Genomic DNA, 115,343 nt, shown 5'->3' with positions numbered 1-115,343 from the left:
AACCGCATTCGGCAATCTTTGGATGTCGAAGAAATCTTCAAAACAACCACTCAAGAACTCAGACAATTACTAAGATGCGATCGAGTTGGCGTGTATCGCTTCAATCCTAACTGGAGTGGTGAATTTATCGCAGAGTCAGCAGGTCATCTTTGGGTAAAACTGGTAGGGCCCGATATCAAAACCGTCTGGGAAGATAGCCACTTACAAGAAACTCAGGGAGGTCGATACGCCCAAGGAGAAAACTTTGTTGTCGATGACATCTATCAGGTAGGTCATTCTCCTTGCCACATTGAAATTTTAGAGCAATTTGAAGCCAAAGCTTATGTAATTGTTCCTGTATTTGCTGGTGAGCAATTGTGGGGATTACTGGCAGCTTATCAAAATTCGGGAACTCGTGATTGGGAAGAATTGGAAGTTACTTTGTTAGCACGGATTGGTGGCCAGCTAGGACTAGCATTACAACATACCGAGTATTTACAACAAGTACAAGCGCAGTCAGCAAAATTAGCAGAAGCAGTAGGAAGAGAAAAGGCAGCTAAGGAGTTACTACAACAACGATCTATTCAACTCTTAAAAGCCCTTAGACCTGCTCTCAACGGCGATTTAACAGTACGCGCACCGATTACAGAAGATGAGCTAGGCACGATCGCCGATGCTTACAATAATACCCTGCAAGCGCTGCGGCAAATCGTTATTCAGGTACAGGGAGCTGCTCAACAAGTTGCCCAAACTTCTAGCAATAGCGAGGCTTCACTAGCAGGATTGACCAATCTGGCGCAACAACAATCTGAGGAAATTACCGCAGCTTTAGGTGACATTCAACAGATGGCAGACTCTACTCAAGCCGTAGTGGCCAATGCAGAGTTAGTGCAATTAGCAGTGCAACAAGCCAATCGAACTGTCGAGTCTGGCGATACTGCCATGAACTTAACTGTAAAAGCCATCCAAGGAATTCGCGAAACGGTTGCTCAAACCAGCAAAAAGATTAAACGCCTCAGTGAATCTTCGCAAAAAATCTCCAAAGTAGTGAATTTGATTGGTAATTTTGCTACACAGACAAACGTACTAGCTCTGAATGCAGCCATTGAAGCGACTCGTGCCGGTGAATATGGCAAAGGCTTTGCAGTTGTAGCTGATGAAGTCCGTTCTTTATCTCGTCAGTCAGCAGCAGCAACCATCGAAATTGAAAAATTGGTCCAAGAGATTCAAGCAGAAACCGGGGAAGTTGCAGTAGCAATGGAAACTGGTATTCAGCAGGTAGTGGAAGGTACAAATCTTGTCAGTGACACTCGCCAAAACTTAAATGCGATCGTTTCTGCAACTGCCGAAATTAGTCAGCTAATCGAGCGAATTACCGCAGCGACTCAAAAACAAATGGCGCAATCTGTAACAGTAACTAAATCAATGCAACATGTAGCAGGAATTGCCAATAAAACTTTTGCTGAATCTCAAGAAATTGCTAGTGTGTTCCAAGATTTATCAGGAATGGCGCAAGACTTATTAACAACTGCCGATAAATTTAAAGTCAAATGAATTTTAGATTTTAGATTTTAGATTTTGGATTATGAATGAGGAGGATTTTAAGCGGAGAACAAAGCAGCTAGCATTGCGAGTAATCCGCTTAGTAGAAGCTCTTCCGCAGAGCCGAACGGCAGATGTAATTGGCAAGCAGCTAATCCGTTCAGCAACATCTGTGGGAGCTAACTATCGGTCAGCTTGTCGTGGTAAGTCAACCGCCGATGTCATTGCTAAACTCAGCTTGGTAGAGGAAGAAGCCGATGAAAGTCTTTATTGGATGGAACTTATTGTTGAGATTGGTTTATTACCGCTGGAAAAACTGAGCAATTTGATGTCAGAAAACACCGAAATTCTTGCAATGACAGTTGCATCAATTAAAACTTTACGTAACAAATCCAAAATCCAAAATTTAAAATCCAAAATATGATTACAGATAGCGAAATCCGCGAACAAGGATATATCTACTTTCTGGCTGAAGCGCCAGAATTAGTTCAAATTATTGAGCAAGAACTATTTAGCTTGTCGGAAGGTTATAGTATTGCTAAAGTTCACAATTTAATGCGAGCTACTCATACCCTTAAAGGTGGTGCTGCTAATGTTGGGCTAGAAGTAATTAAAATGATTGCCCATTTTTTAGAAGATGTATTTAAGTCTCTCTATAATCCCAAAGTGGTAGTTGATGCTGAATTACAAACACTTTTGTTACAAGCTTATGAGTGTCTGAGCATTGCATTAAATACCGAGCTAATAGGTAGTAATGTTAACGACCAAGAACTTATCCATCGAGCAACTTCAGTGTTTTCACAGTTACAAGAAAAACTGGGTGATGCTTTTGGTGCTGACTCTCAGATTCCCACTTCTGAAGAATTAGGATTTGATATTGTGCAGTCGGTTTTTGAAACGGGAGTAGAGCAACGTTTAAATAGCATTGCTGACGCTGTTAAAAATCCACCTAATGATGCTGAATTAATTGAGTTTTTACAGTCTCAAGGCGAGGTATTTTTTGGCTTGGCAGAATCTCTAAATTTACCTGGATTGGGAGAAATTGCCCAAACAATTCTGTCAGCATTGCGAGCAAATCCCACCCAGGTGCGGCAAATTGCAGAAATTGCCCTTGCAGATTTACAAAAAGCACAAGAATTGGTACTAGAAGGCGATCGCACATCTGGTGGAGAACCTTCTCCAGATTTACGAAAACTCGCAACAGTGGTAAGGAATGAGTTATCTGAAGAATTACAAAATCATTCGTCTCCTAGCATATATATCATCGATGAAGAACAGTTTTACCAGTTTCTCACGACATCTGATAACAATAGAAATGAATCGGTTAATCCCACAACTGCTAAGTTTTATTTAAAAGTAATCCGCTACATTTTTGGCTGGTTTAATCACCAGATGCGAATCCCAGAGTCAGAACTTAATTTGACATTACTAGTTCCCACATTAGAGAGAAAAAGTCTACTTAATTACATCGAAACCTGGCTGAAAAATTTTCTCAATTTTGTTCAAGAGGAAGAAGATAGTCCAAGTCTTTGTATTTATCGACGTGGGATTATCTTAATTATCCTATTTGCAGCTGCAAAGTTTCAATATTCTCTGAAAGCATCTGACAGCTACCTCTTAGGAATTAAAATATTACAATATCAAATTTATAAACTAGCAAAAGAATATAAAAATTATCCTCCTGTGAGTGGCGAAGAAAAAAATTGGTTGGATAGTCCTAAGTTACAAACGCTATTAGTAGTTAAAGAGATATCTCAACCAACTGATAACTTGTTAGAAGCAATATGGGGAGAAGAAGCTAACCAAAATCTTGCTGTTGAAGTCGTGAAGACTCAGATTAATGATTCTTCAGAAAAGCTTGATTCCTTAGCTGTCAGTGAGCAGTTAGTTGCAGATGTTCCTAAAACAGCTATTGAAGTCATGCCTGATATTTCTACACAAAGCAATAAAGAAATAGAAGATCAATCGCAGTATGTTCAAACTAAAAATTTTCGCCAACCTTCATTTATTCGGGTAGATACAGAAAGACTACAACACCTCAACTATCTAGCAGGAGAATTGCTGATTTACCAAAAACGGCGTAGTTTGCAAGATGAACAAGTCAAAGAAATAATTGAGCAATTAATCAAGCAACTCAATAGACATCAAACAACTTTAAATGAGTTACGTGATTTACCATTACAAATACAAAATATTACTTCACAAGAAACGCAAAGTTTTGCAGTGAATTTTGACTCTTTGGAAATGGATGTATATACAGAGTTTCATCTGACATTGCATGAAGCAATAGAAGAGACACTGCAACTACAAGAAACCACAGAGTCTCTTGACTTACTCGTGACGCAAGCTGCTCAAATTAGTGACAAACAAGAGAATTTAACTCTTAATATTATAGATAGCTTAGTAGAAGCACGAATGTCGCCTTTGGGCAATATCTTGAATCGCTTCCCCCACATGGTAAATAAGTTGGGGAATGTTCATGCCAAACTTGTAGAATTGAAACTTACTGGTAGTGAAGTACTGGTAGATAAAGCGATCGCAGAAAAGCTCTACGATCCCTTGTTACACTTAGTACGTAACGCTTTTGACCACGGTATTGAAACTCCACAAGTGCGCCGACAGCTTGCTAAACCAGAACAAGGTTTAATCGAAATCTGCGCCTATCATCAGGGTAGCCAAACTGTTATCGAAGTTCGTGATGATGGTCAGGGACTAAATTTAGACAGAATTCGCAGAAAAGCTGCTGAATTTTATCCCATACAAACTGAAGAAAAAACTAGAGCTTATGCTTCTAATCTAGCTGAACCTGAACTTTTAGATTTGATATTTTCGCCGGGATTTTCTACTGCTAATAAAGTGAGTGAAATTTCTGGACGCGGGATGGGTTTAGATATTGTCCGTACTCAGATGCACGCACTTAACGGTTCTATTTCTGTTCAATCTTTACCCAACCAAGGAACAATATTCATACTCAAAATTCCTTTTTCTATGACTACAGAAAAGTTAATGCTAGTTCAAGCCAAAGGTGTTATTTATGGTCTGCTTTTGGACAGTATCGAAAAAATAGTGATTCCCTCTGAACAACAGATTAAAGAAATTGAAGGTAAAAAAGTCTTACTTTGGAACACAGACAATGATGAGACTATGGTCAGCCTCCGTCAACTTTCAAAGTTGATTGATTATAATGATTCATTCTTGAATAGTACTACTCCATACAACATATCAAATACTCAAGATTCAGGTGTAGCGAAAAATCCTGTGCTTTTGTTGCGACGAAATCAGGGAAAGGTTGCTTTAGAAGTTGACCAAATAATTGGTGAACAAGAACTAGTAATTAGACCTTTAGGAAATGCGATCGCACCGCCAAAATACATTTATGGTTGCAGTAGTTTAGCTAATGGTAATCTCATCTTAATAATTGATGCTTCGTTGCTAGTAAAATCTAGCGATATCCAACAAACAACACTTAATATCAGAGCGCTACCAGTTGCTTCAGCTTCTTCCACAAATCAAAAAGTCTTGCCAATATCAGGACATACTTTTTCATCTACACCATTACTGGCTGCATCGACTTCCACGACAACTATAGAAACCATAGAAACCCAACCAACTTATTCTCAAGAGCCAGATCATAAATCACCAAAAGTTGTTTTAGTAGTAGATGACGCAATTAGCCTCCGGCAGACTCTTTCTCTCACTCTGCAAAAATCTGGCTATCAAGTAATACAAGCTCAAAATGGTGTAGAAGCTTTAGAAAAGTTACAGTTACATCCTGAGATTCAAATTGTCGTCTCCGATTTAGAGATGCCACGAATGAACGGTTTTGAGTTATTGAGCAATTTCCGTCAATACACAAATTTAGCAAAAATACCTGTAGTGATTCTCACTTCTCGTAGTGCTGAAAAACATCGCCAACTTGCCCAAGAATTGGGTGCAAAAGCTTACTTTACTAAGCCTTTTTTAGAGCATGAGTTTATCTCTAAAATTAAGGAGTTAATTAACAGTAAGACAGATGGTTTAGACAATTTACTAATAGTGGCAAATCATTGATATTTTTAGAAATACCATCGCCTTAATTAAGTAGGTGGATCTAAATAAATATAAGATAGTTCGTCATTGCGTTGGTGTAAGCCTTCCCGCAGGATACGAAGTGTTGGCGGAGCGTCTCTAAGAGTTGCAATTGCAAAGACTGAGATTGCCACCCTTCACTTCGTTCCGTACCCTACGGGTTCTCCGAAGGAATACGCAATGACATTTTATATTTAATTGCGTCTAGTTAATTACCAGGTAGATTATTTGGATATAAACCTATAGAACGTAAATACTTGGCTAATTGTTCAGCCCTTTGGCGCTCCTGTTGTGGCTGTTCTGCATCTGTCAAATAACGGTTTCCTTGCTCGTCAAAACAATTTTGGATTTTGGATTTTGGATTTTAGATTGTTTCTGTGCGAAACTCTGTTTGTGTGCGTACTTGAAGCAAACTCTCCAAGATAGATTTTGACTCTTCAATCCAAAATTTAAAATTTAAAATCCGGTGACTAAAAGTTTAGCGTTTGGGTGAAACTTCACCAAACTTAATTAAAAGTGCGATCGCAATACTAACAAGTAAAATTAACGTCATACTCAAGGCTGAACCAAATCCCCAATTTTGGGTTGCTCCAAGAAACTGGTTATAAACTAACCGCGCCGCCGTCATACTAGAAGCACCACCGAGTAATTCTGGATCGACAAAATCCCCCAAACCTGTGATGAATACAAGCATGGATGCAGCCGCAATTCCCGGAAAGATTTGCGGTACAGTTACTTGGAAAAAAGTTTCCACCGGATTTGCACCTAAATCAGCCGCCGCTTCTAGTAACCGCTTGTCTAGTTTTTCGAGAGAGGCATATAAAATCAAAACCATATATGGTAACAAGCTGTAACTCATGCCAATCAATACAGCTTGACTATTGTTCAGTAATTCCAAAGTAGGTAAGCCTAAATTGTTGAATAAACTGTTCAATAAGCCAGTAGGACGAAGAATTGTAATCCAAGCATAAGAGCGGAGTAACGAAGAAGTCCATAAAGGTAGGACAAAGCCTAGTAACAGTAAATTTCGCCAACGTTGCGGCGCTATCTGAGCAATCCAATAGGCGACGGGAAAGCCCAAAATTAGACAAATGATTGTAGTGCCAAACGCAAAAAATAGCGATCGCCCAATTACTTGCAGGTAAAGAGAGTCAAATATTCGGATGTAGTTTTTGAATCCGTTGGGGTTAACTATATCTCCTGGTCGGATATCTGCAACTAAACTTAACTCGAAAATTATCAAAGCTGGCAACACCAACAAAAGTAATAACCAAATCCCAGATGGTGCAAGTAATATCAAGGGTTGGAGCCAATTTACTTGTGGGCGATGCAATTCTTCTATTTTAGAAATATTATTTTTTTCCAAATTAATCACTCCTAACTCCTAAATCAATTAACTACTAGTTAATTGAGTCCAATAGCGATCGTAAACCTCTTCAAATTCCTGTACAGGAGCAAGACGTTCACAATTTTTTAAAAGTGACTCTGGCGGAAACAAATTAACGTTGCTTTGGATTATTTTTGGCAATTGCTCAAATCCGGCGCTATTTGGTGTAGAAATGTTTAGGCGTTGACTGATTTGGGCCGCTATTTCTGGTTGCAAAATCATGTTAATCCAAGCATAGGCTCCAGCCCTGTTGGGTGCTGTTTTGGGAATTACAATAGTGTCTGTCCATAATGAAGAACCACTACGAGGAATCACATATTTTAGTTTAGGGTTTTCTTGAGAGATTTTCACTGCATCTGCTGAATAACACATTGCTAGTAGTAAATCTCCTGCCAGGATTTGATTTTGCCAAGCATCGGTATCAAAACGTGCGATCGCAGGTTTTAGCACCTTCAATTTTTCATAAGCTTGTTTGATTTCTTGTTCATTTTTAGAGTTGTAAGAATAACCTAGCATTCGTAACGTTGCACCCATTACTTCTCGAACATCATTAAGCAAAGTCATCCGCTGATTAAGTTGCTCTTGATTTTGCCAAAGATAATCCCAGTCTTGTGGTGCATCTTTAATTTTTTCGGAATTGTAAAGTAAACCTGTTGTCCCCCAGTTAAAAGGGATACTGTAGCGGTTATTGCGATCGTAACTAGGATTCTGAAACCGGGGAAATAAATTCTCTAGACCGATTAAGCGATCGTGATTTATTTCTGTTAGCAAACCCTTGTCTACCATCTTCTGCACCATGTAATCAGATGGGTTGATGATACTGTAAGTGCCACCGCCTCCAGCTTGCAATTTAGCCAGCATGACATCATTAGAATCATACACATCCGCTAGCACTTTTATGCCAGTTTGGGTGTTAAAGGTTTTCAATAATTGGTTGTCAGTATATTGTGTCCAAGTAAAGATATAAAGTTGGTCACGCTGACTATTCGTATTAGAATTAGCACGTACTTCAGCCAGCTTCCAGCCACAACCAGCTAAAGATAAGCCAGAAAGTGCTGCCACTCCTTTTAAAAATTGGCGTCTGTTAGTCATTAAGTTAATAGTCAATCATCTTTTATATTGTTGCCAATTCATTTTAGATATCTTTTTAATTGCAATGTTGATAGCTAGCTTAAACATTAACTTAAGTGTATATACTTGTGCAACTGTTAATAATTTACCTTTGTCGGACTGGGGATTGGGGACTGGGTACTGGGTACTGGGCAAGAAATTCCTTGATTGTTTTGATTGGGGTCTGAATCCACATATTTATCTTCCCAATCTCTAGTCCCCAATCCCCAATTCCCAGTTCAACTTACTGTAATAACTGTTCCCACACTCTCATTAGCCGATCTATCCACCGCACACACGGCATAGGTTCCGGCTTGTTGGACGGTGGCGAAGGTTGTGCCAGCAGATAAAATTCGCCCAATTATCCAAGTATCGCCAGTTTGTCGATAAAGTGTCCAAGAACGAACTGGCTGATTATCTCCAGGCTGCCAACTCAGTTTGCGGTTATTAACTTGTAGTCCAATAGGTGGAGGGGGTGGGGTTGTATCTTGCCAAGGCAAAGTTGGCGGTAGCGCAGGTTTGTTATAAAGTAGACTTTGAAATTTATCAGCAATTCCCTGACTATTTTCTGTCAAAACACTGAGGTTAAAGAAGATATTACCCAGTGACAACTGTCCAGCTTGGCTACGACTAATTTTCACCTGCTTTTCAATCTCATCACTTTCTCGGCTCTTGTTGCTTGGTTCTGTTAAATTGTTACCAGCGTAAACGTGTCTTTGCTTTGTGTTTACCTGTGTCCACCACTTTAGCAACGCTGGATAACTTTGTTGTGGTTGATCTGTGCGCCAGTAAAGTTGAGGCGCGATATAATCAATCCAGCCCTGCTCTAACCATTTCTTCGAGTCTGCATACAGGACGTTGTAAGCATCTAACCCAGTAATACCAGTGGGTTGTCCGGGGCGATAAATCCCAAAGGGACTAATACCAAATTTAACGTCGGGTTTGGTTACTTTAATACCCTGGTAGAGGCGCTGTACCATTTTGTTAACATTGTCCCGTCGCCAGTCGCCAAGGCTGAGAGTACCACCAGTTGCTTTATATGCAGCATAAGTTTTGCCATCGGGGAAAGCTTGTCCCTCAATGGGATACGGATAGAAATAATCATCTAAGTGAATGCCATCAACATCGTAGCGCTTCACTACATCGAGAATTACGTTATACGCCCTATCCTGAACTATTTTCAGTCCTGGGTCCATCCAGCGTTGAGTTTTCCACAAATAAACGCTTTCTGGATTAGTAGCTGCTATGTGGGGACGGACTGTTTTGGCTGGGTCAGTGGAAGTGCTAGCGCGGTAGGGGTTAAACCAAGCATGGAGTTCAATATTGTGCTTATGACATTCTGCGATCGCAAACGCTAAAGGATCATAAAATGGTTCTGGTGCTTTCCCCTGAGTCCCGGTAATCCAAGCACTCCAAGGCTCTAATTGGGATTCATACAAAGCGTCACCCTCTGGTCGCACCTGGAAAATGAGGGCATTGAAGTTTAACGCTTGTAATTTAGTAATAATCTCGGTGAGTTCAGCTTTTTGTTGGGCAACAGAAAGTCCCGCTTTAGAAGGCCAATCACCATTCCACACAGATACTACCCATGCACCCCGGAATTCCCGGCTATGATTTACCTTTACACTGCCGACAGGTGTAGGCGTTGGTGTGGGTGTAGGTGTTGGTATCGGTATCGGTGTAGGTGTTGGTATCGGTGTCGGCGTTGATATTGGCGGCTGCACTAAGTAACTGGAGGCAATTTTTTCTGCCTTACCTAAATACACTAAAGCTTGATAAATAATTACAGCCACATCTGCACGGGTGGCTGCGAGGTTAGGATTGAGTAATTTGATATTTGGGAAACTAACCACCAATCCCGCGCTGGTGGCAATAGCTACCTGATTTCTACCATACTCAGGAATCTGAACAGAATCTTGATAAATCTGTGGAAGTTGTGAGAGGAGGTCAGATTTTATCTTGGTGGCAATTTCTAAGCCTCCTACCAAAGCAACTAAGACTTCTACTCTGGTAATTCGGTTAGCGGAACGGAAAGTCTTATCAGGAAACCCACTAAGAAACGCTTTTTCGTAAGCTGTTTGAATGGCGGCTGCTGCCCAATAATTAGTAGGTACATCAACAAAAGGGACATACTGCCGCTTCTTGGAAACTGTCCCAAATGCGTTAGCGATGATGGCAGCAAATTCAGCGCGGGTAACAGAGTTATCGGGGCGATAGATGCCGTTAGGCAGCCCACTGACAATACCACGTTGGGCTAAGGCTGTAATAAATGAGCGTGCCCAATGGTTTTGAATATCCGAGAAGGGAGTAGCAATAGATACCATTGTTGATTGCAGCTAGCTGGCCTTGATTTTGATTTCCTTAGTTAATTTAGCAATTTTCTTGGCGTAGGCGTAACCCGCCGTAGGCATCGCTGCTGCAATCTCTTAATAAACTTTCACTACTCAAGTTTGGCAATGGGTCATTAATAATCCTTTTTTCCTATTCCCCATGCTCTATCTACTAAGTAGGATTTGCAACTTCGTTAGTAGGATTTGAGGTAGAACGTGCATTCAATGACAGCATTACGCGTGAAATGCCAGTGAAAATAACACTGACACCAACTAGTGTGCCAAGAAGCCAGGGCGCATTGAAAGGCCACTGGAACCAAATCATTGCACCTAAGACTAGCGTAATAATACCATCACCTAGTATCCACGTCCAGTTGTTTTGGGAGCGTAACTGGAATGCCAAAATTAACTCGAATGTGCCTTCAGTTAGCAAAAAAGTACCAAGCAACAGAGTTAGGGTGAGAACACCTGTATAAGGGTAAACAAACAACATTATGCCCGTTGCAATATATAGTCCGCTTAATAGAAGTTTCCAAATAAAACCTCCTCGCTCGCGGGTTTGAGTGGCATAAACTAGTTTTGTAAATCCGGCGAAAATCAAAATCGTAGCAATCCAAGTTTCGGCGAATAGGGTGGCGAAGTTAGGCACTGCGATCGCAATCACTCCTAAAACACTCAGGAGAATACCAGTTATCAGCGATCCATTAACATCCTTCTTAATATCTCTAGAAATATCGGTTGTCATACAAATTTTTTCTCTCTGCTCAGATTAAACTCTAAATTTAGGTTAGGGAATTTTTTAGTCACAGGGTATAACCCATAGGTAGACTCGGGTAGACTCGTCGGTATTAACTTACAAAAGTTCTGCAAGCCTGCTTAGACGCTCATAAACAGAGATGAGGCGATCACCTTCAAGTTCAACAGAAGTATTTGGATAATTCTGAATCGCTCCAAGTAGTGTAATTTGACCATTTTCTTTAATAGATGCACTTAAAGCGCTTCGCAACGCTTGTTGATCTAGTTGTCCTGCGGGAGGATGAACTACCTCACCAATTTGGTTAACTAAAATTGGCCCAGCCCAACTAGATAGTAAGCTATCTAAAAAGCCAGCATCGGCTTTGATTGGTGCTTTCAGTGCCTTACGAGCTAATTCAGGATCTTGTTTAGCCGCCTGTAAATAAGCTGTTAATATCGGGGTAGTCTTGCCTGTCTCTGTAAACTGACTTAATTCTTCAACAGATATTTGCCCCTGAAAAGTACCATACTTTAAGATAACTTGCTCGGCAGCATTAGCATTAGTGGTTGAGAATAGAACAATAGCACCTACGCCTAAAGCTACTGTTTGAGTGAGTAACTTAGCGAATTTCCGACTGTTTAATCGATTGAAAAGTTGATAAATCTGCATTTTGTCTAACTTTATAATGGTACGGAGCGTATATAGGCATTTTTTGCCCATATTTTAGTATCAAACATTTTCATCAGGCGAAACAGCATGAGGTAGTATTGACTTATCTTCATCTAAGGTTGGTGCAGGTACACCCAAATGTTTCCTTGCAGAATCTTCCGCCAGCTTTCGGTCTTGCTCGCTCTCGAACTGACTCTCATCTAATAAGTGAGGGTTTTTTGCCGCTTCATCTCGGCTTGGCCGATAGCCATTTTTCCACCTGTACTTCCAGTCCATAAGTTGAAAGGCAGATATACTGCAATTTGATTTCTTTGTTCTTCATCATAGGCGCTGAATGGAAAGTGATACTCCTGCTATGGGTTTAAGAGGCTGATCCAGAGGGTATAAATTTAACATATTAGAGTAAGAATACTTCACGTTACAAGATTTAATACATTAATATACGGTGAAATACTTATGAGTGGCGATCGCAAATCTTAATATGGTCATGAACTGCGATCGCTATCTGTATTCTTCTTCAAATTTTCATTCAAAAACTATCGGCGATCGCACCACTAAATTTGATCGCAAATCCTATACCTACAATTCGTGCAAAAATTAAGGCAGTGGCTCTCAAGCAATATCTCTATAGATATAAATCAAAAAGCTATTTTTTATAAAAAATATACCTGTAGAATCACGTAATTTAAGCTAAAAAAGCTTACTATTAAAAATAGCTTTACTAGTCTTAAGTTTAGTTGTAATCAACAAAGTACAGCCAAGAAAAAATAAATATAAAAAAGTACAACCAATGGCAGCTTCTACAGACCGTAACCAACAAATTAAAAAGCTGCATGAACTAATTAAAGATATTGATTATGGTATGTTTACCACAGTCGATGATGATGGCAGTTTGCATAGTTACCCCATGTCAAAGAGTGGTGAGATTAACTCTGATAGCATACTTTGGTTTTTTACTTATGCTGATTCCCATAAAGTGACTGAGATTGAACACCATAAGCAGGTCAACGTTAGTTTTTCGTCACCCGAACAGCAGCGATACGTTTCTATTTCAGGTACAGCGCAACTAGTACAAGACCGCAACAAGTTGCGAGAACTATGGAAGCCGGAACTTCAAACCTGGTTTCCTAAAGGGCTTGAGGAACCCAATATTGCTTTGCTTAAGGTGAATATTAACCAGGTTAATTATTGGGAGAGTGTATCGAGCATTCAGCCACAAACAATTAGTTTTTTGACACCATCTCGCCTTTAATTAATTCGTAATTCGTAATTCGTAATTTGTAGTTAAGAGTTAAAATACAAATCATCAATTACGAATTATTCACACGTGTAAGTATTGGATAATCTTGCCAGGGGTTAAGTATTTTTAATTGCAAAAAACATGGCAGATCATCACAAGAGAAATGAATCAACCCAAAGCATCTGTTTTTACTAAGAGGATGTTTGAAAAGTGGTTAGCCGTGATTGTAGGCACTAACTGATCCCCCCTAGCCCCCCTTAAGAAGGGGGGAACCGGAATCAAAGTCCCCTTTTTAAGGGGGATTTAGGGGGATCTAGAACGTTTTGTTACCGAGAAAAAAACTTTTCAAACATCCTTTTATGAGGATGTTTGAAAAGTATTAGGCAATATAATTTGCTACTATACAAACCAAGTCCACCTCCGTGGGTAAAGTCTCGTGTAGCCGCGATTTCTAATCGCCAAGGCTAGTAACAAATTAGACTTTTCAAACATCCTCTAAGGGGCTTCCAAATAAAAAATATTCAATTAACTTTTGTGAGGTGAACGACGCGAGAGCGAGATTATGGACTGGGCGCTCATGTTGCCCACCCCACAATATTGGATAATTTATTTCTTGGAATTCCCTAAAAAAGGCTACATTATCTATATCGTAGCCCTTTTAAACGTAGAGGAAGACAAAGTAAGCGGATAAGTATGCAGAGTCTTTTTGAAGAGAAATAGCTACAAATTTCTGCAATATTGTATTTAGGAAGTCTTAAAATGTCGCCCAAACAATTTATTTACTGCTGGCAAAAACGCTTACTTCCCATGTTGATACCTACTGCTGTGCGAGTAGTGGTAATAATTTGTCTAACAGCAGGGGTTTTGGGCATCTGGGGAAGCACTGCTTCTATGAGTTATGCTCATGCTCAACTAGTAAGTTCCAATAGAGGCATTCAGGATCAACAGACACCATTAAAACCAACAGCGCTAAATGCCACTGTATATCACAGTCCCGATTGTAACTGTTGTGGCGGGTGGATTGATCATTTAAAGGCACAGGGTTTTAAAATCACAGACTTCTCTACGTCTGACATCGAAACAGTCAAACAAAAGTACAATGTGCCGGATAATTTGTCATCCTGCCACACAGCAATTGTGAACGGATATGTCATTGAAGGACACGTCCCAGCAGATGATATCAAACGTCTGCTTCAAGAAAAGCCAAATGTTATTGGTTTATCTGTTCCCCAAATGCCTGTAGGTACTCCTGGTATGGAGATGGGGAATCGAAAAGATCCGTTTTCTGTGCTTTCTTTTGATCGTCAAAACTCAGTTGCAGTATTCAATAAGTATCGCGCTGATTCCTGAGTGAATTAGAACGAGTTATATTATTTATGGCAATTACATATCATGTCCGGCTAAATACTAGACATCTGGTGAAAATGAATGTAGAGACGTAGTAGTTCTACGCCTCTACAAGGGTTCTAGATATGGCATATTTAATTTCTGGAGATGTCTAGTAATTTGCCGGACATGATATTACTCATTAGAGATATGAGTGAAAATGGGCGTAGAGACGCAGCACTGCCACATCTCTACAAGGGTTCTAAATAACGCATATTTAATTTCTAGAGATGTTTATTAGAACCAGATTTAATCAACTGCGACAAATTATTTAACCATTTCCCAAACCAGAAGCCAGATGTGAAGGTTGCAACATTTTGAGAAAGAAGTTCAATGGCATGGTTACAATCTTGCAGGCTGGCATCAAGGCCGATTGCGTGATAGATTTCGCGAGCATTGCAAAAGGCATCGATCGCTTCTGATTCTCGATTGATTTTTTCTAACACCAAACCCAAATTAAACCAGGCGTTTGCTTCACCATTTCGATCGTCGAGATGTCTTCTGATCTCTAATGAATGCTGATGAAATTCAAAGGCCATTTGGTACTGTCCCAAAGCCTTATAAGCACTGCCCAACCCACTCAAGGCCATGCTTTCGCCATTGCGATCGCTGATGAATTTTGCCACCCCTAACCATTGCTGGTAAAACTCAATTGCCAGTTGGTAATTTCCCAACGATTCATAAGTATTGCCTAAACTTCCCAGGCTTAGGCATTCCCCAGTCCAATCACCTATGTTCTTCGTTATACTCAACCACTGCTGATAAAACTCTATCGCTTGCTCGTACTTGCCCAGGTATTCATAAGTATTGCCCAAACTTCCCAAGCAAATGCCTTCTCCAGTGCGATCGCCAATTTTCCTAGTGATACTCAACCACTGCTGATAAAATTCAATTGCTCGCTGGTATTTTCCCAGCGATTGGTAAGCGTTACCCAACCCAGATAAAGATTTAGCTTCCCCCAAGCGATCGCCTATTTCTCTAGCCGTATCCAACCACTGCTGATAAAACTCAATTGCTAGGTGGTACTCGCCTAATGACTGGTAAGCATTACCCAAACTTCCCAAAGAAATAACTTCTTCATTGGGTTGACTTTGCCCACCATTGGCATCGCCTATTTCTCTAGCTTTTTCTAAGCACCGTTCTTCAAACTCAATGAACTCAACAGGTTGCGTCCATAATTCCCCACATTGCTGCGCCAAAGTTGAGGAATCCTCGGCGTTCTGCGACTGGGTACTGTTTACTCGGCTAACACCGTGGGTGTCAGCATTCGACTGACTTGTATTAAGCTGTGTCGTTGGCGCAGCCCCTTGTAGAGAAGTAGCACTCACGCCGAAGTCCGAACAAGACTGGGCAGGAAATTCCTTTAAGATTTCGCTGGGATCTGAATTCCCATCCAAATTTTCCCAATCCCCAATCCCTAATCCCCAATCCCCAGCCCCTATTTCAATGTTATTTAGGCTCCCGGATCTAATTACTTCTGTCATTCTCTATAGAAAACGAAATTTTTGGTTAATAAGCTGTTGATTATACAATTTTCTGTACCTTTAGCACAGGATAAGTGAAACTTATAGGCACAACTTCTCTTAAAAACCCAGAAGTTATTCTTCAATATTAAACCTTATTTTATACCCCGTATTCTCTGTGTATAAAAGACTTTAAATATAAGAAAAACCAAATCAATCAGCAGCAGCGTAGTCGGGTAATACCTTGAGTTCTAAATTAACAGCACTGAGATAATTTTGGTCGTTTAAAAATTGTGATGGTAATTTATCTGCATTAACAGCAGCTTGAACCACATCTTTCGCCAGAATATTTCTGTTTTGAGTTCCAAGTACTAGCGCTTCTCCGCTCGGAATCCCATGTTGTTGCAGACCTCCTTGATAAGCAAAAGTTACTAGATTCAAGGGTTGTAGGTAACTCACAGCAGTTGAGTTAGTGGATATATTTTTAGAGTTAACAGCTATTGTTTCATTGCTATTGCTACTAGCTGTTTGAGCGCTAGCGATGCCAGGTACAAAGGTAATAGAAGCAAAAATAAGTGCAGAATTTATTAATGTAACAAGTTTCATAATTTATACTTAGGTAAAATGCAATCGGTGTTCTTTACTAATAGAGTCCTCTTTATTATTAATCTCAGCTTCCTTCGTCCAGGTCATCTGATCGGTTGATATATGACTCACCCAAAAGGGTGAGCTAATTGAGCAACACAAAGAGGAATGGAGACTCAGTTAGGGACTTCCAAATAAAAAAATATTTAATTAACTCAACAAGCTTGGCTGAATGCGAGTGCGTCTTGTCGAGAAGTTGGCGAGGGATTGGCTATAACTTACAGGATTTCTCTAGTATTGGTATTGCTTGCCTGCGATCGCAAATCAATCATTTGCTCTAATCACCTGCTTCTCTAGCATCCCTTATTTCATCAAACTCATTCTCGATTGCACGAACGCTTAGATTATATATTTTAATATTATCAAAAATCAGTTTTCCATTAAAAAATATCATTTAATTTTATTTATGTGGATGTAAAAAATTTTAAAATGTTTATTTTTGTAAAAAATCCATAATACCAACTATCGAAAATCTGGTATATCTATAAAGCTTAAGTAGTTTAAAATTTTAAAAACCCATTTTTACAAGGAATAAAGTCTTTACTTATGGCTAAGTAATTGTTAAAATCCCGATTTTGGGCTTGATAAAAGCTACAACTGCTTTTAGTGGATGTATCAGCTTAGATATTACTGTGTGAATGCTGTACAAAGTAATTTTGTACGGCAGAGATTGTCATAGATAGTTAATTGGCAAACTCTTCACAAAAAGATGACTTGATTTCTGAGAGCTTGTCTTGGCAGGCTAAGTTTAGATTGTGAGTAATACAGTACTTACAACAAAGAGTGGTGTTTTATTTTGTGTGTGAGGAACGGGTGTGAATTACTACCAATTAATGTGTACTAGAAAAATCAGTTGGCTGTACTTACTTACTGCTTTTATTTTGTTGGGTGCATCTCCTATCAATGCAAAACCAATTGCTGGCAGTACTTTAAACAATTTTGAGAGCGCAGAAAACGGCAACAGGAGTGTTTCTTTAACTAATTCTAATTCTCTAGAATCTAATGCGATCGCTCAAGTAAACTCTGTATCTCAATTATCAGATGTCAAGACCACAGATTGGGCATTTCAATCACTGCAATCTGTAGTAGAGCGTTACGGTTGCATTGTGGGATATCCTGATAGTACTTACAAAGGGAATCGAGCCTTAAGCCGTTATGAATTTGCTGCTGGATTGAATGCTTGTTTAGATAGAATCAACGAACTGATTGCTACTAGTACTGCTGATTTAGTTAGCAAAGAAGATTTAGCTACTCTCCAAAAACTCCAAGAAGAATTTGCAGCTGAACTTGCTACAATACGTGGTCGAGTAGATGCCTTAGAAACTCGCACCGCTACCTTAGAGAAGCAACATATCCTGATAGTACTTACAAAGGGAATCGAGCCTTAAGCCGTTATGAATTTGCTGCTGGATTGAATGCTTGTTTAGATAGAATCAACGAACTGATTGCTACTAGTACTGCTGATTTAGTTAGCAAAGAAGATTTAGCTACTCTCCAAAAACTCCAAGAAGAATTTGCAGCTGAACTTGCTACAATACGTGGTCGAGTAGATGCCTTAGAAACTCGCACCGCTACCTTAGAGAAGCAACAGTTTTCTACCACAACTAAACTTAATGGCGAAGCGATTTTTTCTTTATCGACAGCTACAGGTGGAGAACCAGGTAGCCAAGATGCTAATTTAGCCTTCAATAATCGCGTCAGACTCAATCTTACTAGTAGCTTTAATGGCAGTGATCTGTTCATTGTTGGACTCCAAGCTTACAACTTCAGATCAACAGGTTCATTTTATGAAAGAGGAAACATTCAAGGCCAATTACTGCCGAATTCAAGTTTTCTTGGCGCAGGTTCAACCAAGTTAAGTTTTGAACCTCAATTTCCTGGTTTTAACCCCCAGACACTACAACCCGATGGCGGAGCAAATTCAGTTAGTCTTTACAAGCTAGCTTATGTCTTACCGTTGTCTCAGAAATTTATTGTTTTTGGTGGAACGAATGCAGAGATTACAGATGTTTTTCCTGCCATCACTCCCTACGCTAGCGATAGTCAAGGCGCAATCTCTCGATTTGCAGGTTACAACGCTGCCGTCAGAATTACAGGAGGCACTTCTGGTACTGGTTTACTAGCGGGTGCTGGTTTCTTGTGGAATCCTTCAAAACAAGTGGGACTCGGAGTTATTTATGGTAGTGGTTCAGCTTCAATACCAGAAGATAATGGTCTTCTGAACACACCTTTGGGGGGAGGTTTCTTTAACGGTACAGAAGCAATTGCTGCACAACTGACCCTCAAACCAATTTCAACTCTTGATATCGGCATCAACTACGCACACAGCTATCACACAATTAACATTTTAGGTACAGGCTTGGGTAGCGCTGATATTGCTTCTATTCGATTTACTCCCAATGCAGCGCAACTGGCAAGGGTTGGTGGTGACGCTACACTAGCAACTCTTGATGAGCCAATCAATGTAAATTCTGTTGGTGCAACGGTAACGTGGCGGTTTGCACCGAAAACATCCATCTCACTATCAGGTGCGTTGCTTTTTGCTAATCTCTTGAATGTAGATGCCTCTACAACCTTTAGTAGCTGGTCGGCTGGGCTGCATTTTAGAGATATATTCCATGAAGGAAATACCGCAGCCCTCATTTTTGGACAGCCGCTTTACCGACAATCTGTAGCGGGAATTGCTTCTCGTCCAGAAGACGCGACTCCCTACCATTTAGAAACGTTTTATAACTATCGGGTCAATGACAATATCTCCATTACCCCTGGTGTATATTTGATCTTTAGCCCAGAAGGCTTTAGTGCTAATGACACAGCAATTGTAGGCGCACTTCGCACTAGTTTTACCTTCTAAAGCGCCAGTTCAATAGAAGTAGTTAACGAAAAATGCAGTTGGGTGAATGTTGTTGAAATCGAATATCTAGGTTCGTTAATCGCTTCACTCAACCATTTTTCGGGACTTCTGAATTCTTCTTCAATTTGATACAAAGAGATTTTTCAGGAACTTTACCCATTGTCGGCGAATCTTAGTGCCAGTCCCCCATACTCAATATTGCGATCTAAGATTATTGGGTATTCTATAAATTGCGATCGCCACTATACTGATGATCGAAGTTGAACATCTGAGTAAAATATACGGCTCTACCCCAGCAATTACTGATGTCACCTTTAGCGTCGAACCTGGGGAAATTTTAGGGTTGTTAGGCCCCAATGGGGCTGGAAAAACCACAACCATGCGGATTCTGGCTGGTTATTTACCGGCAACCAATGGAAATGCCCGGATTGCTGGTTATGATGTCCATGAAAATTCTCTGGCTGTGCGCCAACGTATTGGTTATTTACCCGAAACACCGCCGTTATACCCAGAGATGACGGTGGAGGGATTTTTGCATTTTGTCGCCCGAATTAAGGGAGTTCCAGCAGGCGATCGCCCCAATAAGGTAACAGCCGCCATCGAACGCTGCAACTTAGAAGATAAGCGGCGGGTGATTATCCGCAAACTCTCTAAAGGATACCGCCAAAGGGTAGGAATTGCTCAAGCGATCGTCCACGATCCCCCAGCGATCATTTTGGATGAACCTACCGTTGGCCTCGATCCTCGACAAATAATTGAAGTGCGGAATTTAATTAAAAGCCTCGCTGGTACGCACACAATTATTCTTTCCACGCACATTCTGCCAGAAGTGAGCATGACTTGTAACCGCGTCGCTATCATCAATCGCGGTAAAGTTGTGGTAACTAATACACCAGAAAACCTGATGACTCAGTTGACAGGTGGTGCTGGGTATGAGTTGGAAATAGAAGGAGAAGCTGCTCTCGCGAAACAGGTATTGCAAAAAGTCGCGGGTGTGAGTCTGATAGAATCAATTCCCACAGCCGGAATCCACGGTCATCAACCCCAGGAAAATCGCGCTTACCTGCGGGTAATATCGCAACCAGGAAAAGAACCAGGAAAGGATATTGCCACAACATTAGTGCGTGCAGGATTCGGTTTACATGAACTGCGGCGGGTTAACGCTACCTTAGAAGACGTGTTCTTGCAACTGACCACAGAAGAAAAGAATTTCGATCCTGAGGTAGACTTAGCAGCAGACAACGAAGGAGAGGCAGCCTAAATGGGTATAGTGCTGAGTAATATTATTGCCATTTATCGGCGAGAGTTACAGAGTTATTTTGTATCGCCTTTAGCTTATGCGATCGCAGGCATATTTTGGTTCCTTGCTGGGTTATTCTTCGTGATGATTTTGCTAGGGCCAGATGGCATTTTGGTAGGAGTGGCGGCAATGGATGCACAAGGGCAACAGTTGGGAGTACCAGTACCACCCATAGATGTCCCCTACGAATTTGTCCGAATATTTTTGGAACGTATGGAGTGGCTATTATTGTTTATTCTGCCCATCCTCTCAATGGGACTTTATGCTGAAGAACGTAAGCGGGGCACTTTAGAACTGTTAGCCACCTCACCAATCACCAATTGGGCGGTAGCTGTGGGTAAATTATTAGGCGTAGTAACATTTCTGACCACAATGGTTGTACCCATGATAGTGTTTGAAGCGATCGCCATCAGCGGCTCAAATCCACCAATGTCGCTCTCAATTCCCTTGCTGGGTAATTTTGGATTAATCTTGCTAGCAGCAGCAATTTTATCTATCGGAATGTTTATTTCCTCATTAACAGACAGCACAATTCTGTCTGCCGTTCTCACCTTTGCAGTCATTTTATTATTGTTATTGATTGATTTAATCGGCAAAATTGTCCCTGGCCCCGTGGGCGAAGCTTTAGGTTATCTATCATTGCTGAAACATTACAGCACCTTAATTCAAGGGATTTTCGATACCAGCACCTTGATTTTATTCGCCAGTTACATTTTTTTGGGCATCTTTCTCACCGCTCAATCAATTGATGCACTGCGCTTTCAAAGACAATAGTCATGTTGCTTCTCTACGAGACGCCAAGGGCGAACGCTCCGAATTCAAAATTCAAAATTAATTATCCCCCTGAATTTATTGTAAATTAAAGGGTTTAAGACCCCTACATCTACATGTAGTACCCATTTAAATCGGGGTTAAATCCCCGTCTAAAATGTCTTAAATTTTGAATTTTGAATTGTTATTCAGTTGTCTTACTTATTTTTAGTCACTCAATTTTCGTCCATATATTTTTACTTGTCACTATTTTTAGACAAATGACTAATGACCAATGACAAATTATATGAAGATAGTTGCAAAAAAGAAACTTTGGAAATATCTGTTTTGGTTGGGCCCATTCCTAATTACTGTCGGCTTAACAGTTGGATTAGTTTCTGAACAGTGGGGACTAATTCCATTAGTATTTATAATTACGGGAATTGTTATCAGTGGATTGGGGATAATATGGCAAAGTTACCAAACTAACTGGTGGAACCGTCGTTCTACCCAAGCAGGGACTAATGCCTTAGTGGTGACTCTGGCAATATTAGCAATTTTGGGATTAATTAATTTTTTGGGGACTCGCTACCATCTGCGGGCAGACTTAACAGAATCTCAATTATTTACCCTTGCGCCCCAGTCGCGGGAATTAGTAAGCGTTTTACCACAGCCAGTTAAAGTGTGGGTGTTTGATATTAACCAAAATCCCCAAGACCGAGAACTGCTAGAAAATTATCAGCGGCAAAGCTCAAAATTTAAATATGAATACATCAACCCCGAAGCTAGACCAGGACTTGCAGAAAAGTTTGGCGTCAAAAATTATGGGGAAGTTTACTTAGAATCTGGGGATAAACGGCAATTAGTACAGACAATAAATGAAAATGAACGTCTATCGGAAATCAGATTAACTAGCCGCCTGCAACAACTAACAAATTTAAGCACAGCCAAAGTTTACTTACTGCAAGGTCATGGCGAACGCCAACTTTCAGCTGGTAAAGGTGCAATGTCACAAGCAGTTCAAGGATTAGGCGACAAAAATTTCACAACATCACCGCTGAATCTAGCAGAAACCTCGAAAGTTCCTCAAGATGCAACTGTCGTCATTGTAGCTGGCCCCAAGCGAGAGTTATTTCAGGGCGAAGTCAACGCCTTGCAACAATATCTGAATCGAGGCGGTAATTTACTGCTAATGATTGATCCTAATACCGATCCTAAACTTAATAGCTTGCTACAAGAGTGGGGTGTTCGTCTGGATAATCGTTTAGCCGTAGATGTTTCTGGAGAAAGCGTCGTGGGACGTGGCCCTGCTGCCCCCTTAGTAACAGAATACGGTCAACATCCAATTACCAAAGATTTCGGCAACGGTAACTCTTTTTATCCGATTTCGCGACCACTGGAAATTACCTCTGTCCCTGGTGTTGAAGCTACTCCTCTGCTACGAACCAAACCCTATCCCAGCAGTTGGGCAGAAAGCGATCTCCAAAGCGAAAAATTAGAGTTTAATGCAGATAAAGACCTTAAAGGGCCTCTGACTTTGGGTGTTGCCTTAACTAGAAAACAAACACCCAAATCTACTTCTACTCCCCAAGCCTTACCTACACCTTCACCCCTACCATCACCAACTACCCAAGGCAAGACAAGCCCTAATTCTTCTGCCAAAACTCCGCAGGTACTTCCATCACCAACCACCCAAGGCAAAACTAGCTCTAATTCTTCTGCCAAAACTCCGCAAGCTTTAACACTTCCATCACCAACCACCACTCCCTCATCTCCCCCTGCTTCCTCATCTCAAACAACCACTGAGTCGCGGTTAGTGGTTTTAGGAAATTCTAATTTCGCCACCGATGGTTTGTTTCAACAGCAACTAAACGGAGATGTATTCCTCAATTCAGTTACTTGGCTGAGTAAACAAGACCAGCAATCCCTTTCCATTCGCCCCAAAGAACCGAAAAATCGTCGGATAACCCTGACAACCACCCAAGCGAATCTTTTAATAGTATCGTCTTTGTTATTTTTACCTTTAATTGGGTTGGCGGCGGCAGTTATTATCTGGTGGAAACGACGGTAAGAAATGGGTTAGGAGTTAGGAGTTAAGAGTTATAAATACTAACTCTTCACCAATGACAAATGACAAATGACAAATGATTAAAAAATGAAATTGCCGCGAACGACTTTAATTTTGATACTACTAGCGCTAGGTTTAGGTAGTTTTGTTTACTTCTATGAAATTCGAGGTGCAACTCAGCGGCAAGAAATCAAGGAGCAAAAACAGAAAATTTTCTCTTTTGGAGAAGATGATGTACAGTCTCTAACAGTCAAGACAAAAAAATTCACCTTGAACCTGGAACGTAGACCTGAATCTAGTAACCCCAAGTGGTTAATCAAATCTCCGATATCGGGCCCAGCAAATGACGCTATTGTTTCTTATTTAATGGATTTGTTGGTCAAGGGTAATAGCGATCGCACTTTATCAACCCCAGCAAAACAGCTTGGAGAATTTGCCTTAGATCAACCCCAAGCAACTATCAATATCACCTTGAAAAACCGACAAAGCCATCAGTTGATTTTAGGTAAATCTAACTTTAACGGTCGTTTCTTGTATGCTCAAGCTGACTCTGCTGTTAAACCAGATGGAAATATAAATGTGCTGTTAGTATCTACAGATTTTGCCAATGCCGTGAATCGGGAACTATCAGAGTGGAAACAACCGATAGATAATAGTCAGAAACTTCCTCCACTGATCATTCCTAAACCGAGTCCGACAAACAGCAAATAATTAATTCCAACTCTGGCGATATTCTTATGACAAGTCCGACAGCAACATTGCTAATTTCTTGCCCCGATCGACGAGGATTGGTGGCGAAGTTTGCCAATTTCATCTATTCTAACGGTGGTAATATTATTCATGCAGATCAGCATACAGATTTTGCTGCTGGGTTATTCCTCACCCGCATTGAATGGCAGTTAGATGGATTTAATTTGCCGCGAGAATTTATTGCCCCTGCATTTAATGCCATTGCACAACCTTTAGATGCTAAGTGGGAAATACGTTTTTCTGATACAGTACCACGTATTGCTATTTGGGTAAGTCGGCAAGACCATTGTCTATTTGATTTAATTTGGCGACAACGCGCCAAAGAATTTATTGCTGAAATTCCTTTAATTATTAGCAACCATTCTAATTTAAAGGTAGTGGCAGAACAATTTAATATTAACTTTCAGCATATTCCTATCAATAAAGATAATAAAGCAGAACAAGAAGCCCAACAGCTAGAATTACTCCGCCAGTACAAAATAGATTTAGTTGTATTGGCAAAATATATGCAGATTGTGAGTGCAGATTTTATTAGTCAATTTCCGCAAATTATTAATATACATCATTCATTTTTACCAGCTTTTATCGGCGCAAACCCTTATCACCGAGCTTTTGAACGTGGTGTGAAAATTATTGGTGCAACAGCACATTATGCCACTGCTGATTTAGATGCAGGGCCAATTATTGAACAAGATGTAGTGCGAGTTAGTCACCGTGATGAAGTTGATGATTTGGTGAGAAAAGGCAAAGATTTAGAGAGAATTGTATTAGCAAGATCAGTGCGATTGCACTTACAAAATCGTGTATTAGTCTATGGTAATAGAACAGTAGTATTCGAGTAAATAATGCTCAAGTTACTTAAAGTTGCAGCTATACAAAAAAGTCCACTTATGTGGACTTGAGAAAATAATTATTTCAAGAATTGACGTAGGTGTTTTAGTTAGCTGAAACTAACTCTGTCTCATCTTTTGATTTATCTCTGATTTTAAAGTAGTAATAAAGATTACCAACAGTTAGGTCTGATGCCTGCTGTAAATTAGATGTAACTAATGTTTTATAACCAGTAATTCCAGCTTGTTCACTAATATAAAATTCGTACTCTCGACGTAGTTCAGGCTCAAATAGAAATAACAACTGGTCACGAAGCGAATAGAAATGAGACTTTTCGGCTAAACTCTCATAGACTAATTGTTCTGGCGGTTCAGCTAAATTGATTGTAGAGTTGTGAGTATCTAGACTATTAAAATCAGCGCTAGCTAAAAGTTTTAATTCTGATGAAGGAAGCGATTGCATCCAATCAACATGATTTTGCCACGAATCCAATACTGCTAAATCATGATTTTTAATACGAATAATTTCGGGGAAGAGAAAATCAAGCTCATCATGTGATTCGCAGCGATTAATTACAGTGAGAGCATCTTTACAGATTTTATCTTGGAGATGAGACAGGCGATCGCTCACTGCTGAAACTTCACTCTGCACTTGATAAGTTACAACAATCGCCTGTTCAATTGCCCACGCGCATTCAAGTCTGCGTAGTTGACCGGCTGCACAGGTTTCTTCTAGTAGATGCGGATTGCTGTAATCTGCTAAAGCTGTAAATAACATTCCCCTCACGCCATCAATTTCAGCGTTTCTTCGGCTGAAATCTTGTAATTGCATGGCTGAACGAAAGCGGTTCATCGCCTGGATAAACACTCCATACGCTCTCACTAAAGCTGTGCGGTGTTGTTCAAATTTGATGTCTTGGGCTACTTGTTCGATTATTTCTCTAATTTCTACTCCTTGGTCTCTTAAGGCTTGTTTCAAGTCAATAAAACCGTTTTTGACTTCCAGTCTCATTTGCTCTACTTCTTTTCTTAATTTCATTGTCTGATGCAGGTTGACTGCTGTTAATGCGACACCTGCGATCGTTCCCACACCAATCAAGGCTGTAGTTGCTTGCAGCACACCCAAGCTAGTCTGTATGGTTTGCAATCCATTCAGTACTGCTGTAAAGCCTTGCTGAGTTTGATACATCTGCGCCCCACTCGCCACTAGATTAGAAACTGCTATCAGTGGAGATAAAGGGCTGTTGTTAACAGTAGCACCAATAGCATGGCTAACAAACTGTCCGGTAACTGTATCTCTAGCCATGCTTAAGGGTACTCCATTGCTAAAGACTTGTAGATATTTCCCAGCATCAATACCAGCTTGAATTGCAGGCGCAAATTGGAACAGCATATTTTTAGGTTGCTAAAAGCTAATTTTCTTGAGCCTAACTGGTATAAAAAAGTAAACATAACCGTATTTATTCGGTATATTAATAAATTTTGTCTAAATCTGGGCATACTAAGCCTGAAAACTTATTGCCTTACATAATTTATGGATACTTCACTAGTTAACTCTCAGACTGTTGAGCTATTGTCCCAGATTACCGGACAAAAACTGACTCCAAAAAATCTTACGCCACCCGTAATATTTCTGGCAAATTTAGTCACAGTGCTACTAGGAGTGATATTTGTAGATGGCACAGTCGCAGAGTCAGAAAAGCAACGTTTATTAACAACCCTTTATCGATTTAGTAATCCAGAGAGTGATGTGCGTAAGTTGACACATTTGATGATTAAGGGAGTCAAAGAAAATCAAGTTTATAAGCAAGTTAATAATTTACTAGCATTGGCGGCTCCGCTTTCAGAGTCAGAAAAGCTTTTATTAATTGGCTTTGGCTATGAAATGTCAGCAGCCGATGGCGAAATTGACTCACGCGAGAAAAAATATTTGGAAATACTTGCCAAACACTTAGGCATTAAACCACAACACTTAGTAGTTTTAGAGGCTGGTTTTACACATCAATCAAATGTGGAGTCTATTGCTTTAGATGAAGTACAATTTCTACTCAATCCTACTCGATTTCAACACCTAGATACTATATTTGTTAAAGCTGCAAGTGATATGCTAGCGGCTCTACCCACTAAACCAGAATATAAAATAATTAAACCACAGAGAAACATATCTTACGGAGAATTGACAAAATTTCAAGAAAATCGCAAGCAATTAGAAACTTATTCTGATCAAGTTTCTCAGATAATTAAAGATTGTAATCAACATAGTTTTTTACCTTCTACTTTGATAGAGGAAATAGAAGAAATATCTCAAAAAATCAAAGCGCAACGTTTTCGGCTAGCAGTTATAGGCGAATTCAGCAAAGGAAAATCAACCTTACTTAATGCTTTATTAGGTGAGGAAATTCAACCTGTAAGAGCAATTCCCTGTAGTGGTACAGTCACGGTTCTCAAATATGGAATAAAAAAGCGCGTATTCTGTTCCTATAAAGATGGACGCTACGAAGAGATCCCTTTTGAACAGTATAAAGTCAAGGCAGCTATTTCCAAAGAAGCTGCAACAGAACATCGTAGTGATGAACTAGCACAATCTGATATTGAAGAAATTATTTTTGAGCATCCTGAGTTAGCTTTATGCAAAAGTGGTGTTGAAATTCTAGATTCTCCTGGACTAAATGAACACCCTGATAGGACATCTATTACTTATAAATTGCTGAAAAATAGTGATGCAGTTATTTTTCTGACGCATGCTACGCATCTACTTAGTGAAAAAGAAAAAGAATTGATACAAGATGTGAGATACCGACTTAATGGTAATCGTCAAGATTATCCTGCTGAAAATCTTTTTATTTTAGTGAATTTTATGGATTTACTTGATGAAGAAGAAGATCGTCAAGATGTGAAACAGCGGCTAGAAAGTTTTATTAAGAACAAAAACTTACTTTTATCAAATGGTGAAGACCGTATTTACTACATTTCTGCAAAAGCTGCCTTAAAGGCTATTCTAAACAATAGAAGTGATGATGAATACCTAAAAAGTTTCCATGCTTTCACTCAATCTTTAGAAAAGTTTTTGACAATTGAGCGCGGTTATTTACAAATTAAGCAATTCGTAAATAAAATTAACGACCATATTCAAGAAGGATTAGACAGTCTGCGTCAGGCTAAGGATACTTTAGACGGTAATATAAAACTTTCTGAAGCTGAAAAATTAGAAATATTAGAGCAAGTTGGAGAAGCAAGTGGACGTGATGTCAGAATACGAATTTTAGCTAATGAAGTAAGAGAACTAGCATTTGAACAAGCAAATGAATCTTGGGATGAATGGATTGAAGGGTTAGGTGAAAAATTGGCTAATAAATTAGAACAATGGACTTCATCACATAATCCAATTTTTAATCAACAGCAAGTCAGACAAGATTATGTTAACCACTTCATACATGATTTACAAAATGAAATAGATGAATGGGGTGAAAAAGAACTTAAGACTAAAATACTTAAACCACATTTTGAAATTTTAGAAACCTGTATTAATGAAGAATTAAATGCACTTCAGGATAAGTTAAAAATTATTGATAAAGAAATAAATACTGATTTCAGTAAGCAAATAAATTTTGCTATAAGTGATATTGGAGATAGTTTTGGTGATTTGTTTTCTTATGTTGGAGGTGGTCTTTTTGCAGGTGGAATAGGTGCTGGTTTACTCATGTTACTTGGATTAGGTGGCCCAATTATGTGGGCAGTAACGGGTATAGGAGCTGCAATAGCTGGAGCTTTTGGATTTGGGGTAGGTGGAATTCACGATCAAATCAAGTTAAAAGTCTTTGAAACAGGCTGTGAAAAATTTGTAGAATCGACAGAAGAACTTACAAATAAAATTACTGAAACTATTGGTTTACTTTTTGATAATCGAGTTGAAGCAGCAGTTAAAGTTATTGAAAAGTCTATTTCTCTGTGCGAAAATCTCCTAGAACAGCAGGAAAAAGCTCACAACGAAACTTTGGAACAACGGGAGGCTGAAAAGATGTGGATTGACCAAAAGCGCCAAGAACTTGAGCAAGTACAGAATGGGCTGGAGGTCATTATCAGTAAATGTGGAAAAGATTAGAAAAGCCTTCAATGACGATAAAGATATCAAACAAGTTTTGCATCGATATTAAGTAAAAGGATGAAAAGTCATGACTTTTGCCTGAAAAATTACGAGATGCGATCGCAACTACAGTAATCCTATTCGATTTGCTTTCAGAAGATTTACTCCCCTTCTTCAATTTTTAGCGTAGGCGTAGCTCAGTGCAGGTATCGCATGTCCCTACGTCCGCGATAAAATTCTCAAGCACAACAGCGCACTCCATACCAATGCAAATTAACTGGCAAACTGCCAAAACCTACGAAGATATTCTGTATCAAAAAACTGATGGTATTGCGAAAATCACCATCAACCGCCCCCACAAACGCAATGCTTTCCGTCCTGAAACCGTCTTTGAACTGTACGATGCTTTCTGTAATGCTCGTGAAGATACTACTATTGGTGTTGTCCTATTTACTGGCTATGGCCCACATACTGATGGCAAATATGCCTTCTGTTCTGGTGGCGACCAAAGCGTGCGGGGACATGCAGGTTACGTGGATGATACTGGCATCCCTCGCTTGAATGTGCTGGACTTACAACGCCTGATTCGTTCCATGCCGAAAGTGGTGATTGCTTTAGTGGCTGGATATGCGATCGGTGGTGGACACGTTCTACAGTTGATTTGTGACCTGACCATCGCCGCCGATAACGCTATTTTTGGACAAACTGGGCCGAAAGTCGGTAGTTTCGACGGTGGTTTTGGAGCCAGCTATCTCGCCCGCATCGTGGGACAAAAAAAAGCTAGAGAAATTTGGTTTCTCTGCCGCCAATATGATGCACAACAAGCGCTAGAAATGGGCCTAATTAATTGTGTTGTTCCACTGGAACAACTAGAAGCGGAAGGTATTCAATGGGCGCAAGAGATTTTAGAAAAAAGCCCGATCGCAATTCGGTGTCTCAAAGCCGCCTTCAACGCTGATTGTGACGGACAAGCTGGTTTGCAAGAACTCGCTGGCAACGCCACTCTACTTTATTACATGACAGAAGAAGGGTCTGAAGGCAAACAAGCCTTTCTCGAAAAGCGTCCACCAGATTTTCGCTCTTTCCCTTGGTTGCCTTAGAATTGCAAAAATCGCACCTCACTAAAGGGTGCGATTTTTTTAAATATCAACTTTTACAGCACTAAAAATCTTAAAAGCAAATCTTATTTTAAGTAGACTACAAACTCAGTCCAGTAATAATGGATGACTAAATAACCACTGCTTTAGTCTTTACCTGTTCAGATATAGAGACCGTGATTTCCTCTATCGGGGCAAGAGCAGTATTGTCTAAATCTGAAGCTAGAGATTGACAAGACGCTAAAACTGGGGCTGCATCTGGCAAACCCCAAGCATCTTCTAAGGTTTCCCAAGAAGGTGCAAAAGGTGGGAGTGCCAAAGAGCAAGCCTTCCAAGCTGCTTGAACTGGTGCGCCCAACTGCTGGCACGTTCCACCACGGCGACCCTCTGGCTGGTAATGACGGCAATATTTACAGGCAGATGCTAAAACTTTAATGGGTTTCATTAGGATTCATCTTTAGTGTCGTTTCTGGCTGAATTTCATCTTTATATTTTGCTTCTATATATAAAGACGGAGAAAAGCCAAAAAGTCATTATTTGCTATGGGTTTCAGCGATCCCAAGTAAAAAATAAACTTCAGGATATTTTTATAATCTTGTTATATATTTAAATAATCCTTAGAGCAGTTACATATAGATATCGTCTAAAACTTATTAGGGATCAAGATTAAAACTAAAGCTTTTGATTTCTCCAGGCTTTTAACTTCTTTCTTAAGTCCTCCTTAAGGCAGAGAATTTTAGATAAATGGTCTGCTTTCCATATCACATTCGGCAGATTTTGGCAGTAAATTATATTTTTTCTCAAGATTCAGAACTCTTTGATGTAATGGCAGCAAGTTAGTTCAGGACAAATTCTGCTTAACGAATAATGCTCAACTATTTTGCCTTCAAAACCGTTTAGCAGCACAGACAGAACAGACTTCCCAGCGTTGGAGTTCCCCTGCTGGGGTGGGAGATTGACATTGGGGACAAAGGGGTAAGCCATACGATCGCGATCGCATAATCTTTGTCCAATGTCCAAAAGCCGCATTCACATCCTTCGTGGGTGTAACATCAGGGTGTTTAATCTCATCACCAAGATAACTGGGATGCTCATCGGGCGAAACCGATTGTTGCTGTTTTCTCTCCACAGATCGATTTTGCCAGCCAGCAGTAGAGAAGCGAATATCAAGCAAAGGCGTTGGCAGCTTTTTATTTAACTTTAAAAGTAGAGATGTGCGACCAAAAGTCAAGTTTTGCGCCCAAGCAGCACTAGAAGTTGCTACCGACAAAACATCACGCTGAATCGACAATGGCCGAGTATTTGCAGCAGCGACAGGGCCAACAACTTCTGCCCAACACTTAAGCAAAAGTTGAAATGGTTGCTCCTGCCATTTAGCCTGCTTTTCCAGAATCCCTAAAATATCATTAATTGATTTCAACGACATCGTTAAAAGTGGGGAGTGGGAGTGGGGACTGGGGACTAGGGAAGATGAGCGAGCAGGGGAGCAGGGAGCAGGGAGCAGGGAGAAGAATTCCCCTCCGCCCCCCGCACCCTGCCCCTCTGCCTCTTTTCAATGCCCAATACCTAAATCTATTTAAATAATTTCCGCTACTATTGTCACAAATATAATTCCAACAATCTACGCTTGAGGCACAGAAACAATGACTCAAAACCCCCTTAAAGATTCCGATAATCATCAATTGTCTAAAACACCTGGGTTGAAACCAGCACTAGCAGCAGCATTAGCGAGTTTAGAGGTACCGCTAGATCAAGAGTTAGCTCGATATCGACGTACACGAACTGGTTTAGTATCAAATCAGTCCCGTGTTGCAAGTTACATGAGTAATCAATCCCAGCCATTAACTGCCATTCCTACAACATCGGGCACAACTCAGTCATCGGTAACAGAAATTAAAACTAATGTGCCACCGACATCTGTACCCGTTAACCATCAGGGAACCCCAGCGCCAACGGCAAAAATTGACGTACCACCCACATCTGTAGCAGTGAATCCTGAGATTAAACCAGCACTAGCTACGGCAAAAACCGAGGAACTGAATAATCTTAATAATCTTAATGTGCCCTCTACCTCCGATTCTGCTAAAACACAAACTCAACTTCCACCACCCCCACCCAACTTTAGTAGCAGCATTGTGCCAGCACTCGTTAAAGGGACTAAAAGCGAAAATCTCTTGGAACCAGATAACACTCCTAAGCACCCAGATGACTATTTAGAATCTAGTGAAGCACTGCTGCGAAGTCTGGCAGAAGAACAGCCAGAAAGCAAGAATCCAAGTAATTCTAGTGACACTCTGTTATCACCTTTGGGAATTGGCTCGATGTTGCTACTACTGGTGGCGAGTCTTACCTTGGGTTATGTAGTGTTCAATCCCAAAAGCTTACCACAATGGAATTTAGGCAATTTGTTTAATGGGAACTCGTCTCCCACACCAGAAAATGCTGAAGAAGTTGGCAGTAATGTTCAACGCCAAATCCAGCCACCAAGTACATCTATGCCCAAATATCCCAATCTCGCTAATGAAGAGTTTCCTGAGGTGAGAGATCCTAATGATGTAGTTGGCTTAAAACCCAAAGTCCAACCAAACCCCGCAGTAGTCCCTAATCCAGTAGTTCCTCAAAATCCCGCAAATCCTGAGGCCAACACAGCCTTAAAACCGACAAATCCGATTGCCTTAGCACCAGTACCGACGCTACAATCCTTGCCTCCTCTGAATTTGCCTCTTACTTCACCGATAAAAACCTCGCCTAAGGCGATCGCTACTTCACCAAAACCGAATGCAGAAATCAAACCAGGAACAGATGGGTTCTATCATGTAGTGATAGATAATAAAGGCGCAGCTTTTGCGTCAGCACGGCAAGTAATTCCTGATGCTTATTTATCGCCCAGCAAAGAATTGATTTATCTGGGTGCTTTTAAAACTAAAGAGCAAGTAAAACAACAGATGCAACTTTTACAGGCAAGGGGAATCAAGGCACGGGTTCAGTAGCCATAAGTTGTAAAAATTTACGATACCATAAGATAACAGTCCTGAGTCAATGAGTGCTGAGTTGTGTTAGCGGATAGCTAAGGTTTAGCCCGTGCTAAGTGGTAAGTAGTAGAGACAAAATCTTATTTGTTGACGACCCTACAACAATAATTCTTATACTCAAGACTTTGATTGGGCATTCAGCACTCTATAACTAAATTCATTACTCAGCACTCAGCACTCTATAAGTAAATTCATTACTCAGCACTCATCACTCACCACTGGATTTGGATTTCGTGAATGGAGAGCCGACATGGAATTAATCAACCGTATTCTGCGGGTGATTCGCGCTAATTTCAATAGTTTGATTAGTGGTGCAGAAGATCCAGAAAAGATTTTGGAGCAAGCTGTTCTGGAGATGCAGGAAAATCTGGTGCAGTTGCGGCAGGGTGTTGCACAAGCGATCGCTACCCAGAAACGCACTGAACGCCAGGCGGCGGCTGGCCAGTCTCAAACAGAAGAATGGTATCGTCGTGCCCAATTGGCGCTACAACAAGGCAGCGAACCTCTAGCACGCGAAGCATTGACTAAGCGCCAAGCCTATAAAGAAACCACTACAGCCCTATTTTCCCAGATAGAGCAGCAAAACGAGATAGTAGTTAGGCTAAAAAAGGATATGCGATCGCTAGAGTTAAAAATTGCCGAGGCGAAAACAAAAAAAGATATGTATATTGCTCGCGCCCGTTCTGCCGAAGCATCTTATCGGCTCCAGGAAATGCTCGGCACAACTTCTACCACTAGCAGTCTGAGTGCCTTTGAGCGGATGGAAGAAAAAGTTTTACAAATAGAAGCTCAATCAGAAGCCATAGCTCAACTTAGTAGCGACGACTTGGAAACACAATTTACTTCTTTGGAATCTAATGATTTAGATACCGAATTGGCAGCGATGAAAGTACAGGTTCTCAACCAGGCAGAAAACACACAGCACGAAAGTCTCCTTACCCAGGAGAGCCAAAAGACAGCGCAGCCTCCCCAACAGCAGTTACCCAAAACTCAGGACTCTTGAAAAAGAGGCAGGGGCAGGGAGCAGGGGGATATAACAGAAAGAGGATTGATTCGACTCTTGCCTGCTTTGCAACGCTTGTCGGCTCAAAGCTTAGGTCATTTCACCCTGCTCTTTTTCCCCCAGCAAAGAGCCTCTTCTTGAAGTTCGACTAATTACCCTGATTTGGCGATATCTTAACAATTAGGAGTTGTGAGGAGATACTGATTCAAACTGGAAAGATTACATTGAAATAGGTAGCTATAAAAAAGTAAAAAAGCTAACTGTCCAACAAAAAGCGTAAATTACACAAGGAAAAACAAAGTTATGGGATTATTCGATCGCATTAAGCGAGTAGTTAGTTCTAACCTCAACGACCTGGTTAACAAAGCCGAAGACCCCGAAAAAATGCTAGAGCAAGCCGTCCTGGAAATGCAGGAAGACTTGGTGCAGCTGCGTCAGGGAGTAGCGCAGACCATCGCCGCCCAAAAACGCAGTGAGAAACAGTACAATGATGCCCAAAATGAAATCAATAAGTGGCAACGCAATGCCCAACTAGCACTGCAAAAAGGTGATGAGAACTTAGCACGACAAGCTCTAGAGCGCAAGAAGACTTATACGGATACCAGCGCCGCCCTTAAAGCTAGTTTGGATACCCAAAGCACTCAAGTTGAAACCCTCAAGCGCAACTTAATCCAGCTAGAAAGCAAGATTTCTGAAGCTAAAACCAAGAAAGAAATGCTGAGAGCTAGAATCACCACTGCCAAAGCCCAAGAGCAACTCCAAGGCATGGTGCGTGGGATGAATACTAACAGTGCAATGTCTGCCTTCGAGCGCATGGAAGAAAAAGTCTTGATCCAAGAATCCCGGGCCCAGGCAGCAGGAGAGTTGGCGGGTGCAGATTTAGAAAGCCAATTTGCCCAGTTGGAAGGTGGTAGCGATGTTGATGATGAGTTGGCAGCTTTAAAAGCGCAATTGCTACCACCCGCAACTCCCCAAAATCAAGCCCAACTACCACCGCAACAACAAACCCCTGCTCCTAATCCTAAGTCTAATGAGGTGGTTGATGCCGAGTTGGATTCCCTACGCAAACAATTGGATCAACTGTAAAATTGGTAGAAAACTTATTTGAGCTAGTCCCACACCTGTTGGCTGTGGGATTTTACGTCATTAGTTATTTCCTATTGACTATGGACTATTGACGACTTTGGGATAAAGTATTGTGTGTGCCAACTTTGATCGCCACCTGATGGAGACTGCAATGAGTAAGGCTGTAATCACCATAACCGATGCTGATTTTGAAACTGAAGTGTTAAAAGCCGAGCAGCCTGTATTAGTTTATTTTTGGGCTTCCTGGTGTGGGCCTTGTCAATTGATGTCGCCCCTAATTAACTCAGCTGCTAGCCAATATAGCGATCGCCTCAAAGTCGTTAAAATGGAAATTGACCCCAACCCACTCACTGTTAAGCAGTACCAAGTTGAAGGCGTACCCGCCCTCAGACTATTTCAAGGTCAAGAAGTTTTGATATCCACCGAGGGAGTCATCGGCAAAGACAAATTACTAGCTCTCCTAGATACTCACTTAAATACTAATTAGTCAATAGTTCATAGTCCATACTAAATGACTAATGACCAATGACTAATGACTAATATGCAGTTTGCAAAACGTTTACAACCCCTACAATCAAATGTATTTGCTGATATGGACAGAGCCAAGGCAGTCGCTTTGGCAGCTGGACGACAGGTGATTGATTTGTCGTTGGGGTCTTCTGATTTACCAGCCGAGGCCCATGTAATTGAGGCGATCGCCCAGTCTCTTAGCGATCGCAGTACCCACGGCTATCTGTTGTTTAACGGTACTCAAGGATTTCGCGAAGCCGCAGCCAGCTGGTACGAACAAAAATTTGGCATCAAAGTCGATCCTCAAACTGAGGTACTACCTCTAATTGGTTCTCAAGAAGGCACAGCCCATTTACCTCTAGCAATACTCAATCCCGGAGATTTTGCCCTGTTGCTCGATCCAGGTTATCCCTCTCATGCTGGGGGAGTCCATCTAGCCGGTGGTCAAATCTACCCAATGCCACTACTGGCAGAAAACAGCTTTTTACCAGTGTTTGCTGATATTCCTGCCCCAGTCTTAGCCCAGTCGCGGATGATGGTATTAAGTTATCCTCATAATCCCACGGCTGCGATCGCACCTTTATCTTTCTTCCAAGAAGCTGTGGCCTTCTGTCAGCAACACAATCTCGTGCTGGTTCACGATTTCCCCTACGTAGATTTAGTATTTGGGGAGAGTGGGGACTGGGCAGATTCTTCTCCCAATCCAAAATCCAAAATCCAAAATCCAAAATCCCTAGTTCCTTCAATTCTGCAAGCCGATCCAGAGAAAAGCGTCTCCATTGAATTTTTCACCCTTTCCAAGTCTTATAATATGGGCGGCTTCCGTATTGGCTACGCCATTGGTAATGCCCAGTTAATTAACGCCTTACGCCAGGTAAAAGCCGCCGTTGATTTTAATCAGTATCGGGGAATTTTGAATGGTGCGATCGCTGCCCTAACTGGCCCGCAAGCTGGCGTCAAATCTGCCGTTGCTACCTTCCAGAGTCGGCGTGATGCATTCATCAGTGCTTTACACCGCATTGGCTGGAATGTCCCTACTCCTCAAGCCACAATGTATATCTGGGCAAAATTGCCTTCACATTGGAGTCAAAACTCCATAGAATTTTGTACCCAACTAGTTAAACAAACTGGTGTAGCCGCTTCCCCAGGTGCAGGCTTTGGCAAATCTGGAGAAGGATATGTGCGTTTTGCCTTAGTACATGAGCCACCTTTGTTAGGGACTGCTGTAGAAAGAATTGCCGAGTTTCTTCATTGAAATAGGAACTAGTACAGCACCGCGTAAATAAAACCACACGGTAGGGGCACAGCAATGCTCATTGCTGTCAACTTAACGTGAAAGCAAGTCTAGAACTAGCTTTTAGATTGCCTCGTTCCCAGTCTCCGACTGGGAATGCTTGTCTTTGAGGCTCCGCCTCTCTTACTGGCGGCAGAGCCGCTTTTGAGTTGCATTTCCAGCCTCCGCCTGGAAACGAGGTTTTAAAGGAGTTTCAGCTTAGGTTGACCATACTCAGCGCCTCGGCAAAGAGACTTTTGAGATCGGCGCAGCAAATTGGAGAGAAATGGCAAAATCTATGCAGTATTGATATGCGTTCCTGCGAATCTCCGTATTATACTGAACTCTAAAATATATTAATGTATTTTTAAACACATATAATTTTTATCATAATATGTAATTAAACGTATAAAAAAATCTAAAAATTCGTCATTTTTTAATTGATAATCAGCAGTAACTTTACCCAATTAGGTCTTCATTTTTCTTAAACTAGGTTTGTGCGCTGAGATACCAAAGATGGTTAACAATACAGTTTGTGTTTTTAAGCAGCTGTATTGCCAAAAAGCCTGTAGTCAAGACAACCCAAGCCTAAAAACGGTACTAGTTTAAAACTTAACTTCCAAACTGATAGAGACTTAAAAACAATGAAAATGACTTTCCAGAAACTTGTAATTGGTGCCTCAATGGCTATTGGTGTGAGCGCTCTTGCCACTGTACCAGCACAGGCTGGAACACTCACCGGCGCTACTATTGGTGGAACAGCAGCAAATGATTATTCAGTCTATGATGTCCAAGATAAGAGTACTATCTTCGTGGACAAGACCTCCGCAAATGTACAAAAAGTACTGGATGGAAACGCCGCAAATCCTACTGGAAACGTAGAGTTACGAGCTAGCAGTGAACAAGCGAATTTTGATTTCACCAAAAATACCAGCTTGACAGGGCAAATTGGTGGCCAAAGCATTACTTTGAGCAGCCTGACATCAGCAGATTGGTTTAGTACTGCGTCAGGATCGAGTACAGCCTATGGAGCAAATAACTTGGCAAATACTTGGTTTAGCCAATTTTATGACGCAGCTGGTCTAGCAGCCAATGAATCTACAATTAAATTGGCACTAGGTCTACCGAGTATTACCCCTAGCAGCTACATCCGCCAGCAAGCCTATAATGCGTTTTTCGGCATCGGTGGTTTCCAACGCTCCAGCGACCCTAATATCTCTTATGTTAATCAAAATGACATCACTGGCGATATTAAAATTGGGTTAGCGGGTCACTTAAATTTAAAAACTTACTATGCGCCTCTATTAGGAACCTTGGGTAATTTCCTCAAAGATGGATTCCAAGCTAGTGAAGTTGTTAAAGTTAGCTACAATGGCAAGACTGATTTCCTTTACGGCTTTTCTGCTACTGACAGTGGGCTAACCAACAGTTCAGGAGTAGGTGCTGATGGAGCATCTCACAGTGGCAACTATGAAGTTAGCATCAAAGGTGTTGTGCCTCCCGCAGCAGTGCCAGAACCATCTATAATAGTGGGTTTGTTGGGTGTTGCTGGCGTCTTTGTGACACAACGCAAATTTAAGAAAGTATCTATTTAAGATTGCAGGTTCAAAACTACAAATAAGAAAGGGAGCAGTTAGCTCCCTTTTTTGATGAATAATTACTTTTGAGGTTATACTTTTTATAAAAAAATTTGCAAAAAATTAATTGGTTGTAAGGTTATACATCTGTATGCCCCTAGCAAGATATTTGTAATAAGTATTTTGTGAAATGGTATTAATTAACCTAACATCCAGATATAAACTGTTTTATAAATACAATTTACATACCGTTATTTTCAGGATTACTTAAGTGTTTTTACTCATAGAATCTTGGCACTTCTATGTTTAAAAGTAGTCATTGGTCTAAAATTATAACATAGATAAAGCTCGTAAAACAAGCTTAATTTTTGACCAAATTATACTTCATTGTATTACTTTTCAAGTATTGTAGTGCGATTGAATTTAATCTATTCATATTTTTGACTAGATTACATAAGTTAGATTTCTATTCGTTTCACCATTTAAATACACTAGCGTTTAAGTTTAGGGTAATAGTTGTTGGCTTTTACTTAAAATTATCAGATAATAGATAGCAATGACAGCACAATTACTCAATGAGAGATAAGCCATTGCAGTCACATAAAGTTAGACGAATTTTGCTAGTCGAAGATCATTATCTCAATCGGATGTTACTTAGTGACTATCTAAGTCACTGTGGGTACGAAGTCCAAAGCTTATCAGAAGGCTCTACTTTTTTCTCAACTATAGAGAAATTCGAGCCAGATTTAATGTTGTTAGACTTGAAATTGCCAGATATTGACGGTTACTCACTCTTAAAACAAGTCCAGCAAAAACCTGATTTGTCAAAAATACCGATCATTGTGGTTTCAGCCTTTGCTTTTAAAGCAGATCAAGAACTAGCTATGAGTTTGGGCGCACGTAGCTATTTTGTCAAACCCTTAAAACTTAAGGATCTCATCCTTACAATTGAAAAACAATTTACTTGTCACCACAGATAAGCTTTTCTGCTAGGCGTGCATTTATTCTGCTTTTTGGTCAGCAATAAACTCTTCAACGCGCTCACTAAGATTTTGTACGGAACTGCCAATAGTTGAAATTTTTTGTTGTACTTGCGCTAACAATAAAACTGCTGTTTGTAGTTCATTGAGAGTTTCAGCCATAGCCTCACGATACTGTAATTCAAAATCTTGTAAATTCATAGTCTAGCTCTTGTTTGAAATCATTATAATAACTATGTTTTCAATCATAATCGTAAATTTAAATAACTCAATCCGTTAATTCGCTTAATATTATAAGTTCAATAAATAAACATAAATATTGACAATTGACAAAGATTTTATCTGTTATTTATATAATCATTATCTAAACGCATTCTTTATTTTTAAATAAAGATAAATTAACACAAACAAAAAATATTATTTAAATGGAACACTCCAGATAATAAAATACAGCAGAGAATAGGGAACAGAGAACAGAGTTGAAAGTCTTTTGGTATATGGCTTTTTTATGAAATTTTGTACCTCAGTTACCTGAAATCTGCTGTATTATCAATTTAAAAAAGTTAATAATAGATTGAAAAAGCAAAGTTTTTATTCTGACAGTAGCAGTCAAGAACTAAGGTCGCAGCTAGATAAACTCTCGTTGACTCCAAAGTTTTTATGCTTGCGATAAGTTTTCTGATAAGTTTCTAGCTGGGAAACTTCACCCTACGGAAAGCTGCAAAAGTAGCTACAGCAGACTTATTTTTGTGCAAGCTAAAGGTCTACCTGACTTAGGAGTTGAGAGTGCTGAGTTAAGAGTTATTATTCTCCCCAGTCCCCAGTCCCTCTTTCATCTGTTCTGGCGTATGCAGTTTTTGATGGCTATTTCATCTTTACTTGATAAATAGTCTGTTGAATCGGCACAAAAAAACAATTTTTCTTAAAATAGAGAAAGATTACCTAATTTTGGTTGTGACAATATCTACTCAAATATTACCACTGGTTAAAGATCCAGAACGACTAGAAAACCGTCTAGCCGAAATTCCACCGGAACCGGGGGTTTATTTCATGCGGGACAGGAGCGATCGCATTATATATATAGGTAAATCACGTAAGTTGCGATCGCGTGTCCGTTCCTATTTCCGGGATGGCTACAACAAGACTGAACGTATCGCCACGATGGTCAAGTTGGTGACAGAAATTGAATTCATCGTCACTGATACTGAAGCCGAAGCTTTAGCGCTAGAAGCCAATTTGATCAAGCAGCATCAGCCATACTTCAATGTGTTGCTCAAAGATGATAAAAAATATCCCTATCTCTGCATCACTTGGTCAGAAGATTATCCGCGAATTTTTATTACCCGTAAGCGGCAATTCGGCAAAGAAAAGGATAAATTTTACGGCCCTTATACTGATGCTGGTTTATTACGAGAAATTGTCCGCATCTGCAAGCGCATTTTTCCACAGCGACAACGACCCCAACCACTTTTTAAAGACCGTCCTTGCTTAAATTATGATTTGGGGCGTTGTCCAGGTGTGTGCCAACAGCTGACTTCACCAGAAGAATATCGCAAAATTGTGCAAAAAATAGCGATGGTATTCCAAGGGCGAACTCAGGAATTGATTGATATTTTGACTCAACAGATGAATGCAGCCGCCGAGAACTTGAATTTTGAGTCAGCTGCGCGGATTCGCGATCAAATTTCTGGGTTAAAGTCGCTGACAGCCGACCAAAAAGTATCCTTACCAGATGATACTGTTTCACGGGATGCGATCGCACTGGCAGCCAACGAACAACACGCCTGCATTCAACTATTCCAGATTCGCGCTGGGCAATTGGTGGGACGTTTAGCCTTTGTGGCGGATGCTCATGCAGAACCAGGAGCTATTTTACAACGAGCTTTAGAGGAACATTACCAAACTGCTGACTCGGTGGAAATACCTTTAGAAATTTTGGTACAGCATGATTTACCAGATGCGGAGATATTGGCGGATGTCTTAACTCAACGCAAAGGCAAAAAAGTCACAATTTTGACTCCTTTGCGGCAAACTAAGGCAGAATTAATTGAGATGGTAGAGCGAAATGCTCAGTATGAATTGCAGAGAATGCAGAAATTTGGCGATCGCAATCACCAATCAATGCAAGATTTAGCTACCATTCTCGATTTACCCGATGTACCTCACCGCATCGAAGGTTATGACATTTCCCATATTCAAGGGTCAAATGCTGTCGCTTCGCAAGTTGTGTTTATCGACGGATTACCCGCAAAACAGCACTATCGCCACTATAAAATCAAAAATCCGACGGTGACAGCAGGACACTCAGATGATTTTGCTAGTCTGGCTGAAGTCATCCAACGGCGGTTCCGTAAATATGCGGAAGATCAGCAATTAGCGCGTTTGGGTAATGCTGACTGGCCGGATTTAATCATGATCGATGGTGGTAAAGGTCAGTTATCATCGGTTGTCGCCGTTTTGCAAGAGATGAATTTATTAGAAGATTTGCGAGTTGTGAGTTTAGCAAAGCAGCGAGAAGAGATTTTTTTACCAGGAGAATCTAAACCCTTGCCAACTGATGCAGAACAACCGGGGGTACAGTTATTGCGGCGACTGCGGGATGAAGCGCATCGGTTTGCAGTGAGTTTCCATCGTCAGCAGCGCAGTGATAAATTGAAGCGATCGCGTTTAGATGAAATTCCTGGCTTAGGACATCATCGACAAAAGCAGCTACTAGGGCATTTTCGCTCAGTTGACTATATTCGGCAAGCGACAACCACACAACTTGCTGAAGTAGCAGGAATTGGGCCGCGTTTGGCTCAAGAAATTTACGACTATTTTCATCCTGCTTGAGGAGATTAGTAGTCTGTAAAATTTCAATTTATGTATGAATAAACAAGTTTGTAGTAAGGACTTTAGCCCTTACTACACACCCTTAAAACTAGCTTGACAAACTATTAGTTACACTCTCGCAGAGGATTCTGTTAAGGTTGTCTGCGAGAATTTAAGATGTGTAAATACCGTAAATTTACGGTATCTCGTAACTATGGTAATTTTGATTAAATTTTCACACCAGAATTTCACCTCATAAATCTTGCCAGCAAATATTAACTAATCCTTAAGATGAATATTTTGTTACTAAATATACAGTATTTTCTGTAGTTTAATTTTTGAATACAAGGACGGCTCTTTTTTGTATCTGTCCAAAATGACTATAAATAAGCCTCTCTCAAAGCATTCGTCATAGGGATCAGTGAATATCTAAGCGTCATTTAATTAAAAAATAATTTATGTACCTAAAGTAAGAGGATAAAATGACTTAAATTATAGGATAGTATAGATAAAAATCGGAGTTTTTTGAAATCTGAAATTTTGTTTAAAATAATTAGCCAATATTAAAGTCGTTTGTTAAGTTGGGTCAAACCAAAATTATTGCTACTTTAACTGGCAGTCTTCTGAAATAAAAAATAAATTACAACCAGGGGTTTTAAAATGCAGACAGTACAAAAGATTTACTGCCCAAATTGCGGTTCCCAAGCAGAACGTTATTATATTTCTGATAGTCAGTTAACTCGAACACAATGCTCTACTTGTGACTACTTGATGATTAGTTGCACTCGCACTGGCAAAGTAATTGAGGCTTATGCACCAGGAATTTATGCACAGCGCTAGATAATAAAAATTAAAAATTAGAGAAAACATTCTCTAATTTCTAATAATAAAGTTACTTGTCAGAAATTTTAAAGACTTTACAGATTATTCTGTTATCTGAGTTGTTGCTGTCGGATCTGTTCTTGTAACCTGAATTGTTGCTGTTGTCTAATTTGTTGATCTTGTCTGAGTTGTTGCTGTTGTATTCTCAGTTGTTGCTGTTGTGAAAAGTCTTGCTGTTGTAGTCTTGTTTCTTCCTGTTGTAGCCTCAATTGTTGCTGACGCAACATATCTTGCCGTTGTCGTGTAAATTCTTGCTGTTGTCTTATCTGTTGTTGTGGTTGTTGAGAATTTTGCCGTAGCCATGTTTCGTTCATTCGTTCTTGTGTTTGCTGATTTCGCTCCTCTTGCTGTTGTCTGAGTCTTTCTTGAGGCAAATCTTGCGTCTGGGGATTCGTCCGAATTATTTGTTGCGGATTCGTCTGAATTATTTCTTGGGGATTCGTCTGAATTATTTGTGCAGATGCAGGAAAATTAATCGATAAAGCTTTGGCAAGCACAATCAATGGTAGCCATACTTTAACCAACGATAAGCGATTCAACATATAATTATTTCCTCAATTGTTATAGGTTGGGTTGAGCGATCGTTAAACCTTTAAAATGTCAACAGAATTTCCCTATACATAAATACAGGGGCTTGCAATAGTTAACTGAAGCTAATGTCTTATTTACCGTTATGGGCTTACGCGATACTTACGGCTGACTACGCCAACATTCTTCAGTCGGTGACGTGTTCTAAATATTAGTGCGTTGGGAATAGCTTTCTAAATCAAGGTTATATCCAATGCATTCTCTTGATTTTTCATAAAACTCTTGCTTCTTAGATATTTATCTCAATTAAATTATACATTTAAATTTTTTACATGGTTTGCCGGATTACCGTAAATCTACCTGCGGTGGGTAAGTTAATAATGGGATCTCAAGCGGTTTTACGCCATAGATAAACAGAGATGTATCTGAAGACATATCTCTGTTTATCTGCGGTTTGATATTCATAGAATTGACTGCAACAAGTTTAATTTTTACTTGCTCTTAATTGTCCGCAAGCAGCATCGGCTTCTAAACCACGGGAATAACGGACGCTAACAGCAGTATTTTGTTGCTTAAGGACGTTGACAAATGCTTGAATGCGATCGCGGTTAGGGCGTTTGTAGTCTACTTCTTGAATGGGGTTGTAAGGAATTAAATTTACATGACTTTGGAATCCTCGCAGGCATTTTGAAAGTTCTAATGCATGTTCTGGTAAATCGTTGACACCAGCGAGAAGAACGTACTCAAAAGTAACCCGGCGGCCAGTAATTTCTACATATTCCCGACATTCAGCCAGCAAATCTTCTAAAGGATAAGCGCGGGCGCTGGGGATGAGTTTTTCTCGTAGTGCTTGATTGGGTGCGTGGAGACTTACAGCCAGAGTGATTTGCAAATTATTTTCCGCGAACTGACGGATGCGATCGCGAATCCCAACTGTAGAAACTGTCAGCGATCGTTGCCCAATACCAACATCTTGATTAAGAGATTTCAGTGCTGCTAGGACATTTTCAGTATTCAACAATGGTTCACCCAGTCCCATAAACACTACATTGCTAACGCGTTGCTGAAAATCTTCTTGCACAGTCAACACCTGATCGACAATTTCGTGTCGTGCTAGGTTGCGTTTGTAGCCTCCCTTACCAGTAGCGCAGAAATCACACGCCATTGGGCAACCCACCTGAGTAGAGACGCAAACTGTCAAACGGGCTTTTGGGCCTTCTCCCCTTTCTGCGAAGGTGGGGATACCTACAGTTTCAATAATCTGCCCGTCTGTTAATCGTAAAAGATATTTCACAGTACCATCGGGAGCCTCAGAGCGGTAATGTAAAATTGAGCGCCCAATCGGGATTTCTGCTAATTCTTGCCGCCATTGCTTGGGGAAGACAGAAATATCAGCTAGCGATCGCACTCCCTTATCATAGATCCATTCATGCAGCTGCTTGCCTCTGTAAGCAGGTTGTCCCTGCTGCTGTACCCAAGTAGTTAACTCGGCAACGCTTGCACCTAGTAAGGGAGGGATTAATGCTGATTTTTCTGGGTTTTGTGAGTCAATCGGAGATACAAGAGGCGTAGCAGACATAAAAAATCACGAGTTGATGCTGAATCTCTATACTACACCTGCTAGATTAACTTAGTCTTGACCAAACGAAGATGGTTAATTAACCAAAGGTTGTGCCATTCCAGCCCCACATTGCCCCCTTAGCATCCGCAAACTCTATATAAATACGATTTTTCGGCACGCCTAGAGTTTGGTTAATCTGCTGGCAAAAGTCCTGACTCATTGCTGTGGTTTGATCTGGCTTCATCGTACCAACGCTCTTAATTTCAATGTAGCAAACCGGGTCAGTATTCCCTGCAAAAGTCATAGGGATTCCTGGTTCAAAAGCAGTCATGACATAAGATTCTGGTTTTCCCAAATGTTTCGCCAACTTGGCTGATAGGTTTAAAAGCATCGACTCAATTTCAGCTTTTTCAGGAGCAGATGCAGAAGTTTGCACTTTAATTAAAGGCATAATACCGGATTGGGATTTTGAATTTTATTGACATTGTTAAGTTTATCGAACCGCAGAGGCAATGGGGAGATGAGGAAAATAACCAATGCCCCATGCCTCATCCCCCATACCCAATCCCCAACATTTAGTTATGAGATGAGCGAAATAGATGACTGTGTTCGGGATGATATAAACGCGATCGCCCTGTTGTTGTCGAGAGTGCTGGGCTGATTATATAAAGTGTAGTGCGAATTAGTTTTTCTTTATGAGTGCAATCTGCCATTTGATTCAGAGGGACAACCTTAATTTTTTCATCAGGCCAGCCGATGCGAAAGCAAATCGCAATGGGGGTTTCGGCTGGGTAATGTTCGAGTAATTTAGTTTGAGCATTTTCGACGTGACGCGCACTCAAATACAGGCAGAGGCTAGCCTGATGTGCTGCAAGAGTCGCTAATTCTTCAGTGGCGGGGACTTCTGTACGTCCACTGATGCGTGTCAAAATGATCGTCTGGACTAAACCAGGCACAGTCAGTTCTACTTTGAGTTTGGCAGCAGCGGCTTGAAAGGCGCTGATACCTGGTATGACTTCAAAAGGGATATTTGCTTCTGTTAGGAGGTGCATTTGCTCGTGGATGGCGCTGTAGAGACTAGGATCGCCGGAATGGAGACGGACTAGAGATTTTTGCTGCGATCGCACCCTATCGATCATAATGAGCAAAATCTCTTCTAAAGTTTGATTCGCAGTTCTAATGATCTCCGCATCTTCTCGACAAAGTTCTAAAATTTCTTCGGGTATTAAAGAATCAGCAAATAAAATCACATCAGCAGCAGCCAGTAGTTTCTGCGCCTTCACCGTTAATAAATCAGGATCTCCAGGCCCCGCTCCCACAATATACACAGATGGTTCTAAACCATATAGTGTTTTTTTATCACTATAATCTTCTGTATATTTATCTATAAAAGAACACACGTTAATCCCTCAAAAAATTTTTGTGGCAAATTCTTCAGTATCTTTCCGGATTCATCTTCTTTCCCTAGTAGATAGTAATGGTAGATGCACCCTGGTTAAGCCCTAGAGAATATTCTGGGGCATTTTTTATTTTTTAGTCATTGGGCATTGAAAAGAGGCACAGGGGCAGGGTGCGGGGGGCGGAGGGGAAAAAAACTCATCTCCCACTCTCCCCATTACCCTTAAGAGTAGGAACTACATCGGGTAAAGGGCGTTTGAGTAAGTAAAGCCAAGCTAATCCAACTAATCCCAATAAAATTCCTAGACTACTGACTACTTGTGCCATTTTTAATGGCCCCAGCATCAAGCTATCAGTGCGAAAGCCTTCAATCCATAAGCGTCCTAAGCTATAGGCTGGCCAATAAAGTAGAAATAGTGTACCTACCTTCAGACGTGGCTTACCGGATAAAGACCGGAAAAACAACGTTATGAGTAGCGTAAACACCATTAAATCCCACAGAGATTCGTAGAGGAAGGTGGGATGAAAATAATCGAAACTAGCATAGTCTAGAGGACGACGTTCTGGTGGAATATAGAGCTTCCAGGGTAAATCAGTGGGATCGCCAAAAGCTTCAGAATTAAAGAAATTGCCCCAACGTCCGATCGCTTGCCCTAAAATCAGCGAAGGCGCTACTAAATCTGCCAGTTGCCAAAAAGAAACCTGCTTGATTTTGGCAAAGATTAACGCAGCCAAAACGCCACCAAGAATCGCTCCATGAATGGCAATACCTCCTTCCCAGATTGCAAAGATTTTTTCTGGAGTTGGGGCATATTTTGGCCATTCAAAGAAAACGTAATATAACCGTGCGCTAGGAATTGCCCCAATCAACAACCAAAAAAACAAATCCCCTAGCAACTCAGGATTAACATTACGGCGCTTTGCCAAATTCTGGGAAAGGATGACGCCAATTAACACTGCTGTGGCAATCAACAAGCCATACCAACGGATACTTAGTGGCCCTATTCTCACCAGAATTGGCCCTGGTGAGGTGAATTGAAATGCCAAAGGCAAGGTGGAAAAATCCAGTGCCATGAAAAATTACCTAGAAGAGTTCGTTAACTACCCGCGCACTTTGCTAAGTACGGAGTTTATTGCATCTCGAATACTGGAACTACCCTTGAATTCTCCACAATATTGTGGGGATGTAGGTAAAAATCCCGTATCCAGATTTAGGAATCTAGATTTAGGAGTCTAGTTCCTAACGCCTAGTTGAGCATAACTTGTGCCACTAAAACAATTGAATTTAGCATCTTTACTCAGAGCGCAAGATGGTAAATTTGAGTAAGTTACACAAAACGGTTTCGATATAATCACCTAAACAACTTTGATATATTTAAAATTGTGATCGCTATTTATCCTGGTAGCTTCGACCCCATCACCTTGGGACACCTTGACCTCATCCAGCGCGGTAGCCGGCTGTTTGAGCGGGTGATTGTCGCTGTACTGCGGAACCCCAACAAGATGCCACTTTTTAGTGTGGAGCAACGGCTAGATCAGATACGTCATTCTACACAACATTTATCGAATGTAGAAGTAGACAGTTTTGATGGTCTTACCGTCAACTATGCTCAAATGCAACAAGCACAAGTTTTGCTGCGGGGTTTACGGGCTGTGTCAGATTTTGAAGTGGAACTGCAAATGGCTCACACCAATAAAACTCTTTCTACCGAAATAGAAACAGTTTTTCTTGCAACCTCAAATGAATATAGTTTTTTAAGTAGTAGTGTGGTAAAAGAGATTGCAAGGTTTGGTGGCTCTATCGATCATCTCGTTCCCCCACACATTGCCCTGGATATATACCAATGCTACAATCAGAAATCTCCAATCTTGAACCCAATCTCAACGGAAGCAATCCCCCCCCTCAAGAATATCTCGGTGGAGAGGGAAGCATAGATATTCAACAAGAACTCAACCGCCTAGAGGAAATAGTTCTCTCTAGTCTCAGGATTCCCCTGACGGGACGCACGCTCATCGATGAAGAAAAGTTCCTAGATCAGCTTGATTACATCAGGCTGGCTTTACCATCACTTTTTCAAGAAGCAGCAGCAGTTCTTGAGCAAAAGGACGAAATTTTGCTGGAAGCGGAAGGGTATGGACAGCAGGTTGTTGAGGCTGCACAAGCAAAAAGAGCGCAAATTTTAGCTGAAAGCGATATTATTCACCAGGCGGAACAAGAAGCTGAACAACTGCGGCGACAAGTGCAACAAGAGTGTGAGGGAATAATGCAAGAAACTCTCGCTGAGATTGAACGTAAGCGGTATGCTTGTCAGCAAGAGTTAGAGATGATGCGACAAACTGCGATCGCTCAGGCTCAAGAAATTGAAGATGGTGCCGATCAATATGCCGATGGACTTTTGGGAAATATTGAGCAGGATCTCAAAGAGATGTTGCGAATTGTCACCAATGGACGGCAACAACTGCAAATTGATAACCTCACCCAGCGCAATTCACCTCCTGGCAAAAAAAGATAGAGGTTCTAACGACAGATGGGGAAAAATTATCGGTTGGGTTTCGCTACTGCTTAACCCAAATATTTTTATGAATGAAGACTTTTTGGGAAGCTGCCTGGTAAGCTGTTCCGTATTTAAATTGCATTAGCTATAACTACAAAGTATATGTAAAATCTTTTACCAGCATACCGGGAACCAAACTACCTCCCAGTTGCCGACTTTCATAAGTTCCTACTTCGGGAATGAATTCTTGAAAAGTAGTCAAATCTACTAAATTTTCTCCCCAGAAGCGATAGAGACTTTCATCAAAACGCAAGTTTTCAATAGGGGCAATAATTTCTCCATTTTCCACCCAAAAACAAGCATAACGGGTCATACCTGTGATTCTACCAGTGTGGCGATCGCTCCAATTCAAGTAATGCAAATTGGATACATATAATCCTGTATCTAAACTCGGAAGAATCTGCTCAAATACTAAATTTCCCGGACTCACTTCTGGCGCTCGTAAAGTCTCTGAACCATTAGCGCCGTTGGCAATTTTTTGATATTCCTTAGCAGTCCGAGAATTTACCAAAGTATTTACCAAATATCCTTTTTCTATTATAGATAACTCCGGTGCTGCTATTTCTCCCAATTCATTAAAGCGTGGTACTAATCCTCGTTGAAAGTTTTCTTTCAAATTAAATGCAGTGGAAAGCTGTTTTTCTTGACGCCATAGAGCAGCTAAAGAACTGTTTCCTTGCTGAATATCAGCTTCGCTCACAGATCCCCAAGAAAGCATTAATAACAAATCTGCAACAGCAGCAGGTGCAAAGTAAGTTTTGTACTGCCCCCGTGGCAATTCTTTAACTGGACGAGCAAGCAATTCTAGTTGTTTTTTAGCTTCGCTAATTTTGGCTATATAAGCAGATTTATCCCAATCACTCCCGGCAAATGTGCCTTTAACGGCTTGTCCAGATGTAGAGAATAGAGAATAATCTAAGGTAAAAGAATCAGTCGCAAACCAGTGTTTTTGACCGCTAGAATCACCATAAGCTTTAATTACCACTCCCCCTGCATATATCCCCGTAAAATCTAATTCAGCAACTAGTTCTAGCACAGTTGGTACTACTGCTTCATCCGCCAATAAATTCCCAGAATTTATTTCTCGACTAGTATTATTTCCTGAGGGCAAAACTAGATATGGATCGATGGGTAATAGAATAAGTTCGTCGCGTAATTCCTCCAAAGCGGTATATGTTAACTGCCAGTCTACCTCCCAATTTCCAGTAAAGGGAAACTGCTGAACACTGTTGCGCTGTTCTTTCATCAAAGTTAGTTCGATCCAACCATCAGCAACACAACCAGTTTGTCGCACTTTCGCATGATTAAAACGAGTAAATTGACTGATTTCACTGCTGAGTCTCACAGTAAATTGTTCATCTTCTGCTTTTTTGATCAGCAAACTTTCAATCAGTCGATTAAAGCTGACTTCTAATGCAGATAATTCCTCAATTTTCATGGATATTAAATATTAATAGGGAGTTGGGAGAGAGAAAAGTTAGGAGTTAGGAGTTAAGAGTTAGGAGTTGAAGATTTTTAACTACTAAGTTTCAACTCCTAACTTTTTTCAAGTTCCTCCACCAAAAACTTCGACGTTAGCAAATACACAGACAGGTGAACCGTGTCCTACCCAAATGGCCTGATTTGGTTCTCCTTTACCACAATAAGGAGTACCATACATTTGCCAGTTTGTCGCATCTCCGACTTTAATTAGACTATGCCAAAACTCTGGTGTTGTGGCGCGATAGTTAGGATTACGGAGGGTTTTGGTGAGTTTACCGTTTTCAATTAATTTAGCGTACTCGCAACCAAATTGGAATTTGTAGCGGCGATCGTCAATTGACCAAGAACGGTTAGATTCCATGTAAACGCCGTGTTCTATCCCGCCAATAATGTCTTCAAAAGTACCATTGAGAGGCTCTAAATTCAAGTTACCCATGCGATCGATCGCTGGCCGATTCCATGAGGAAGCACGGGCACAGGCAACTCCTGCTACACCTGCTCTGGCTTGACTCTCCAGACTACCTAAACCCCGTTGCAGTACACCTTCTTTAACCAAATACTCCCGTGTTGCGACAGCACCCGTATCATCAAAGCCATAGCTAGCAAATTCACCAGGCACGGTGGGATCAAAAGTAATGTTCATCAGTGGCGAACCATAAGCTAGGTTGCCAAAATCACTTTTATTAACAAAGCTACCTCCAGCATAGTTACGCTCATCTCCCAAAATTCGGTCAATTTCTAGGGGATGCCCGACACTTTCATGGATTTGCAGCATCATTTGATCTGGGGCTAAAACTAAATTAGTATGGGTGGTTGGGCATTCTTCTGCTGTCAAGAGTTCTACTACTTGTTCGCCAATTTGCCGCACCCGATGCCATAAGTTTTCTTGTTTTAATAGTTCGAGTCCACCTTGGTAGCAGTTTGCTTGGGAGCCGTTGTTGCTGCGCTGCTGTACAATTGCTCCATCTTGGGCAGTGGCTCCGTAATTAGTGCCTATAGATAGTATTTTTTGATATACTTCTGAGCCATTGCTGCTGACAAACCAAGATTCTCTCTCGGTGGTGCTGGCACTGGCTATGGTTTGCACAATCTTGTCGTCAACTTTGAGCGTTTGGCAAATCCGAATTAGTAAATCGTTGATTTCTCCAGGATTCAGAGCATCCAATGGTTCAAGAAATGGCGATTTATATTCACCAACGACTTTCGGACGCTCACTTTCACGGAAGGGATGTATCCACCATTCACTAGCTGCTAGTGCCTGTTTATAGGCTGTTTGGGCAGCCGCTTGCAGGGAAGATAGTTCCAGAGAGTTAGTAGCTGCATAACCCAGACTGCCATTAACCAAAACTTCCAGCATGGCTCCAGCAGTGAAGGATTTGCCGTTTAGTTGGGGTAAGGCGTCACGGACGAAACGGGTAGTAGAAGTCTCCTTTACGGCTCTAATACCAATCCAATCAGCAGGAATATCGAAACTAGCGATCGCTTTTTTTAGAGTAATCCACATAAGAATTTAAAATTTAATTCCGGTGCCAGCGTGTGCCATCACGGCTATCAATTAGCGTAATACCTTCTGCTTGGAGTTCGTCACGAATGCGATCGCTTTCGGCAAAATTCTTGGTTTGACGTGCTTCTTGCCTTTGCTCAATTTTCGCTTCAATTTCCACATCGCTTAAACCATAAATCTTGTTAGTTTCCGCTTCTATCTCAACTTCTAAACCTAAAACTCCAGCCAATGTGACAAGAGTTTGCCATTGCTGCTTTAAGTTATCTAGTGATGTTTCGGTTTTCCTTGCATGCACAAAAATGTTTCTCTCACGACGCACTTCTTTGGCTAATTCAAACAGCACTGTTAACCCACCAGGAAAATTAAAGTCATTATTCACAATTTCTTGGAAACGTTCAACAGTCTCAGGGAGTAGGGAATGGGGACTAGAGAGTAGTGAGCCAGTTCCCACTTCCCAGCCTAGTAATCTGCCATATTGGTAGCCAAAGAGTAAACCTTCTTTTATGGTGTGCCAACCATTGGTTGCTGCGGCGATCGCTTCGTCGGTAAAATCTATGGGTGTACGATATTGAGCAGTCAGCACGAATAACCGCACTGCCATCGGGTCAACTCCTCGATCCAGTAATTCTCGAATAGTGGTAAAGTTGCCCAAAGATTTGGACATTTTTTCACCATCTACCTTCACCATGCCGTTATGTAACCAGTAATGCGCTAAGGGTTTTCCGGTTACAGCCTCAGATTGGGCAATTTCGTTTTCGTGGTGGGGAAAAATTAAGTCAGCACCACCAGCATGAATATCTATGGTATCACCCAGGCGATCGCGCACCATTGCCGAGCATTCTATATGCCACCCCGGACGACCTGCGCCCCAAGGTGATTCCCAAGCTGGTTCTCCCGATTTTGCTGCTTTCCACAAAGCAAAATCGAAGGGATCTTTCTTTTTTTGATATTCTGGATCTTCGACGTTGACGCGTAGGCGTTGCCCGCCGTAGGCATCGCTTTTCCCCGCCTGCATATCTTCTAACTTACGTCCCGAAAGCTTGCCATACTCAGAAAACTTTCGTACTGCATAATACACATCACCATCAGCAGGGTAGGCAAAACCTTTATTTTCCAATTCATGAATTAACCGCTGAATGCCATTCATTGTGTGAGTAGCGCGGGGATATTCATCAGCTTCCTTGATTCCCAACCGCGCCATATCCTCAAAATATGCTTTGATGAAGCGATCGGCTACAGCTTCCATTGATGAATGTTCAACACAGGCTCGATTCAGAATCTTGTCATCAATATCAGTAAAATTTTGGATATATCGGACTTCATAACCGATAAACTGGAGGTATCGGCGCACTACATCCCAAACGATGCAAGCTCTAGCATGACCCAAATGGCAGTAGTCGTACACCGTCACGCCGCAGTAATACATCTTAACCTTGCCTGGTTCGACTGTTTCAAACGGTTCTTGACGACGGGTGAGGGTATTGTAAAGAGTTAGGGTCATAACAGAGTAATGCTGAAATAAGGAGATACGTAATAATAGGGTAAGGCAGCTGGGATGACAGTCCAGCATCCCTATGCTAGTGTTTTCTGGACTATTTCCGCTACATTACTATTTTTTGACTATTTGATAACAGCGCTATGCAATCAGCAGTTACACCCGAATCTTCCGCAATGGATACGCCTAAACAAGGAATGCCAGTAACAATTATTACGGGTTTCCTCGGTAGTGGCAAGACGACTTTACTTAATCATATCCTCAACAACCAACAGGGTTTAAAAACCGCTGTTCTCGTGAATGAATTTGGTGAAATCGGCATCGACAACGAGTTAATTGTTTCCACTGGTGAGAACATGGTGGAACTAAATAATGGTTGTATCTGCTGCACTATTAATAATGATTTAGTAGATGCAGTTTACAAAGTTTTAGAACGCCAAGAAAATCTAGATTATCTAGTAGTAGAAACAACTGGATTGGCAGATCCACTCCCAGTAGCTTTAACATTTTTGGGCACAGAATTGCGGGATTTAACGCGTTTGGATTCGATTATTACCGTAGTAGACGCGGCGAATTACAGCCTAGATTTATTTAACTCCGAGGCAGCGTACAGCCAGATTGCTTATGGTGATGTTATTGTGCTGAACAAGGCTGATTTGGTTGATGAAGCCACTTTAAAGGAGTTAGAAATAAAAATTAACGACGTGAAGGAAGGAGCGAGAATTATTCGCGCGACGCGATCGCAAGTGCCACTTCCTTTAATTCTGAGTGTTGGTCTATTTGAGTCAGATAAATATTTTGACACAGTGGTGGATGAACACGACCATCACGATCATGAACATCACGACCACGATCACTCAACATGTGGTCACGATCATCATGACCATGACCACGATCACCACGATTATCACCATCATTCTGACCATTTAGAAAATGATGGTTTTACTTCCATCTCTTTCCAAAGTGACAAGCCTTTTTCTATTAGGAAGTTTCAGTATTTCTTAGATAACCAGCTACCCTCAAATATCTTCCGAGCGAAGGGTATTATGTGGTTTGATGAAAGTCCAAAGCGTCATATTTTCCACCTTTGTGGTAAACGCTTTACCTTGGATGATGATGAATGGCAAGGTAAATTGAAAAATCAGTTAGTGCTGATTGGTCAAAATTTAGATCGTGAGGCTTTAATCAGTCAACTCGAAAACTGTATTTGTCTACCTTCAACCTCTCGCGGTAAAGGCTTTGGCAAATAAAAGTTAGGAGTGAGAAGTTTACTACTCGTTCCCAGGTTCCACCTGGGAATGCATTCTTAATGGCTCTGCCATGAATTTTAAGCGTTCTGATTAAAATGCGTGTTGTTATCCAGTGAGTTAAATCATCTCAAGTTACAGTTAATGGTGAAATTATCGGCAAAATTGGGCGGGGGCTAAATTTACTTGTGGGTATTGCTAATACCGACACTGATGCTGAAATCGACTGGATGGTGCGGAAGTGCTTAGAATTGCGGCTATTTCATGACGAGGAAGAAGATGACCGTTGGCAAAAATCTGTACAAGAAATTGGCGGTGATTTGTTGGTAGTGAGTCAGTTTACGCTTTATGGTGACTGCCTTTAAAGGTCGCCGTCCTTCTTTTGAGCGTTCAGCGGCTCCCCAATCAGCAGAAGATTTGTATAATCGTTTTGTTACCAAATTAAGAACTAGCAGTTTGCAGGTGGAAACAGGTCAATTTGGTGCAATGATGCAAGTGACAATTGAAAACGATGGCCCCGTAACTTTGTTACTAGAAAAATATTCAACCTAAGTATATACACTCAAAAAAGAATAACAATAGCCTCTAGACCGTGGTGTTCTAATTGATGAGAGAATATTAAATTAACCATCACCAAAGTTTAAATTCATTTATCATGGCGAAAATCCAGTTTTCTAGAGGTCTTGACGAAGAAGTAACTCCAGATGTGCGCTTGACGCGATCGCGCAGTGGCGATAGTGGCACAGCAACATTTATTTTTACGAATCCAAAGATTTTAGATCAAGGTAGCACCGAAGATATTACCGGGATGTACTTGATTGACGAAGAAGGAGAGATAATTACCCGCGAAGTCAAGGCTAAATTTGTCAATGGGAAACCGGAAGAATTAGAAGCACTTTACGTGATGAAATCTGTTCAAGAATGGGATCGCTTTATACGTTTCATGGAGCGATATGCTGAAGAAAACGATCTGGGACTGAGCAAAAATGAGGCATAGGGCATAGGGTATTGGGCATTGGGCATCGGTAATTATTGTCATACCCAATGCGCCATTCCCCATGCCCAATATCCACGATCAAACGTTCAGGACTGACTTATGACGCCACAACCCCACCCAGACTCACCAAGAATTACGGTAACTTGTGCTGTGGTTACTGTTAGCGATACACGCACTTTTGAAACAGACAAAAGTGGCCAGCTAATTCAGCAGTTACTCCTTGGTGCTAACCATACTGTGGGAGGTTACACGATTATCAAAGATGAACCAACACAAATTCAAGGGCAGATAGAAAATCTGGGTAAAAGTGCAAATTTGGATGCTGTAATTTTCAATGGTGGTACAGGTATTGCACCAAGAGATACCACTTATGATGCCATTGAGAAGTTATTGGAGAAGACTTTGCCGGGATTTGGTGAGTTATTTCGTTTTTTAAGTTATCAAGAAATTGGTTCCCGGGCGATCGCTTCTCGCGCTGTTGCTGGTGTTTATCAAGATAAATTAATTTTCTCGCTTCCTGGCTCCAGTAATGCTGTAGGCCTGGCGATGGAAAAACTGATTTTACCCGAACTCACTCACTTGGTAAGTCAGGTTGGTAAGGGGATGACATGAGTAGCCGTTTAGAAAGTTACTATGATAACTTTTGCAAAACTGAGGCATGAGGTACTGAAATCATCCTTTCTACCGTTACATCTTGAGGCTACCTAAAATTATAGTGAAACGCATTAAATCTTAATATCAGATCAGCATGGAGCCTATTTACTGGAATTGCATAATTGCTCACGGCATCACTGCATTTTCATACTTTGGCATACTCACAGTTATAGGGGTTTTCTTTGCTAAAACTAAGGCAACTATCCCTTCTAAGTTTTGGCTAGCCTTTTTCTTATCAGGTGGATTCGTGCTATTTTGCGGATTTCATCATTTACTGGCGATCTTTGAGCCGTATATGCCAGTATCGCTGCTACACTTAGGCGTGCTAGATGTAATGGCATTTATTTCTTTGTCTGCCTTACTCTACCTGACGCCAACCGCTTATCTAGTTGTAAAGGCGATCGCTAAATCTCAAGAAGATACTCGTGAACTTCAACGTAGCCAGCAGATAAAACAGCTATTTCTAGATCAGGGCCCGTTTGGAGCATATATCAAAGATGAGCAATCTAAGGTGCTTTACTACAACCAGGAGATACAATCTAGATTTTCGGTAGATTCACAAGAATGGTTGGGAAAAACGGACAGTGAATTCTTGCCAGATCCAGAAGAGGGGCGGCGGGTAATGGAAAACGATCGAGTCGTTTTGAAAACTGTACGCTCTTTGAAGCTGATTGAACAGGTAAAGATACCTGGTAATAATCAGCCGTGCTACTGGCTATCATTTAAGTTTCCGTTTAGGGATTACGTAACGGGCGCTAACCGCATTGGTGGGATTAGTATCGATATTACAGAAACCATAGAAGCACAGCGATCGCTCACCGATCTAAATCGGCAGCTAGTAGAAAAAACACTGGAATTAGAGGCGAAAAAACGAGAACTTATATATCTCTTAGATATGGCAGATATGCTTTATTCTTGCGAGTCTGAAAATGAGGTATATAAAGTAGTTGTTTTAACTTGTTCCAAGCTATTTCCGAATATCAGTGGTTCTATCTATATCATTTCCAATTCCAAGAATTATGTTCAGATGAATAGTTTTTGGGGAGGTGAAAGAAGCAGTAAAGAAATATTTTCACTATCTGATTGTTGGGCATTGCGGAGAGGAAAATTAAATCTTTTATCGCCTCGTCATTCAGGAATAATATGCAGTCACTTAATACAGCCAGTTAGCGGTACACATTTGTGTGTTCCGTTGTTTGCACAAGGCGAAGTAGTTGCGATCTTACACATCAATGCGCTTGAAGAAATCAGTCCAGAAGATCAACAAATTATTGAGATTATTGCTAGAACTCTAGGTATTGCACTGAATAATTTATCGATAAAACAACGTCTAACTCATGATAACTTGCGCGATGGGATGACCCAACTATTCAATCAAGGCTATATGCAGAGTATAACGGAACAAAGGTTAGCTGAAGCTGAACGTTCGGGACAACCTCTTAGTATTATTTTTCTTGATATCGATAACTTCAAATCTTACAACTCGCGCTATGGGCACATCACTGCCAACATTGTTCTCCAAGGATTAGCAAAATTACTCTTAAAATCTATTCGCTCCTTTGATATTGCTTGCAGATGGGGTGGTGAAGAATTTGTGATTGTGATGCCTAATATGACACTGGAAACGCTTAAGAAGCGAGTAGAACAATTAAGGATAGATATTGAAAAAATGCAATTGAAGGACAGCGATCAGATCCTCGAAGGCATCACTGCTTCTTTTGGAATAGCTGTATCAGAACCAGGGATTACGGTTAAGGATTTTCTGAATCGGGCAAATCAAGCAATGCTTGAGGCAAAGCGAACAGGAAAGAATCGAGTTAGGGAGTATGTAAATACCTATAATTAACCTGAGTTCGACGAATCATATAGTGTCCATCTAATTAGCCGTAAAAAAGACCTCTCCCTGGTTTTACTATGCGAAACCGTCCCTCTCCGACTCGGAGAGGGACAGACTTGAACTAAAGTTCAAGGCAGGGAGAGGTTTATCGAACTCACGTTATAATTAATTTCGGAATTTTTTCCTTCTACCAAAAAAACAACTCCCTGAAGATTTGGGAGTTGTTTTTTATATTCAAGCAGTTTTTAAAACATTCAGAATGGAGCGATGCCTGCGGCTACGCTAAACAGATGGTAGCCAAAATAGCAGCGATTATATAAAACACTCCAACCACTTGCAATTCAGACCAGCCAGTAAGTTCTAAATGATGGTGTAAAGGTGCCATTTTAAAGAGGCGTTTACCTTTGCCATCGGGGCCTTTCGTGGCTTTGTAATAACTTACTTGTGCCATCACTGAAAGGGTTTCTACGAAAAAGATACCACTGAGAATAAACAGAGCTACTAAAGTGTTTGTCAATAAAGCTACAGCAGCTAAAGCTCCTCCGAGCGCCAGAGAACCAGTATCTCCCATGAAAACGCGGGCTGGGTTGCGATTATGGGCTAAGAAACCTAAGCACCCACCACTTAAAGCAGCACAGAAAACCATCAATCCTGGTGCTGTTGGGGCGATCAGGGCACCTAATGCCAAAAGTGCGATCGCAACTGTTCCTGCTGCCAAGCCATCAATACCATCTGTTAAATTAGTTGCATTACTTTCTGCAACTAGCACAAAACCAGCTAAAGGCCAAAATAGAAATCCTAATGGTAGTGTGAAGCCCACCCAAGGCAAAGCAATATTTGTAATATTAGAAGGTTGATTAAACATCAGCCATAGACAAAACACAGCCGCAAAACTCACCTGCAAAGCTAGTTTTGTGCGGGGAGATATACCTTTATTTGATTTCCGGCGCAGAATTTGCCAGTCGTCAAGCCAGCCAATCAATCCGTAGCTGATTGTCAAAGCCGAAACTGCAAGCACCTCTTTAGAAAAGTTAGACAATATACAGGCAAGCAGCACAGATACAGGTATAAAAAATATACCGCCCATTGTGGGAGTGCCTGCTTTTTTTAGATGAGCTTGGGGCCCATCTTCGCGAATTATTTGCCCAGTTTTAAGTGCTTGAAGTAAAGGTATTACCCAATAGCCCACCACACCTGAACCCAAGGCACACAACAGCAGTGGCAGAGTTAGCGACATACTTTGCCAGGGTAGCCGATTGGCTATCGAATCCAAGAAAAATGCTGTTGTACCTAGCCCTATGGCTAATAAAGAGGCGAGAGCGATTCCAGAAATATTTAATCCTTGCTCAGGAGATAATTTAGCGTCCACAAAAGTTTCCCTTCACTCCACACTTAATAAAATTGAATACTAGTAACTAGGGATACTACCAAGTCCCTAGCCTCAAAAGGCTAATCCTCAGCGATTCCTATATCGTCATCATCATCGAGGTCGTAGCCAATTCCATCTTCTACACCCATTAGGGAGTCTATTCCTTCTTCGTTAGCTTGAAAATCCGGTTCGTGAACATCACGCGCGATGATGCGACTATTATTTTGTAACCAGTCCAACAAAGAAGACTCTGGCTTTAGGGGGATGACATCGGCTCGCTGGTTACGGGGTTCTTCACGTAATGGAGAGTTCAACATATCGAGTCAGGACAAGAAAAGGTTGACGTAAGTTGACATTTAGAGTCTATCACTTGACACGGATTAATTTAGTTATCTTTTCAACCCTTTGGTTGATAAATCCGCATTCAGATAGAAATTTTTTTATTTAATAAGCATAAGGCTTAGTCCAAGCGATTCTTAGTAATTTGTATGGCTCTACATATATGTCATTAATATCTTGTTTATGCTGATGGAAAGTGAATAATTTTTGAGGTGACAGGCGATGATGGGAAAAGCGGCTCTTATGGATGCGATCGCTGGTACAAATCGCGGTCTACTAGCGACCGAAGTACAGAAACAAGTTATCTTAGCAGCGATCGCTACTTTAGAAGACTTTAATCCTACACCCCGTCCGGTGGAAGCTAGTAATTTGCTAGATGGCAATTGGCGATTACTATACACCACTAGCAAGGCTCTTTTAAACTTAGATCGTCTACCCTTATGTAAACTTGGTCAAATCTATCAGTGTATCCGGGTAGAGACTACCAGTGTTTACAACATAGCTGAGATTTATGGCTTACCTTATTTAGAAGGATTAGTCAGCATTGCTGCTAAATTTGAGCCTGTTTCAGGTCGGCGTGTCCAAGTAAAATTTGAGCGTTCTATTATCGGTTTACAACGTTTAATAAAATACAATTCTCCGGTAACTTTTATCCAACAAATTGAAGAAGGTAGAAAATTTCCCGGAATTGATGTTGCCATAAACAGTGACAAACAGCAAGGCTGGTTAGATATCACTTATATAGATAACGACCTACGGATCGGCAGAGGTAACGAGGGAAGTGTGTTTGTCTTAACTAAAACATAAGCTTTTACAAAATAGCTCTTTGCGAATGAAAGTACACTATAACGTTTACCTTGTCAAGTAGGGTCTAATACCTTTTACAATTTTAGATGTGCTATGTGATCGGGGGAGGGGAGATAAGGAAGAAAGAATAACTAATATTCAATCCCCAGCCCCAAGTCCCCAATCCCCAGCCCCTCAATTCAGACAAATAACTTAACAAAGACTCTTGCTGCGACCTTGAGGATGTAGAGTGAAATCAATTAGCCCTCTAGATTGGCGATTGATAACTAAAAGGGAAAATAATCATGGTTCAACGTGGTTCTAAAGTACGTATTCTCCGCCCTGAATCCTACTGGTTTCAGGATCTAGGAACTGTGGCTTCCATTGACCAAAGTGGTATCAAATACCCTGTAATTGTCCGCTTTGAAAAGGTCAATTACTCTGGTATCAATACCAACAACTTTGCCCAGGATGAATTAGTCGAGGTTGAAGCACCAAAGGCTAAACCACCTAAAAAATAGCAGCAACGCTATAAGGGGGTTGTTTGATGCGATGATGAAGGGTAGTCTTAAGTCTGAAGTATGAAATCTGAAAATTTCAGTTCATTCATTCTTTGTCCTAGCCTACCCTAATCTATGAGAGCCGCCCTGCGGGTATTTACGGTTTCTTTTGGGTAGTAATACAAGCTATATACGGCTATGTAAGTTACTACCCCATCTCTTCTGCCTCGAACCCTCAAATAAATCACAATTGCCTGCTTAACTCAGCTTGAATGCCTGAACTGCCTGAAGTTGAAACAGTCCGAAGGGGTCTAAATCAATTGACCCTCAACCAAAAAATCACGGGTGGAGATGTGTTGCTCGATCGCACCATCGCCTACCCGTTTTCTGTTGGTGAGTTTGTTAACGGAATTGAAGAAAATGCGATCGCTACTTGGCATCGTCGCGGAAAATATCTCCTCGCTGAACTCTCCTCATCAACCGGCTGGCTAGGGGTTCATCTGCGAATGACCGGTCAACTACTGTGGTTACATCGAGATGAACCATTACACAAACACACGCGGGTTAGATTATTTTTTGGGGATCAGCAGGAATTACGTTTTGTCGATCAGCGTACCTTTGGTAAAATATGGTTGGTTCCGCCTGGTGTTCCTGTAGAAAGTATTATCACCGGTTTGGCAAAACTGGCAGTAGACCCATTTTCACCAGAATTTACTGTTGAATATCTAGCAAGCAAACTCAAAAACCGCCGCCGTCCGATTAAAACTGCGCTACTGGATCAATCGGTGGTGGCGGGATTAGGTAACATTTATGCTGATGAAGCGTTGTTTAAGAGCGGAATTTTACCTGAAACCTTGTGTATAGATTTGCAGCTAAAGCAAATTGGGCCTTTGCGAACAGCCATAATTCAAGTGTTAGAAACCAGCATTGAGGCTGGTGGTACAACATTTAGTAATTTTTTAAATGTTAAAGGTACTAACGGCAATTATGGTGGTGTAGCCTGGGTTTATAACCGCGCTGGAGAACCCTGTCGAGTTTGTGGTACATCAATTCAACGGATTAGGTTAGCTGGGCGATCTAGTCATTTTTGCTCCCAGTGTCAAACGCTAGGGGGAGTTAGGAGACGCGATTAATCGCTTCTGTACAGAAGTTAGGAGTTCTAATTCAGAACTCTTTTAAAATACAGGTGAAAGACGTTACAAATTTGAGAGAGGAATTCATGGCAGTAAAAAAAGGGGATATAGTTCGCGCTGTGCGCGAAAAACTAGAAAATAGTCTGGAGGCTAAAGCCAGCGATCCTCGCTTTCCTTCTTATTTGTTTGAAACCAAGGGCGAAATTGTAGACATCAAAGGTGATTACGCCCTAATTAAATTTGGGAGCGTGCCAACGCCTAATATTTGGTTACGCGTGGATCAGCTCGAAGAGTTTAAATAATCAATAAAGAATTCAGGAGTCAGAATTCAGAATTCAGCATTTATTCTGATTCCTGAATTCTTGTTGATAGAAATCGCATCTTAATTTATGTTTTCTTGCTCTAATACCAATTTAATGTGAAGTTACAGATATCTTGATCCCCCTAAATCCCCCTTAAAAAGGGGGACTTTGATAGATGTTTTTCCGGTTCCCCCCTTAAAAAGGGGGGCTAGGGGGGATCGAATTCTATGCAGCTTCATAAAGAATTGATATAACTCCCCAATCGTGTGTAATTATAGCGGTTCTCAATTGCGTGAAATACAGACCTAACCCCCAGCCCCTTCCTGCGTTCGCGCAGCGTGCTGAAGGCAGGGAAGGGGAGTGAGCATCAAAGCCTCTGAGAGAGGTCAAAATGTATTGCATCTAAACCAGAAGCGCTATATTCATGATTTGTAGAAATAGCAGCAAAAATAAAAGGCAGCGGGATTAAAACCTGCTGCCTTACTTGTTATTCCAAAATTCATCACTTTATGAAAACCAACATCACAAGATTGGTTTGGCGTTAGCGGCGAGAATCCTGATCTGCGGGATCGCCGTAGGGGTCTTCGCTGGCTGGACGGACATCACCAAACTCCCCTGTGTCTGCGGGGTCGCCGTAAGGGTCTTCGCTAGCGGGGCGAACATTGCCGTAAGACGCGATATCTGCGGGATCGCCGTAGGGGTCTTGACTGGCTGGGGTGACGTTGCCGTAAGATGCGGGATCTGCGGGATCGCCATAAGGATCTTCGCTGGCTGGACGTACATTGCGATCGCGAAATTCGGCATCTCCATCGGCTTGATCGCTGTTCGACCCCAAAAGTAAGTCTTTCGCCTTTCGGAAAAATTCATTTACCATAATCTGTCTCCTGATTTAAGTTCGTGTTTCCGACGGGCGCAATCGGCGTTATTTTCCGGGAAACCCGCTTTCTTATTTACACACGCCTCACCGATCTAGAGTGCTGGTGCTGCGGATGAAGTTATACCAGCGAGATCGCGACCTGTGGCACTCCGGTTATAGCCTTGGAATTCCCGATACTTTTGTGCTTCCGATTCTGGTACTCGAATTCCTTCTGCTGGTGGCGTTACCCAGTGAGCGCGATGTTCAGCATCACGGTAGTATACACGCCCATTCTTGGAAAGATAGTATTTACCTTGCGCTCCTTCTTGGGAAGCATTCTTGTGCTGGTTGTAGAGGTAATAAAGTCCAGCCGCTCCTGCCAAAATAGCAACTTTTTGCCCTGTAGACAAGCCCTTCTTAGCTTCGGTTTGGTTGGTGCGATCGCTCACTGTTCTACTGACGGTATCATCCACTGGTGGTGGAGCTGAAGCGTTTCTGGAACCGCCTCCACAGCTACTCAGCAAGGGCACCATTAGCAATGCTGAAAGCATCACTGCAAATAGGCGCGAAACTATTTTACGTTCTTTATATATTGTGTTCATTGGATTTCTTTCTCACCTGTATTTGCTAAAAGCCCTACTGTTGCAAAAACAAAGTTGGAATTCCTGTTATTTCGCGGGGAATTGAAACAAACATATACCACTTAATTTCAACTGCACAGCTAGAGCATTTCTCTATCATGATCGTGGATTTTCTCAAGTATTCCATCCCGCCTTTGAGAGAAGTTGCCTTCATCCGAAGGAAATATATTTTTGATTAGTCATTGGTCATTGATAAAGAGTTTTTTGGTACAGACCTCGCTCTTACGGAGGAAAAAACTTTCTTGACTTTGGACTAATTCAAACCATGCTCGATTAGTGGGCGTGGTGTCTCACGGATTAATTACTCTCGTGTTGCAGTTTGATTTTTGATGAGTCTATTTAGTCGAAGCGCCGGAATCTTCAGCAATTTCTCGGTTATTTTTTCTGCGTATATAATTTAGAAAGATACAGTTACTATGATGCTTTTTGTAAAAAAGTACACTCAATATGACATCAAAAAATACTAGCACTCGTCTTCTTTTGGCTTTGTGGGATTTGGGAGGAACGCAGCAGGAAGTTAAGAAGGGTCAACTCACTAAGCGAATTGTATCCAAAAGCCAGAAGGTAGCAGATTATCAGGGCATATTCGAGGATTTGCAGAAAGAGGGTGCGATCGCAATCTCCAAAAAGGGATATTCTCTCACATCTGGCAAGGGTTTAGAGGTATTGGGTGAAGGTTTAAGAAGTGGCGATTTTAAGTTTGAAGGGACGATAGTCGGTACTTGGGCGGCGAATGCGTTGGTGAAGTGGATTAGTCAGATTGATGTTGCGGTAGTTAGTGCAGATGTACTGGTTAATGGGAAAGGTGCGATCGCTTCTTACGACGAGTTTAAGTCAGTGGCGTTGGAAGTCTACGACAAGCTGAACTATGAGTACAACTTTAATAACCTAGTGCCAATTTATCGTATTAGAAGAGGAATTGGCGATCGCGTAAGTCGTACAGAGTTTAATGATTGGCTGCTGGAAACACAAGCTAACGATATTTTGCAACTACAGGGCGGGAGTGTAGAAGACAGCGCACCCGACAAAATTGAAGATTCGGTAGCTACAGAATTAGATGGATTACGTTGCTACGCCACACGCCTGAAACCTTAAACCTGATTTGACTCTTCACACATTAACTTCATAACACTATGACTGTCACCACATCTACCATTGATGATCTGATTCAAAATCAAAACCCTTTTGCAGGACATATTGTGGTCAGACCGCAACAAATATGGGGTAAAAGTTTTCCTGATGTTCCCTCAATTAATGCTCATGCTTCTAATGCAGTTTTTGATGCTGTTGATAAAGTCCGTAAAGGAAAACGTGAAACTGTAGGTATCACAATTACAGCAGAAAAAGGGTTAGGTAAAAGCCATATTATTAGTCGGATTCGCCACCAATTACAGACAGGGGATGCTAGCTTATTTATCTATATGAGTAAGTATGATAACTTGAATCAAATTAAATCTCTGTTTCTGCAAAGTGTCGCATCTAGTCTCAGAGCTTTTGGTAGTCAAACAGTAATGCAATGGCAGGAAATTGCAGCAGCTTTAATTAACGAAGGAAAACAGTGGGAATATACACCACAACAGTATATTAATATGTATCCAGGTTGGTTAAGCCAACACTCAACTAAGGCGATAGTTCATTTGACAGAAAGTGTTCTGAAAGCCAAGCCTGAAATAACCAACCCTTACATAGTGAAAGCAATTTTATGGACACTTTCCCCAGCCCATATTAATTATGCAAGCTATTGGTTATCAGGTTTGGAATTAGCACAATCACAAGCTGAAGAAATGGGGCTGCCAAATCCTAAAAGCGAGGATAGAGAAGCTGAAGCATTAAGCACTGTTCGTCAAATTCTAGATATAACTAGTAATTATCGAGTTCCAGTGATTTGTTTTGACGAATTAGATATTGCAGATGCTGCTGATAATGGATTTTTAGCAGCACAAGTTATTGCAAGTTTAGTTAAGGATTTATATAACAGTCTTAAGCAAGGTGTTTTACTGTTAGCAATGTATCCTCGTACCTGGGAAGACCAAATCAAGGCTTTACCAGAAGCTGAAGCAGTGATAGATAGACTAGTAAGTGAGCAAGCTGATAGACAGCCTATAAAACTAAGCTTTCTTAATTCTGATGATATTGTTGCTTTAGTGAGTCAATGGTTACAAGATTTTTATGAGGAACATCAACAAATCCCGTCTCATGCTCTTTACCCATTTGATGAAACTAACCTCAGAGAACTTGGTAAAAGTAGACCTACTGTAAGGTCAGTTTTAAAATGGTGTGCAGAAAATTTTGTACCTAATGGGCATATTATTGATGGTACTAAAAATTCAACAATAAACACTACAACTAAATGGACATCTACAACAATTCATCCGGTTAAACCTTATTTCGATAATGAGTTAGCAAATGTTGAAGGTTCTATTGATTCATTAATGGAAGAAGAAGCAACAATTACTGACGCTCTTTGGATAGCTTTCAATAGTTTAATAGGTGAAACTTTAGAGGGAGTAACAATCGAATCAATTGAAGAAGTAGAGCCTAGTGCAGCAAATAATGGCTTCATGGATTTCAAAATTATCGGCAATAAAAGAAAAGTGAGAATTGGAGTAGATGTAGTTCAACAAGACTACACGGTTATAGGTGCTGCTTTAGGACGATTAATTGATTACAGAAAATTTGACCTGACTCGCGGTTGCTTAGTGCGTTCAAAGATAATTAGTCCAAAAGCAGTATTAGCTAGAAAGCATTTGAAAATACTTTTGCAACAAAAGGGTGGAGAATGGGTAAGCTTGCAAAGCCAAGACATTAAACCTCTTCTAGCTATCTGTTTTGTTTGGTATAACAGAGAGAGTTACGAAGTTACAGAAAAACAGATATTTGATTTTATTGATCAAAAGAAACTAGCAATCAACAATCCTTTAATTCGAGAAATTATCAGCGATCCTTCTGGACAAGAACCTACTAATTTAACTGATGATGGATTACCTATTAGTATTCCTCAAAACGTTGCTACTGCCGATTACATCGAACTAAATCTATAGCTAATTAGAAATGAATCAGCAGTTTTCAATGCCAACAGCACTGTGTTTACCCGTCCCTGATATTGAAGCTTTAATACAGGGGCGAACAATTGCAGCTTTACCCAAGATGTTTATTCGTCCTGGGCAGAGATTTGCACTTTATCCTGCTGACTCTTCAGCTTCAATTAAAGCTTGGGCTAAATGTGAACTTTGCCAAATTTTAGACGAGACTAAGCCATTAGATATTTTGTCTAAATTAACAATATGGACACCAAAAGTATTAAAGGAGACACTACAAAAACAACAGTATCTTTTCTTGGCTTATTTGCGTGTCTATCAGTTACCTCAGTTACAAGAAATATTAGTAAATCCCAATATTCAGGAAAAGCTAGGAAAATTTGTTAGTTTACCTAATTCTCTAACGGTTTCTGAAGCCAACCCAGTAATAAACGATCGCACTTTCGCCCAACGCAAACACCAGTTAGAAAAGCTAGAACCCCCGCTACATCATGAATTGGAGGAATTGCAGAGTGCGATCGCATCCCTAAGCATTAGCCAGCCAGCAGCCAAACAATTAGACGACGATATCAAAGTATTTTTGGGTTGGAGTAGCGATAAACCAACCAATCCATTAGATTTAGACTTACCTTGGATTCATAAAATTGCTGAAGTTGGGAACTCTAGCGATGGACATACATTTGAAAAATTGGTTCGTAGAGGATTACTAAAATTAGGCTTTACAGGTTCAGGTTTGAATCCAGATGCAACGGGTGGCGCAGGAGGCATGGATTTTTATGCTGAACAACCTTATCCAATAGTAGGAGAGTGCAAAGCAACTAAAACTGAGAAAGTTCCTGATGGTACACCTGCACAATTACTAAAAATAGGTATGAACCATCTTGGTAAATTTCAGTATGACAATTCTATTAAATTAATTGTAGCCGCCGGAGAATTAAATTTTTACGCATTAAGAACAGCTACCGAAAATCAAATGAATGTTATTAGCCCTGAAACACTGCAAAAACTAGTTGAACTGCAAGCACACTACAAAAATTCTATCAACTTATTAGAACTAAAAGAGTGTTTGCAACAAGTTCCCTTTGGTTTAGCTGAAGATAAAATTAATACTTATATCGATAAAGTTGAACAATCTATAAGGTTGCGATCGCACATTGTTCAGCTTGTCAAAAACTATTTAGAAAACTCAGGTATAGAATTTGCTGGTGTTGAATCTCTACATGGTGCGTATTTTGGCTCACATCCGCCACAGCCAATAAAAACAGCAGAAATGCACGAAACTCTGATTGAACTTTCTTCACCATTAACAGGCTATTTGGGGCGAATTAAGGGTAGTGATTGGAAGAGCGATCGCTTTTACTTTCTCCGCGATTTACCTATGAGCTAAAGATAGCAAAATATATCTCTTTTATTACCTCTGTGTTCTCTGCATCTCTGTGGTAGCCTGCGGCAAGCCTCTCTGCGTCTACGTCAAAAATAAATGAAGTGCAGGTTGTTTTGCAGTTGATTCATTCATAAATAATTAATACTATCTATTGACTTAATTTGATTTTATGATATTCAACAAAAAGCTTAGTTCAGCCAATTCCAGGTATCGCAATCCTTCATCTTTTCCTCAGTAAATGTTATTTGTAGTGACAAACTTTACAGAAAATTTATACTGAGCCACTGTGTGACTTCATTTACATAAGATAGTAGATTTAGTACTGTCGAAGAAACACATTATACTTACTACACTGGTATTCATTAATCAAAAATATCTACCAAGTTTAAAACTTAGGTAAAATGACCCATGTATTATCAAATTTGGAATTTCTTTCTTAAAGAAGATAAATACATTTATTGGAAAGAAAAAATAAAAGTTAACAAAAATTTTGACAAACTTACATGGCAAAAACTTATTGATTTTTTGTCACTAGTAGAGCAAACTTTCCAGTTAAAAAGTCAACTAGCAGAAACCGATAGCCTTGAGCCATTTCTCAAATTAGCAACAGAAAATGGTTACAATTTAACCGCAGAAGAACTTGCCTGGTTTCTAATTACGAGAAGACAAATTTGGGATCTTTTTGATGTTGCACAAAAAACCCCATCTCTTAAAGAAGAATTGCTAATAGCTAAAGACCCACAACAGTTTGTTGATATCGCTGCCGAAAACGGCTATTATTTTTCTGTAGATGAGTTAGCTTGGCTGTTAATTGAAATCAAATCATCTTCAGATTTAGTATCTATTAACAACAGTGTTGGAGAGATTCTCACGGTCTCAAGCTACGGCAGAATTGAAATAGGATACTGGATTTGGTTGGCAGAACATTGGGGAATCGTACCACCATTTTGTCATCGGGATAAGCCAGGTACTTTTTCGTGTGAAAATAACAATAATCCTTTTTTACTCGATCGCTGTTTCTTACCCAAGAGTTACTTTAGTCAACGCCTCATGGTAACTAGTCATTAGTAATTACTTAGGACTAGCTCTTTTAAGGTGACTCGTAAAATTTCTTGTTTTTTCTGTTTTCTGTGGCTCTATGGTCAAGACGAAAGAATAATTATTGTAGAGACGGCAATTCATCGCGTCTCTTGCCTTAACCGAATAGTATTGAGAACCCAGAGAGAAGTTAATTGCAAATTACGAATTATACGATGAAGCATCCTAGACGGAAGATATATCTTCTATCTAGGATGCTTCACAATAAAAAATTGTTGCTGATACAACAATTATGGACAAAATGTGATATTTAGACTAGAGCTATCAGCTAGCAGAAACCGTCAAACTACCGGGTTTCTGAAGATCACCTTGTAAAACTACACCTCGCTGATTGGCGTGGATATGACGCAAAATCTTGTAAATTGCCTCAACTTGATCTGATGCGCCTGCTTTTTCGGCGAGTTCGTCAAGAGAAAGGGGAGTTTTTTCTTTTTGTAATACTGCTACCACTCGTGTTTGCAAATCCAGAATGGAGGCGGCAGCTTTTTTGCCAGCTTCTACTCCTGGTTGATGGTAGGCGTTGACGTTAACCAAACTAGCGTATAAACCAACAGCGCGTTCATACAACGCAATTAATGCCCCTACAGTTCGGGGATTAACTTGGGGAATCGTAACTGTAATGGAATCGCGGTGATTTTCATAAAGCGCTTGTCGGGTTCCTTGGAGAAAACCGGAAAGATAATCACCTGATGTAACTCCCGGATCTATTTCAGTAGATGGGCCCTGACGATCTTCCAACACTTCGATGAAGGTAGCAAAGAAATTCGCTACACCTTCGCGTAACTGCTGGACGTAAGCGTGTTGGTCTGTTGAGCCTTTGTTGCCATAAACGGCGATGCCTTGATGAACAACTTTGCCATCTAAGTCTTTTTCTTTGCCCAAGGATTCCATCACCAGCTGTTGCAAATAGCGGCTGAACAAAAATAAGCTGTCCTTGTAAGGTAGGACAACCATATCTTTTTCGCCCTTGCCATTGCCAGTAAAGTACCAAGACAAGGCGAGTAAGGCTGCTGGGTTGTTTTTCACATCTGGGACGCGGGTAGCGTCATCCATCTCTTTTGCACCATCTAGGATGGCACGAACATCAATCCCCTGTAATGCGGCGGGTACTAGCCCCACAGCAGACATTTCTGAGGTACGTCCTCCTACCCAGTCATACATGGGAAATCTGGCTAGCCAGCCTTCTTCTTTGGCTAGTTTATCGAGGTTGCTATCAACGCTGGTAATTGCTACCGCATATTGAGCAAACTCCAAATTGTGTCCGGCGTAGGCTTTTTTAACTTCAATCATGCCGTTGCGGGGTTCTGGTGTTCCTCCAGATTTGGAGATCACCAATACCAGAGTGCTGGCGAGGCTATTTCGCAGATGATTGAGAACGCGATCGATACCTGCGGGATCGTTGTTATCGATAAAGTGAATTTTCAGGGGCGGGAAATCAGGAGCGAGAGCTTCCGCGACGAATTGGGGGCCGAGGGCGGAACCACCAATGCCGATGGAAATAATATCCGTAAAGCGGCTTGCTCTGGGAGGATGAATAGCACCTGTTTGGACTTTTTCCGCAAAAGCTTCGATTTGTTCTAGGGTTTGGACTATTTCTTGTGTAAGTTCTGGAGTTGGCGCTAAATCAGGATTTCGCAGCCAGTAGTGTCCAACCATGCGGTTCTCATCAGGATTTGCGATCGCACCCTTCTCTAGTTGAGCCATATCCGCAAACGCCTTGTCAAACTTCGGCTGCAACGATTCCACAAAGGCATCATCGAACTGTATTCGACTTACGTCTAAGTACAATCCCAATCCCTCGTGGAAATATAACCAGTTTTGGTATCGTTGCCAAAGTGCCCTAGCATCCATAGGGAAATCTCAAATAAAGTGTTTTTCAAAAACCAGTTTAATGTAAGGTTATAGCGATCCCTGCCTAGCCTTATACAGTTTACAGTTTTCAGTGTTCCCTTAACTCCTCAGTTTAAACATCTGGCATAGGAATGACACGCAGAAATTTCACAATTTCACCCCTGATTTCTATACCAATCAGATAATTATCTAGGGTGAAGCGGTGAAAAATGCCTTCACCATCAAGCTGTCGTAGTTCTTGTAAATCACTCAACTGCCACTTTTGGGCTAACTCAATAAAAACAAAATCATGCACCCGCTCGTAGGCGGCAGGTTCTAAATTCTTCAGGTCTAGTAAAAAAGACCTTGCATAGCGCATTTCCAGACTCACTGGGCGTTACCTTCACCAAAACTTGAGGGGCCACTGGCATTAGAAAAGAAAGCGCTGCTGAATCAGAAAAACATCAACAGTCTTACCGCTTCTTCATGGGTTAAGATATCCCACGGTTGCTGCGATCGCTTAACCTGTTGTATCGCTTTGAGCATATAAAAGTCATAATATAAACCTTCCAGAACGTTCCAAATGTCTTGCAAATCGTCATCACCTAATTGCTCGATTAGATGATGCATTCTCAGTCGCAGCAAATTCATACGTCAATTATTCCCTACCAGCAAACACCAACAATAGATAGTATTCCCATAAAATTAGCTACGCTCAAGCTACGCTAAAATTTATTCGCCCGACGAGGGGGCAGAGGGGCAGGGGAGCAGGGGAGCAGGGGAGCAGGGGAGATAATTAATAACAAATGACCAATGACCAATGACAAATGACAAATGACCAAATAATTTAATATGGTTGACTATCTAATTTTCTTAGCAATTTCTACAGCACTTTTCGCTTTATTCGCACTAGGACTCAATTTACAGTGGGGTTTTACGGGGTTAATTAACTTTGGTCATATTGCTTTCATGACTCTGGGAGCATATACAACCGTATTGTTAAGCTTAAAGGGTGTACCCCTACTGATATCGGCAATAGCTGGGGCAATTGTCGCCGCTTTGTTGGGTTTGATAATTGGTTTTGCAACTCTACGCTTACGAGAAGATTATCTAGGAATTGTCACCATTGGTACGGGTGAATTAATTCGTTTGGTGGTGAATAATCAAGATTTACCTGTCGGTGACACCTGGATTTCTGGGGCGTTTGGTGTGCAAAGTTATTCCATACCCCTATCCTCAGAACCGAATTTGTTTGTCAGATTTGGGATGATTGGGTTGTTAACGCTGCTAGCTGCTGTAACTTTCTTTACGTTGTGGCGATGGATTCGTACTACCCAAATATCTCGGACTACTGATTTAGGCAAAAGGACAACTAGCAAGCAAGAATTTGCATCGCGCTTGGGTGTAGGAATTGTGTTAGCAGTTTTGGCGGCAGCAATTTATGTTTCTGGGGTAATTGGACTGTATAATTACAACCCAAAAGCAGGTTTAATGTTAGTGTTACTGCTGGTTTTAGCACTTGTATACTGGCGGTTAGAAATTTTGGTGCGATCGCCTTGGGGTAGAATTCTCAAAGCCATCCGCGAAGATGAAGAAATTCCCAAGGCACTGGGAAAAAATGTCTTTTGGTATAAATTACAATCATTAATGTTAGGGGGTGCGATCGCGGGCATCGCTGGTGCTTTCTTCGCTTGGCAACTGGGCGCTATTTACCCTGATAATTTTCAACCGCAAATTACCTTTGACACTTGGATTATGGTGATTTTAGGCGGTTCTGGGAATAATGTTGGCACAATCTTAGGTGCGGTAATTTTCTTTACTTACGATGCGCTAACGCGGGAAGTATTACCTAGAATCGTTCCCCTTGATGAAGCCCGTTTGGGTGCATTTCGGATCATGGTAATCGGATTAATTTTGATGGTACTGATGATTTGGCGTCCTCAAGGTATCTTAGGGAAAAAGGAGGAACTCACCCTTGGTAAATAACTATTCATCTCCGCTTCCCCTTTTGGTAGCCACTGGACTTTCTAAAAGCTTTGGCGGTGTCAAAGCAGTTAATGAAGCGAAAATCGAAGTTGCTAAAGGCAGCATTACGGGCTTAATTGGCCCCAATGGTGCTGGTAAAACTACTTTATTTAACTTACTCTCAAACTTCATCCGCCCCGACAAGGGACGAGTGATTTTTGACGGCGAACCGATTCACAATTTGCAACCATATCAAATCGCCCAGCAGGGTGTAATCCGCACCTTTCAGGTTGCACGGACTCTTTCGCGGTTGTCGGTGTTAGAAAATATGCTGCTGGCGGCGCAAAAGCAAACGGGTGAAAATTTTTGGCAGGTGCAGTTGCAACCGCACATTGTCGCTAAGGAAGAAAAGCAACTCCAAGAGCGAGCAATGTTTTTATTAGAATCAGTGGGCTTGGCAAAAAAAGCACACGATTATGCTGGTTGCTTGTCTGGTGGACAACGTAAGCTGCTAGAAATGGGACGGGCGCTGATGACTAATCCCAAGTTAATTTTGTTGGATGAGCCAGCCGCCGGGGTGAATCCCAGGCTGATTGATGATATTTGCGATCGCATTATCACTTGGAACCGTCAAGATGGCATGACCTTTTTGATTATCGAACACAATATGGATGTGGTTATGTCCTTGTGCGATCGCGTTTGGGTACTTGCCGAAGGACAGAATTTGGCTGATGGTACACCCTCGGAGATTCAAACTAATCCCAAAGTTCTAGAAGCTTATTTGGGCAAATAAACTCATACTCATGTTAAATGCCCAAATAATCTTGGGTAAAAGGCAAATTAGTATATGCCCAAGAAAATTAGAGAACTGAAAAGTTTATTACTGCGATCAGGGTTTACCTATAAATCGGCAAAGGGAAGTCATAGCAAATAGATACATCCAAAATTATCTAAAGCTATTATCATTGCTGGTAAAGATGGTAGCGACGCTAAACTATATTTAGAAAAGCAGGTTAATGAAGCAATAGAAGAATTAAATAAGATAGAAACCGAGGAAAAGAAGGAACCAGAAGCATGAAATATACAATATTAATTCAATGGTCAAACGAAGATGAATGTTATGTAGTTTCATTACCTGATTTCTCGGATATTATGCAGCCTTGTACTCATGGAGACACTTATGAGGAGGCTTTGAAAAATGCTCAGGAAGTCTTGGAAATGTTAATCGAATCTTACTTAGAAGATGGTCAGCCTTTACCAGATCCACAAACATTAGGTAAGTCTTTAAAAGTGGCTTGAACACAACATGAATGTGATTATGTCTTTGTGCAATCGCGTTTGGATACTTGCCGAAGGGCAAAATTTAGCTGATGGTACACCCGCAGAGATTCAAGCTAATCCCAAAGTTATAGAGGCTTATTTGGGCAAATAAAGTGCGATTGGCTTTCTGTTCCAAAACTCTCCCACGCAGGGAGAGAGGCTTTTATTCTGGCTCGGATTCGCTGCTAGGAAACGGTTTAAGGCTTAGGTTTGAGAGAAAGTTCCATACGGAGTCAAATCTTCAGTAATTTGGCTCTTGTTAAAATCGAGTTGTATATCTTCAGTGAAAAAAGCTTTTTATGTCAATGATGACAGTCAAAGATTTAGAGCAAGTTCAAACCGCTTTTACCGAAGCAGGTTTAGATCCAAGTTAATTTTGTTGGATGAACCAGCATCCGGGGTGAATCAGAGCTTTATTTTTTAATCTTCGTTATTTTCTGCAAAATTGACTTGCTCATAAAGGTCGCGCAATTCAATTTGAAAATCAACCGTTTGCAGTGATAAAGTTGCAGATTCATCTTCAAGTTCAGTAAATGACCATTGATTTTCCGCAGTTTTTACATATTGCATCACATGATACTGATATTGGTTAATTAAAATATATTCCTTGAATTCGGGAATAGAGCGATAATAAAGAAACTTATCGCCTTGGTCATAATTTTTAGTCGATTTAGATAAAACTTCAGCAATTAACATCGGATTCATAACCGTTGTTGTGCTGGTTCCCGTATAAATAGGTTTTCCCTCAATCACCATCACATCAGGATACGTATGCTGCCGATAACGGGGTATCCATAAACGTACATCACCAATATAAACATCATAATTTTTACGCCTTAAAGCAATTTTTAAGGATGCAGCTAAATTCAAAGCAATTTTATTATGATTTGTAGTGCCACCCGTCATCGGTACAATTTCTCCATCACGGTATTCGCTTTTATATTCTGCTTTTTCTTCAATTTCTAAATACTCTTCAAGTGTGTAATATATTTTTTGTGTTTCTAACTGCATACAAATACAACCTATAATTGCGCGGTTTATTCATCTTTAATACCTATGTTATACGCCAATAAACCCCATCCTCTCGCTGCATTAACTGGCAAGCAATCAACTCCCGTCGCAGGGTGGCGCAGTCAGGATGGTAGCGTTTGAGAATGTCATTTACCAGGTGTTCAGGGTAGTTGACTCCTACATCAAACTGGTTTGCTAACCATTTGAGAATTACTAGGCGCTTTTTGCGACTAGCAGGAATTTCCTTGAGGCGCTGAGTATCACCCTCGAAATAGTTTTTCAACACTTTGCTTTCCCAAGCTTCAGTATCCACATCCTCTATCAAAGATGCTATTTTTTCTGGTGTGAAAATTTCCTTACTAATGCTTTGTAAAGCCTCACTATCCAATTGATATAGACGGCTATTACCTTCAGGACGCATTGTCACCAAATTTAGCTCTTTAAGTTTCCCTAAATGATGGGATACCGTCGGTTCCTTGAGTTGCAGTAGCGCCGCCAATTCTTCGACGCTGCACTCCTGATTCGCCAAAATACCTACAATCTTCAATCGGCTATCATCCGCTAATGCCTTGAAAAAGCGCAGTAAAATGTTAAATTGCTCTGGTTGCATAACTAACTTCTAATTAGATAGGTATCTAATTAGAAGTATATCTAATTTAAAACAAAAGATCCCCAGCTTCTTTAAGAAGTCGGGGATCTTACTTGTTGTTAAATTTAACTAAATTGTTCCTCTGCATCGAGGTTGAACAGCATTTGCAGAGTTTGCATACAGCGCCGTCTAGCTTCAACATCTTGCTGCGATCGCAATTGCACCATCGGGTCATGTAAAATTTTATTGACAATTCCCCGTGTTAATGCTTCTATTATCTCTTGATGTTTGTCGGCAAATTCCGAACCCAATCTCGACAAAGCTTTTTCTAACTCTTGTTCGCGGATGGTTTCGACTTTATTTCGCAGACAGCTAATAGTGGTAACAGTTTCAAGAGAGCGCCACCAAATATCAAAGGCTTCCACTTCTTCTTCTAAAAGTCGCTCGGCTTCTTGTGCAATCTTCCGACGGCTTTCGTAGTTTTGCGCTACTACTGCCTTCAAATCATCCACATTAAACGCCTGCACGTTTTCTAATTCATTTACATCCGCATGAACATTACGCGGCACAGAAATATCAAATAACATTAAAGAGCGCTGAACTTCTAAAACCATTTCCAATTTGGCACGGTCAAGTATTGGCTCTGTTGCCGAAGTACTGGTAAATACCAAATCACTATCGGCAATTACAGTCATCATCTCCGATAGTGGATGAATATTGATCGGTTGCTGAGGGAATTGCTTTGCTAATTCTTGAGCGCGATCGCGAGAGCGATTTACAATACTAATTTGCACAGCACCCTTAGAAAGTAGGTGTTGCACGAGCAGCCGCGACATTTTACCAGCACCCAAAATTACCACTCGGCAAGCAGCTAAATTTGCCACTTTTATCTGTGCTAACTCCACAGCTGCCGAACTGATCGAGACAGCCCCAGTACCAATACTAGTTTCAGTGCGAACCCGTTTACCAGCTGTTAGCGCTTGTTTAAATAATCGATTCAAAATGGTTTTTATACCGCTATATTGCTGTCCCAGTTTGTGAGTAGTCTTCACCTGAGCCAGAATTTGACCTTCTCCGAGAACCAGACTATCTAAACCACCTGCTACCCGCATAACGTGCATCACTGCATCATCATGGAGCAACATAAACAAGTGTTGTCGCAGAGAAAGCACGGGTAATTTACTAAATTCTGCAAGAAACTGCGTTATTTCCCGGATACCTTGGTCTGCTTCACTGGTAACAATATAGATTTCTAGGCGGTTACAAGTGCTAAGAATTGCAACTTCATCAATATGGGGATAGCTGGCCAACTGAGCGATCGCATTTTCAATTTGTGATTCTGGAATGCTCAGTTTTTCCCGGACTTCTACTGGGGCTGTTTTATGGCTTAACCCCACCACTGCTATATTCATTTGCTAAATTGTAGTTACTAGTTGGTAGTTGGCAATCTGGCATTAAGTGAGAATAGGGAATGGGGAATTTTTGCTTCTTGGTTGATATTTTTTCAACCAACAATTAATTACTAACTACTAACTACTAACTACTGTAAAGGAAAAGCATTTTGGTGACTATTTTTCCGTTTTATAGAAAGATTTTTTCCTTATGCTTCGCCCCTACTTTTACCATTCCCCATTCCCTAAAAATTAGTTCAGTTGGAGAACTTTTGGTTCACCAAACAAGTGAATTGTGTCAACAAATCGAGCCGTTTTCGACTGGTTAGAAATAACCAAACTTTGAGTTCTTGCCCCGTCCTTGAAGAAACGTACACCTTGCATGAGATTACCACTGGTAATGCCGCTAGCAGCAAACAGAATAGTTTTACCAGATGCCAGTTCATGAGCATCATAGACCTTATCGGGGTCATTGATATTCATAGACTTTAAGCGATCAATGTTGGCTTCTTTGCTTTCTCCAATCAGACCTGTTTTTACTACTGCTGGATCGTAGATCAGTTGACCTTGGAAATGTCCACCCAAAGCACGCATTGCTGCTGCCGAGATTACACCTTCAGGAGCCGCACCGATACCCATCAGCGCGTGGATATTAGTTCCAGCAAAACCACAGCTGATAGCTGCACCCACATCACCATCGGAAATTAGGGCAACTCTCGCTCCAGCCTCACGAATTTCTTTAATTAAATCGTTGTGGCGTTCGCGCTTCATGACTACTACTACAAGTTCATCAATACCCCTGTCTAAAACCTCAGAGAGAATCTTCAGGTTTTCCGTGGCTGACTTGTTGATGTCTACCTTGCCCTTAGCTGCGGGAGGTGCTGCTAGCTTCTTCATGTAAAAGTCAGGAGCAGCAAATAATCCACCCTTTTCAGAAATTGCCAACACAGCCATTGAACCAGGTTGTCCATAAGCTACCAGGTTCGTACCTTCACAGGGGTCAACCGCGATATCAATTTCAATTAGTTCATCTGGGTTACAGAAACTTGCGGCATTTGGTTGGGTACAGATACCAACTTCTTCCCCGATGTATAGCATCGGTGCGTCGTCGCGTTCGCCTTCCCCGATCACGATGCGACCGCGCATGTGGATTTTATTCATCCGTTCCCGCATAGCTTCTACAGCTACCTGGTCAGCGATGTTTTTTTCGCCTTTACCCATCCACTTTGCGGATGCGATCGCGGCTTGCTCTACTACTTCAATAATCTCTAACCCAAGTGTATTTTCCACAGAGTCTGCCCTCTCAACTGCTTGAATTTGCGTCGTTTCATCTGCCTATTTCAGTTTTCAAGTCTACCAAAGGGCGGATACACGTGGAGAAAAGTTAAGTTTTACTGCTAACTGGTTACAAAAGTGCCATTTAAGACATTATTGTTTTTTACCCTTAGTACTTCAGTATAAAGCGTGTTCAAAATTAACTAAGTTAAAAACTGTTACAAATGGGTAGCAGTTATTCAGTATCTATCTTTAAGTATAAAATAATCAAGAAAAAAGCTGGTGAATGCACTAAAAACTGAAAAACGAGGTGCAGAGTTAAGAGCTTGTTAAATTAAGAGGTTAATCGTGTTTATCGACTACATCACCCTCATGTTAATTAACATGGTAGCTGGCTTATTTCTACTAGCTGACTACGTGTATCGTGGTATAGATAGTTCTAAGCAAAAACAGTGGATTCCGGGTTTTGGAATTACGGGTGCGATCGCACTTACAACTGGTTTACACATGAGCTTCACCTGGCCAGTTATCGGGAGTTTTAACATTGCCTTTGGTGAGACAAGTGTACTATTTGGAATCTTGTTTATTGCCGCTGCGATCGCCCTTGCTCAAGGTTGGGATTTATTGACAATAGCAATTTATGGCTTCTTTGCTGGTGCAGTTGCGATCGTAGTCGGTATCCGCATCATCAACTTGAATTTGACAAAGCAACCGCTTTTATCGGGAATCGGCTTTATTTTAACTGGCTTAGGTGGGATTTTTGCCGCGCCAACTCTCTATTGGAAAACCAACCGAACCTGGCGGCTAATTGGCGTAGCAGTGCTGATAGTAGCGGCTTTAATTTGGGCATTGACTGGATATTTGTCTTACTGGAATCATTTAGAGAGTTTCCAAAAGTGGGTTCCAGCGCCGATGCGGTAAGGAATGATCTAGGCTAGAGACAGAGTTAAAACCTTGCTTAAGATCAATAATGCTGGACTTTCTTAATCCCCTTTTAAATCGCCATCCAGAGCGAGTCAAAGCCAACGTCGAACTTTACACATGGCAAACTTGTCCTTACTGCATTCGTGCCAAAATACTGCTGTGGTGGAAAGGCGTAAATTTTACTGAATACAAAATCGACGGCGACGAATCAGCCAGAGCCAAAATGGCAGAACGCGCTAACGGTCGCCGTGCACTACCACAAATTTTTATTAATAACCAGCATATTGGCGGCTGCGATGACCTTTATCAACTAGACACACACAGTCAACTCGATCCCCTTTTAGCCCAAGCCGCTATTTAGACACGATAAATCGCCATCAAGACGAAAGATTATTGTAAAGACGGCGATTCATCGCGTCTCTGATTATTGTAGAGACGGCAATTCATCGCGTCTCTTGCCTTAACCGAACAGTATTGGTGATTTAGAGAGAGGTCAGAATATTAAGTTGCACATCAGGCATTGATAAGAAGATGCTAACTAAGTATACAGAATATCTTATACATCAAAAATGGATGAGTTGTGCCGTAGAATTAGCAAAAACCGCAGGTGATGCAGGTGAAATCCCTGTCGGTGCTGTTATCATTGATTCAACAGGCAAATTGCTAGCACAAGGAGAAAACAGAAAAGAGCGCGACAAAGATCCTACCGCTCATGCGGAAATTCTCGCTCTAAAGACAGCTGCAACAACTTTACAAAATTGGCATCTTAATGAATGCACCCTGTATGTAACTCTCGAACCTTGTCCGATGTGTGCAGGTGCTATTTTGCAAGCGCGTCTAGGACTTCTTGTATATGGAGTAGACGATACAAAAACTGGCGCAATTCGTACAGTTATTAACATACCCGATAGTGCTGCTTCAAATCACCGCTTACAGGTAATCGGAGGCATTCTGGAGTCAGCTTGTCGTCAACAATTACAGGCCTGGTTTGCCACTAGGCGGCGTCGGGGAAAATAACAGACAGAGGTAAAACTGTCCATCTAGTACGACACAATTCACGCAAGAGAATCTACGGTGTAACTAATCAGACTTTTCGTTAAATTTTTACCTGTCAATCAGCTGCATCCGTCATGATGGAATTTTATTCTTCATCCGATAACTGCCAGCGCACACCAGCAAATCCTAAGGTAGATAGTGCTACCTCAAGGGTTTCTCCTTGGTTAAGTCCTCTGGCACATTTATTAGGGCGTCACTGCCTATTACCATTATTCTTTGGACAAATTAGAATAACCGGACAAAAAAATATCCCCACAACTGGGCCTATCATTCTTGCGCCTACCCATCGAGCGCGTTGGGATGCTTTGCTCGTACCCTATGCTACCGCTTCTTTGAGAAAACAAGACTTGCGGTTTATGGTGACGATTGACGAATGCCAAGGTTTGCAAGGCTGGTTTGTCCGACGTTTGGGTGGGTTTCCTGTAAATTCTAAGCATCCATCAATCCGCACGCTGCGACATGGAGTCGAGCTACTTCAGCAGCAAAAAACTCTGGTAATTTTTCCAGAAGGTAACATTTTTCGTGATGGTCAAGTTCACCAGTTAAAACCAGGAATTGCTCGTCTTGCTTTGAATGCTGAATCTAGTCATTCAGGGCTGGGAGTGAAAATTATACCTATAGGCATTAATTACAGCCAACCTTATCCCAATTGGGGTACAGATGTAAGTATTGACATTGGTTCTCCAATCAAAGTAATGGATTACATGAGTGGCTGTATAAAACAAGATGCCAAAAGCATTACAGGTGATTTAGCCAAGGCACTGCAACAACTAAGTCATCAAGAAACAAAAGTTACTAATCACGCATTTGCAGAAATTACTAATTCTTAATGTCGTAAATATTACTGGTAAAAACAAAATTTTCGGAAGCGCGGACTGGAGACATCACCGAAACAGTGCTGTTAGCGGATAGCTAAGTTTAGTCCGTGCTGAGTAACGAGTGCTGAGTAATAAAAAGTTAAGAAGAATTGTAGGTTGGGTGAAGCAAAGCGTAACCCAACAAAGCTATGAAAATGTTGGGTTTCTACACAACTTAAGGTTTTTGGCGCTAACTGAACTGTATTGTACTATAGGTATCGCCGATCGCTGCGATAGAAGTTAATTGGTATACAGGGGTAATGGGAACTCTAGTAAACCGATTTTTAGTCTAAATCAGAGATACTTAGGATGTAACTTTGCTTTGTCCAAGACCAAAACAGAGTTAAGATACCCGAAGTTTCCATAACTCTTTTATCTAGTTGTCGCACTAATTGATCCCATGAACACTGCTGCCGCTGTTACCTTGATGCACCGTACTGTTTTATCAGTTATGGCAGTCCTCAGTCTGCTATCACCTGTGAATGCTCAGGTACCACAGTTACCAGGCACTACCAGCCAACCACAACCCATTGACCCCAACGATCCTAATAATCTTCGCCCCATAACCGAAAGTAATAGCCTTTTGAGTATTGCAGGAGGCGATCGCTTATTAAAAGAGGCAGAACAAGCTGTTTCTTCTCAAAACTACCCCTTAGCTGCCAAGAAACTGCAAGAAGCACGTCAGGTTTATAATCAGCTATCTAATTTTTATCAAGAGTTAAATTCTAGCTTTTCGGGAATTGACAATAGAGTTTCTGATTCTCAGCGTCAAAAAGCTCTATTAACAGCCCAAAAACGAGACGAAGCCACCTTTCAACTAGCATTGGTACATCGCGCACAAAATCAGCCAGAATTAGCTGTACCGTTGTTGATTCAAATAATTAAAAGTCAAAACCCGACGCGGGATTTAGGCAAAAAAGCCTATAAACAGTTATTTGAATTGGGTTTTGTCGATTCTCCCTATCCCAAAGAAGGTGGTAATTCATCTTCCTCATCCCAAAAAAAATAAATTAAATTTTTGTTGCCTGCTTTTCCCCATCTCCCTCATCTTTCACATCCTTCTCTCCCTGAACAGCACCCTGGAACGCCCAGTGCTAGGATAAGATTATCTGCCATTAGCTTTCCCCAGCGTTCTCAAAAATATACCTCTGAGGCGCATTTATTCCTGTCCTTGCCAAAACCTGAAATTGGCACAGGTATTTGCTCTATATCTGTTAATAATAGAAAAGTAAGTTTTTTCAGGAATTGCGATGATTAGTCCGCAGCAGGTTGAGGCAATGATCAAGGCGGAACTGCCAGACGCCCAGGTTCAGGTGCAAGACTTGACTGGTGGCGGAGACCACTATCAGGTGACAGTAGTTTCATCGCGCTTTGCAGGTAAAGGACTAGTGCAACAGCACCAGTTAATTTATGGTGCGTTGGGGCAAGCTATGTCAACTGAAGCGATTCATGCCTTGGCATTAAAAACATACACTCCTGAAGCATGGCAAGCAACAGCAAGTTCCTAAAGTTATGAGTAAGGAGTTAGGAGTTATGAATTATGAATTTTTAACCCCTCACTCCTTACTGTTCACTCCTCACTCTCTTAATGCAACATAGGAAACACAAATACCATGACGCCAGAACTCAAAGACAAAATTGATAACTTGGTAAAAGATAACAAGATTTTGGTTTTCATGAAGGGAAACAAGTTAATGCCCCAATGTGGTTTCTCCAACAACGTTGTGCAGATTCTCAATACCTTGGGAGTTCCCTTCGAGACGATTGACGTTCTATCAGACTCTGAAATCCGTCAGGGAATTAAAGAATACTCTAACTGGCCCACAATTCCCCAAGTGTATATCAATGGTGAATTCCTTGGTGGTTCTGACATCTTAATTGAACTGTACCAGAAAGGTGAATTGCAGGAAAAGGTAGAAGTCGCTATAGCTTCATAACTTCCTGTTTCCAACAAACTAGAAGGGTACTACTGAATTAGCACTTTTTAATCAAGGCAATGAACTATTTTTAATGTCCTTGAAAGGGGAAATACTATATCTCCCCTTTCAAGGTTTTTTAATAGGTTTCTGACAAAAATAGATTGACTCATTGAGATGATAATTTTTCAATTACTAACTTCCCTAAATTTCTCACTCATACTCTTGACAAAATCAGGGTATGAAATTTTGGAAGAGTTAGGGAGGATTAAGTCTTAACCCAAATGCATTTATGGTTACATCAACAATCCCCTCAGTCACATTGGCAAAACCAATATGGGGCTGAGGGGACGCGTTTAATCAATACAATATCTCCAAAATCTCACACCACAGCAACCCGTTCACCAATACAGATAATATGCTATAATCATCTGCGGTAATTAGCGGTTACTATCAATCACCAAGTAAATGGTACTTAGTAGTAATCTGGCTGTGGCTGTGGTTGCGGCACTGCAAAATTTGATCCATCGTACAAGTAGCGGCTGGCTTCCTCTTCTAGGCGATGAATCAGGAAAGGTTCAATGACATTGCTATGTCGCAGTGCGGCTAGATATCCATCCAAATACATCCGCATATCATCCGTGCGATAACCGCGATTCCATAGCTCGATGAAGGCATCGGTAAGTCTTTGGTAATAGCGGATGGTTTGTGTGTCTTGGAGCATAACTGCTGTATTAATCTCTTTGGAATGAGAATTGTAAATGATTCACGCTCGAAAGTGAACTGTAATTTCACTTTGGCATCAACTCAAAGTCAACACATCTACTTTGGGTAGCACCCTCGTAGCAGCTACAAGCTACTTTAATCCTATTCCAGAAAACATCGATTCTAGTTAGCTGCTAAGTTATTTTTCTAATTTTCACGATCAACAGCCCAATTGTATTGATGTTATATTCCTGGATGTGGGCACTAATTTTGGTGAAAAATCTACTTTTGCTATCAAGTTGAAAAGCTGTTGTATTAACGGTTAGCTGGCTAGGTTATGGATATTTGCCACATTACATCCATTTCCGTGCAAATGTTACGCTAAAAGAACTTTTAATAAGTCTAACAACACTTTCGAGAAATTTAATAAAAATTTAATAATATTTCTAATCCCCTTTCGGCAAGGCATAAATTAAAGATATTGACACGTTTTTTATTAGGAAATGTAAAGTTAATAGCAATTGAAGTAACAAAGGCTACAAAACCTTAAAGATGGGCTTGTTACTTTGAAAGTCATCAGACGCTAAGGGATCTTGCCACCGTGGGTTCGGTTTGTATAGAAATCATTGAGGGGAATCCCCACCTGAGGTCGTTGTTGGGTTGGCACTTGCAACAACTGGAATACCGTGTGCATCAAGCTGCCAGTATTTATCAGGCAAGGGAAGTATTTTTAAGCCATCAACCAACACTGGTAATTTTAGATGCAGACCTACCTGATGGTGATGGCATTGAGTTTTGTCGTTGGTTGCATCGTCAGCAACAGCCTCTAATATTAATGCTATCTGCTCGTAATAGTGAAGCTGATATCGTTGCAGGTTTAAAGGCGGGTGCAGATGATTACTTGAGCAAACCTTTTGGGATGCAAGAGTTTTTGGCACGGGTAGAGGCACTAATTCGCCGGAAGCGCACACCTACTGCACCAGCTTATTTGGATTATGGTACTTTGCAAATCGATTTAGTTCAGCGCCGCGTCCGTTTTCAGGGGGAGTTCATTGACTTAACGCCTCAAGAATTCAGTTTGCTATACGTTTTGGCACAAGCTGGGGGAGTACCTCTGAGTAGGTCAGAATTATTGCGTCGTGCTTGGCCGGATGCTATTGATAACCCTCGTACCATTGATACTCACGTTTTATCGCTGCGGAAAAAGGTTGAACTTGATCCCCGGCAACCTAATTTGATTCAAACTATCCGTAATGTTGGATACCGTTTTAACATGGAAATTTTGAATACCAACATTTCACAGTCACAAACAACAAAGTTAGCGAGAGAGAGATTTAATAATCAACGTTCAACACTTAGTAGTAGTCAAGTGTGATGGGAACTGGGGACTAGGGACTGGGAACATTTATACCTAATACCTAATACTCAATATCCATCCAAAATTTAAAATCCAAAATCGTCTTGAGCTTCTGCTTTAATCAAGCTTTTTCGTAATTCAACCCAGTCTATCTCAGAGACTCTTTGATTTGCGAATAAACGACCTTGTTGTAGATGTAATAACCGAGTACAAAACATCTGGGCTAGTTCCAGTTGGTGATTTACCATCAGAATCGTGGTTTGATGAGTTTGACTCAACTGGGTTAGTACTTGCATTATATGAGAAGCTGTACCAGCATCTAGGGCAGAGGTTGGCTCGTCTAATAATAATATTTTAGGCTGGATGACTAAGGCACGAGCGATCGCTACTAGTTGTCTTTGTCCGGCAGAAAGTTGTACCTCTGTTCGCCCTAACCATTCATTGGGAATCTGGATTTGTTCTGTCCAATGATTGATTCGTTGCTGAATTGTCTGTTTGGGTAAACCACGCAAAACTAAAGGATAAGCCAAGGCTTGCCCAACTGTCATCCCTAACAGCTTTGACTCTTGCAATACAAGTACAAGTATCTGCCGTAGTTGGATGACAGGAATCTGGCGATATTCTTGATTTTCTAAATAGAGTTTACCACTCGTGGGTTCAATTAGGCGGTTGAGGAGGCATAATAACGAAGTTTTCCCAGCGCCTACTGAGCCTACAATGGCAATGCGATCGCTCTGGAATACTTCTAAGGAAATATCCTGCAATATAGGGTATCCCTGTTGATTGCCAGGAAGTTGGGTTTTCAGCTTTGTAAACAGATTAACTTGCTCTAGCCTGAGTGTGGCTTTTGCTGTATTCAAGGGTATTGGGGATTGGGGAGCCGGGAAGAAGCAAGGGAGCAGGGAGCAGGGAGCGGGGAGCAAGGGAGAAGAGTTTTCCCCTCCGCACCCTGCACCCCGCACCTCTGCCTCTTTTCAATGCCCTATGCCCCATATCCAATTTTAAGTTAATTGTTTGGTAGTTAAGGCTGTAGCGATCGCCCAGCCATCGACCAATAGTAGCAGCAGAGTGAATCCTAGTAAAATCAGGTACATCCACGGCTGTGCTAAAGGGCGAACATCTGTGGTATCAATGCTTGTTTTTGCTTGGACAAATTGCACTAGACGGGCAAATCCAGCTACACGCATCGGTAATAAATAAGCTTTCCCATCTTGGCTGAGGAAGTAATAAACTAGACCTCCTTGACCGGTGCTGCGGGGTTTTAACTCTTTGACATCTGACCAAGGTAAAAACCACCCTTTACGAAAAAAGCTAGGCACCCAGGTGGGGTAAGTAACTTGAATTCCCTGGTCATCTACTATTACTTGTTCTGTCAAGACCGCATACAAGGCAACTAAGCCGATGCTAATCCCTATCCACAATAATTCTGGGGGTACGGGTGCAGCTGTTACCTGCGATAAAAAGGGTAATGGGACTGTGAGTGCTATATATAGACTCAGCAATGTTATCCGAATCAAGGGAGACAGACGAAAAACAGAAGGTGAGATAGTGGCTGAGTTTGCTGTCACGGCTCAATTACAATGTTTTTCTTCATTGTAGGGTAGGTCTATGTCCCTGGTAGTTGATGTGTGGTAGTTCACGGTAAATACTTTTGTACTACAATCCAACCAGTCAGGGATACCCAGGCAAATCCTACAAACAGAATAATATTTACGCCGATGTGTAAGGGTCTAGCCCAAGGTCGTCTAGCACTAATTTGCGTCGCGCTGAAAGCAGATAGTAAAACTAGTGCTACCACGATCAAGCCAGCAATTAGGTGTGACGAGTGACCTAAAGAACCAAAGTGCCCTAAAGTACCAACAATACCGATCGCTAGCAGTAGTAACACTAAACTTACCATACTGATACCCATTGTATAGTGGAGCGATCGCACCCCTTTATTTCCACCCATAAATGGGGTAATAAAAGGGAATTGCTGCGAAGTTCTCGCCCGAAACATCCAAACACCGCTGACTGCTAACATCAGATATGCCAGCAGGGATAACCCCATTGACCAGGCGGCTATTTTCCACAACCAAAGAAATGAAGGCAGATTCATAAGATTGATTGTAGATGAGATGGAGAGATGGGGTTCGGTTAAAGTCACAAACTATGTAAACTGAATAATTGTCAGCGATCGCCGACTCCAATCTTTGCTAAATAATAATGATAATCAAAAAAGGAGATGTCGCATATCCACAGCCTTTACAGACCTAAACGCAGATATACCTACTCCCAACGCCATTTTATAAAGCATTAGTATTATTAATTAATAAATTTAGAATAGTCAAAATTGCTACAGGAATGATAATATAAGTCTTTGATAACTCAAATAAAAAATAATCTGTTTTTCTACTTTCATAGTTTAATATATTCTCTTTGATTATGAAGCCCCTTGGTAAAGTTTTACAACAGGCTGACCTTATTTCATCTGAGCAGGTAGAGATTGCTCTCAAAGAGCAGACCCAAGTTGCTGGGTTGAAGCTTGGTGAAATTCTAGTCTTGCATGGATGGCTTAAACAAGAAACGGCTGATTTTTTCTCTCAAGAGTGGACTGCTTTTGTAGAGCATAAACCAAAACAACCCTTAGGTAAATATTTAGAAGAAGCTGGGTTATTAGATAAACACCAAATCACAACTATCCTGACTGAACAACCACAAAATAAACTTCGCTTTGGGGAATTAGCAGTACTTAAGGGTTGGTTGAAACCTACTACGATTAAATTTTTTCTAGAGAATTTTGCTTTAGAATCCCAGCTGCACCAGCAGGAAGAAATTTCAAATAATCACGGGTCAGCGCAGAAAGAACTGCATTTGAAAATGGTAGTACCACAGCAAAACAATTTTAAAATCTCAAACCCGATTGAGTATTCAGTTTTTACTTTCAATTCGGGAGAGCAAGAATCAGCAGGGTTAGGAGTGTCTAGCCTTAGTACTATAGAATTATTCAAATTAAATGAAATAGCTAGTTGTCCGAAAGCTTTGCTGGCAGAAGTGCAATTCTGGACAGATGGACAACCGACTCTCACTGAAAAAATTTGTCAATTGCTTGCGGAATCGCCAGATCGTATTGCCGCAGGTGCAGAAGCCGCAATTGTTAATCAAGTAGTACAAATCTACTTGATTAACAATTGGGAAACTCAAGTCGCCGCCGAGCATTTGCAAGAAATACATCAAAGGATGCTCCACAATCAGCAATGCGATCCGTTATCTCTGTTGGAAATGTACCAGCAAATTTGGCAAGAGGGCGAATTACCAACCGAAGATAGTCTAGAACAGGCAGAACTGCTGCATCTAGGATTAATAATCCAACAACAAGACAAACTCAAACTTGGGAACCGGATTTACCAAGCAGTTTTTAATCGCAATTGGGTAAACCTAGAGCTAGAGAGAATGCTTTCTGCCTCATTGGCCAATACAACCATCTCATCAGCTAATAATTTGAATGTCAGCAATCTCATTGCGCGTCCTGAATCTAGAATAACTAAACGATTTTTGATATTGCTAGCAATAGCTGGTTTAATGGTCTGTGGTTCTGGCTTGATGTTTTTTGGTCTCAATGTATTCAAATGGTTACAAGTAGAAATAACTTTCAAACGAGGTAATGTTTTATTGCAGCAAGGAGATTATCAACAAGCGATCGCAAAATATAACAACCTTTTAAAATTTGATAGCAATTACTACCAATCTTGGACTAACCGAGGCTATGCACTAGCTGGACTCAAAGACTACAACCAGATGTTAGAATCATGCACTACTGCAACTATCATTAATCCAGAAGCCGTTTATGCCTGGAATTGTAAAGGGGAAGCGTTATATAACCTCAAACAATATCAGGAGGCGATCGCAGCTTTTGATAAAGCGATTATACTCAACTCCAAAGATCCTGTATTCTGGATTAATAAAACTGAAGTATTACTAGCACTAAAGCAACCAGATGCAGCCCTTAATACTATTAATCAAGGAATTGAGCTTTTAAAACAAATTTGGGAAGTCGAACATAAAGATGCAGACGCCAAAGAGTTAGCCATTGCTTTTAGCTATCAAGGTAAAGTTTTATTGCAAAAACAAGAATATGAAGGCTCTCTAAAAGCCTATGAACAGGCATTAAAATACAATAACCAATATTTTGTAGCTTTACGGGGTAAAGGGATTGCGCTACAAGGCTTAAAGCAAGACGATCAAGCGATCGCACAATTTTATTTTCTTCTAGATCATCATCAGCTAACTGATAGTCAAAAAGCTGAGGTTTGGTACTATTTGGGGTTGAGCCTGTGTAAATTCCAGCAAACCGAAAAAGCGAACGTGGCTTTTGATAAAGCTTTGAAGCTCAAACCTAATTACCAACCCGCAGAACGAGGAAAGGAAACTTGTGCCAAAGTAATTACTAATTCGTAATACTAGTACCGCAAGGCGGAATTAAAAATTAAAAATGAATGCAGCGTAAGGGTTTCATTAATTTGAAATGGGTGGATTATTTACGCCTTGTTGTACTACTTAGAATGGCCACCAGAAAGGTCTGGTGTCTGTATAAGTACGACTAAGAGTCCGAGCATCAGGACGTTGTGCTTGCTTAAAATCGCTACCCAACATTTCATATAAAGCCAGAGAGGGGTTATCAACTGGTTTCAGAATAAATAAAACCTGGGCACTGTAATGGTTGCAACCGATACCTCTACGTTCTACAGCACACACAACAGCTCGATCGTTAAGCTTTTCAGCCGTTAAATATTTTGAACTTCCCGTATCATAGACAGCCTGTAAACTTTTAGCTGTATTCTGGCAATCTTGCACAGCATTCACCGCTGAGAAATATTTCGGGAGAAAATTCAACATCATGTAATTTTCGAGAGTTCCGTTTTTAGCCAAACTCAAAATTACTTTTGGTGTACTATCGGTAGTCTTGCAGGTTATTTGTACATTGTTAGCTCTACTGGGTACAGAGATTGCTACTATAAAACCCAGAGCTAATATTGGGGCTGTTCCCATAGTTACCCAAGACTGCCACTTGTTCATATTACTTAACCCCCCTTCTCGATCAAAATTCAGGCTGGAATATAAACTCAATAATAATATCATTTTTAGTTAAATTTACTTAAGTTCAACTAAAAAAACATTCAAATAATTTTTCCGTGGGGTAATTTTCCCCTATTCAAAATGAAACAAGTATTTCGCCAAATTTTAATTGCTAGTAGTGCTTATATCTGCTGTCTAATTACTGGGTTTCCTGTTCTAGCACAAATTTCTTCAGATAACACACTTCCAGATGGACAAACTGTAGTTTCACCAGGAACAACGCCAGGGCTGGATTTTTTAATCACAGGCGGAACACAAGTCGGTAGCAACCTTTTCCATAGCTTTCGAGAATTTTCTGTTCCCACTGGTGGCGAGGCTTTTTTCAGCAACACTCCAGCTTTAAGCAATATTAGTAACATCATTAGCCGAGTTACAGGTGGTTCAATTTCCAATATTGATGGCTTAATTAGAGAAAACTACGGTGCTAATTTTATCCTCATCAATCCCAATGGTATTAACTTTGGTGCTAACGCTCAACTCAATATTGGTGGCTCATTTTTGGCGAGTACGGCAGATAGCCTCAAATTTGCTGATGGTGCAGAATTTAGTGCTACCGATTCAACTTCTTCCCCGCGACTAACGATTAGTGTGCCAGTAGGTTTACAATTTGGGCAAAATCCGCAAGGGATTCGTGTCCAAGGTCAAGGGCATAACCTCAGTCTGCAAAGTCCGATATTCTCACCCTTCACTAGAGGAAACACCGCCGGACTAAAGGTGCAGCCAGGTAATACCCTAGCTTTGGTGGGAGGAGGAATTATTTCAGAGGGAGGAACCCTCATAGCTGAGGGTGGACGCATTGATTTAGGTAGTGTGGCAGGAGGTTTCGTAAGTCTCAACCCTAGTCCTCAAGGCTGGAATTTAGGTTATCAAGGGGTGACTAACTTTCAAGATATTGCCTTATCTCAAAAAGCATTAGCAGATACCAGTGGCCCAGGTAGTGGCTCAATTCAGTTGCAAGGGCGAAACATTTCCATTCGCGATGGCTCAATCGTGTTAATTCAAACCCAAGGAGCGCAATCATCAGGGGGAATTAACGTCAACGCCTCTGAATCCTTATCCTTAGTGGGCACTACAGCAAATGCACAGCTTTCAAGTAACTTATTTACAGAAACTCTCGGCGGTGGCAAAAGTGGAGATATTACTGTTAACACCCCCCGCTTAGTCATTCAGGATGGAGCAGCCATCTCTGCGGCTACTTACACACCTGCGGCTGGAGGGAATATTGATATTAAAGCTGGTGATTTGTTGGAAGTGTCAGGATTTTCACCAATTAACCCTAGTCGATTCAGTAATATTACGGCAGCAACTTTTGGGGCTGGGAATGCTGGAAGTCTGACAGTTTCAACGCAGCAATTAACTGCGCTTTCAGGAGGAAATATTGCTTCTATAACTGCTGGTACTGGCTTAGGTGGAAATGTAATTATAAATGCCTCGAAGTTAGTAGAATTGATCGGTGTTACACCATTGGTTTTCACCCCTAGCGAAATAACTGCTGGTACTGCCGGCCCAGGAAAAGCTGGTAGTGTGACAATTAATACTCAACGCTTGACGATCAAAGACGGTGGTAGAGTTGATGCTTCCACCTTAGCCAGCGGCCCGGCTGGTAGCGTCACTATTAACGCTCAAGACAGTGTAGAGGTTAGTGGCAAAGTCCCAGGCTCCGTAAATCCTAGTTTGATCATCTCCTCAGGCAACATAGTTGATCCGAGCTTGCAACGGCTATTAAGAGTGCCTCCTGTGCCCAGTGGAGCTTCTGGAGATGTGACAATTAACACTGGGAAATTGGTTGTCAACGATGGCGCACAGGTGACAGCGAGGAATGATGGTACTGGAAATGCCGGAACGTTGTGGGTAAAGGCTGGCTCTATTTTGCTGGACGGTCAAGGTGGAATCACCGCAGCTACCAGAGGCGGTCAAGGTGGCAACATTGATTTACAAGTCCAGAATTCTCTACAGGTATCTGGTAATAGTCAGATATCTAGCGATAATTTTGGTGCGGGAGCAGGTGGAAGATTGACGATCGCAGCGAGTAATGTAGGACTTAGCGATCGCGCCTTATTATCTGCTTCTACCGCATCAGGTGAAGGTGGTAACATATCCTTGCAAACGAATTCCTTACTGATGCGTACTAACAGCCAGATATCTGCCACTGCTGGAGGAAGCGGTAACGGAGGCAATATTAATATTGGTGGTTTTAGTTCTGCCAATTTTGTCACGCTGTTAGAAGGCAGTCAGATTACCGCCGACGCTTTTCAGGGTATGGGAGGAAATATTGGTATCAATACAAAAGGATTCTTTGTGTGTCCAACTTGTCAGATTACTGCTAGTTCCCAATTGGGAGTCGCCGGACAAGTCAGCATCATTACACCAGAGGCAGAAAGGAATTTTGAAGTCATCGATTTACCACAAGAAGTAGCTAAACCAGAACAGGTGGTAGCTCAGGCTTGTCGAGGAACAACAAGTCAAAATAGAAGCGAATTTACCATTACTGGACGCGGAGGATTGCCACCTCGACCGAGCGAACAGTTAAGTAGTGGAGCTTTAATTAGTTTTGAGCCTGCTAATACCAGTGCTGCTACAGAGGTGAATACTCCGCAATTGCCACCTCCAGCCAGAGGTTGGTATGTTAACGCCCAAGGTGTATTAGTTCTCGCCAGCCAGACGCCTAATCCTACTCCCTATGGTTCTGGGTTAACATCATCGAATTGTCACTAAATCTTTTTTATGTTAGGTACTGCGGGACTGGGGATTGGGAACTGGGGATTAGGGACTGGGGAGATGGGGAGATGGGAAAAATAACTAATAACTAATGACTAATCCAAAATCTAAAATCTAAAATCCAAAATGGTATTAAGTCTTTGGCGACGGAGATTTTTTTTATCTCCTTGCATTATCCTCATACTCTTGCTAAATCACACAAATTATGCTTTTGCCCAGCCAATTAATCCTGTAACCCCAAAGCCCCCAGAACAACCGCCAGCGAATCCTCTACCACCAACAAACGTACCTATCCAAATACAGCCGACAGTACCGCCAACCCCAGAAGAAGGGCTAGATATTCCAGGTAGTATTACTGTGCAAAAGTTTGAGTTTGTTGGTAATACCGCCTTTAGCCAAGGGGAATTAAACTCTGCGATCGCCAATTTTACCAGACAACCAATTACCTTTGCCGAACTCCTCAAAGCTGCCAATCAAATTACCGAGTTGTATGTTCAAAAGGGTTACATTACCTCTGGTGCATACATTCCCAGTCAAGAGTTTCGTTCCGGTATCATCAAAATTCAGGTAGTAGAAGGCAGTTTAGAAGATATTCAAGTCAATGTGATTAAAGGACGGTTGAACTCAGATTATGTCCGCAGTCGCATTGCGATCGCTACTACCAAACCGTTGAATATCAACCGCCTCAAAGAAGCTTTGCAACTGCTGCAACTCAATCCCCTGATTGAAAGTTTAGATGCCGAACTTACCGCTGGTACTAGACCTGGTGTCAATTCCCTAGCCGTGACAGTCAAGGGAGCAAAAACTTTTAATACCCAACTCAGTATTAATAATAACCGCAACCCCAGCGTTGGGAGTTTTGAGCGCGGCATCACCTTATCCGAAGCTAGCCTTTTGGGAATCGGCGATCGCTTGAATTTTACCTACAAAAATACCGATGGTAGCAATAGCTTTGAGGGTGGTTATACCTTGCCAGTCAATCCCCGGAATGGCACTATTGGCTTCAACTATCGAATTACCGACAACAAAATTATTGAACCTCCTTTTGATGATTTGGATGTTGGAGTAAATTCGCGGGAATTTGAATTATCTTTTCGGCAGCCAATTCTGCAAAGAGCTACCCCAGAAGTCAGCCAAGAACTTACACTGAGTTTAACCGCAGCTAGGCGGGTAAGCAATTCTTCAATTCAAGGAGTTGATTTTCCCCTGTTTCCTGGGGCTGACGATCGAGGAGAAACGCGGATATCGGAATTGAGTTTCGCCCAAGAATGGTTACAGCGGAGTCGTCAAGAAGTCTTAGCTGCTCGTTCCGAGTTTAATTTGGGGATTGGAGCTTTTAACGCCACAATAAATAACAGCGAACCCGATAGCAGATATTTCCTTTGGCGGGGACAACTGATCTATTTACGCCTCCTCGGTCAGGCAAAAGGACAACCAGCGATCGCTCCGACTTTGTTGTTGCGTTCTAATGTGCAATTAGCCACAAGCTCTCTACTTTCCATCGAGCAGTTTAGTGTGGGAGGTCAAGGAACAGTGCGGGGTTATCGCCAAGATGTTTTACTCAGTGATAACGGCATTTTTGCTTCCGCAGAATTGCGATTACCCGTCGCCCGTTTCCCCGAACTGCAAGGGACTTTACAGATTGCACCATTTATCGATTTTGGTACTGTTTGGAATACAGACAGAGAAAATCCCAACCCTAATACTTTAGTAGGCTCAGGATTAGGACTACTTTGGCAAATGGGGGATAAATTTACAGCTCGCCTAGATTGGGGTATTCCTTTAATAAATATTGATAATAGCAAGCGCACATGGCAAGAAAATGGCGTGTATTTTCAAATGGAATACAAAGCATTTTGAACGCAGGAACATCTGATCGAATTTTAGATTTTAAATTTTGGATTTTGAATCATAAATCCAAAAAAGTCTTAAGCTCCCGAATTTAAACGCGAGAATAAATCTAAAATATAAAATCTAAGATTACATGACAGAGCTAATAACTAAAGGGCATGGGGTCAATCTAAAATATAAAATATAAAATATAAAATCCAAAATTGTATGATTTATAAAAAGTACCGTCGTCTATTAATTTTTATCCTTTCAGCCTTATTGGGACTCTTGTCTAGTTTCACTGTACCAGCTTGGTCAAATCTCCCCAATTTACATCCTAATGCTGCTAGTCCTTTAGCCTTAGCAAAGGAAGGTGAACAACGGTATAATGCCGGAGAATTAGAAGCAGCAGCAAAATTATGGCAAGCGGCGGCTGAGGCTTATGAACAAGTGAGCGATCGCGACGGAATGACCAAGAGTCTGATCAACAAATCCCAGGCTTTGCAAGATTTAGGATTGTACCCCAAAGCTTGCAATACTTTGCTCGAAGCTTTTGCAATCAAAAACCCCAACTGTAGCCAAACCCAAATCGAGCAATTCCAGAAAACTCTTGCTCAAAACAGTGATTCCCTAACCTTAACTCAAGCGATTGGCTTGCACAGTCTTGGTGATGTCCTACGCAGACAAGGGTTATTACAAAAGTCGCAAGAAATCTTGCAGTTAAGTCTGTCATCAATTGCCGAATCGCCAGAAAAAAGCTCAGTACTACTGAGTTTAGGCAACACCGAACGGATCTTAGGCAACCAAATCCGCGATCGCTGGGACTATGATGCAGTCACAGAAATTATTGATCGCAAATCTCTCTTGGATGCTCTAGCGCCTTACGATCGAGCTGTTTATTACTATATTCAAGCAGCAAAGGTAACATCAGCCCCACCACTGCCTAAAATTCAGGCACAACTAAATCACTTCCAGCTATTACTGGAGATGAAAAGATGGTGGGGTGAACAGACGCAACGCCGGATTACTTCTTGGTCAAGATTTTCGGAAACTAAATTAATTCAACGGGGAAAAGATTTTATCTCTGGGTTAGAGTTGCAGTTGAGCCAAGATGCTCAAGCATTGCAAAATCAAATTCTACCTAAGCTGACTACTCTTACTCCCAGTCGTGCTGCCATCTATGCCCAGATTAACTTTGCTGATTCTTTGATGCAAAGCGCCCAAATAAATAACGTTGAACCTTTATTAAAAAATGCACTACAACAGTCACGGACTTTACAGGATAAACGAACCGAAACCTACGCTCTCGGATATTTGGGCAAACTTTACCACAAACAAGGGCAGTTAAATCAGGCAACCAAACTGACACAGCAAGCACTGATGTTCGCTCAAGAACAAAATATCAGTGGTGATGCCAGGGAAATTACTTATCTTTGGCAATCTCAGTTAGGAAGTTTACTACGGAAACAGGGAGATATCAAAGGAGCGATCGCAGCTTATACCGCCGCCTTTAATACTCTGCAATCTCTACGCAGCGATTTAAACGCCAACAATCAAGATGTCCAGTTTGACTTTCTCCAAGAAGTCAAACCTGTGTATCTAGAATTAGCAGATTTACTATTGAAGTCAAATTTGAGTGACAACGAATTAAGTTCCCTAATAGTTACTAATCCTAATATTAAACAGGAAAAGCCGGAAACCAAAAAGTCTCAAAAACGCTTAGAATTTGCCCGCCAGGTGATAGAATCTCTGCAATTAGCAGAACTGGATAACTTTTTTCAAGACCCCTGTTCTGAAACAGCAGATGTCGCGTTGCAAATTGATAATATTGATGCTAATGCAGCGGTAATTTATCCGATTGTTTTACCAGATCGCTTAGAAGTTATCCTTTCCGTATCAGGAAAACCTTTGCAGGAGGTAGTAATACCGATTGGCGAACAAGAAGTTAATGAGACTCTAGATCGGCTCTACGATAATTTAGACAACGTTAGTATCAATAACTCTGCAAGAAATATTCTCTCAACTTCTAACCCAAATCCCAAAGAATTAAAAGAAAATCTCCAGAAACTTTTACCAATCTTTGGAGAAGTTTATAACTGGCTAATTAAACCTTTCGAGACACAGCTAGATCCCAAACAAATTAAGAGTTTAGTATTTGTACTAAATGGGAGATTGCAGAGAGTGCCAGTAGCTGCGCTCTACGATGGACAAAATTATCTCATTGAAAAATATAGCCTTGCCCTGGTTCCCAGCCTACAATTGCTTGCTCCTAAACAATTGCAAAGGAAAGAACTTAAGGTCTTAGCTGCTGGAGTTAGCGAGCAAATGAAGGTACAAGGAGAATTTTTTGCCGCACTGGTTAATGTTCCCAAGGAATTAGACCAAATTAAACAAACTTTTCCTGCTTCCCAAAAGCTGCTCAATCAAGAGTTTACTGTCAAAACTATTCAAAAACAGTTGAAATCAAATTTTCCTGTAATTCACCTAGCCACGCATGGGCTATTTAGTTCTAATCCCCTGAAGAATTTTATTATTACAGGGGATGGTAAAAGTATCAGTATTAAAGAGTTAAGTGCTTTGCTCAGAGAACCAGGCACACCTGTAGAATTGTTGGTGCTGAGTGCTTGTGAAACTGCTACTGGTGATGAACGAGCTGTCTTAGGCTTGGCAGGGATGGCTGTTCGTTCCGGCGCACGCAGTACCCTTGCCACTCTTTGGCCTGTAGGTGATGCTTCTACCGCTAAATTTATGGGTCAATTTTACCAAGACCTGAAAAAGCCACAGGGAAAACAAGCAGATGCTCTGAAGAATGCTCAACTATCACTTTTAGAGTCTTTGAAACTGAATCCACCTTTTCAGGAGTTGCAGAATTTACCACCTCATCCTTATTATTGGGCACCTTATGTTTTAGTCGGAAATTGGCAATAGCAGGAGAGCGTTTCAGGGAATGAGGCAGTAGGGAGTAGGGAGCAAGAGAATAAGAGTTTTCCCCTCCGCTCCCCGCACCCCGCCCCTCTGCCTCTTTGTCAATCCCCAATCCCCAATAATAAATAAAAAAGGCTGCTAAATTAGCAACCCTGAAATTTATTAAAATTCTTTTTTTAATCAACCTATGCTAAACCAAGGATTTGCAAGGGTTTTGTAGTATCTCCGATTTTTGTATTAATTTGCTGCACCATTAATTTGGTATTAATAGGGTCTTTTCCATCTGATGAGTCTGTATCAAACTCATAATTATTGGGTTCTTCGAGCATTAGGCGATCGCACGGAATCTTATCGGATAAAATTGCACTTGCCATCATCCCTGTGTGAATCTCCACTTGACCTTTTCGCGGAGCTTCAAAAACTAAACGTTGTCCAGGGAAAACAACCCTTTCAAAGTACCAGTTGGGAATATTGCAGATGCGAGCTACCTGTATTTTGCTCGTGGCATTAATGTAGCAGCAGAGAATTTTTCCTGATTGCTCAGGTGGTAGAGGATCTAATATTTGAGCCATAACTGCTGAGGAGCTTTACGCCACAATTTTACATTACATTAGCCAAGCCTAGCACTCACTGATCCCCAGTTGTTGTAACTACGAATACCAACTGAGTCTTTGTAGATTATTTCTGTCTAAAGATATATTTTCAGTTATGAAAATTTTGTAATTATTTACACCTTTTTCGGAATTATACACTATATATAAAAGTCTTTGATATTTTTTCCTGGTATAAAAGCTTGAATTCTCTTTAGGCAGATTGTTAGGGAATTGACATAACGATGATCCCCTTGCCTTTCGCATAGCCAGGAAGTGAGTTTTGCTGTTTCATCCCAGGATTAATCATCTGGGATCATCGCTTAATGAATAAACTCGATGTTATGGTAAAGCTATATGAAAAAATGTCTTCATAAAGCTCTCCATAAATTCCATGTATGTTTTATGCACAGCAATTTTAGCGTTTTCCGCAGTTGCTAATAGCAGCTTCCAATTACCAATAATTAGCTAAAATGTCAAGCGCGATTTGATAAATAAAACCAGATAAAACAAGCACACACTTTAAAACTGAATGTTTCTCTCGCTTTCTCCACAGATTGGCAAGATGGAAGTCCAAACACAGATGATGGAAAATCGAATTCTTTACGTTCGCCTTCCTTGTAACCCCATCTTTCCTATTGGGGTTGTCTACCTGAGCGATCATGTCCACAAGCAGTTTCCTAATATTGAACAGCGCATCTTTGATTTGGGAACAGTGCCACCTTTAGATTACAGTTCGGCTCTGGATCGCTGTATTGATGAATTTAAACCGACACTACTAGTATTTTCTTGGCGGGATATTCAAATTTATGCCCCAGTTGGTGGACGTGGTGGCAACCCACTGCAAAACGCCTTTGAATTTTACTATGCCAAAAATCCTCTATTGAAACTACGCGGCGGATTGGGCGGTTTGCGTATCTTCACCGCTTACTATGTGGAGTTGTGGCAAAATCAGGGCTTAATCAAACGTGGTTTAAAACGTGCCCAAAAGTATAACTCTGATGCGCGTGTAGTTGTCGGTGGTGGTGCAGTCAGTGTATTTTACGAACAATTGGGTAAAAGCTTACCCCAAGGGACAATTATTTCTGTAGGTGAAGGCGAAACCCTGCTGGAAAAACTTTTAAGTGGCAGGGATTTTCGAGATGAACGCTGTTACGTTGCCGGAGAAACTCAACCACGTCAACGGCTAATTCACGAACAACCCACCCCAATAGAAAAAACAGCTTGTAACTACGACTATATCGAAAGCATCTGGCCGGAATTTAACTATTACCTGCAAGAGCAAGACTTTTATATAGGTGTACAAACCAAACGTGGTTGTCCTCACAACTGTTGTTATTGCGTCTATACGGTTGTCGAAGGCAAACAAGTACGCATCAACCCAGCCGATGAAGTCGTTGCCGAGATGCGTCAATTATACGATCGCGGCATTCGCAACTTCTGGTTTACCGATGCCCAATTCATCCCCGCGAAAAAATTTATCGCCGATGCTGTAGAACTCTTGCAAAAAATCGTCGATTCTGGCATGACAGACATCCACTGGGCAGCATATATCAGAGCCGACAATTTGACACCAGAGTTGTGTGACTTGATGGCAAAAACCGGGATGAACTATTTTGAAATCGGCATTACCAGTGGTTCTCAAGAACTCGTGCGGAAAATGCGGATGGGTTACAATCTGCGAACCGTCTTGCAAAACTGTCGTGACTTAAAAGCTGCTGGTTTCAACGACTTAGTTTCCGTCAACTACTCCTTTAACGTCATTGACGAACGTCCCGAAACCATCCGCCAAACCATCGCTTACCACCGCGAACTAGAACGGATTTTTGGTGCTGATAAAGTCGAACCCGCCATTTTCTTTATTGGACTACAACCCCATACCCATTTAGAAGAATATGCTTTTAAAGAAGGCATCCTCAAACCAGGGTACGATCCAATGAGCTTGATGCCGTGGACAGCCAAAAAACTTCTCTGGAATCCCGAACCCCTTGGTTCATTTTTCGGCGAAGTCTGCTTGCAAGCTTGGCAACAAAACCCTAACGATTTCGGGCGCGAAGTCATGAAAATCTTAGAAGAAAAGCTGGGTTGTGCTGACTTAGAAGCAGCCCTGACAGCACCATTAGAGACGAAAGAAAAACAGTTAGCAGGTGTATCCTAGAAAACACTAAAATGTGAATAAATTCCAAATTCTGAATTTCTCCCTCTATCTTCCTCAGTGCCTCTGCGGTTATTTTTCCCAAATCCCATGTTAGAAGGTTCAATCCTACAACAGCTGGAAGCAGCTCATCGCCACACCACCAGGCCAATTCGATTCGGTGTTTACTACAAAAATACCTTAGTTGCCCTGTGCCATGCCCTAGAAGACCATATCTTAACCGATGACGGTACACCCTTAGTCATCACAGCCTTCCAACAAGGTAAATGGTATCTACAAGAAGCTGAACGATATGCAGACATCGCCCGATGTAGTTGCCAAATTGCCATCATGGCAGCTGCTGAATCTGGCTTTGCTGAACATCCTACCAGCCAGCTACCCAATGTAGACTTAGTGGGATTAGATGCAGGCGATCCAGTGGCACAAGAGTGGCACTTAATTATTTTATCGCCTAATTACACAGCAATGGTAATTTGTCAAGAATTATCTGAGGCTGATTATGGTAGTGCTGGGATACCGACATCAGACTTAGAGCGTAAATTCTATGGTTTATGGACATTTGAGCCGGAGTTGGTGCAAGAGACAGCAGAAATTGCGATCGCTCACATTAAAAAATACAACCCAGAATTGGCGGAAAAACTCACAGGCGATAAACAGCAAATTATACCGTCAATAGACAGATCCCAAAATTTAGGTGCAGTTGTCTCCCGTGTAGTAGATTACCTCCAGACTGGACAAGATAATTTATCTATCCCTACAGCGCTTCAGAAACAAACCCTAGATCGCAACTTGGTTTCTAACGAAATCCAAGCCTTTTTGCGAATGGCGCAACTGATGGATATGGCAGATGTCAACAATCCAATGGCAGCGGCGGAAGTAGTCGTACTTGCGGAAGCGATCGCCCAGCTTTTGGATCTTCCCGCATGGCAAATTAAGAGATTGCGGCTAGCAGCTTTGTTACATCGCATAGATCCATTACAAAATGCCGAAAGTGTCCTGACTTCTGGTAGTATACCCACACGCTACCAAGAAGATGCCCCCAGTTGCCCTTTAGTACCAGGGGCGCAAGTATTGCGAACTATGCCACGACTGCGAGCAGTTGCCCAAATTATTACTCACCAAAGTGAGTGGTGGAATGGTTCAGGGGAACCAGCAGGTTTAGCTGGAGATGAAATTCCCCTAGAGTCGAGAATTTTGGCATTATTGGCAGATTTTCAGTGGCGACTCAATCAGCGAAAATCGTCAAATCAAAGCCGGGAACAGATATTTACTCAAGCATTAGATGAGTGCAGACAGCAACAATCTACCCGCTTTGACCCTAAACTTGTAGATACCCTAGCTTTATTAGTTATGGGTTTACAACAGGGACTCGACTTACCCTTGATGACACCCAAATTCAGCGCCGGCATCTGGATACTTGATTCCCAATGGGATAGCCACAGCAAGATCAGTGAAGATATTGGTAGTTACTTTACATGAATATTGAAGCCATTAGATTAGGAAAACTCAAACAACTTCCAGGGGCAAATTTAGAAGACGAGGAACTCTCCCGACTGGATTTAAGCCGCATTAATCTTGCTGGCGCTATCCTTGTCGGCACTAATTTTGCTGGTTCTAAACTCGAAGGCGGACATTTGGAGGGGGCAAATTTGATGGGAGCCAACCTTCAAGAAACTGACTTGCGAGCGAATTTGATGGGAGCGAACCTGATGCAAGCAGATTTAACGGGCGCTGACTTGCGGGGTAGCAATTTGCGTGGTGCTAACTTGATGGGAGCCAGACTCAGTGATGTCTCATTAGTGGGTGCTTTCTTGAGTGGTGCCAATTTGATGAATGTGAATTTGCAAGGCGTTGATTTGCGAGGTGCTGACTTGCGCGGTGCAAACCTGACTGGGGCAAATCTCAAAGGTGCAGATTTGAGTCGCGCCGATTTGCAAGGGGCTTTGTTGAGTGAAGCAAACCTCGAAGAAGCCGATTTGCGGGGGGCGAATTTGGCGGGGGCGAATTTGACGGGAGCGAATTTACTCTGTGCAGAGTTAGAAGGTGCAAATTTGAGCGGCGTTAATTTGAATAAAGCCTGTTTGGTGGGTACAGTTGTGGAGGCTGGGTTTTGAATAGGGGTTAATGAACAGTTAATTTATACAAATTACGATGAATAATGTATTGACAATGTGCTTTTACAGTGAAACATTGTTAGCACATAATAACTACTGCTAACCACTGTTGACTCTGGCGATCGCACAATTTAAGTAAGCATTAATGAGATGAAACGCAAATGAAGCGAGTAGTAAAACTTTGCCCGCATCAGTTTTGGAGTGAAGCTAATCCAGAAATCATTATTGAATGGAACAAATCGACTCGAAGGCCTAGCTCTGAAGCACTTCTGTCTGAAGAGACTCAGGGAGTTCTTCTAATTTTTCTAAAATGACTGGCTGTATTATTGTTTTTTCTCCTTGGCAACTTTTATGAAAAACATCACAGCTATATTTGTTTGAATGTCAAATACATTTTAATACGGTTTGGATAAGCACTTGAACTCAGTATCAGAGCCTTTTAGCAGTCCGTTGCACTAGAATTGTGTTGTGATACCTAACTTCCACAACTCTCTAGAACAACTTGACAGTTTTCAGGATCTATTTTGATGATCTTTGCCTTTAAATGGTCATTAATTTTGAATAATTGGTTTGGATGGTCAACAGATGGATGGAACATTTTTGAGGTCGGCAACAAAGCATATAAATCTCCAATATCAACGAACACACCATAGTTTTTGATGCCGCGTATAATGCCGCTAACAACCTGACCAACCTGCAACTGCTTGAGTCTGACTGAAACAGAGCGATGGAGCAGTACTAGGAAATTATCCTCCTCTCGCACTTTTATAATATTGAGTGGAAGTTCCTCCCCTACTACCAATTCTTCCCTCTGCTTATCAACATAAGTACGAATTGAGCTATATAAACCCTCAATTTTCACTAATGCACCCCTCGAAGTCTTTTTAAGAATTTTTCCATATACTGTTACGTCCTCAGTCTGCAATTGCCGTACCCGTTCCCATGCTTTTCGCATCTCTAGTTGGCGAATTGAAAAAGAAACTGTTGGTGGATGCTCTTGAGAACACAAGAACCACTGAATAGTTGCTGAGACTCCGTTTCCATGAACATCACGAATTTTAGTGTGTACAATCAGGTCTTCTCTACTTATGGGATAACCACATTTTTCCGAAGCCAGATACAATGCCGTCTCATACAAGCGATCGCTATCTTTTAGTGTCTCAGGTGAACAATGCGAGAAGAAAATATTGTGTTCGCCATCGTAATTTCCCACAACCAGAAATTCTCGGATTTCATTTAGTTGCACGGCTTCTTCTGGGGACTGAATATCAGCGAATGATAGCTCTAGGAGTGGAACATAACCTAGTTGATCGGTATAAAAATCAACTAAAACACCTTTAGGCTCCACCTTAATGATTTTTCCAGTGATGATATCGCCGAGTTGAAAGCTCTCTAAACTAAAGCTCATAGCATAGTGGGCTTAAGATAACCCATTATAGAAACAATTTAGTATTTTTAATTCTTTACTGTTCGCCCCCGTATCCCCAAAGCTACTACACTCATCAACAACACCCCCATTACTCCTTGCAGGGGATTACTATTTACACCAGTTACCCAATCAGGAACAAGACCCGAATATTTCACTAATTCCCCAACATTAATAATGTAGTAGCCCCAAACTAAACCACCATGAAAACCAATTGGAAAACCCAAGCGTCCCCTCCGCCAACGCTTACCCCACACTTGCGTTAACCCCAGCAGCACTAAAGCTGGAAATTGCGGCAGTGTATGAATAATTGCTTCCAAGGGTTTAATAAAGTGCAATGTAGCAAAGCCAGTTGCATCTGTCCATAGTGCCACACGCAGACTGTAATCTCGTTGTAACTCATCTAGCAACCAGCCTCGGAATAACAATTCCTCAGCAAATCCAACACCTAAGCCAACAAGTGAACCCTCTAAAATCACTTTCACCAAGAAAACTTTCGGTTGTTGCCACACCAACCAACCCAACAAACTTTCTACCCCAAAAAGTATCAGAATATTAATTATGCCTATAGCCAAGCCACGTATTAAATCCACACCATTTTGTCGCGTGAATTCTAAGCCATAATGCCGCAGAATTTGGGTCTGTTTGTAGACATATTTACCCCACAGTCTCAGGAGCAAAATAAACACTACATATAACAATACCAATGTCAATATACTTTCTAAGTTTGAATCATGCACTAGTAAGTATATTGGTGCAGCTAATGGCAACCATAGCAACAATAAAGTTAAAATAAAACAACCCAGCCTAATAGGGGCAGGGCGTTGAGCTAAACGGACAAGGTTTTTTTTCATACCAATACTAAGTCACCAGCCAATACTCTATATTTCAACTAATGACCAATGACCAATGACTATTCATCAGGTTCAATCGTGCTACTTAAACCGTGACTTATCAATGTTTCGCAATAAAACTCAGCGTGTTCCAGGGCGCAAGTAATGACTAAAGCTAGCCCGTTAGTATGGGCTTCCATCATGATGCTCACAGCCTGGGGTTGCGTAAGACTTGGCACAGTCGCTATTAGTGACTGCACAACATGCTCCATCGAGTTGTAGTCGTCGTTATGGAGCAAAACGCGATACCGAGGCGCGAGCTTGCGGGTTGTGGAAGGCTTTTCAATGGTTTCAACTGACACGGCTCTTTGCTCTTTTCTCGTTACTTCACTACAACAAAGTCTCTGTTTTGCGATCGCTCAACAGTTGTTCACCTATTCTATAGTATTTTTGCTCAGATACTATGCTAGGAAAACCCTTTACTGCCAAGGATTGGTCGTATTAGTCTTGCGTAGCCACTTGTAAGGCAGATGTCTTAGACATGGCTACCGTAACAGTGTTAACCTAATCTTACAGAAGCCTTCCTTAAAGTTAACGCATTTTCACTTTTAAGATTAAGGAAGTTGCAAAATAATCCTTGCCCCTGCCCAAGCTGCATAATGATGGACATCAGCCTAGAATTTCTTCAACCAGGACAAATTGTGTCTTTAAAACATGGCGACAGGAATCTGTATGCAGAAGTCATTCAGTTTGTAGTTTCCCGTCAGTTATGCTGGGTGCGTCCTTTATTAATGGTCACTTTCATTCAAGAATCGCCGCTAATTACCGATTTGCGAGATGCGTCTGACCTGCTTTGGCCTGCCAATTTATTTTGTCCAGCATTAGACACAGAAGTAATTACCTTCTTGAGCCAAGTTTTAGCAAAAGAACCAAAAACTGAATCAAATTCAGCTGCAAAGCAGCAACTAAATCAGTTTATTCACCAACTGTGGCAAGCGTATCAAGAGGGATTGGAGATTGAGGATTGAGGATTGAGGCATTGGGCATTGGGCAAAACAGTTCCGTTAGCGGATAGCTAAGTTTTAGCCCGTGCTGAGTAAAGAAATTAGATTCTCTACTCAGGACTCATTACTCACCGTTACAAAACTTAATTAAGTTAGCGAGTCCGCGTACCCTTACAGGGAAGCAAGCTACGCGCAGCGAGCGTCTCGTAGAGAGCGTCATTACGAATTATTCTAATATCCCAGGCTAGGAACTAACTGAATTCTGCCAGCATCCATCTCTGCCATTAATAATTCGAGGGCTTCGTAATCAACATCAGAAATATAACCAAGTTCTGTAAGTTCTGAGTTGATTTCATTTTCTATCTCAGGGGTGAGTTTTTTTATGTCAAGAGCTTTTTCTACCAATTTACGAATAGCGTACTGAGTTCTCATAAGTAATAACCAAACTGTAATATGATACTAATCATTTCAGATTAGCCTAAGTATGAAGAGTGCTCCAAATACTAACTTACTAGTGATATATATCACAGTTTAATTAGTTCGATAAATAATTCGCTTTGGCTTTGCCGTATGCCATCAGCAACGCTAAAGTGAAAGATTTAACCTAACGTTAAGACTTGGCTAAATTAGCTTTAGTTATAGACTAAGCAAGATTTATCAGCATAGTTACTGATGATTTGTCTGCTCTATGACCGTCTATAGTTGATTGTTTTTGAACTGAGATAAAAAAAAAGTATATATAAACACATTTTGAACTGGAATTATAACAATCTTTAAATAGAGATACGAAAGCAATAAAGATTCAGCAAAGAGAGGTAAGACGTATGGTCGATGCAACAAAATAGAGTTTATGTTCAAATAATCCTTAGCTTGACGCTTCAAAATTCTTAATAGGATGTAACTATGCAGGCAGTGCTTAACTATCCCAAGATTGCAGTTATTCGCCCCCAAGGGTCTTTGAATGCTGCAAACGCCTTGGAATTTGAACGAGATATGACCACCGCGTTGGCACAAAATGGTATTTCCATCTTGGTAGTAGACCTCGCAGCAGTAGAATCCTTAGACAGCGCAGGGTTGATGGCATTGTTATCTACACACAAACTGGCTCTTACTTTAGGAAGAAGTTGCCGACTTTGCGCCGTAGCTCGACCAATTAGAATTATTTTTGAACTGACGCAACTTGATAAGGTGTTTGAAATCTTAGACGGTGAAGCTGCATTTAGCCAAACAGAACTTTGATGTAAAAGTACAAAGCTTAGGACAAGAAGTAGACTTTAATGTAAAGGAATTGTAAGTTGCAACGACAAACTCTGTTAGAAGTCCTAATTCAATGCTAAGGTTAGCTTTGGATAGCTGTAATTAAGGTAGCTAGAAGATAGCACAGTGGTTGTTGCAGTTGAAAAATTAATAACATCGGGTATTTCCAAACCAGCTCGTTACCTGGGTAACGAGCTATTAGCAATACACAAAGCTTGGGATACGACAGCAATACATTGGGTTTTAACCTACCCAGAAGTATATGAAGTCGGTGCATCTAACTTAGGGCACATTATCCTCTATAACATTTTGAATGCCCAACCGCGTCAATTGTGCGATCGCGCCTACCTCCCAGGACAAGACCTGGCAGCCAAACTACGCGAAACTAATACGCCATTGTTTGCGGTAGAGTCAAAGCGATCGCTAACAGAATTCGACATTTTAGGCTTTAGCCTCAGTTACGAACTGGGTGCAACTAATATCCTCGAAATGTTGGATTTGGCTGGAATTCCCTTGACGTGGCGAGAGAGGCAGGGGGGTAGGGGAGAATTTAGTGATACCCAGTCTTCCTATCCGCTGATTTTCGCTGGTGGGCAAACAGCGACATCGAATCCTGAGCCTTATGCTGACTTCTTCGACTTTTTCGCCCTTGGAGATGGAGAAGAACTGCTGCCAGAAATTGGTTTAGTCTTGGAAGAAGGCAAGCAAGCAGGATTAAGTCGGGAACACCTGTTACTTGACTTGGCACAGATACCAGGTGTATATGTGCCTCAGTTTTACGACATGGCAGAAGATGGCTCAGTTCATCCTCATCGCCCAGATGTCCCAAAACGAATTTTGCGACGGGTTGCAACTCCCATACCAGCATATTCCATTGGGTTAGTTCCTTATGTAGAAACAGTTCATGACCGCTTAACTATTGAGATTAGGCGTGGTTGCACTCGTGGCTGTCGCTTCTGTCAACCAGGAATGCTAACTAGACCAGCACGGGATGTAGAACCCGATCGGGTGGTAGAAGCAATTGAACAGGGTATGCGGGCAACTGGTTACAATGAGTTTTCCCTTTTATCTCTGAGTTGTTCTGATTATTTGTCTCTACCAGCAGTGGGGATGGAAATCAAAAATCGTTTAAAAAATGAAAATATTTCTCTGACTCTACCAAGCCAACGGGTAGACAGATTTGATGAGAATATTGCCAACATCCTTGGAGGTACGCGCCAAGGTGGACTGACTTTTGCTCCTGAGGCTGGTACTCAGCGGATGCGAGATATTGTAAATAAAGGGTTGACGAATGAAGAATTATTGCGGGGGGTGAAAACCGCTTGGGAGCAAGGCTGGGATAAAATAAAGTTGTATTTTATGATTGGCTTGCCGGGTGAGACGGATGCCGACGTTGTAGGCATTGCCGAAACAGTAAGCTGGCTACAGCAAGAATGTCGAGGCAAAGGCAGAAAACCCTTAAACTTTAACCTGACAATCTCCAACTTTACACCTAAGCCCCATACACCGTTCCAGTGGCACTCAGTTTCTACTGCTGAATTTAAGCGAAAACAAAACTTATTGCGGCAAGAATTCCGCCGAGTCAAGGCAGTGAAGGTAAATTTTACCGATGTCCGCATTTCGGCAATGGAAGATTTTGTGGGACGAGGCGACCGCAATTTGAGCAAAGTAGTCCGCCGAGCCTGGGAATTGGGTGCTGGTATGGATTCCTGGTATGAAAATTTAGATCGAGCTTTTAGCGCTTGGGAGATTGCGATCGCCCAAGCCGATTTAGATTGGAAATACCGCCAAGTAGAAAATGGCGAATGGAATTTGTTTCACCCAGAAGCGCCCAAGGGCAGAGAAAATGGAGAAAATACCCAACTCCTAACTTCTAACTCCTCACTTCTTACTCCTCACTCCCTCGATATTCCCCTTCCTTGGGATCATATCGATACCGGGATTGACAAAAAGTGGCTCCAAGAAGACTTGCAACGCGCCTTAGAAGCTGCGATCGTACCCGACTGCTCCTTTGAAGGTTGTTCTCATTGTGGCGTCTGTGGCACTGATTTTGGGCATAACGTGGTGATTGAATCACCTGCTATCCCAAAATTTGCTGGCGAATTTGTCCCCAACACAACTAAGGCGCAAAGACTGCGAGTTTGGTTTGGGAAACAAGGTAATATGGCTTTGATGAGCCATCTTGATTTAATCCGTCTATTTGACCGAGTTGTGCGGCGAGCAGGCTTACCAATTGCTTTTACTGGCGGGTTTCACCCAATGCCACGGATTTCTCTCGCAACTGCTTTGGCTCTAGGGGCTACTAGCAGCGGTGAAATTGCAGATTTTGAGTTAACTGTGCCAGTGGAAGTTGATACTTTCCGAGAAAAGTTGGCTTGTGAAATGCCCACAGACATACCGATATATAATGTGGAGCAGATAGATTTAAAAGCTAGTGCCGCTACCCAACTGCTAGAGTCCGCAGAGTATCTGATTACTGTAGCAGCACTTCAAGAAACAACACCCATACAATGGCAAAACTGGATTGATATAATCAAAGCAAAAGAGGAATTTTGGTACGAGCAAACAACTAAATCAGGCAAGAGCCAGTTAATAAATCTGCGCGATCGCTTGTTTGAACTGGAATTAGTAGAAAACTACAATTGCATTGCAGAATCTATGTCATCTGTAATCCGTTATCTAGGTAGCTATCGCCAGGACGGTCTGCTATTGCGTCCCGAACAAATTCTGTTTATGCTAGAAGCAGTGGCGAATGTAGAATTTCAACTCCTGCACATCCACCGCAATCGGCTAATTTTAGGGGTATAATCCCTGTAAGGCAACTTGCTAGTAGTTGTCCTGACATGGCAGGTAATATGAATTGATTTTTAGCAAGGTTGCGTTAGAATAGGGTGAAGAGAAATTTTCTGGCGCTGCATTGAATTAGCTGGTTCACTACCCTGGTATTCAGGGGGCGAAAGCAAAGATATTAGAGTGCAACTTCTAGGATTTTATTCTAGACAAACAAAAAGCAGATTAAAGAATGCACACTCTCTCTATAGCTACCTTGTGAATCAGTAACTAACAGCAGACTCAGTTAGCTTCTCTAAATTCATGCTTTTTAAACAACTGCTGAATGTCTAATCCATGTAGTGCCCAAGAGCTAGTGCATTACTTTTTTAGAGTTAAAGCAACTGCTGTCGGCTATGCCGACTTGTAGACTTTCACAGACGCGCAAAGCGCGGCTTGTCTTAGGCTAGAGCAGCTCAAGGCAGGGTAGCAACTGGCGCTGGTGACTGTAACCCTAATATAAATCCGGGGAATGGAAAATAGAAATAGTTTCTTTTTCTTAACGAATTCAGTAAGTTATCAATGAAACATCTTGAGTTCAAATGCTCGCTCAGGATTTAAAACTTTCAACTCAGAACTCTCAAGATTTGAGGGTATTGCATTACAGATCAACTACGGACGGTTGATTTAATTGCTTAAACGATATGCAGCAGTTCTGGAATAATCAGCCGTGGAAACGCTCTTAAGAGCGCCAATAGCTATTTAACTTAGAAACTCAGATTTGCGATTTTTATTACCAGTAGCGCCTTTTGAGGGTTGTGAGGGCAGCAAAAGTATAATATCAAACCGAGAAAACACTAATAATTAAAACTGACGCCCAGACGCGGGGAGTTTTGAATTAGAAGTAATTAACCGGACTTGATACAACAAACCTCAAACCTATAAGTGCTGCCAATTTTTGAGGAAATTGAATGCCGAAACAAATTATCATCGCGGAGCAGCACCAAATTGCTGCGGTTTTTTCTGAAGATCAAATCCAGGAACTCGTTGTTGCTACAGGTCATCATCAAATAGGTGATATCTACTTAGGAGTAGTAGAAAACGTATTACCTGGGATAGATGCGGCTTTTGTCAATATTGGCGATCCAGAGCGTAACGGTTTTATTCACGTCACCGACTTAGGGCCATTGAAGCTGAAGCGTACCGCAGCAGCAATTACAGAACTACTTGCACCACAGCAGAAAGTTTTGGTGCAAGTAATGAAAGAGCCAACGGGGACAAAAGGGCCCAGGCTCACGGGTAATATAACTTTACCTGGACGGTACGTAGTACTGATGCCTTATGGTAGGGGCGTAAATTTATCCCGACGGATTAAAAGTGAAAGTGAACGCAACCGCTTGCGAGCATTAGCAATTTTGGTCAAACCGGCGGGAATGGGCTTGCTCGTGCGTACAGAAGCCGAAGGCAAACCCGAAGAAGCGATTATGGAAGATTTGGAGTTGCTGCAAAAGCAATGGGAAGCCATTCAGCAGGAAGCCCATTCTACCCGCGCTCCAGCGCTGCTCAACCGAGACGATGACTTTATCCAGCGCGTATTGCGAGATATGTACGGCGCGGATGTCAATCGGATTGTCGTAGATTCCAGTACTGGTTTGAAGCGCGTCAAACAGTACTTGCAGAATTGGAGTGGCGGTCAAACACCGCAGGGATTGTTGATTGACCATCATCGCGATCGCTCCCCAATTTTAGAATACTTCCGCATCACTGCTGCGATTCGAGAAGCTCTCAAACCAAGAGTAGACCTACCTTCTGGCGGTTACATTATCATTGAGCCGACAGAGGCATTAACCGTAATCGATGTTAACTCAGGTTCCTTCACGCGATCGGCAACAGCTAGAGAAACAGTTTTGTGGACAAACTGCGAAGCTGCAACAGAAATTGCTCGCCAGTTGCGTCTGCGGAATATAGCGGGGGTGATCGTCGTTGATTTTATCGATATGGAATCGCGACGCGACCAACTACAAGTTCTCGAACACTTTAATAAAGCACTCAAAGCAGACAAAGCTCGTCCCCAGATTGCCCAACTCACCGAACTAGGTTTAGTAGAACTGACCCGCAAACGTCAGGGTCAAAATATTTACGAATTATTTGGTGAAACTTGTCCTACTTGTGGCGGTTTAGGACATACTGTGCGTCTCCCTGGAGAAATCGAAAACCGATTGCCGATACCAGCAGATACACCAGAGCGCGAGCGTTTTGTATCCTTACCTCACCGAGAACCACGTCAGCCATCTGCCCGCACTCCAGAACCACGAGAAACCTACGATGGATTTGGGGAAACATTTGACGGCGACTCAGAATTGAGCAACCTAAATCTGATCAATCATCCTAGTTATCAAGAACTTAATGATAAACGTCGTACCCGGACTCGCCGCAGTCGAATTGGTGTCAATGGGTTAAACGGGAAAGATGAAGCTCGGGTTATTCCCAATCCCTTGGCTTTTGTCAACGAGCCAGATTTAGACCTGGATGTGGAACCAGAACTAGGAGTTGCACCAGAGATCCCATCCCCTACCCTTGGTAAACCGGGTTGGAGTGAAAGAGTCGAGCGTACTAAAATTATCAAGGCAGAACCAGTTAAGCCAGTGGTAGAACCACCGGAGATTAGAACTGTAGAAATGAGCCTCCAAGAACAGGATATATTTGCCTTGATGGGGATATCTCCCTTGGTGAAGTTAGAGCAAGAGGTTAAAAATACCAAGTCTGTAATTATTAATGTAATTCAGCCTGGTCAATTGCCAACGACCCCAATTGAATCAACCTCAGAATCAACTATTGTCCAAAAAGCAACACCTGAAATAACCACTATTGTCCAAAAAGCAACACCTGAAATAATCACTATTGCTCAAAAGGCAACACCTGAAATAACTGCAAGCAAAATACCGACACCAAAAGTTATTGAGCCAGAACCAAAATCTTTAATCGAAGAGACAACTGAAGCATCATTGACTGCGAATCCTTCGGGACGTTTATCTGCCAAAGCTGCCAAAGCCGACGAGATCGCAGATGAAAACGAAGCCAATAGCAGCGCTACTGCCAGCCGTCGCCGTCGCCGTCGTTCCTCAGCGATCGAGGATAATTAATTTGCTTTATGGTAGAAACATCGCCCACGCCTTTGGAACAATCCACTTGGCTAGAGTTTTCTACCTTGTCAGGGATTGCAGGGTTGGTTGCAGGTGTGGATGAAGTAGGGCGAGGTGCTTTATTTGGCCCTGTGGTAGCGGCAGCAGTGATCCTACCAGATCATGCTTTGCCAATACTGATAGCAGCTAAAATCAAAGACAGTAAAAAGTTGTCTAGTTCTCGGAGGACTCAGCTAGCACAACAAATTTGTGAGCTAGCTGTAGACTGGAAAATTGGATTTGCTTCCACTGCCGAAATTGACAAAATAAATATTTTGCAAGCAACGCTGTTAGCAATGAAGCGGGCTGTGCTGAAGTTAAAGGTACAGCCTGCAATTTGCTTGATTGATGGAAATCAGTCAATCAAAGATTTGCTAATGCCGCAACAAACAATAGTTAAAGGAGACGAGCGATCGCTCGCTATTGCCTCTGCTAGTATTGTTGCTAAGGTTTGGCGTGATGAACTGGTAATGCGTCTAGCATTAAAATACCCTATGTACAATCTAGAAAGTAACAAGGGTTATGGTAGCCAGCGGCATTTGCTGGCTTTGCAACAATATGGGCCCTCGCCCCTACATCGTCAGTCTTTTCGTCCTTGCCAAATCAAACACCTGAGTGTTGAGTGATTAAATAATTACTCAGCATTCAGGATTGGTAATTCAGTACTACCGCCGTCAAGTCCCTTATCTTTGGTTTGTGATATCACCCAGTAGCGATAATCCGCCAAAAGTTGATTTAATAATCGTTGCTTGACTGACAACAGCACGCTTTTAAGCAACCCATTGCCAGTAGCTTCTAAAATTGGTTTAGGAGTAAAGGAAAATGGCGGTGGGAAATCCACCAGCACCTCTAAATCAGCCCTTCCTTGCAGGCGAGTGCCAGTGCTAAACTCTTGGGGAGACAAATGCCCTTTTAAATTGAGAGTAAAGCGCTGGTTAATATACTCGAAACCCAGAATTTCACAGCCTAGCGATCGCAAATAAATTATTCCATTTGATTCTGCCCATACTCTCATGTCTACGGTAGGTTGAATACTCAGTGACATAAAAGTAAGCGGACGCATTTTCAAGCGAAACACCTCCT

At 41.4% G+C, this 115,343-nt stretch carries 101 protein-coding genes and 4 pseudogenes (2 of these 105 cut by a window edge); 63 read left to right on the top strand and 42 right to left on the bottom strand.

The features are described 5' to 3' along the window. The 3 genes in view from HWQ39_RS30795 to HWQ39_RS30785 are tightly spaced (at most 31 nt apart) and all read left to right on the top strand, a layout consistent with a single transcriptional unit that may run on beyond the window. A protein-coding gene (locus tag HWQ39_RS30795) for a GAF domain-containing protein (protein WP_292853743.1) crosses the window boundary here: on the top strand, positions 1 to 1,533 show its end. It extends 1,776 nt beyond the left edge of the window; 1,533 of the gene's 3,309 nt are visible here — the last part of the coding sequence; the start codon falls outside the window, past its left edge; the stop codon is at positions 1,531 to 1,533. A 31-nt stretch (positions 1,534 to 1,564) separates the two neighbouring features. Beyond that, on the top strand, positions 1,565 to 1,945 hold the full coding sequence (locus tag HWQ39_RS30790; RefSeq protein ID WP_292853742.1) for a four helix bundle protein: 381 nt from the start codon (positions 1,565 to 1,567) through the stop codon (positions 1,943 to 1,945). Beyond that, positions 1,942 to 5,571 carry a hybrid sensor histidine kinase/response regulator gene (locus tag HWQ39_RS30785; protein WP_292853741.1) on the top strand — a complete coding sequence of 1,210 codons (3,630 nt, stop codon included), beginning with the start codon at positions 1,942 to 1,944 and terminating at the stop codon, positions 5,569 to 5,571. The genes HWQ39_RS30790 and HWQ39_RS30785 overlap by 4 nt, the downstream gene beginning before the upstream one ends. A 496-nt stretch (positions 5,572 to 6,067) precedes the next feature. On the opposite strand, the gene HWQ39_RS30780 is transcribed toward HWQ39_RS30785, so the two are convergent. The 6 genes from HWQ39_RS30780 to HWQ39_RS30755 all read right to left on the bottom strand — a co-directional run bounded on the left by HWQ39_RS30780 (position 6,068) and on the right by HWQ39_RS30755 (position 12,097). Beyond that, positions 6,068 to 6,961: an ABC transporter permease gene (locus HWQ39_RS30780; protein ID WP_292853762.1), complete on the bottom strand. Its 894-nt coding sequence runs from the start codon at positions 6,959 to 6,961 to the stop codon at positions 6,068 to 6,070. A 21-nt stretch (positions 6,962 to 6,982) separates the two neighbouring features. Then, entirely contained in the window at positions 6,983 to 8,068 is a 1,086-nt protein-coding gene (locus HWQ39_RS30775; RefSeq protein WP_292853740.1) for a spermidine/putrescine ABC transporter substrate-binding protein, read from the bottom strand. 257 nt (positions 8,069 to 8,325) lie between these two features. After that, complete coding sequence (locus HWQ39_RS30770; protein WP_292853739.1) at positions 8,326 to 10,410, bottom strand: family 10 glycosylhydrolase; 2,085 nt, start codon at positions 10,408 to 10,410, stop codon at positions 8,326 to 8,328. A 178-nt stretch (positions 10,411 to 10,588) separates the two neighbouring features. Then, positions 10,589 to 11,161: an HdeD family acid-resistance protein gene (locus tag HWQ39_RS30765; RefSeq protein WP_292853738.1), complete on the bottom strand. Its 573-nt coding sequence runs from the start codon at positions 11,159 to 11,161 to the stop codon at positions 10,589 to 10,591. Positions 11,162 to 11,269: 108 nt separating this feature from the next. Continuing rightward, positions 11,270 to 11,821 carry an alpha/beta hydrolase gene (locus HWQ39_RS30760; RefSeq protein ID WP_292853737.1) on the bottom strand — a complete coding sequence of 184 codons (552 nt, stop codon included), beginning with the start codon at positions 11,819 to 11,821 and terminating at the stop codon, positions 11,270 to 11,272. 60 nt (positions 11,822 to 11,881) lie between these two features. Then, on the bottom strand, positions 11,882 to 12,097 hold the full coding sequence (locus tag HWQ39_RS30755; protein WP_292853736.1) for a bromodomain-containing protein: 216 nt from the start codon (positions 12,095 to 12,097) through the stop codon (positions 11,882 to 11,884). 514 nt (positions 12,098 to 12,611) lie between these two features. On the opposite strand from HWQ39_RS30755, the gene HWQ39_RS30750 reads away from it, so the two are divergent. Both HWQ39_RS30750 and HWQ39_RS30745 read left to right on the top strand, forming a co-directional pair. After that, complete coding sequence (locus tag HWQ39_RS30750) at positions 12,612 to 13,073, top strand: pyridoxamine 5'-phosphate oxidase family protein (protein ID WP_292853735.1); 462 nt, start codon at positions 12,612 to 12,614, stop codon at positions 13,071 to 13,073. A gap of 747 nt (positions 13,074 to 13,820) precedes the next feature. Then, complete coding sequence (locus HWQ39_RS30745; protein ID WP_292853734.1) at positions 13,821 to 14,411, top strand: DUF411 domain-containing protein; 591 nt, start codon at positions 13,821 to 13,823, stop codon at positions 14,409 to 14,411. Positions 14,412 to 14,671: 260 nt separating this feature from the next. Here the strand turns inward: HWQ39_RS30745 and HWQ39_RS30740 are convergent, their stop codons facing one another. Together HWQ39_RS30740 and HWQ39_RS30735 are read right to left on the bottom strand one after the other, a co-directional pair. Further along, on the bottom strand, positions 14,672 to 15,931 hold the full coding sequence (locus HWQ39_RS30740) for a tetratricopeptide repeat protein (protein ID WP_292853733.1): 1,260 nt from the start codon (positions 15,929 to 15,931) through the stop codon (positions 14,672 to 14,674). Positions 15,932 to 16,123: 192 nt separating this feature from the next. Beyond that, positions 16,124 to 16,516: a hypothetical protein gene (locus HWQ39_RS30735; protein ID WP_292853732.1), complete on the bottom strand. Its 393-nt coding sequence runs from the start codon at positions 16,514 to 16,516 to the stop codon at positions 16,124 to 16,126. Between the two features lie 854 nt (positions 16,517 to 17,370). On the opposite strand from HWQ39_RS30735, the gene HWQ39_RS30730 reads away from it, so the two are divergent. The 7 genes from HWQ39_RS30730 to purU all read left to right on the top strand — a co-directional run bounded on the left by HWQ39_RS30730 (position 17,371) and on the right by purU (position 25,119). Next, positions 17,371 to 17,943 carry an iron uptake porin gene (locus tag HWQ39_RS30730; RefSeq protein WP_292853731.1) on the top strand — a complete coding sequence of 191 codons (573 nt, stop codon included), beginning with the start codon at positions 17,371 to 17,373 and terminating at the stop codon, positions 17,941 to 17,943. A gap of 23 nt (positions 17,944 to 17,966) precedes the next feature. Then, positions 17,967 to 19,409, top strand: coding sequence for an iron uptake porin (locus tag HWQ39_RS30725; RefSeq protein WP_366932312.1), 1,443 nt, complete (start codon positions 17,967 to 17,969; stop codon positions 19,407 to 19,409). 250 nt (positions 19,410 to 19,659) lie between these two features. Then, positions 19,660 to 20,670, top strand: coding sequence for an ABC transporter ATP-binding protein (locus HWQ39_RS30720; protein ID WP_292853730.1), 1,011 nt, complete (start codon positions 19,660 to 19,662; stop codon positions 20,668 to 20,670). Further along, positions 20,671 to 21,483, top strand: coding sequence for an ABC transporter permease (locus tag HWQ39_RS30715; protein WP_292853729.1), 813 nt, complete (start codon positions 20,671 to 20,673; stop codon positions 21,481 to 21,483). 283 nt (positions 21,484 to 21,766) lie between these two features. Beyond that, entirely contained in the window at positions 21,767 to 23,530 is a 1,764-nt protein-coding gene (locus HWQ39_RS30710; RefSeq protein ID WP_292853728.1) for a Gldg family protein, read from the top strand. An 84-nt stretch (positions 23,531 to 23,614) separates the two neighbouring features. Further along, positions 23,615 to 24,238, top strand: coding sequence for a DUF4340 domain-containing protein (locus tag HWQ39_RS30705; RefSeq protein ID WP_292853727.1), 624 nt, complete (start codon positions 23,615 to 23,617; stop codon positions 24,236 to 24,238). A 26-nt stretch (positions 24,239 to 24,264) separates the two neighbouring features. Next, positions 24,265 to 25,119 (top strand): formyltetrahydrofolate deformylase, encoded by an 855-nt coding sequence (purU, locus tag HWQ39_RS30700; RefSeq protein ID WP_292853726.1) that lies wholly within the window; start codon positions 24,265 to 24,267, stop codon positions 25,117 to 25,119. Positions 25,120 to 25,213: 94 nt separating this feature from the next. On the opposite strand, the gene HWQ39_RS30695 is transcribed toward purU, so the two are convergent. Further along, a complete protein-coding gene (locus tag HWQ39_RS30695) occupies positions 25,214 to 26,500 on the bottom strand; it encodes a hypothetical protein (protein ID WP_292853725.1) in 1,287 nt (428 codons plus the stop codon). A gap of 141 nt (positions 26,501 to 26,641) precedes the next feature. Here HWQ39_RS30695 and HWQ39_RS30690 point away from each other — a divergent pair, with 141 nt between their 5' ends. Then, positions 26,642 to 29,209: a dynamin family protein gene (locus HWQ39_RS30690; protein ID WP_292853724.1), complete on the top strand. Its 2,568-nt coding sequence runs from the start codon at positions 26,642 to 26,644 to the stop codon at positions 29,207 to 29,209. 248 nt (positions 29,210 to 29,457) lie between these two features. Further along, entirely contained in the window at positions 29,458 to 30,291 is an 834-nt protein-coding gene (gene menB, locus HWQ39_RS30685; protein ID WP_292853723.1) for a 1,4-dihydroxy-2-naphthoyl-CoA synthase, read from the top strand. Between the two features lie 127 nt (positions 30,292 to 30,418). Here the strand turns inward: menB and HWQ39_RS30680 are convergent, their stop codons facing one another. Further along, complete coding sequence (locus tag HWQ39_RS30680; RefSeq protein ID WP_292853722.1) at positions 30,419 to 30,733, bottom strand: hypothetical protein; 315 nt, start codon at positions 30,731 to 30,733, stop codon at positions 30,419 to 30,421. 441 nt (positions 30,734 to 31,174) lie between these two features. After that, on the bottom strand, positions 31,175 to 31,714 hold the full coding sequence (locus tag HWQ39_RS30675; RefSeq protein WP_292853721.1) for a DciA family protein: 540 nt from the start codon (positions 31,712 to 31,714) through the stop codon (positions 31,175 to 31,177). A 217-nt stretch (positions 31,715 to 31,931) separates the two neighbouring features. On the opposite strand from HWQ39_RS30675, the gene HWQ39_RS30670 reads away from it, so the two are divergent. The 7 genes and pseudogenes from HWQ39_RS30670 to HWQ39_RS30640 all read left to right on the top strand — a co-directional run bounded on the left by HWQ39_RS30670 (position 31,932) and on the right by HWQ39_RS30640 (position 39,749). Continuing rightward, entirely contained in the window at positions 31,932 to 33,278 is a 1,347-nt protein-coding gene (locus tag HWQ39_RS30670; protein WP_292853720.1) for a hypothetical protein, read from the top strand. Between the two features lie 292 nt (positions 33,279 to 33,570). Then, positions 33,571 to 34,323, top strand: coding sequence for a PspA/IM30 family protein (locus HWQ39_RS30665; RefSeq protein WP_292853719.1), 753 nt, complete (start codon positions 33,571 to 33,573; stop codon positions 34,321 to 34,323). A gap of 303 nt (positions 34,324 to 34,626) precedes the next feature. Then, positions 34,627 to 35,409 carry a PspA/IM30 family protein gene (locus tag HWQ39_RS30660; RefSeq protein WP_292853718.1) on the top strand — a complete coding sequence of 261 codons (783 nt, stop codon included), beginning with the start codon at positions 34,627 to 34,629 and terminating at the stop codon, positions 35,407 to 35,409. A gap of 151 nt (positions 35,410 to 35,560) precedes the next feature. Next, complete coding sequence (locus HWQ39_RS30655; RefSeq protein ID WP_292853761.1) at positions 35,561 to 35,896, top strand: co-chaperone YbbN; 336 nt, start codon at positions 35,561 to 35,563, stop codon at positions 35,894 to 35,896. Positions 35,897 to 35,950: 54 nt separating this feature from the next. Beyond that, complete coding sequence (locus tag HWQ39_RS30650; protein ID WP_292853760.1) at positions 35,951 to 37,174, top strand: LL-diaminopimelate aminotransferase; 1,224 nt, start codon at positions 35,951 to 35,953, stop codon at positions 37,172 to 37,174. 668 nt (positions 37,175 to 37,842) lie between these two features. Further along, positions 37,843 to 38,787 (top strand): NF038130 family PEP-CTERM protein, encoded by a 945-nt coding sequence (locus HWQ39_RS30645; protein WP_292853717.1) that lies wholly within the window; start codon positions 37,843 to 37,845, stop codon positions 38,785 to 38,787. Positions 38,788 to 39,325: 538 nt separating this feature from the next. Further along, positions 39,326 to 39,749: pseudogene (locus HWQ39_RS30640) on the top strand (response regulator). Between the two features lie 21 nt (positions 39,750 to 39,770). Here HWQ39_RS30640 and HWQ39_RS30635 read toward each other — a convergent pair. Further along, positions 39,771 to 39,950 (bottom strand): hypothetical protein, encoded by a 180-nt coding sequence (locus HWQ39_RS30635; RefSeq protein ID WP_292853716.1) that lies wholly within the window; start codon positions 39,948 to 39,950, stop codon positions 39,771 to 39,773. 753 nt (positions 39,951 to 40,703) lie between these two features. On the opposite strand from HWQ39_RS30635, the gene uvrC reads away from it, so the two are divergent. Continuing rightward, entirely contained in the window at positions 40,704 to 42,581 is a 1,878-nt protein-coding gene (gene uvrC / locus HWQ39_RS30630) for an excinuclease ABC subunit UvrC (RefSeq protein WP_292853715.1), read from the top strand. A 639-nt stretch (positions 42,582 to 43,220) separates the two neighbouring features. Next, positions 43,221 to 43,400, top strand: coding sequence for a replication restart DNA helicase PriA (locus tag HWQ39_RS30625; protein WP_292853714.1), 180 nt, complete (start codon positions 43,221 to 43,223; stop codon positions 43,398 to 43,400). A gap of 92 nt (positions 43,401 to 43,492) precedes the next feature. On the opposite strand, the gene HWQ39_RS30620 is transcribed toward HWQ39_RS30625, so the two are convergent. The 5 genes from HWQ39_RS30620 to lgt all read right to left on the bottom strand — a co-directional run bounded on the left by HWQ39_RS30620 (position 43,493) and on the right by lgt (position 48,003). Further along, positions 43,493 to 43,984: a hypothetical protein gene (locus HWQ39_RS30620; RefSeq protein ID WP_292853713.1), complete on the bottom strand. Its 492-nt coding sequence runs from the start codon at positions 43,982 to 43,984 to the stop codon at positions 43,493 to 43,495. 470 nt (positions 43,985 to 44,454) lie between these two features. Then, complete coding sequence (gene rlmN, locus HWQ39_RS30615) at positions 44,455 to 45,549, bottom strand: 23S rRNA (adenine(2503)-C(2))-methyltransferase RlmN (RefSeq protein ID WP_292853712.1); 1,095 nt, start codon at positions 45,547 to 45,549, stop codon at positions 44,455 to 44,457. A 79-nt stretch (positions 45,550 to 45,628) separates the two neighbouring features. Beyond that, a complete protein-coding gene (locus tag HWQ39_RS30610) occupies positions 45,629 to 45,982 on the bottom strand; it encodes a phenylpyruvate tautomerase MIF-related protein (protein ID WP_292853711.1) in 354 nt (117 codons plus the stop codon). Between the two features lie 124 nt (positions 45,983 to 46,106). Continuing rightward, the gene (gene cobM, locus HWQ39_RS30605; protein ID WP_292853759.1) at positions 46,107 to 46,919 is read right to left on the bottom strand and encodes a precorrin-4 C(11)-methyltransferase; all 813 of its coding nucleotides are present in this window, start codon (positions 46,917 to 46,919) and stop codon (positions 46,107 to 46,109) included. Between the two features lie 208 nt (positions 46,920 to 47,127). Beyond that, on the bottom strand, positions 47,128 to 48,003 hold the full coding sequence (lgt, locus tag HWQ39_RS30600; RefSeq protein ID WP_292853710.1) for a prolipoprotein diacylglyceryl transferase: 876 nt from the start codon (positions 48,001 to 48,003) through the stop codon (positions 47,128 to 47,130). Between the two features lie 309 nt (positions 48,004 to 48,312). On the opposite strand from lgt, the gene coaD reads away from it, so the two are divergent. Both coaD and HWQ39_RS30590 read left to right on the top strand, forming a co-directional pair. After that, positions 48,313 to 48,864, top strand: a complete 552-nt coding sequence (coaD, locus tag HWQ39_RS30595) for a pantetheine-phosphate adenylyltransferase (protein WP_292853709.1) — start codon at positions 48,313 to 48,315, stop codon at positions 48,862 to 48,864. Continuing rightward, a complete protein-coding gene (locus HWQ39_RS30590; protein ID WP_292853708.1) occupies positions 48,774 to 49,442 on the top strand; it encodes a DivIVA domain-containing protein in 669 nt (222 codons plus the stop codon). Before coaD ends, HWQ39_RS30590 begins: the two co-directional genes overlap by 91 nt. Before the next feature lie 133 nt (positions 49,443 to 49,575). Here HWQ39_RS30590 and HWQ39_RS30585 read toward each other — a convergent pair whose 3' ends face one another. The 3 genes from HWQ39_RS30585 to cysS form a co-directional block, all read right to left on the bottom strand. Continuing rightward, positions 49,576 to 50,922, bottom strand: a complete 1,347-nt coding sequence (locus HWQ39_RS30585) for a TldD/PmbA family protein (protein ID WP_292853707.1) — start codon at positions 50,920 to 50,922, stop codon at positions 49,576 to 49,578. Between the two features lie 108 nt (positions 50,923 to 51,030). Continuing rightward, positions 51,031 to 52,470, bottom strand: a complete 1,440-nt coding sequence (locus tag HWQ39_RS30580; RefSeq protein ID WP_292853706.1) for a TldD/PmbA family protein — start codon at positions 52,468 to 52,470, stop codon at positions 51,031 to 51,033. Positions 52,471 to 52,483: 13 nt separating this feature from the next. Further along, positions 52,484 to 53,971, bottom strand: coding sequence for a cysteine--tRNA ligase (cysS, locus tag HWQ39_RS30575; RefSeq protein WP_292853705.1), 1,488 nt, complete (start codon positions 53,969 to 53,971; stop codon positions 52,484 to 52,486). Positions 53,972 to 54,108: 137 nt separating this feature from the next. Here cysS and HWQ39_RS30570 point away from each other — a divergent pair, with 137 nt between their 5' ends. From HWQ39_RS30570 to HWQ39_RS30550, 5 genes and pseudogenes are all read left to right on the top strand, one after another. Further along, entirely contained in the window at positions 54,109 to 55,215 is a 1,107-nt protein-coding gene (locus tag HWQ39_RS30570) for a GTP-binding protein (RefSeq protein WP_292853704.1), read from the top strand. A gap of 149 nt (positions 55,216 to 55,364) precedes the next feature. Continuing rightward, positions 55,365 to 55,764, top strand: a pseudogene (gene dtd / locus HWQ39_RS30565) (D-aminoacyl-tRNA deacylase). Positions 55,765 to 55,867: 103 nt separating this feature from the next. After that, positions 55,868 to 56,209: a photosystem II reaction center protein Psb28 gene (gene psb28, locus HWQ39_RS30560; protein WP_292853702.1), complete on the top strand. Its 342-nt coding sequence runs from the start codon at positions 55,868 to 55,870 to the stop codon at positions 56,207 to 56,209. A gap of 99 nt (positions 56,210 to 56,308) precedes the next feature. Next, complete coding sequence (locus tag HWQ39_RS30555; protein WP_292853700.1) at positions 56,309 to 56,821, top strand: molybdenum cofactor biosynthesis protein B; 513 nt, start codon at positions 56,309 to 56,311, stop codon at positions 56,819 to 56,821. A gap of 136 nt (positions 56,822 to 56,957) precedes the next feature. Then, the gene (locus HWQ39_RS30550) at positions 56,958 to 58,709 is read left to right on the top strand and encodes a diguanylate cyclase (protein WP_292853698.1); all 1,752 of its coding nucleotides are present in this window, start codon (positions 56,958 to 56,960) and stop codon (positions 58,707 to 58,709) included. A 268-nt stretch (positions 58,710 to 58,977) separates the two neighbouring features. Here the strand turns inward: HWQ39_RS30550 and mraY are convergent, their stop codons facing one another. Together mraY and HWQ39_RS30540 are read right to left on the bottom strand one after the other, a co-directional pair. Then, positions 58,978 to 60,069 (bottom strand): phospho-N-acetylmuramoyl-pentapeptide-transferase, encoded by a 1,092-nt coding sequence (mraY, locus tag HWQ39_RS30545; protein WP_292853696.1) that lies wholly within the window; start codon positions 60,067 to 60,069, stop codon positions 58,978 to 58,980. An 80-nt stretch (positions 60,070 to 60,149) separates the two neighbouring features. Next, on the bottom strand, positions 60,150 to 60,386 hold the full coding sequence (locus HWQ39_RS30540; RefSeq protein ID WP_292853694.1) for a DUF3134 domain-containing protein: 237 nt from the start codon (positions 60,384 to 60,386) through the stop codon (positions 60,150 to 60,152). A 244-nt stretch (positions 60,387 to 60,630) separates the two neighbouring features. On the opposite strand from HWQ39_RS30540, the gene HWQ39_RS30535 reads away from it, so the two are divergent. From HWQ39_RS30535 to HWQ39_RS30520, 4 genes are all read left to right on the top strand, one after another. Further along, the gene (locus tag HWQ39_RS30535) at positions 60,631 to 61,215 is read left to right on the top strand and encodes a PAP/fibrillin family protein (protein ID WP_292853692.1); all 585 of its coding nucleotides are present in this window, start codon (positions 60,631 to 60,633) and stop codon (positions 61,213 to 61,215) included. Positions 61,216 to 61,499: 284 nt separating this feature from the next. Next, a complete protein-coding gene (locus HWQ39_RS30530) occupies positions 61,500 to 61,715 on the top strand; it encodes a photosystem I reaction center subunit IV (protein WP_069073932.1) in 216 nt (71 codons plus the stop codon). Between the two features lie 251 nt (positions 61,716 to 61,966). Next, positions 61,967 to 62,827: a DNA-formamidopyrimidine glycosylase gene (locus HWQ39_RS30525; RefSeq protein WP_292853690.1), complete on the top strand. Its 861-nt coding sequence runs from the start codon at positions 61,967 to 61,969 to the stop codon at positions 62,825 to 62,827. A gap of 86 nt (positions 62,828 to 62,913) precedes the next feature. Then, complete coding sequence (locus HWQ39_RS30520; protein WP_292853688.1) at positions 62,914 to 63,129, top strand: NAD(P)H-quinone oxidoreductase subunit O; 216 nt, start codon at positions 62,914 to 62,916, stop codon at positions 63,127 to 63,129. 541 nt (positions 63,130 to 63,670) lie between these two features. Here HWQ39_RS30520 and HWQ39_RS30515 read toward each other — a convergent pair. Then, positions 63,671 to 64,003 carry a translation initiation factor gene (locus HWQ39_RS30515; RefSeq protein ID WP_292853686.1) on the bottom strand — a complete coding sequence of 111 codons (333 nt, stop codon included), beginning with the start codon at positions 64,001 to 64,003 and terminating at the stop codon, positions 63,671 to 63,673. Positions 64,004 to 64,098: 95 nt separating this feature from the next. Next, a complete protein-coding gene (locus tag HWQ39_RS30510; protein WP_292853685.1) occupies positions 64,099 to 64,587 on the bottom strand; it encodes a hypothetical protein in 489 nt (162 codons plus the stop codon). Between the two features lie 486 nt (positions 64,588 to 65,073). Here HWQ39_RS30510 and HWQ39_RS30505 point away from each other — a divergent pair, with 486 nt between their 5' ends. The 4 genes from HWQ39_RS30505 (at position 65,074) to HWQ39_RS30490 (ending at position 70,116) form a co-directional block, all read left to right on the top strand. Then, positions 65,074 to 65,721 (top strand): hypothetical protein, encoded by a 648-nt coding sequence (locus HWQ39_RS30505; protein WP_292853683.1) that lies wholly within the window; start codon positions 65,074 to 65,076, stop codon positions 65,719 to 65,721. 38 nt (positions 65,722 to 65,759) lie between these two features. Beyond that, complete coding sequence (locus HWQ39_RS30500; protein ID WP_292853681.1) at positions 65,760 to 67,667, top strand: hypothetical protein; 1,908 nt, start codon at positions 65,760 to 65,762, stop codon at positions 67,665 to 67,667. Positions 67,668 to 67,677: 10 nt separating this feature from the next. Continuing rightward, on the top strand, positions 67,678 to 69,051 hold the full coding sequence (locus HWQ39_RS30495; RefSeq protein ID WP_292853679.1) for a DUF1802 family protein: 1,374 nt from the start codon (positions 67,678 to 67,680) through the stop codon (positions 69,049 to 69,051). A gap of 405 nt (positions 69,052 to 69,456) precedes the next feature. Next, positions 69,457 to 70,116 carry a Nif11-like leader peptide family natural product precursor gene (locus tag HWQ39_RS30490; RefSeq protein ID WP_292853677.1) on the top strand — a complete coding sequence of 220 codons (660 nt, stop codon included), beginning with the start codon at positions 69,457 to 69,459 and terminating at the stop codon, positions 70,114 to 70,116. A gap of 294 nt (positions 70,117 to 70,410) precedes the next feature. On the opposite strand, the gene HWQ39_RS30485 is transcribed toward HWQ39_RS30490, so the two are convergent. The 3 genes from HWQ39_RS30485 to HWQ39_RS30475 form a co-directional block, all read right to left on the bottom strand. Then, complete coding sequence (locus tag HWQ39_RS30485; protein ID WP_292853675.1) at positions 70,411 to 71,997, bottom strand: glucose-6-phosphate isomerase; 1,587 nt, start codon at positions 71,995 to 71,997, stop codon at positions 70,411 to 70,413. Between the two features lie 112 nt (positions 71,998 to 72,109). After that, positions 72,110 to 72,367, bottom strand: a complete 258-nt coding sequence (locus tag HWQ39_RS30480) for a cytotoxic translational repressor of toxin-antitoxin stability system (RefSeq protein WP_292853673.1) — start codon at positions 72,365 to 72,367, stop codon at positions 72,110 to 72,112. A gap of 62 nt (positions 72,368 to 72,429) precedes the next feature. Continuing rightward, positions 72,430 to 72,627: a hypothetical protein gene (locus HWQ39_RS30475; RefSeq protein ID WP_179067621.1), complete on the bottom strand. Its 198-nt coding sequence runs from the start codon at positions 72,625 to 72,627 to the stop codon at positions 72,430 to 72,432. 201 nt (positions 72,628 to 72,828) lie between these two features. On the opposite strand from HWQ39_RS30475, the gene HWQ39_RS30470 reads away from it, so the two are divergent. From HWQ39_RS30470 to HWQ39_RS30450, 5 genes and pseudogenes are all read left to right on the top strand, one after another. Then, positions 72,829 to 73,962: a branched-chain amino acid ABC transporter permease gene (locus HWQ39_RS30470; RefSeq protein WP_292853671.1), complete on the top strand. Its 1,134-nt coding sequence runs from the start codon at positions 72,829 to 72,831 to the stop codon at positions 73,960 to 73,962. Further along, a complete protein-coding gene (locus HWQ39_RS30465; protein ID WP_292853669.1) occupies positions 73,952 to 74,734 on the top strand; it encodes an ABC transporter ATP-binding protein in 783 nt (260 codons plus the stop codon). Before HWQ39_RS30470 ends, HWQ39_RS30465 begins: the two co-directional genes overlap by 11 nt. Before the next feature lie 54 nt (positions 74,735 to 74,788). Beyond that, positions 74,789 to 75,019 (top strand): annotated as a pseudogene (locus tag HWQ39_RS30460) (type II toxin-antitoxin system HicA family toxin). Then, positions 75,016 to 75,240 (top strand): type II toxin-antitoxin system HicB family antitoxin, encoded by a 225-nt coding sequence (locus HWQ39_RS30455; protein ID WP_292853668.1) that lies wholly within the window; start codon positions 75,016 to 75,018, stop codon positions 75,238 to 75,240. The pseudogene HWQ39_RS30460 and the gene HWQ39_RS30455 overlap by 4 nt, the downstream one beginning before the upstream one ends. After that, positions 75,239 to 75,373 (top strand): annotated as a pseudogene (locus tag HWQ39_RS30450) (ABC transporter ATP-binding protein); the annotation flags it as partial. The gene HWQ39_RS30455 and the pseudogene HWQ39_RS30450, both read left to right, overlap by 2 nt. 308 nt (positions 75,374 to 75,681) lie before the next feature. Here the strand turns inward: HWQ39_RS30450 and HWQ39_RS30445 are convergent. The 4 genes from HWQ39_RS30445 to glpX form a co-directional block, all read right to left on the bottom strand. Next, complete coding sequence (locus HWQ39_RS30445; RefSeq protein WP_292853667.1) at positions 75,682 to 76,272, bottom strand: Uma2 family endonuclease; 591 nt, start codon at positions 76,270 to 76,272, stop codon at positions 75,682 to 75,684. A 43-nt stretch (positions 76,273 to 76,315) separates the two neighbouring features. After that, a complete protein-coding gene (locus HWQ39_RS30440) occupies positions 76,316 to 76,882 on the bottom strand; it encodes a metalloregulator ArsR/SmtB family transcription factor (protein ID WP_292853665.1) in 567 nt (188 codons plus the stop codon). Positions 76,883 to 76,986: 104 nt separating this feature from the next. Then, positions 76,987 to 78,273 carry a glutamyl-tRNA reductase gene (locus HWQ39_RS30435; protein WP_292853663.1) on the bottom strand — a complete coding sequence of 429 codons (1,287 nt, stop codon included), beginning with the start codon at positions 78,271 to 78,273 and terminating at the stop codon, positions 76,987 to 76,989. 231 nt (positions 78,274 to 78,504) lie between these two features. Beyond that, positions 78,505 to 79,542 carry a class II fructose-bisphosphatase gene (gene glpX / locus HWQ39_RS30430; RefSeq protein ID WP_292853661.1) on the bottom strand — a complete coding sequence of 346 codons (1,038 nt, stop codon included), beginning with the start codon at positions 79,540 to 79,542 and terminating at the stop codon, positions 78,505 to 78,507. A gap of 333 nt (positions 79,543 to 79,875) precedes the next feature. Between glpX and HWQ39_RS30425 the strand changes: the two genes are divergently transcribed. From HWQ39_RS30425 to grxD, 7 genes are all read left to right on the top strand, one after another. Then, on the top strand, positions 79,876 to 80,448 hold the full coding sequence (locus HWQ39_RS30425) for a DUF981 family protein (protein ID WP_292853659.1): 573 nt from the start codon (positions 79,876 to 79,878) through the stop codon (positions 80,446 to 80,448). A 49-nt stretch (positions 80,449 to 80,497) separates the two neighbouring features. Beyond that, positions 80,498 to 80,812 carry a glutaredoxin 3 gene (grxC, locus tag HWQ39_RS30420; RefSeq protein WP_292853657.1) on the top strand — a complete coding sequence of 105 codons (315 nt, stop codon included), beginning with the start codon at positions 80,498 to 80,500 and terminating at the stop codon, positions 80,810 to 80,812. Between the two features lie 170 nt (positions 80,813 to 80,982). Next, positions 80,983 to 81,468 carry a tRNA adenosine(34) deaminase TadA gene (tadA, locus tag HWQ39_RS30415; protein ID WP_292853655.1) on the top strand — a complete coding sequence of 162 codons (486 nt, stop codon included), beginning with the start codon at positions 80,983 to 80,985 and terminating at the stop codon, positions 81,466 to 81,468. A gap of 113 nt (positions 81,469 to 81,581) precedes the next feature. Further along, the gene (locus HWQ39_RS30410) at positions 81,582 to 82,337 is read left to right on the top strand and encodes a 1-acyl-sn-glycerol-3-phosphate acyltransferase (protein WP_292853653.1); all 756 of its coding nucleotides are present in this window, start codon (positions 81,582 to 81,584) and stop codon (positions 82,335 to 82,337) included. A gap of 427 nt (positions 82,338 to 82,764) precedes the next feature. Beyond that, the gene (locus HWQ39_RS30405; RefSeq protein ID WP_292853651.1) at positions 82,765 to 83,373 is read left to right on the top strand and encodes a hypothetical protein; all 609 of its coding nucleotides are present in this window, start codon (positions 82,765 to 82,767) and stop codon (positions 83,371 to 83,373) included. A gap of 241 nt (positions 83,374 to 83,614) precedes the next feature. After that, the gene (locus tag HWQ39_RS30400) at positions 83,615 to 83,872 is read left to right on the top strand and encodes a BolA family protein (protein ID WP_179067608.1); all 258 of its coding nucleotides are present in this window, start codon (positions 83,615 to 83,617) and stop codon (positions 83,870 to 83,872) included. Between the two features lie 105 nt (positions 83,873 to 83,977). After that, positions 83,978 to 84,301: a Grx4 family monothiol glutaredoxin gene (gene grxD, locus HWQ39_RS30395; protein ID WP_292853648.1), complete on the top strand. Its 324-nt coding sequence runs from the start codon at positions 83,978 to 83,980 to the stop codon at positions 84,299 to 84,301. 454 nt (positions 84,302 to 84,755) lie between these two features. On the opposite strand, the gene HWQ39_RS30390 is transcribed toward grxD, so the two are convergent. Continuing rightward, positions 84,756 to 85,004, bottom strand: coding sequence for a DUF6761 family protein (locus HWQ39_RS30390; RefSeq protein ID WP_292743052.1), 249 nt, complete (start codon positions 85,002 to 85,004; stop codon positions 84,756 to 84,758). Between the two features lie 582 nt (positions 85,005 to 85,586). Between HWQ39_RS30390 and HWQ39_RS30385 the strand changes: the two genes are divergently transcribed. Further along, a complete protein-coding gene (locus HWQ39_RS30385) occupies positions 85,587 to 86,360 on the top strand; it encodes a response regulator transcription factor (protein ID WP_179067605.1) in 774 nt (257 codons plus the stop codon). 68 nt (positions 86,361 to 86,428) lie between these two features. Here the strand turns inward: HWQ39_RS30385 and HWQ39_RS30380 are convergent, their stop codons facing one another. The 3 genes from HWQ39_RS30380 to HWQ39_RS30370 all read right to left on the bottom strand — a co-directional run bounded on the left by HWQ39_RS30380 (position 86,429) and on the right by HWQ39_RS30370 (position 88,440). After that, positions 86,429 to 87,208, bottom strand: a complete 780-nt coding sequence (locus HWQ39_RS30380) for an ATP-binding cassette domain-containing protein (protein WP_292853758.1) — start codon at positions 87,206 to 87,208, stop codon at positions 86,429 to 86,431. 135 nt (positions 87,209 to 87,343) lie between these two features. After that, positions 87,344 to 87,910, bottom strand: a complete 567-nt coding sequence (locus HWQ39_RS30375; RefSeq protein ID WP_292853646.1) for a hypothetical protein — start codon at positions 87,908 to 87,910, stop codon at positions 87,344 to 87,346. A 68-nt stretch (positions 87,911 to 87,978) separates the two neighbouring features. Beyond that, a complete protein-coding gene (locus tag HWQ39_RS30370; RefSeq protein ID WP_292853644.1) occupies positions 87,979 to 88,440 on the bottom strand; it encodes a DUF4079 domain-containing protein in 462 nt (153 codons plus the stop codon). Positions 88,441 to 88,766: 326 nt separating this feature from the next. Between HWQ39_RS30370 and HWQ39_RS30365 the strand changes: the two genes are divergently transcribed. Then, on the top strand, positions 88,767 to 90,779 hold the full coding sequence (locus HWQ39_RS30365) for a tetratricopeptide repeat protein (protein WP_292853642.1): 2,013 nt from the start codon (positions 88,767 to 88,769) through the stop codon (positions 90,777 to 90,779). Positions 90,780 to 90,878: 99 nt separating this feature from the next. On the opposite strand, the gene HWQ39_RS30360 is transcribed toward HWQ39_RS30365, so the two are convergent. Continuing rightward, the gene (locus tag HWQ39_RS30360; RefSeq protein ID WP_292853640.1) at positions 90,879 to 91,397 is read right to left on the bottom strand and encodes a COP23 domain-containing protein; all 519 of its coding nucleotides are present in this window, start codon (positions 91,395 to 91,397) and stop codon (positions 90,879 to 90,881) included. Positions 91,398 to 91,538: 141 nt separating this feature from the next. Here HWQ39_RS30360 and HWQ39_RS30355 point away from each other — a divergent pair, with 141 nt between their 5' ends. The 3 genes from HWQ39_RS30355 to HWQ39_RS30345 all read left to right on the top strand — a co-directional run bounded on the left by HWQ39_RS30355 (position 91,539) and on the right by HWQ39_RS30345 (position 98,933). Beyond that, positions 91,539 to 94,172 (top strand): S-layer family protein, encoded by a 2,634-nt coding sequence (locus HWQ39_RS30355; RefSeq protein ID WP_292853638.1) that lies wholly within the window; start codon positions 91,539 to 91,541, stop codon positions 94,170 to 94,172. 129 nt (positions 94,173 to 94,301) lie between these two features. Further along, complete coding sequence (locus HWQ39_RS30350; protein ID WP_292853636.1) at positions 94,302 to 96,035, top strand: ShlB/FhaC/HecB family hemolysin secretion/activation protein; 1,734 nt, start codon at positions 94,302 to 94,304, stop codon at positions 96,033 to 96,035. Positions 96,036 to 96,233: 198 nt separating this feature from the next. Continuing rightward, the gene (locus HWQ39_RS30345; RefSeq protein WP_292853634.1) at positions 96,234 to 98,933 is read left to right on the top strand and encodes a CHAT domain-containing protein; all 2,700 of its coding nucleotides are present in this window, start codon (positions 96,234 to 96,236) and stop codon (positions 98,931 to 98,933) included. Between the two features lie 182 nt (positions 98,934 to 99,115). Here the strand turns inward: HWQ39_RS30345 and HWQ39_RS30340 are convergent, their stop codons facing one another. After that, the gene (locus tag HWQ39_RS30340) at positions 99,116 to 99,502 is read right to left on the bottom strand and encodes a DUF1830 domain-containing protein (RefSeq protein WP_292853632.1); all 387 of its coding nucleotides are present in this window, start codon (positions 99,500 to 99,502) and stop codon (positions 99,116 to 99,118) included. A gap of 583 nt (positions 99,503 to 100,085) precedes the next feature. Between HWQ39_RS30340 and HWQ39_RS30335 the strand changes: the two genes are divergently transcribed. The 3 genes from HWQ39_RS30335 (at position 100,086) to HWQ39_RS30325 (ending at position 103,789) form a co-directional block, all read left to right on the top strand. Beyond that, positions 100,086 to 101,678: a photosystem II high light acclimation radical SAM protein gene (locus HWQ39_RS30335; RefSeq protein ID WP_292853630.1), complete on the top strand. Its 1,593-nt coding sequence runs from the start codon at positions 100,086 to 100,088 to the stop codon at positions 101,676 to 101,678. Positions 101,679 to 101,765: 87 nt separating this feature from the next. Then, complete coding sequence (locus HWQ39_RS30330) at positions 101,766 to 103,154, top strand: DICT sensory domain-containing protein (RefSeq protein ID WP_292853628.1); 1,389 nt, start codon at positions 101,766 to 101,768, stop codon at positions 103,152 to 103,154. Next, positions 103,151 to 103,789 carry a pentapeptide repeat-containing protein gene (locus HWQ39_RS30325; protein WP_292853626.1) on the top strand — a complete coding sequence of 213 codons (639 nt, stop codon included), beginning with the start codon at positions 103,151 to 103,153 and terminating at the stop codon, positions 103,787 to 103,789. Before HWQ39_RS30330 ends, HWQ39_RS30325 begins: the two co-directional genes overlap by 4 nt. A gap of 475 nt (positions 103,790 to 104,264) precedes the next feature. Here HWQ39_RS30325 and HWQ39_RS30320 read toward each other — a convergent pair whose 3' ends face one another. Genes HWQ39_RS30320 through clpS form a run of 3 tightly spaced genes read right to left on the bottom strand, consistent with a single transcriptional unit; the run spans position 104,265 to position 106,410 of the window. Then, entirely contained in the window at positions 104,265 to 105,197 is a 933-nt protein-coding gene (locus tag HWQ39_RS30320; protein ID WP_292853624.1) for a S1 RNA-binding domain-containing protein, read from the bottom strand. A 47-nt stretch (positions 105,198 to 105,244) separates the two neighbouring features. Beyond that, on the bottom strand, positions 105,245 to 106,069 hold the full coding sequence (locus tag HWQ39_RS30315; protein ID WP_292853622.1) for a type II CAAX endopeptidase family protein: 825 nt from the start codon (positions 106,067 to 106,069) through the stop codon (positions 105,245 to 105,247). 59 nt (positions 106,070 to 106,128) lie between these two features. Beyond that, entirely contained in the window at positions 106,129 to 106,410 is a 282-nt protein-coding gene (gene clpS / locus HWQ39_RS30310) for an ATP-dependent Clp protease adapter ClpS (RefSeq protein ID WP_104907504.1), read from the bottom strand. Positions 106,411 to 106,710: 300 nt separating this feature from the next. Between clpS and HWQ39_RS30305 the strand changes: the two genes are divergently transcribed. Next, on the top strand, positions 106,711 to 107,076 hold the full coding sequence (locus tag HWQ39_RS30305; protein WP_292853757.1) for a hypothetical protein: 366 nt from the start codon (positions 106,711 to 106,713) through the stop codon (positions 107,074 to 107,076). A 207-nt stretch (positions 107,077 to 107,283) separates the two neighbouring features. On the opposite strand, the gene HWQ39_RS30300 is transcribed toward HWQ39_RS30305, so the two are convergent. Then, a complete protein-coding gene (locus HWQ39_RS30300) occupies positions 107,284 to 107,484 on the bottom strand; it encodes a hypothetical protein (protein WP_179067590.1) in 201 nt (66 codons plus the stop codon). A gap of 471 nt (positions 107,485 to 107,955) precedes the next feature. Between HWQ39_RS30300 and HWQ39_RS30295 the strand changes: the two genes are divergently transcribed. The 4 genes from HWQ39_RS30295 to HWQ39_RS30280 all read left to right on the top strand — a co-directional run bounded on the left by HWQ39_RS30295 (position 107,956) and on the right by HWQ39_RS30280 (position 114,886). Beyond that, entirely contained in the window at positions 107,956 to 108,291 is a 336-nt protein-coding gene (locus HWQ39_RS30295; protein WP_292853619.1) for an STAS domain-containing protein, read from the top strand. Positions 108,292 to 108,435: 144 nt separating this feature from the next. Further along, the gene (locus HWQ39_RS30290) at positions 108,436 to 111,117 is read left to right on the top strand and encodes a TIGR03960 family B12-binding radical SAM protein (protein ID WP_292853617.1); all 2,682 of its coding nucleotides are present in this window, start codon (positions 108,436 to 108,438) and stop codon (positions 111,115 to 111,117) included. Between the two features lie 932 nt (positions 111,118 to 112,049). Then, entirely contained in the window at positions 112,050 to 114,221 is a 2,172-nt protein-coding gene (locus HWQ39_RS30285; protein WP_292853615.1) for an Rne/Rng family ribonuclease, read from the top strand. An 8-nt stretch (positions 114,222 to 114,229) separates the two neighbouring features. Beyond that, positions 114,230 to 114,886 carry a ribonuclease HII gene (locus HWQ39_RS30280; RefSeq protein WP_292853613.1) on the top strand — a complete coding sequence of 219 codons (657 nt, stop codon included), beginning with the start codon at positions 114,230 to 114,232 and terminating at the stop codon, positions 114,884 to 114,886. An 8-nt stretch (positions 114,887 to 114,894) separates the two neighbouring features. Here the strand turns inward: HWQ39_RS30280 and HWQ39_RS30275 are convergent, their stop codons facing one another. Continuing rightward, on the bottom strand, positions 114,895 to 115,343 hold the 3' portion of the coding sequence (locus HWQ39_RS30275) for a DUF1997 domain-containing protein (protein ID WP_292853611.1). It continues 139 nt past the right edge of the window; the window shows 449 of its 588 coding nt (coding positions 140–588); the start codon falls outside the window, past its right edge; the stop codon is at positions 114,895 to 114,897.

This window comes from Nostoc sp. NMS8 (assembly GCF_017115045.1).
Classification (GTDB): domain Bacteria; phylum Cyanobacteriota; class Cyanobacteriia; order Cyanobacteriales; family Nostocaceae; genus Nostoc.
This window is presented reverse-complemented; position numbering and strand designations above follow the sequence as displayed.

Bases quoted from the DNA above. Each gene is read 5' to 3' on its own strand.
- HWQ39_RS30320 (WP_292853624.1), bottom strand. From the start codon at position 105,197: ATGAGCTTTAGTTTAGAGAGCTTTCAACTCGGCGATATCATCACTGGA.
- HWQ39_RS30770 (WP_292853739.1), bottom strand. From the start codon at position 10,410: ATGGTATCTATTGCTACTCCCTTCTCGGATATTCAAAACCATTGGGCA.
- HWQ39_RS30620 (WP_292853713.1), bottom strand. From the start codon at position 43,984: ATGTTGAATCGCTTATCGTTGGTTAAAGTATGGCTACCATTGATTGTG.
- HWQ39_RS30325 (WP_292853626.1), top strand. From the start codon at position 103,151: ATGAATATTGAAGCCATTAGATTAGGAAAACTCAAACAACTTCCAGGG.
- HWQ39_RS30580 (WP_292853706.1), bottom strand. From the start codon at position 52,470: ATGTGGATTACTCTAAAAAAAGCGATCGCTAGTTTCGATATTCCTGCT.
- purU (WP_292853726.1), top strand. From the start codon at position 24,265: ATGACAAGTCCGACAGCAACATTGCTAATTTCTTGCCCCGATCGACGA.
- HWQ39_RS30625 (WP_292853714.1), top strand. From the start codon at position 43,221: ATGCAGACAGTACAAAAGATTTACTGCCCAAATTGCGGTTCCCAAGCA.
- grxC (WP_292853657.1), top strand. From the start codon at position 80,498: ATGCTGGACTTTCTTAATCCCCTTTTAAATCGCCATCCAGAGCGAGTC.
- HWQ39_RS30435 (WP_292853663.1), bottom strand. From the start codon at position 78,273: ATGAATATAGCAGTGGTGGGGTTAAGCCATAAAACAGCCCCAGTAGAA.
- HWQ39_RS30330 (WP_292853628.1), top strand. From the start codon at position 101,766: ATGTTAGAAGGTTCAATCCTACAACAGCTGGAAGCAGCTCATCGCCAC.
- cysS (WP_292853705.1), bottom strand. From the start codon at position 53,971: ATGACCCTAACTCTTTACAATACCCTCACCCGTCGTCAAGAACCGTTT.
- HWQ39_RS30735 (WP_292853732.1), bottom strand. From the start codon at position 16,516: ATGAAACTTGTTACATTAATAAATTCTGCACTTATTTTTGCTTCTATT.
- HWQ39_RS30785 (WP_292853741.1), top strand. From the start codon at position 1,942: ATGATTACAGATAGCGAAATCCGCGAACAAGGATATATCTACTTTCTG.
- grxD (WP_292853648.1), top strand. From the start codon at position 83,978: ATGACGCCAGAACTCAAAGACAAAATTGATAACTTGGTAAAAGATAAC.
- HWQ39_RS30540 (WP_292853694.1), bottom strand. From the start codon at position 60,386: ATGTTGAACTCTCCATTACGTGAAGAACCCCGTAACCAGCGAGCCGAT.
- HWQ39_RS30440 (WP_292853665.1), bottom strand. From the start codon at position 76,882: ATGCAACCAGAGCAATTTAACATTTTACTGCGCTTTTTCAAGGCATTA.
- HWQ39_RS30765 (WP_292853738.1), bottom strand. From the start codon at position 11,161: ATGACAACCGATATTTCTAGAGATATTAAGAAGGATGTTAATGGATCG.
- HWQ39_RS30535 (WP_292853692.1), top strand. From the start codon at position 60,631: ATGATGGGAAAAGCGGCTCTTATGGATGCGATCGCTGGTACAAATCGC.
- tadA (WP_292853655.1), top strand. From the start codon at position 80,983: ATGCTAACTAAGTATACAGAATATCTTATACATCAAAAATGGATGAGT.
- HWQ39_RS30650 (WP_292853760.1), top strand. From the start codon at position 35,951: ATGCAGTTTGCAAAACGTTTACAACCCCTACAATCAAATGTATTTGCT.
- HWQ39_RS30710 (WP_292853728.1), top strand. From the start codon at position 21,767: ATGAAGATAGTTGCAAAAAAGAAACTTTGGAAATATCTGTTTTGGTTG.
- HWQ39_RS30355 (WP_292853638.1), top strand. From the start codon at position 91,539: ATGAAACAAGTATTTCGCCAAATTTTAATTGCTAGTAGTGCTTATATC.
- HWQ39_RS30755 (WP_292853736.1), bottom strand. From the start codon at position 12,097: ATGGACTGGAAGTACAGGTGGAAAAATGGCTATCGGCCAAGCCGAGAT.
- HWQ39_RS30305 (WP_292853757.1), top strand. From the start codon at position 106,711: ATGGACATCAGCCTAGAATTTCTTCAACCAGGACAAATTGTGTCTTTA.
- HWQ39_RS30360 (WP_292853640.1), bottom strand. From the start codon at position 91,397: ATGAACAAGTGGCAGTCTTGGGTAACTATGGGAACAGCCCCAATATTA.
- HWQ39_RS30655 (WP_292853761.1), top strand. From the start codon at position 35,561: ATGAGTAAGGCTGTAATCACCATAACCGATGCTGATTTTGAAACTGAA.
- HWQ39_RS30775 (WP_292853740.1), bottom strand. From the start codon at position 8,068: ATGACTAACAGACGCCAATTTTTAAAAGGAGTGGCAGCACTTTCTGGC.
- HWQ39_RS30705 (WP_292853727.1), top strand. From the start codon at position 23,615: ATGAAATTGCCGCGAACGACTTTAATTTTGATACTACTAGCGCTAGGT.
- HWQ39_RS30500 (WP_292853681.1), top strand. From the start codon at position 65,760: ATGACTGTCACCACATCTACCATTGATGATCTGATTCAAAATCAAAAC.
- HWQ39_RS30340 (WP_292853632.1), bottom strand. From the start codon at position 99,502: ATGGCTCAAATATTAGATCCTCTACCACCTGAGCAATCAGGAAAAATT.
- HWQ39_RS30660 (WP_292853718.1), top strand. From the start codon at position 34,627: ATGGGATTATTCGATCGCATTAAGCGAGTAGTTAGTTCTAACCTCAAC.
- HWQ39_RS30555 (WP_292853700.1), top strand. From the start codon at position 56,309: ATGACGCCACAACCCCACCCAGACTCACCAAGAATTACGGTAACTTGT.
- HWQ39_RS30590 (WP_292853708.1), top strand. From the start codon at position 48,774: ATGCTACAATCAGAAATCTCCAATCTTGAACCCAATCTCAACGGAAGC.
- psb28 (WP_292853702.1), top strand. From the start codon at position 55,868: ATGGCGAAAATCCAGTTTTCTAGAGGTCTTGACGAAGAAGTAACTCCA.
- HWQ39_RS30445 (WP_292853667.1), bottom strand. From the start codon at position 76,272: ATGCAGTTAGAAACACAAAAAATATATTACACACTTGAAGAGTATTTA.
- HWQ39_RS30390 (WP_292743052.1), bottom strand. From the start codon at position 85,004: ATGCTCCAAGACACACAAACCATCCGCTATTACCAAAGACTTACCGAT.
- HWQ39_RS30695 (WP_292853725.1), bottom strand. From the start codon at position 26,500: ATGCTGTTCCAATTTGCGCCTGCAATTCAAGCTGGTATTGATGCTGGG.
- HWQ39_RS30485 (WP_292853675.1), bottom strand. From the start codon at position 71,997: ATGGATGCTAGGGCACTTTGGCAACGATACCAAAACTGGTTATATTTC.
- HWQ39_RS30300 (WP_179067590.1), bottom strand. From the start codon at position 107,484: ATGAGAACTCAGTACGCTATTCGTAAATTGGTAGAAAAAGCTCTTGAC.
- lgt (WP_292853710.1), bottom strand. From the start codon at position 48,003: ATGGCACTGGATTTTTCCACCTTGCCTTTGGCATTTCAATTCACCTCA.
- HWQ39_RS30510 (WP_292853685.1), bottom strand. From the start codon at position 64,587: ATGAACACAATATATAAAGAACGTAAAATAGTTTCGCGCCTATTTGCA.
- HWQ39_RS30740 (WP_292853733.1), bottom strand. From the start codon at position 15,931: ATGACAGAAGTAATTAGATCCGGGAGCCTAAATAACATTGAAATAGGG.
- HWQ39_RS30790 (WP_292853742.1), top strand. From the start codon at position 1,565: ATGAATGAGGAGGATTTTAAGCGGAGAACAAAGCAGCTAGCATTGCGA.
- menB (WP_292853723.1), top strand. From the start codon at position 29,458: ATGCAAATTAACTGGCAAACTGCCAAAACCTACGAAGATATTCTGTAT.
- HWQ39_RS30675 (WP_292853721.1), bottom strand. From the start codon at position 31,714: ATGTCGTTGAAATCAATTAATGATATTTTAGGGATTCTGGAAAAGCAG.
- HWQ39_RS30295 (WP_292853619.1), top strand. From the start codon at position 107,956: ATGCAGGCAGTGCTTAACTATCCCAAGATTGCAGTTATTCGCCCCCAA.
- HWQ39_RS30410 (WP_292853653.1), top strand. From the start codon at position 81,582: ATGATGGAATTTTATTCTTCATCCGATAACTGCCAGCGCACACCAGCA.
- HWQ39_RS30690 (WP_292853724.1), top strand. From the start codon at position 26,642: ATGGATACTTCACTAGTTAACTCTCAGACTGTTGAGCTATTGTCCCAG.
- HWQ39_RS30495 (WP_292853679.1), top strand. From the start codon at position 67,678: ATGAATCAGCAGTTTTCAATGCCAACAGCACTGTGTTTACCCGTCCCT.
- HWQ39_RS30475 (WP_179067621.1), bottom strand. From the start codon at position 72,627: ATGAATTTGCTGCGACTGAGAATGCATCATCTAATCGAGCAATTAGGT.
- HWQ39_RS30530 (WP_069073932.1), top strand. From the start codon at position 61,500: ATGGTTCAACGTGGTTCTAAAGTACGTATTCTCCGCCCTGAATCCTAC.
- HWQ39_RS30670 (WP_292853720.1), top strand. From the start codon at position 31,932: ATGACTCAAAACCCCCTTAAAGATTCCGATAATCATCAATTGTCTAAA.
- HWQ39_RS30720 (WP_292853730.1), top strand. From the start codon at position 19,660: ATGATCGAAGTTGAACATCTGAGTAAAATATACGGCTCTACCCCAGCA.
- HWQ39_RS30400 (WP_179067608.1), top strand. From the start codon at position 83,615: ATGATTAGTCCGCAGCAGGTTGAGGCAATGATCAAGGCGGAACTGCCA.
- HWQ39_RS30490 (WP_292853677.1), top strand. From the start codon at position 69,457: ATGTATTATCAAATTTGGAATTTCTTTCTTAAAGAAGATAAATACATT.
- HWQ39_RS30335 (WP_292853630.1), top strand. From the start codon at position 100,086: ATGGAAGTCCAAACACAGATGATGGAAAATCGAATTCTTTACGTTCGC.
- HWQ39_RS30745 (WP_292853734.1), top strand. From the start codon at position 13,821: ATGTCGCCCAAACAATTTATTTACTGCTGGCAAAAACGCTTACTTCCC.
- HWQ39_RS30570 (WP_292853704.1), top strand. From the start codon at position 54,109: ATGCAATCAGCAGTTACACCCGAATCTTCCGCAATGGATACGCCTAAA.
- HWQ39_RS30405 (WP_292853651.1), top strand. From the start codon at position 82,765: ATGAACACTGCTGCCGCTGTTACCTTGATGCACCGTACTGTTTTATCA.
- HWQ39_RS30645 (WP_292853717.1), top strand. From the start codon at position 37,843: ATGACTTTCCAGAAACTTGTAATTGGTGCCTCAATGGCTATTGGTGTG.
- HWQ39_RS30470 (WP_292853671.1), top strand. From the start codon at position 72,829: ATGGTTGACTATCTAATTTTCTTAGCAATTTCTACAGCACTTTTCGCT.
- HWQ39_RS30515 (WP_292853686.1), bottom strand. From the start codon at position 64,003: ATGGTAAATGAATTTTTCCGAAAGGCGAAAGACTTACTTTTGGGGTCG.
- HWQ39_RS30285 (WP_292853615.1), top strand. From the start codon at position 112,050: ATGCCGAAACAAATTATCATCGCGGAGCAGCACCAAATTGCTGCGGTT.
- HWQ39_RS30370 (WP_292853644.1), bottom strand. From the start codon at position 88,440: ATGAATCTGCCTTCATTTCTTTGGTTGTGGAAAATAGCCGCCTGGTCA.
- HWQ39_RS30365 (WP_292853642.1), top strand. From the start codon at position 88,767: ATGAAGCCCCTTGGTAAAGTTTTACAACAGGCTGACCTTATTTCATCT.
- HWQ39_RS30505 (WP_292853683.1), top strand. From the start codon at position 65,074: ATGACATCAAAAAATACTAGCACTCGTCTTCTTTTGGCTTTGTGGGAT.
- HWQ39_RS30585 (WP_292853707.1), bottom strand. From the start codon at position 50,922: ATGAAAATTGAGGAATTATCTGCATTAGAAGTCAGCTTTAATCGACTG.
- rlmN (WP_292853712.1), bottom strand. From the start codon at position 45,549: ATGTCTGCTACGCCTCTTGTATCTCCGATTGACTCACAAAACCCAGAA.
- HWQ39_RS30520 (WP_292853688.1), top strand. From the start codon at position 62,914: ATGGCAGTAAAAAAAGGGGATATAGTTCGCGCTGTGCGCGAAAAACTA.
- HWQ39_RS30750 (WP_292853735.1), top strand. From the start codon at position 12,612: ATGGCAGCTTCTACAGACCGTAACCAACAAATTAAAAAGCTGCATGAA.
- HWQ39_RS30280 (WP_292853613.1), top strand. From the start codon at position 114,230: ATGGTAGAAACATCGCCCACGCCTTTGGAACAATCCACTTGGCTAGAG.
- HWQ39_RS30350 (WP_292853636.1), top strand. From the start codon at position 94,302: ATGGTATTAAGTCTTTGGCGACGGAGATTTTTTTTATCTCCTTGCATT.
- HWQ39_RS30610 (WP_292853711.1), bottom strand. From the start codon at position 45,982: ATGCCTTTAATTAAAGTGCAAACTTCTGCATCTGCTCCTGAAAAAGCT.
- HWQ39_RS30635 (WP_292853716.1), bottom strand. From the start codon at position 39,950: ATGAATTTACAAGATTTTGAATTACAGTATCGTGAGGCTATGGCTGAA.
- HWQ39_RS30680 (WP_292853722.1), bottom strand. From the start codon at position 30,733: ATGAAACCCATTAAAGTTTTAGCATCTGCCTGTAAATATTGCCGTCAT.
- HWQ39_RS30455 (WP_292853668.1), top strand. From the start codon at position 75,016: ATGAAATATACAATATTAATTCAATGGTCAAACGAAGATGAATGTTAT.
- HWQ39_RS30345 (WP_292853634.1), top strand. From the start codon at position 96,234: ATGATTTATAAAAAGTACCGTCGTCTATTAATTTTTATCCTTTCAGCC.
- HWQ39_RS30315 (WP_292853622.1), bottom strand. From the start codon at position 106,069: ATGAAAAAAAACCTTGTCCGTTTAGCTCAACGCCCTGCCCCTATTAGG.
- HWQ39_RS30550 (WP_292853698.1), top strand. From the start codon at position 56,958: ATGGAGCCTATTTACTGGAATTGCATAATTGCTCACGGCATCACTGCA.
- HWQ39_RS30665 (WP_292853719.1), top strand. From the start codon at position 33,571: ATGGAATTAATCAACCGTATTCTGCGGGTGATTCGCGCTAATTTCAAT.
- HWQ39_RS30525 (WP_292853690.1), top strand. From the start codon at position 61,967: ATGCCTGAACTGCCTGAAGTTGAAACAGTCCGAAGGGGTCTAAATCAA.
- HWQ39_RS30715 (WP_292853729.1), top strand. From the start codon at position 20,671: ATGGGTATAGTGCTGAGTAATATTATTGCCATTTATCGGCGAGAGTTA.
- HWQ39_RS30760 (WP_292853737.1), bottom strand. From the start codon at position 11,821: ATGCAGATTTATCAACTTTTCAATCGATTAAACAGTCGGAAATTCGCT.